Origin of the sequence: Synechococcus sp. CC9605 (assembly GCF_000012625.1) — a bacterium.
In the GTDB taxonomy this organism is placed as follows: domain Bacteria; phylum Cyanobacteriota; class Cyanobacteriia; order PCC-6307; family Cyanobiaceae; genus Parasynechococcus.
This window is the reverse complement of sequence record NC_007516.1, coordinates 2,124,235-2,232,838: the sequence shown is the minus strand read 5'-3', so window position 1 is coordinate 2,232,838 and position 108,604 is coordinate 2,124,235. Positions and strand designations below refer to the sequence as shown.

The following is a 108,604-nucleotide window of genomic DNA, read 5'->3' as shown; positions in this document are numbered from 1 at the left end:
CAGCCATTGGAGGAGACGATGGCAGTCTTGCCCCTCTGCGTTGTGCCGCCAGTGCTCCCCCGTGTTGCCGTTGTGATGGGCAGTGACTCTGACCTGCCCATCATGGAACCCGCCGCCGCCATCCTGCGCGAGCTGGGATTGGAGGTGGAGGTTCGGGTGCTCTCGGCTCACCGAACCCCTTTGGAGATGGTGAACTTCGCTCAAGCCGCCCGGGATCAGGGGTTTGGGGTGATCGTCGCCGGCGCCGGTGGGGCGGCCCATCTCCCCGGCATGGTGGCCGCCCTCACCACGCTGCCCGTGATCGGCGTGCCGGTGAAGAGCCGGGCGCTGTCCGGGGTCGATTCCCTCCACTCGATCGTGCAGATGCCGGGGGGGATTCCGGTGGCCACCGTCGCCATCGGTGGAGGCCTCAATGCCGGCTTGCTGGCAGCCCAGATCCTGTCAGTGGCCGATGCTGGCTTGGCCCAGAAACTTGAGGCCTACCGCAGCAGCCTCCACGATGCTGTGGTGGCCAAGGATGCGCGCCTGGTTGATCTGGGCAGCACGGACTACCTCTCCCAGATGACTTGATGAGTGTTCCTGTTCGTTCCACCCTGCGATCCACGCTGCTTTGGGCGGTGGTGCCGGCGGCCATCCTCTATGCGGTCGCCCTGGTCTGGAGTGGCGCTGAAGGCATCAGCGCCAAGCTGGTGCTGAAGGACTTGGCTCAATCCTGCAAGGCGCCTCTCGGGGAAGGTTTCCTTTCCAGCGTGGGCTATCTGCTTTGGATGGCGGCGGCGGCCATTGCCTTGTTTGCGGCCTCCACTCGGCAGATCCAAGGCTCCGTTTTAAACCGTCAATTTGCCTTCTGCGGAGGTGGTTTCTCGCTCTGGCTATGCCTCGACGACATGTTCCTGGTGCATGACCGCTACCTCGGTGAGGCGTTCCTCTACATCACCTACGCCTTCTTCACCGGACTGCTGTTGTTCCGCTTCCGTGGCCCCCTGCGGCGCTTCGGTGGCGACACCTTTCTGGTTTCCGTGGTGCTGTTGGGTCTGTCGGTTCTGACCGATGCCCTCCAAGGGCTGTGGCCGAATTCCTACGAGACCGTGCAGATCTTTGAGGAGGGTTTCAAGTTCCTCGGGATTGCCGCCTGGCTCAGTTTCTGGTGCCATTACGTCAGTTCCTCCTCCAAGCCGGCCTCCCTTGAGCAGCACTGATCGATTCGCGTCATCGTCTCGATGACGCCCTGGCCAGCCTGGTTGCGGCTTGGTCTTCTGCTGCCGGTGTTGGGCTTGAACGCCTTTGTGCTGAAGCGTTTGCTGGTGCAGTTCGCCCCATTCCCCGGGCTGTTCCTCACCGCGGCTTTGATCGCCTTTTTGTTGGACCTGCCCTGCCGCTGGCTCGCGCAGCGGGGTCTTCCCCGCGCCTGGGCCATCGTCAGTGTGGTCCTAGTGACCCTGGGGCTTCTGGGCTGGGCGGCTGTGGCACTGGTGCCGCTCTTGATTGAACAGCTCAGTCAATTGCTCAGTGCTTCGCCGTCTCTGCTCACCGCGGCAGAGCAGTGGATCGATCGGGCTCAGCTCTGGGCGCTGGACCATGGTCTCCCGGCTGATTTCGCTGACCTCAGCAGCGATCTGGTGGCTCAGTTCAGCCGTCTGGCCACGCAGTTGAGCCAGCGTCTGTTGGGGCTGCTGGGGGCAACGGTGGGTACCACGATCAATGTGGTGATCGTGCTGGTGCTGGCGGTTTTTCTGCTGCTTGGGGCGGATCCGATCGTCGATGGCCTGGCCCGTTGGCTGCCCGACCGTTGGAGGGATCTGGTGCAGACGACCCTCGAACGCACCTTTCGGGGCTATTTCGCTGGCCAGGTGGTGCTGGCGCTGATTCTCAGTGGCGGTCAACTTCTGGTGTTCACCGCCCTGAAAATTCCCTACGGCGTGTTGTTTGCCGTGCTGATCGGCTTCACCACCCTGGTGCCCTATGCCAGTGCCGTGTCGATCGTTTCCGTCAGTGCCGTTCTGGCGGTTCAAGATCCACGCACAGGCCTTGAGCTGCTCGCCGCGGCGATCGTCGTCGGTCAGATCGTAGATCAGGTGATCCAACCGCGGCTGATGGGCAGCATCGTGGGTTTGCAACCGGCCTGGTTGCTGATCGCCTTGCCCATTGGCGCCCGGGTGGGCGCGCTCTATGGCGTGGGGGATCTACTGGGACTGCTGTTGGCGGTGCCGGTGGCCAGTTGCATCAAAACCCTGGCGGATACCGCCAGGGCTGGCGACGGCGAACTCAGGCCGCCGGAATCACCCCACGCTCCTGGAGCGCTTTGATCACCAGCTCGACGGAGTCGGCCAGATCCTGCTTGCCGGTGTCGATTTTGAGTTCGGGCGTTTCCGGTGCTTCATAGGGGCTGGAGATGCCGGTGAATTCCTTGATCTGCCCTGCCCGTGCTTTGGCGTAGAGGCCCTTGGGATCGCGGGATTCGCAGACCTCGAGATCAGCGGCGCAGAACACCTCGAGGAAGTCGCCGTCCTCCACCAGGCCGCGGGCCTTGTCCCGGTCAGCACGGAAGGGCGACACAAACGCGGTCAGCACGATCACGCCCGCATCCAGAAACAGCTTGGCCACTTCACCGATGCGGCGGATGTTCTCCTCACGGTCGGCATCAGAGAAGCCCAGGTCTTTGCAGAGGCCGTGGCGGATGTTGTCCCCATCCAGCACATAGGTGGCGAGCCCTCGCTCAAACAGGGCTGCGTTGACGGCGTTGGCCAGGGTGCTCTTGCCGGAGCCGGAGAGGCCGGTGAACCAAAGAATGGCGCTGCGGTGACCGCGCTGCTTCGAGCGCTCGTCGCGGCCCACGGAGGCTTCATGCCAGGCGATGTTGGTGGACGCACCCTTGTTGGTGAGTTCTCCGTAGGTGGGGCTGGCGGTCATGGCCACGGCATGAAGTGGCGGCCATTCTCCCTTAACCCCCGGCCCGTTTCGGCCGGTAGCCCTCCTTGCTGAGCAGCTCGAGCGCCAGATCCACCTGATTTCCTTGAAGTTCGATCACGCCGTCCTTGGCAGTACCGCCGCTGCCGATGCGTGTTTTGAGCTTCTTCAGCAGCGCCTTGAAGCCGGCAGCATCCAGCTCCAGGCCCCGGATCACTGTGACGGTTTTGCCACCTTTGCCACCGCGGGTGGGCTGCACCCGCACCATTTGCTGCGCCTTGGCTGTGGGCTCTGCTGCAGGCCCGCTCGGTCGTTGCAGGCTTTCGGCACTGCTGAATTCCTGCCAGCCTCCCTTCGGCATCCACCCGTCGCAACCGGCTTGCATTGTCGATGACCGCCCATGCGGCGCTCCATGGCGTGATCGTCTGCTTACGCTGAGCCGACGTTCCGCCGTGGATCCGTGACCAGCACCCTGCCCAACGCCAGCACTCCGGATCCCTCCAGCCTGCAGCCAGCTGTGCGCCCTGGAGCTCATGGACGCTTTGGACGGTTTGGCGGTCAGTACGTGCCCGAAACCCTGATGCCAGCCTTGGCGGAACTGGAGCAGGCTGCGGCTCAGGCCTGGAACGATCCCGCCTTCACCGATGAGCTCAATCGCCTGCTCAAGAACTACGTCGGCCGGGCGACACCGTTGTATGAGGCCGAGCGTCTCACCGCCCACTACCGCCGCGCCGACGGCGGCCCCCGCATCTGGCTGAAGCGGGAAGACCTCAACCACACCGGTGCCCACAAGATCAACAACGCCCTGGGCCAGGCCCTATTGGCCCTGCGCATGGGCAAGAAGCGGATCATTGCCGAAACCGGTGCGGGGCAGCACGGCGTCGCCACGGCCACGGTCTGTGCCCGCTTCGGTCTGGAGTGCGTGATCTACATGGGCGCCGAAGACATGCGCCGTCAGGCCCTCAACGTCTTCCGCATGCGCCTGCTAGGCGCCACGGTGCAACCGGTGACGGCCGGCACCGCCACCCTCAAGGACGCCACTAGTGAAGCGATCCGCGACTGGGTGACCAACGTCGAGACCACCCACTACATCCTGGGATCTGTCGCTGGTCCGCATCCTTACCCAATGTTGGTGCGGGATTTCCATGCTGTGATCGGTGAGGAGTCCAAGCAGCAGTGTCAGGAGGCCTTTGGCCGGCTGCCCGACGTGCTGATGGCCTGTGTTGGCGGAGGCTCCAATGCCATGGGCCTGTTCCATCCCTTTGTGCAGGACATGTCTGTGCGGCTGATCGGTGTTGAGGCCGCTGGTGATGGTGTGGCTAGCGGTCGCCACGCCGCCACGATCACCGAAGGTCGTGCCGGTGTGCTGCACGGGGCCATGAGCCTGCTGCTGCAGGACGGCGACGGTCAGGTGATGGAGGCCCACTCCATCAGTGCAGGTCTCGATTACCCCGGAGTGGGACCGGAGCACAGCTACCTGCGGGAGATCGGGCGTGCTGAGTACGCCGCAGTCACCGACCAACAGGCCCTCGATGCCCTGCGCCTGGTGAGTGAGCTTGAGGGCATCATTCCAGCCCTGGAAACCGCCCACGCCTTCGCTTGGCTTGAGCAGCTTTGCCCCACCCTGGCCGACGGCACGGAAGTGGTCATCAACTGCTCCGGCCGCGGCGACAAGGACGTCAACACCGTGGCGGAGAAGCTTGGGGATCAGCTCTAAGGAGCGGGCCTCAGGCGAGCAGCAACTCCAGGTGGCGGGCCACCCGCTGCACGGCTGCCCGTGCCGTGGCATAGGCCATCCGCATCGGGCCCACCAGGGCCACATGGCCCAGCCCCTCGTTGCAGCGGTAGGGGGCCTGAACCACGGCGCAGGCCTCCAGAGCTGGCTGCGGATGTTCGTCGCCGATCCACACCCGCGCGGACTCACCGCGGCTGATCAAGGTGGCGGGTTGGTCATCGATCAGTTCCAGCAGCGGCCGAAGGCTGGAGGTGCTTTCAAATTCCGGTTCGCTCACCAGCCTTGAGAGGCCATGCACCACCACCTGTGTGGAGTTGGCGGGGGCTGGTTGGTCCAGCGCGTTGCGCAGCACAGCGCCGCTGCGTTGCAGCTGCCTGGGCAGTGCGTCCCAGTTCAGGTCGCCCTGCTCGAGCTGGGCTGACGCCCAGCATTCCATTGCGGTGAGTTCGGCTTCAGCACCGTGGGGCAGACGCAGGTTGAGGTGGCTGGCGCGGCCATTGGCTTCCACCAGCATCACCAGCAGTCGATCACCGCTGGGCACCAGGCGGATTGTCTCCAGTTGCTGGTTCTCCTGCTGCGGTTGGGTGATCAGGCTCATCAGGCCGGTGAAATCCGTCAGCCGCCGAGCCAGATGCATCAGCAGGTCGTCCAGACCGGCCCAACGGAGGCTGAAGCCGGTGAGCTCCCGATCCAGGTGTTGAACGGCGACGCCAGGTTCCGGCAGCAGCGCATCCACGTAATGCCGGTATCCCATCGGACTGGGAACGCGTCCGGCAGATGTGTGCGGCTGATGCAGCAGTCCGCGGCGCTCAAGCGCCCCCATGGCGGAGCGAACGGTGGCGGAGCTGGCAGGGATGCCGAAGCGTTGCACCAGGGTGCGGCTGCCCACCGGTTCCATCGTGTCGACGTAGTGGTGCACCGTCGCCTGAAGCACCTGTTCTTGCCGAAGGGACAGGGGCTTGCTCATCAGTAGCGGGGAACGCTGGGATCCACCTGAAGGCTCCAGGCATCAATGCCTCCCTCAAGGTTCCACACCTCAAGCCCCCAGGGTTGGTCCAGCAGCCACAGGCCGAAGTGGTAGCTGCGAACGCCGGCATGGCAGACCACCACAACGGGTTGATCGCGGTTGAGGTCGGCCTGCAGTGATCCAAGCCATGCATTGGATTGGCTCAGGGGGCGGTGCAGCACCGCACCGGGGAAGGCAGCGATCGCAAGCTCAGCCTCCTCGCGCACATCCACCAGTTGCGGTGAAGGTCGCTCGCTTTGCAGCCATTGCTGCAGTTCAGAGGCTTGGATTGGTTGTGGTTGTTGGGATTGGCCCATGGCGTCATTCTGCGGTGATGGACAAAGATGAGGCGACCCGAGACCGCCGGCCCATGAAGGCCCGCCCTTTCCTCAGCGCTGCCGGCGCTGTGCTGCTGTCGCTGCTTCTGCTGGCCGTTGGCCTGCTCTGGACCATGAACCGCCAGAGCCCCCTGCAGCTGGCGGAGCAGCCGTTGCATCTGCCCCGGGCGGCCCGGTTTGTACCCCGGGATGCTGATCTCTCGCTCCATTGGCTGGCCGATCCAGGACGCTTGCCGGCCTATGCCCAGGCCGTTGCCCCTGCCTCCCAACGCCGCGATGCCAGTGATGGTGCCCGGCAGTGGCGCGAAGGCGTCTTTGCCTTGGCGGGCCTCCAGTTCGGCCTTGAGCTGGAACCCTGGCTTGGCGAGGAGGTCAGTCTCACCCTCACCGATGGGGACGCCAATGCTGGCTGGGTGTTGGCTTTGACCAGTCGGGATGACGACGGCGCCCGGCGCTTTCTGCAACGGTTCTGGCAGACCCGCAGCCTGGCGGGCACTGACCTGCAGATCAGCAGTTACCGCGGAATCGGTGTGATCAGCGGCCAGGGGGCGTTGGTGGGGCATGACCCCCAACCTCTGGCCACAGCCTTGATTGACGATGATCTGCTCCTCGTGGCCTCAGGTCGGGGCGTGCTGGAGCAGGCCCTCGATGTCTCCCAGCTCCCGGATCAGCATCAGCAGGGTGATCAACGCCTTCAGCGTCAGGTGGCTGAGCTCGGTGAAGGCGTGGCTCTGCTCACGGCATCTCCCCATGCCCTTGAGCATTGGTTGCAGGTGCCTGAGCTGGTGGCTCAACGAGACGATCTGAGTGGACTCGTGGCATCACTGCGACCGGAGGGTTCAACCCTGGCGGTGGATGGGCGACTCGGGTTCCGGCAAGCCCTTGGCACCGAGCCCTGGGCTGGACTCACGGATCTGACTGCTTCGGCCGGCGGCCATGCTCGCTGGCTGGCTCAGCTGCAGAATCCAGCCCGTCTGTTGGATCCCAGCGAAAGTCATCCGCTGGCCCAATGGTTCGCTCCATTGCTGGAGAAGCACCTGGCGGACCAGCCGGCAGCAGAGGCTGTTGTGGGGGCCGATGACGGCCCTCTGCTTTGGCAGGACCAACCCGAGGGCTGGCTGCTGGCCACCCGCCCGCAAAGCCCCGCCAGGGATGCGGTGGATGCGCGTCTGCAGGAGCAGGGCCTGACCCGTTCTGAGCTGGAGGGCGATGGCGAGGTGTTGAGCGTGTGGACGCGGCTGGTGCGCCAGCGGGGACGCCAGCCGGGGGTGGATGCTCAATTGGCCGTGGCTCAGGTTCGCTCGTTTGCGTTGAACTGGTGGGGCGAGTCCTTGATGGCGTTGGCGCAGCGCCAGAACGGGCGTGCTCTCCAGCCCCGCTTGAACCAGTGGCAGGAGCTCACAGCCTCCGCCCAACCGGCGCAGGCCCTCCTGCTGGCGGATGAGCCGGCTCGTGCACTGTTGGGGCAATGGCGGCCATGGGCCCTGCTGCAGGTGATGGCGGGGCGGCCCCTTCAGGATCAGGTCCACGGCTTTGCGGTGGCCATCGACGTTGATCGTCAGGAGCAAGGCAGTACCGAGATTCCGTTGCATGCCCGGCTCGAACTTGGCTGACCTGGTCCTATTGCGGCATGGCATCGCCGAACCCCGCCAGGCTGGCCAGGACCATCCGGATCGACCCCTAACCGCCGCTGGCCGTCAGCAAACCCAGCTGGTGATGGCGGCCCTCGTGCAACGGGGGCTGCGGTTGGATCGCCTGCTCTCGAGTCCGTACCGTCGGGCTCTGCAAACGGCGGAACTGGCGATGGAGGCAGGGCTTGCTCCAGAGCTCGCTGTGGATGAACGCCTCCAGCCAGGAGGCGCCCTCAACATGCTGGTGAACGCCTTCGATCAACGGCTTGGCTTGGTCGGCCATGAGCCGGATCTAGGCGATCTGGCCTGCGGTCTTCTGGGATGTGCTCCGGGTTCCCTGGTGCTGAAGAAAGCCGGCGTGATCCAGCTGCGTCGTTCCGCGGGCCAGTGGCAGTTGAAGGCTTTGCTTCGGCCAGCACTGTTGATTGACGATTTAGGTTGCTGTTAGAGGCAATCAGGTGGTGGCCCAGCAGCAGACAGGCGACCTGCGCCATGCGCGGACCGGGATCGAACTGCGTCCAGGCCTGGATGGCGTGCCGGCCACCCAGTCGGCGATCTGCGACATCGATGGCGAGAAGGGGCTGCTCACCTATCGCGGCTACCCGATGCAGGATCTGGCGGCCAACAGCAGCTTTCTGGAAACGGCCTACCTGCTGATCTGGGGAGAGCTGCCCGGCCGCGACCAGTTGGCGGAGTTTGAGCACGCGGTGCAGATGCACCGGCGGGTCAGCTTCCGGGTGAGGGACATGATGAAGTGCTTCCCGGCCAGCGGCCATCCCATGGACGCGCTGCAGTCCAGTGCCGCTTCCCTGGGGCTGTTCTATTCGCGCCGGGCGATCGACGACCCGCAGTACATCTATGACGCGGTGGTGCGGCTGATCGCCAAGATCCCCACGATGGTGGCGGCCTTTCAGCTGATCCGCAAAGGCCAAGACCCAATTCAGCCCCGGGATGATCTGGCCTACTCCGCCAATTTCCTTTACATGCTCACGGAACGTGAGCCGGATCCCTTGGCAGCGCGGATCTTTGACCGCTGCCTGATGCTCCATGCCGAACACAGCCTCAACGCCAGCACCTTCAGTGCCAGGGTTACCGCCAGCACCCTCACCGACCCCTACGCCGTGGTGGCTTCAGCTGTAGGCACCCTCGCGGGGCCACTCCACGGTGGCGCCAACGAAGATGTTCTCGCCATGCTCGAGCAGGTGGGCAGTCCCGAGAATGCTGGCGCTTTTCTGGATGAGGCCATCGCCGCCAAGCGCAAAATCATGGGCTTCGGCCACCGGGAATACAAGGTGAAAGATCCCCGCGCCGTGATCCTGCAGACCCTGGTAGAGGAGATGTTCGCCAGCTTCGGCCATGACGACCTCTACGACGTGGCCCGGGCGATCGAAGCAGAAGCAGCGTCCCGCCTTGGCCCCAAAGGCATCTACCCCAACGTCGATTTCTATTCAGGCCTGGTGTACCGCAAGCTCGGCATTCCCAGGGATCTGTTCACGCCGGTCTTCGCCATTGCCAGGGTCGCCGGCTGGCTGGCCCATTGGCGGGAGCAGCTCGGGGCGAACCGGATTTTCAGGCCTTCGCAGATCTACTCCGGATCCCAGCCACGCTCCTGGATGCCCATTGAGGAGCGCGTCTCGGCTCCGGCCGCCTAAGTTGCACTCACTTCCGTCGACACCATGGTGAGTCCGGGACTGGACTTGGAATTGAGCTTTAGCCAGGCACTGCAAGGGTTTGGCTTCTCCCCGGAGGTGGCGAGGCTGCTGTGGCTGCCGCTGCCGATGCTGCTAGTTCTGGTGGCTGCAGTGGTGGGTGTGCTGGTTTCGGTGTGGCTGGAACGCAAGATTTCCGCCGCTGTCCAGCAGCGAATCGGTCCGGAGTATGCCGGTGCCCTGGGTGTGCTTCAGCCCCTGGCCGACGGCCTCAAGTTGCTGGTCAAGGAAGACATCATTCCGGCGCGGGCCGACAGCCTGCTGTTCACCCTCGGCCCGGTGCTGGTGGTGGTGCCGGTGATCATCTCCTGGCTGATCATTCCCTTCGGCCAGAACCTGCTAATCAGCAATGTGGGCGTAGGGATCTTCCTCTGGATCTCCTTCAGCAGCATTCAGCCGATCGGCCTGTTAATGAGTGGCTATGCCTCCAACAATAAGTATTCGCTGCTCGGGGGACTGCGGGCCGCAGCTCAATCGATCAGCTACGAAATTCCCCTGGCTCTGGCGGTACTGGCCATCGTGATGATGACCAACTCGCTGAGCACTGTTGACATCGTCGGTCAGCAGACAGGTGCCGGCATCTTGAGCTGGAACATCTGGCGTCAGCCGGTGGGCTTCCTGATTTTCTGGATCTGTGCCCTGGCCGAGTGTGAGAGGCTTCCCTTCGACCTTCCCGAAGCTGAGGAAGAGCTGGTCGCGGGTTACCAGACCGAGTACGCGGGCATGAAATTTGCCCTCTTCTACCTGGCGGGTTACATCAACCTGGTGCTCTCTGCCGTTCTGGTCAGCGTTTTGTATCTCGGTGGCTGGGGCTTCCCGATTCCTGTGGAGTGGCTCGCCGGCTGGCTGAACCAGCCCATCGATGCCCCCTTGGTGCAGGTGATCACGGGCACCGTTGGCATCGTGATGACGGTTCTCAAGGCTTATCTGCTGGTGTTCGTGGCGATCCTGCTTCGCTGGACCACCCCCCGCGTCCGTATTGACCAGCTGCTCGATCTGGGCTGGAAGTTCCTGCTGCCCCTGTCCCTGGTGAACCTTCTGGTGACAGCAGCCCTCAAGCTCGCTTTCCCCGTTGCATTCGGCGGCTAAGTTTTCTTACCTAGGATTTCCACGCTTCCGGCTTCGCTTCGTTCTCTCCCCTTCAGACCATGTTCGGCTTTCTCAAACAGGTCGGTGATTACACCCGCGATGCAGTCGATGCAGCTCGGAATCTGGCCCAAGGCTTTTCGGTCACTTTCGACCACATGCAGCGCCGTCCGGTCACGGTGCAGTACCCCTACGAGAAGCTCATCCCATCCGAGCGTTATCGGGGCCGGATTCACTACGAGTTCGACAAGTGCATCGCCTGTGAGGTGTGTGTGCGGGTCTGCCCGATTAACCTTCCGGTGGTCGATTGGGTGATGAACAAAGCCACGAAGAAGAAGGAGCTGCGCAACTACTCCATCGACTTCGGCGTCTGCATTTTCTGTGGCAATTGCGTCGAGTACTGCCCCACCAACTGCCTTTCGATGACGGAGGAGTACGAGCTGGCCGCTTTTGATCGCCACAGCCTCAACTACGACAACGTTGCACTCGGACGCCTTCCCACCAGCGTCACCACCGATCCCTCAGTCGTTCCCCTCCGGGAACTTGCCTATCTGCCGGCAGGTGAGATGGATCCTCACGGCGTTGCTTCCGATCGGCCTCGGGCTGGCCAGCTCCCGGCTCAGGTGTTGGAGACCCTCACCCCTCCAGCCAAGCCAACAGCCAAGAATGACGGACAATCCTCCAGTGAGGCCAAGGAGGGCGACGCATGACCATCGCGACAACCACCGAGCTGATCTGTTTCCTGGTGCTGTCCGCCGTTGTCGTGATCGGCGCCCTGGGTGTGGTGTTGCTCAGCAACATCGTCTATTCTGCCTTCCTGCTGGGCGGGGTGTTCACTGCTGTTGCAGGGCTCTACTTGCTGCTGAACGCCAGTTTCGTGGCCATGGCCCAGATCCTGGTTTACGTGGGCGCGATCAACGTGTTGATCCTGTTCGCGATCATGCTTGTGAACAAGCGGGAAGACCTCAAGGCCATTGCCAACCTCACCACGCGCCGTGTGGTGTCCGCCGGCGTTTGCGCCGGTCTGATGGCGTTGCTCGTTCGTGTTGTGGTTACCACCCCCTGGTCGCTGCCCGGTCCTGTCGCCGTGGGTGAGGAAGCCACGGCTCGCATTGGTGAACACCTGTTCACCGATTACTTGCTGCCGTTTGAAGTGGCATCGGTGCTGTTGCTGATGGCCATGATCGGTGCCATCGTCTTGGCCCGTCGTGATGTGCTCGCCACCGATGTAGTCACCGGTGAGGTGGCCAATCAAGGCCTGATTGAGAAGGCCCGTACTCCCCTGCTGATGAATCGAGCGGACTGATGAGCGATTTGCTTGCCACACTTCCCTCCCTGCAGGCCTACCTCCTGGTGGCCGCGATGCTCTTCTGTATCGGCGTCTGGGGTTTGATCAACAGTCGCAATGCGGTGCGCGTGCTGATGAGCATTGAGCTGATGCTCAATGCCGTGAACATCAACCTGATGGCCTTCTCCTCCTTCGTGGATGGTGATCTGATTCGCGGCCAGGTCTTCGCTGTGTTCGTGATCACGGTGGCCGCCGCTGAGGCAGCGGTCGGTCTGGCGATCCTGCTGTCGCTTTATCGCAATCGCGTTACCGTCGACATGGAGCAGTTCAACCTGCTGCGCTGGTAACTCCCGCACACCTGGGTCATGCGTCTCGATCGGGTCTGGGTGATCTATCGGGCCGACAGCCAGCCCGCCCAGCGTGAGGCCCGGCAATGTGCCAAGGAGCTGAAAGCCCTAGGCTCCCATGTGGTCACCGCAATGTCGGGGCCGCGGGTGAATCCTTTCCCTGGCCTGCTGGCTGTTGAGGAGTCTTTGGCCGACCTTGCTCTGGTGCTGGGGGGAGATGGCACGGTTCTGGGGGCTGCCCGCCACCTGGCGGTGCATGACATCCCGATCCTCAGCATCAATGTGGGAGGCCATTTGGGTTTTCTCACCCATGACCGCCGTGTATTGCGCGGCGATCAGATCTGGCAACGCCTTCAGGACGATCAGTTCGCAATTGAACGGCGAATGATGCTTCAGGCGATGGTGGATCGCCGTTCTGCTGAAGATCGAGCGGCTTCGCCGGGCCCGTTGCAGCAGCCGGATCTCGAAGACGATGAAGAGCACCACTGGGCCTTCAACGACTTCTACTTGCGGGCCTATCGCGACGAAATTTCGCCCATCTGCACCCTGGAGCTAGAGATCGATGGGGAAGTGATCGATCAGGTGCGTGGTGATGGCCTGATCCTCTCCACCCCCACGGGCTCCACCGGGTACGCCCTGGCGGCAGGGGGACCGATTCTTCATCCCGGCATCGATGCCATCATCGTGGCCCCAATCTGCCCGATGAGTCTCTCCAGCCGAACGCTGGTGGTGCCGCCCCGGGCCAGGTTGGCGATCTGGCCTCTTGGGGCTGGGGATCACCGGATCAAGCTTTGGAAAGACGGCGTGGGCTGCACGGTGCTCGAGCCTGGGGAGTGCTGTGTTGTTCAGCAGGCGCGCCACCATGCCCTGATGGTGTTGCTCAATCAAAGCCCGTCGTACTACCGAACCCTGTCCCACAAGCTGCACTGGGCGGGAAGCCTGCACGCGGCGCAGCCCTCGCAGAATTGAGCCATGGCCCTCGAGATTGAACGGCGCTTTCTGGTGCGGTCGGATGCTTGGCGCAGCATGGCCGGCCCCGCCCAGGCTCTGCGTCAGGGATATCTGGCCGCCAGTGCTGAAGGTGTGACGGTGCGTATGCGTCTGCGTGGTACGGATCAGGCCTGGCTCACCCTGAAGGCTGCTGCTGATGCCGTTGGTCTGGTGCGCCACGAGTTTGAATATCCGATTCCTGTGGCGGACGCCGAAGCCCTCTGGGATCTGGCGCCGCACCGCCTGGACAAAGTCCGCTACTCCTTGGATTGCCCTGGTGGTGACTGGGTGGTGGATTGTTTCCAGGGCGAGAACGCCCCCTTGGTGCTGGCGGAGGTGGAGCTGGCATCGGCCCAGGCGGATCTGCTGATTCCGCCCTGGTGCGAAGAGGAGATCACCGGGGAATCCCGCTGGAGCAATGCGGTGCTGGCCCAGCACCCGGTTCAGTCCTGGCCCGAAGAGCAGCGTCGCCGTTTTGGCTGGCCCTAAGGACGGACTGGATTTGTCTTCAGCTTTCCTTTATCTTTAAGGAGTTCTGATTGCTGGCTCCTTCCAGTGGTTGGTCTGTACGACACAACTGGAATGCTTCGCTTCGCAGGGTCGAGCGTGGAGGCCTGCCTGGAATACGCCTCGCTGTTTCAGATTCCTGTAGGCCCCACCTCCCTGCAAAGCCTGCCGGAGCCTGTCAGCTCCACGATCAGGCTCAGGCTGAGGGGGGATCGTGTTCTGGAAGGACGCAACAGTTGAAACCGTCCCGGCAGATCTTGCCGTTGTCCATGGCCCAGTTGAGCAGTGCTACCCGGTTCTTGGAACCGGTCTTGGTGAACACGTTGCTCACGTGGTTGTCGACCGTTCGTTTGCTGATGGTGAGCCGGTCAGCGATTTCCTGATTGGTCAGTCCTTCGGCCACGAGCTCGATGATCTCGATCTCCCTTGCAGAAAGGGAGATCTCCAGAGGATCCGTACCGTCGAGGGAGGACATGGCTGGCAGCCGTTGAAACCATGCTAGTCCGGCCGACCGGTCTGATCCTGCATAGTGGGCCGGTGAAATGGAACGAGATTTGAGTACGGCGCTGCAGCGCGCAATTGAGGCCGGGGATCAGGTGCTCACGGCCGAGGTGATGCCTCCCCGCGGAGCCGATCCTTCGCACATGCTGGCCATGGCCGCATCGTTGCAAGGCCGTGTCCATGCGGTGAACGTGACCGATGGCAGCCGGGCCGTGATGCGGATGAGCAGCCTGGCCTCCTGCAAGTTGCTGCTTGAAGCTGGTCTGGAGCCGGTGTTGCAAATGGCCTGCCGGGATCGCAACCGCATCGCCCTCCAGGCCGACCTGCTCGGGGCCCATGCGCTGGGGATCCGCAACCTGTTGTGTCTCACGGGCGATCCGGTGCGGGCGGGTGATCAGTCGGATGCGCGGCCGGTGAATGAGTTCGAGTCGGTGAAGCTCCTGCAGCAGGTGGACGCTCTTAATCGAGGCGTGGATCCCGTGCAGGGCACCCTGCCGGACGGGGCGACCACGCTGTTTGCCGGGTGTGCTGCCGACCCGCAATCGAGGAGCTGGAGCGGTCTCCAGCGTCGGTTGCAGCGCAAGCAGGCGACGGGAGCACGTTTCGTTCAAACCCAGATGGTGATGGACCCTCAAGCGCTCGAGCGCTTCCAGCGCGAGCTGGCCGGCCCCCTGGACCTGCCCGTGCTCGCTGGAGTGTTTCTGCTGAAGTCAGCCAAGAATGCCCGGTTCATCAACCGCGTTGTGCCGGGAGCTTGCATCCCCGATGCGTTGATCCACCGGCTGGAGTGTGCCGAGAATCCCGCAATGGAGGGTGTGGCCATCGCCGCTGAACAGGTGAAGCGATACCTCGGCATCGTTCGTGGCGTGCACCTGATGGCGATCAAGGCAGAGGAGCGGATCCCGTTGATCCTCGATCGCGCCGGGCTCAGCTCGCTGCCTGGGTGAGGTCGGTGCCGAGCAGCTCTGCCATGGCCTTCTGCTGTGGGGAAGGCTCTACCAGGTCCTGACGACGGGCATCTGTGATCAGCCAGTCGAGCGAGGCCTCCTGTAGATCGAAGTGATCACCGTCCTTGCCCACGCAGTAGCGGCCGAACACCAGCTTCTCGAGCAGCTGCACGCCAGGGCCGATGCGCGAGTAGTCGAAGATGATCGAGTTATCGACGGTGGCGCCCTCACAGATATGGCAGCTGGGGCCAATCATGGTGGGCCCAACGATGGTTGCGCCGTCTTCGATCTTGGTCATGCCGCCCACATAGACGGGTCCGCTGACGTTGATCTTGTCCCAGTTGGCGGCCACATTCAGGCCGGTGTACACCCCGGGACGCACCTCCTTGCCGGGTATGCCCACCTGACGGACGTCACCCATCAACACGCTGCGAATGGCTTGCCAGTAGTCGGGAACCTTGCCGATATCCACCCATTCGAAATCCATCGGGATGGCATAGAAGGGTGCACCGAGCTCGGCCAGTTTCGGGAACAGATCAGAGCCGATGTCGAAGGACTGTCCCGAAGGGATGTGTTCAAAGACCTCCGGCTCGAAGATGTAGATGCCGGTGTTGATCGTGTCGCTGAGGGCTTCGTTGACGCTGGGCTTTTCCTGGAAGCTTGAAATTCTGTTCTGGTCATCGGTGACCACAACGCCATAGCTGCTCACCTGATCCTTGGGGACCCTTTTGGTGACGAGGCTGGCGATCGCACCCTTATCTTTGTGCAAGCGTACCGCTTCGCTGAGATCAAGGTCGATCAGTGCATCGCCGCAGAGCACCACGAAGGTGTCGTCAAAGAAGTGCTGGAAATCCTGGATTTTTTTGAGCCCGCCAGCAGACCCCAGGGCACTCCCAATCAGTTCGCCGTCTTCAATCCGTCCTTCAAAGCTGTAGGCAATTTCAACCCCGAAACGCTGGCCATCCCGGAAGTAATTTTCAATTTCTTCGGCCAGGTGGGAGACGTTCACCATCACTTCGGTGAAACCGTGCTCCTTGAGCAGTTCCAGCAGAAATTCCATCACCGGCTTTTGCAGGATAGGAATCATTGGCTTAGGGATCACATGGGTGATCGGTTGGACCCGCGTCCCCTTACCAGCCGCCAGAATCATCGCCTTCATTGGCGTTTGGTCCGGTCAATACAAGTTAGTGACCATAGACCCGGTCTTAGGCCGCCACGACCGTCCGGGTCGGCGACGGATCTGGCACCTGAAGGCTGCGGATCGGCAGTTGCGTTGCAGTTCCACTCGCAGGAATGAATTTCAATCGCAGCGGCCCGTGCAGCCAACCCTCCTGCTCCAGCTCAACCCGGCCCTGGGAGGAGAGAAACAGCAGGGCCCAGAACACCCCAACCCGATCCCGGTCCAGGTCCGCCGCGGCGGCCACCTCCCACTGATCCACCAGTTGATCGAAGCCCACCCAGTCCAGGGCGGTCTCCCAACCGTTCAGAAACACACCCAGTGCTGCAGTTGTTTCCGGCAGCTTTTCGCGATGGGCAAGCCCGGCCACTTGGGCGATGGCTTCACGGTTGCTGTAGCGCTTTTGGCGTTTGCGGCGGCGTGCCTCGAGTTCGTCTGATTCCAGCTGCTCGGCAATCGATTCCAGCTGTTCGATCAGCTCGCCAAGGGTGACGGGGCGACGCAAGGGCGGCGGTGCTACAGGACGCCGCTGCAGATGGCGTTCCGGCCGTCGGGGCAGATCAAAGGCCGGATCAAGCCAACCTTGCCCATCGAAGTCGGCATCGAAGTGATCTTCGACTTCGGGCGGTGGCGGCAACATGCTGGTTTCGAGCATCTCCGCTTTGAGTCCCACCAACACCGAGGCGGCCAGGAAGGCTTCGCTGCTGTCGGCGAGGTCCCGCTCATAGCTGCCGCCCCGTCCGGCCAGGGCGGCTGCCACCTGCCCGGGAACTTCAATGCGTTGCCGGAGTTGATCCAGAAAGCCGTCGATGACGGCGATCACATCCACATCCCAGGGATCCAGATCCCCTCGCTCCGCTGCGTCCTGCAGCAGCCGAATCGCAAGGCGGGCTCCAGCATCAGCGCCGTCGTTGGGGGCCACCTGGAGCAAGTCATTCACCCTTTTCCGGCAAGGTATCGGTCCTCAACCGGTGTCGCCAGTGCTGCCTTAGGCCGCACTGCTGGCGTCGGTGACCTCCTTCTGGTCGCTGTCGTCGCTCCCAGCACTGGTCGCGCTGACGGTGGTGGCAGGCAGGAGTCCCAGCTGGGTTTCGACGGTGGAGCGGTAGCGGCTGAGGTCGGTCTCCAGTTCCTGGATCCGCACCTGCTGGGCCTCGTATTCGTTGGCCTTGCTGAACTGTTCAACGTTGTTGAGCATCCCGGTCCAGGCCGCGAAGAACCAAGCCGACACGGCTCCGAACCCCGCTGCCAGCAGCAGCAGACCCGCCAAAGGCAGGGTGTACTCAACTCCGGGCAACACGTGAACCGTCGTGGGGCTGGTGTTCGCCAGAGTGAAGAACACCGTGATCAGGCCGAAGCTGAAGATCAGGCCGAAGTTGATCTGACGCATGGCAGGGGAGCGTTCCCCTGGAACTTACGGATGGTTGGCCGTGAATGAATCGGAATCGATACGTGATTTATGACGCGCCCACGGCGGGGGCCTGGATGATCGCCGGAACGGGGGCCTGACCTCGAATCAAGGGGGCCGTTGGCGAGATCACCTGTTCCATCGCACCCAGGTTTCGGCTCACCAGGGCTTCGATCGAGCTGCGGTAGCTGTCGGTCATCAGCTTGGGGTACAGCCCGATTCCGATGATCGGCACCAGCAGGCAGCCGATGATGTACACCTCGCGCGGCTCCGCATCCACCAGGTTGGTGTGGGATACCAGCTCCTCTTTCTCCTTGCCGAAGAAGATCTCGCGTAGCATAGAGAGCAGATAGATCGGTGTGAGGATCACGCCGACAGCGGCCAGCCCGCAGATCACCACTCGGAAGGGCAGGGTGTAGGCCTCATCCGTGGCGAAACCGGCAAACACCATCAGTTCGCTCACGAATCCGCTCATGCCGGGCAGGGCCAGGGAGGCGAGCGCACACACCGTCCAGAGCGCGAACATAATGCGCATCTTCTGGCCAATGCCTCCCATCTCATCCAGCTGAAGCGTGTGGGTGCGGTCGTAGGTGGCACCCACGAGGAAGAACAGGCTGGCGCCGATCAAGCCGTGGCTGATCATCTGCAGCATGGCGCCACTGGTGCCCAGGGCACTGAAGCTGCCCACGCCGATCAGCACGAAGCCCATGTGGCTGATCGAGCTGTAGGCGATCTTTCGCTTGAGGTTGCGCTGGGCGAAGGAGGTAAGGGCGGCGTAGATGATGTTCACCACCCCCAGCACGATCAGCAGTGGGGCGAACTGGGAGTGGGCCGCTGGCAGCAACTCACAGTTGAAGCGCAGCAGTGCATACCCGCCCATCTTCAGCAGGATGCCGGCCAACAGCATGTGCACCGGTGCCGTTGCTTCGCCATGGGCATCAGGCAGCCAGGTGTGCAGGGGCACGATGGGCAGCTTCACGCCGAAGGCGATCAGCAGCCCGGCATAGCAGAGCAGTTGAAAGCCCGTTCCGAAGTCTTTGGCCGCAAGAGCGGTGTACTCAAAACTGGGGGTGCCGCCGCCGAAGAAGCCCATGGCCAGGGCGGCCAACAGGATGAACAACGAGCTGCCTGCTGTGTAGAGGATGAATTTGGTTGCGGCGTACTGGCGTTTCTTGCCGCCCCAGATGGCCAACAGCAGATACACCGGGATCAGTTCCAGCTCCCAGGCCAGGAAGAACAGCAGCATGTCCTGCACGGCGAACACCGCAATTTGGCCGCCGTCCATGGCCAGCAGCAGGAAATAAAACAGCCGCGGTTTGAAACTCACCGGCCATGCCGCCAGGCAGGCCAGGCTTGTAATGAAGCTGGTGAGCAGGATCAACGGCATCGAGAGGCCGTCGGCACCCACCGCCCAGGTGAGGCCAAGATCCGGCAGCCAGCTCACCCGTTCAGACAGCTGCAATCCACTCAGGCTCGGGTCGTAGCCGGTGAGGTAGGCCGCGACGGTGATCAGGAAGGTGATCAGCGTCACGATCAGGGCGTACCAGCGCACCTGCTTGCCTTCGCCTTTGTCGGGAACCAGCGGAACAAGCAGGGCACCCACAATCGGCACCAGGATCGACAGGCTCAGCCATGGAACGGTGGCCTGCACCGGCTCACTCACCCCGGCGACTGCGAATTCCAACACGCTGTCAATCCGATCCTTACTGGTTGGATCGTAGAAATCATGGCCGCTGTGTCATCACCTCGATAGGCGATGACACACATGGGCGTTAGCCCTTAAGCGATTGGTCCGCCGATCACGCCGAACAGCACCACCAAGCCGATCACGCCGGCAAACACGATCAGGGCATAGAACTGGGCCCGTCCGGTCTCGAGATATTTGAGACCTTCTCCGCTGCCGAGGGTGAGCAGTCCGGTGAGGTTGACCACGCCATCCACTACCTTGGCGTCCACCTCGAGCACCTCGCGGGCCAGTTTGCGGCTGCCGCGAACGAACAGCTTCTCGTTCACCACATCGAGGTACCACTTGTTGGCGAGGAAGGCATTCATCGCCGGGAAGCGACCTGCCACCAGCTGCCCCAGATCAATTTGACGCAGGGCATAGGCCAGAACAGCCAGGGTGATGCCGGCAACGGAGATGGCGACGGAGGCGCTCGCCAGAGGCAGAAACTCGCCCCAGCTGAAATGTTCGGCCATCTCGAGGGCTTCTTCGGGATTGAGAAGGCCTGCGAATCGGCTGTTCCAGGGGGTGCCCAGCAGGCCAATCAGCACAGAAGGCACCGCCAGCACCGCCAAGGGGGCCGCCATTGGCCAGGCCGATTCATGCACGCTGCCGCCATGGGCGTGGTGCTCGGAAGGATCCTTTCCGGCTGCGCTCAGCAGCTGGGCCTGCATGGCGGTGTCGTTGCCGCGGAACTCCCCTTCAAAGGTGAGGAAATAGAGGCGGAACATGTAAAAGGCCGTCATCCCCGCCGTCAGGAAGCCCACCACCCAAAGCAGCGGGTAGCTGTTGAAGGCCTGACCAAGAATTTCGTCCTTGCTCCAGAAGCCGGCCAGGGGCGGAATGCCGCTGATGGCGATGCAGCCGATGAAGAAGGTGATCGAGGTGACGGGCATCTTCTTGCGCAGGCCTCCCATCAGGCGCATGTCCTGGGCGAGAACGGGCTCGTGGCCCACCACCTCCTCCATGGCGTGAATGACGGAGCCTGATCCCAGGAACAACATCGCCTTGAAGAAGGCATGGGTCACCAGGTGGAAGATGCCGGCGACCGGGGCGCCGCAACCCATCGCCAGCATCATGTAACCGAGCTGGGAGACGGTGCTGTAGGCCAGACCCTTCTTGAGATCCATCTGGGTGAGGGCAATGGAGGCTCCCAGGAAGCAGGTGATCGTGCCAACGACAGCGATCACGGTTTGAACGACGGGGAACTGGGCGTAGAGGGGATCGAGGCGGGCGACCAGGAACACCCCTGCGGCCACCATCGTGGCGGCGTGAATTAGCGCCGAAATCGGCGTCGGGCCCTCCATGGCATCGGGGAGCCAGACGTGGAGAGGGAACTGGGCCGACTTGGCCATGGGACCCATGAACACCAGCAGGCAGAGCAGCAGCGCGGCCCATGGCGCCACGGTTCCGGCGGCCAGGCCGTTCTGCAAGCCATCGGCGATTCCCTGAAAATCGAAGCTGCCGGTGGCCCAGAACAGGCCAAGGATGCCCAGCAGCAGGCCGAAGTCACCCACCCGGTTCACCACAAAGGCTTTCTGGGCGGCGTGGGCGGCGCCATCACGGTCGTACCAGAAGCCCACCAGCAGATAGGAGCACATGCCCACCAGCTCCCAGAAGACGTAGATCTCGAGGAGATTGGGGCTGATGATCAACCCCAGCATTGAGCTGCTGAACAGCGCCAGGTAGGTGAAGAAGCGCACATAGCCCTTGTCGTGGGCCATGTAGCCGTGGGAATACACCAGCACCAGCAGGGCGATGGTGGTGACCAGCGCCAGCATCACCGCCCCAAGCGGATCCACCACGTAGCCCATCGGCAGAATGAAGCTGCCGGCACTGGCCCAGACGAACAGATGCTCGACCGGCGGGGCGCCATTGAGCTGGTTGAACAGGATGCTGTAGCTGAGGGCCGCAGCTGCACCAACACAAGAGATCAACAGCAGCGCAACGGGTTTGCGCAACCGGTTGATCGTGCGGTTGAAGCTGATCAACCCCAGCCCGGTCAGCACGGCGCCGAACAGGGGCAGAACGGGAATGAGCCAGGCGAGTTCCTCGGCCGAGGGCATCCGCAAACAGCAGGTTGAAGCGAGTGTAGGCAGCTCAGCCCAGCAAGTTCTGGAGTGCTGAATTGCGCATCAACTCGGCAGCCGTCGGAATGAAGCGGTGGGCCCACCAGAAGACGCCGACGGCAATGGCGATGCCCAGTTGCGCGGGACGGATAAATTCCTGCCACTGCAGCTGCTGGCGTCCGTCCAGAACGGCAGCGAACGGCACGATCGAGGTGCTGGCCTTGAGCTCATCAAAGGCCTCACCGAAGCGGGTCTTGAGGCGCCGGTCGCCATGCCAGACGGCGAAGAGGTGATGGCCGATCAGGCCCACGCAGGTCACCAACATGAAACTGCTGCCGATCCAGAGGGCGTGTGTGAGGCACCAGAGAATTTGCCCGATGGCCTGGGGATGGCGGCTGATGCGGATGATTCCCGTGGCATAAAGACGCACCTGTGGTTTCAGCACAGCAGGGATCTCCAGCAGGTTGTAGGTGGCTGGATAAAGGAATAGAAAGCTGATGGCGGTTCCGATCCAGACGATCGGAATCACCCCAGGCACGCCCTGGAGATTCCACAGCCGCACCCCGTCGTAGCGATGGGCCAGGAACCAGCCGATCACCACCACGGCCGAGGGAATGCTGGCTGCCGCGAAGATCAGGCGCCAGGCCCTCGCTCCGATCACGTCCTCAGCCCGGCTGCGCATGGCAGCTCCACCGCTGTGAATCACCGCAAACAGGATTAGCAGCACCAGCATCACGACGCTGCTGTGGTGGGTGGAGGCCATGGCGGCTGCGTTGGAAGGGCGTGATTCTGGCTGGCGGACGTGGCGGTCCTAAATTTCTGGTGTTCCTCCGGGTGTTCCGCGGTGGCCGATCTGCCGTTCACCCTCGACCAGCTGCGGATCCTTCGCGCGATTGTCAGTGAGGGCAGCTTCAAGAAAGCCGCCGACAGTCTTTACGTCACCCAGCCCGCCGTCAGCCTTCAGATCCAGAACCTGGAGAAGCAGCTGGAGGTGTCGCTGTTTGATCGCGGCGGGCGCAAGGCGCAGCTCACTGAAGCGGGCCATCTGCTGCTGAGTTACTGCGACCGGATCCTGAGCCAGTGCCACGAAGCCTGTCGGGCCCTGGATGATCTCCACAACCTCAAAGGTGGATCCCTGATCGTGGGGGCAAGTCAGACCACCGGCACCTATCTGATGCCCCGGATGATCGGCCTGTTCCGCCAGAAATATCCAGACGTCTCCGTCCAGCTCCAGGTCCACAGCACCCGCCGCACGGGCTGGAGTGTGGCCAACGGTCAGATCGACCTGGCGATCATCGGTGGTGAATTGCCAGCGGAACTCAATGAACTGCTGCAAGTGGTGCCCTACGCCAGTGATGAGCTGGCGCTGGTGCTGCCGGTGAAGCACCCCCTGGCCCGGCTGGCTGAACTCACCAAGGAAGACCTCTATCGCCTCGGCTTTGTCTGCCTCGATGCGCAATCCACCACCCGGAAGATGGTCGACCAGCTTCTGGCGCGTTCCGGCCTGGATGTGCAGCGCCTCCGCATCGATATGGAGCTGAATTCGCTGGAAGCCATCAAAAATGCTGTTCAGGCGGGCCTGGGCGCCGCCTTTGTTCCCGTGGTGTCGATCGAGCGGGAGTTGTCGGCGGGCACGATTCATCGGCCCCAGGTGGCTGATCTGCAGGTGCGGCGCCAGCTCAAGCTGATCACCCACCCCGCCCGCTACTGCTCACGCTCTTCGGTGGCCTTCCGCAATGACGTACTGCCCGTCTTTGCCAGTGCTGACAGCCCGATTCGCCAGGCAGCGAAGGTCGTGCCTGAAGCGATCGGGGAGCAACTTGTTCAGAACTGATCGGCCTCTGGTGTGACGCCCACAGCGTCATCTGCCACGCCTCTGGTGAGGAATTTGTTCTCACTGATGTCGGTTTGGTAGACGCAGCGCACCACGGGCTTGTCCCGAACGGAGCCGATGTAGGCAAAGGTGTTCATCCGCTGTTTGCACTCACGCTCCTGTTCGGCGGTGATGGCTCCCTCCTTGCGCAGCACCGACCAGTTCTCCCGACGGATCACGCAACCCGGTTGCAGGGTCGGCTGGGTCACAAAGCTGCTGGAGGGGTTGAGCGTCGTGTACATCTCGATGTCCATGACGAAGGCGCTCGCCCCCCACTGGCGGCAGAACTCCGGGTCAGGAACGGCCATGTCCAGTTGCTGGGAGCTGGCGATGTTTCCCTGGTCGCCCGTGGTGGTGCTGGTGACAGCGCTGCCGATGCCAATCCCCACCACGAGAACCCCTGCCAGGACGGCCACGGTGAGGGTGCTGAATTGAAAGCCGCCCTGGCTGCCTCCACCCCCTGGTGGGGGGCCGGGAGGACGGCCGTATCCGCCCTGGGGCTGAGCGTCATAGCGGTCACGCTCAACGCGGTCGTAGCGGCCGTCCCGCGGTCGGCGGCCGCCGCGGTCGTAGCGCGAGCCGGTCACAACAGTTCAGGGGTGCGGGGCAGGCCCATGGAGAAGTTCTGCACGCGGCCATCCGGGTTGTAGCTGAGTTCTCCGGCCTGGAGCAGTTGCCGGATGAATCCCTCTAGGTCTGTGCCGATGCGGCGCAGGGTGTAGTCACTCAGTTCGCCGCCGGCTGCGGCATCCACCAGTTCCTTGAAGCGTCCCTGCACCTTGGCAAGGCTGGCGGCATCCCAGAGAAATTCGTTGTCGGGATCCAGATCCAAGGTCAGCTGGTCATCCGAAGGAACCAAATCCTCCTCTTGAAGTGCTGCTGTGAACAGGCGCACGTGGCGGGTGGTGCACTTGAGAAGGGTGTCAGCCAAGACGCGCCCACGGGAAAGCTGACACGACTTTAAGAAGCGAACGGGGGTCAAGCCCTTTTAAGGTTGGTTTCACTTTTGGGACGGCCGCATGCGCGTCGCTATTGCCGGAGCTGGTCTTGCTGGACTCTCCTGTGCCAAATACCTGGCAGATGCCGGCCACACCCCCATCGTCGTGGAATCCAGGGATGTTCTCGGCGGCAAGGTGGCGGCCTGGAAAGATGAGGACGGCGACTGGTACGAGACCGGCCTGCACATCTTCTTCGGGGCTTACCCGAACATGCTGCAGCTGTTCAAGGAGCTGAACATCGAAGACCGGCTGCAGTGGAAGAGCCATTCGATGATCTTCAACCAGCAGGACGAACCAGGCACCTACAGCCGTTTTGATTTCCCCGATCTGCCGGCACCGGTCAATGGTGTGGCGGCGATCCTGGGCAACAACGACATGCTGAGCTGGCCGGAGAAGATCAGCTTTGGCCTGGGCCTTGTGCCTGCAATGCTCCGGGGTCAGGGGTACGTCGAGGAGTGCGACAAATACTCCTGGACCGAGTGGCTGCGGGTCCACAACATCCCAGAGCGGGTGAACGATGAGGTGTTCTTGGCGATGAGCAAGGCCCTGAATTTCATCGATCCCGATGAAATTTCTGCCACCGTTGTTCTCACAGCGCTCAATCGTTTCCTGCAGGAGAAGAACGGCTCCAAGATGGCGTTCCTGGATGGTGCACCGCCGGAGCGCCTTTGCCAGCCGGTGGTCGAACACATCGAATCACTGGGTGGTGAAGTGCACCTCGACAGCCCCCTGCGTGAGATCAAGCTCAATGCCGATGGTTCGGTGGCGGCCTTCCACATCGGTGGCGTGAAAGGCAAGGAAAGCTTCGATCTCACCGCTGATGCCTATGTCAGTGCCTTGCCGGTGGATCCTTTCAAGCTGCTGCTGCCTGAGCCCTGGAAGCAGATGGAGGTGTTCCAGAAGTTGGATGGCCTCCGGGGTGTCCCCGTGATCAACCTGCACCTCTGGTTTGATCGCAAGCTCACCGACATCGACCATCTGCTGTTCAGCCGCTCTCCCCTGCTCAGCGTGTATGCCGACATGAGCATCACCTGCCGAGAGTACGAAGACCCCGATAAGTCGATGCTTGAGCTGGTCTTTGCTCCCGCCAAAGACTGGATCGGCCGTCCCGACGAGCAGATCATCGAGGCCACCATGGGTGAGCTCAAGAAGCTGTTCCCGATTCACTTCAGTGGCGACAACCCCGCCACCCTGCGCAAATACAAGGTCGTGAAGACGCCGCTGTCCGTTTACAAGACTACCCCCGGTTGCCAGGAGCTGCGCCCGGATCAAACCACCCCGATCAAGAACTTCTTCCTTGCGGGCGACTACACCATGCAGCGCTATCTCGCCTCGATGGAGGGTGCTGTGCTCAGTGGCAAGCTCTGTGCCGGTGCGGTGGACCGCAAGACAGGCCAGCTGGCATCATCGACCTCTTCCAGTGAGCCTGTGACGGCCTGAGCCATGCCCCTCGCCTCCCCGGATCTCGACGCAGCCTTTGAGGCCTGCCGTCGGGAGACCGCCGAGTGGGCCAAGACGTTCTATATCGGCACCTTGCTTCTCCCTCCAGAGAAGCGGCGTGCCATCTGGGCGATTTATGTGTGGTGCCGGCGCACCGATGAACTGATGGACAGCCCGGAGGCCCAGGCGCGTCCGGTTGAAGAACTTGCTGAGCGGCTCGACCGCTGGGAGGAGAAGACCCGTGCTCTTTTTGATGGCCGGGTGGAGGATGACCTGGATGCGGTGATGGTGGACACCCTGGAGCGCTTTCCCCAGGGCATACAGCCCTATCTCGACATGATTGAGGGCCAGCGGATGGACCTCACCTGGACCCGTTACCCCCGCTTTGAAGACCTCAAGCTCTATTGCTATCGCGTGGCAGGCACTGTTGGCTTGATGACCCAGGGGGTGATGGGTGTCGACCAGGCCTACACCTCAGCCCCCTGGAGCGACTGTCCCGACACTTCCGATGCCGCCGTCTCCCTGGGGATCGCCAACCAACTCACCAACATCCTCCGGGATGTGGGGGAAGACCGGGGCCGTGGTCGTATCTATCTGCCGCAGGAAGATCTCGAGCGTTTCGGCTATTCCGAGGAGGAGTTGATGGCTGGAACCCTCAACACCGCCTGGCGTGCGTTGATGCGCTTTCAGCTGGAGCGGGCCCGCGATTGGTTTGCTCGCTCCGAAGCAGGAGTCCGTTGGCTGTCTGCCGATGCGCGCTGGCCGGTGTGGACGTCGCTTCGGCTCTACCGCGGCATCCTGGATGAAATCGAGCGGGTCGATTACGACGTGTTCAATCACCGTGCCTACGTGGCCAAGGTCAACAAGCTGCTTGATCTGCCCCGTTCATTCCTGTTGGCTCAGTCACGCTAAAAACCCCCGCCGGACAGACCGGCAGGGGCTGGAGTTGATCGGCTGTTTCCCTCAATCAGATCGGCGACGGATCAAACCGCCGTCTTCTGGTTGGCCAAGAGATCCTTGAGCTTGGACAGCTCGCCGGCCCAGCGGGGGTCGGGAGCGCCCTCGTTCTTCGCATTGGAGTGAACCACTTTGTTCACTGCCTTGCGGGCCACTTGAGGCTGACCGGCTGCGTTGGGGGCCCCACGACGGTTGCCGCCAGCATTGTTGTCGCGACGCTCGGAGCGCTCGACGCGCAGAGCGCTGCCGCCGAAATCCTTCCCGTTCAGCGCTTCGATCACGGCATCAGCCAGCTTCGGATCGTCCACGTTGGCGAAGCCGAAACCGCGGCATGCTCCGGTTTCGCGGTCGAGAACCGACTTGAAGCGGATCCCTTCTCCCACCGACTTGAGCAGAGCCACCAGCTCCTGTTCTTCAAAGGTCTGCGGCAGGTTGCCGATGTACAGGCGGATGCTCATGAAGGAAAGAAAATGTGATCTGTCGGTGTCTGACCGTCATCATTGACACCTGGAAAGTTAATCACAGAGCCTCGCTTTCACGGGTCAAGAAATGTTGGGCCTCCTTCAGCGCTTCGCTTGGGGTTTGGATGCGCCCAAAGGCATGTTCAAGCTTCAGATGATGCAGCAGGCGTCCGAGACGGGGCCCGGGTTCGACCTTCAGGGCCGTGAGCAGGCCGTTGCCGTCGATTGGAGTTCTGGGGTGGAAGAGAGGGTCCTCAGCGTCGCGCCATCGCCGCAGCCAGATCCCTTTCTCGGGCATGGGCAGTTGCAGGGCCAAGGCGGGGAGATCCCCTTCCAGCTCCTCGTGCAATCGGAGTTGATCGTTCTCGGATAGCGACTCCGGTGCCTGACCGGTGCGTTGCTGCCAGCTCCGCAGCCGTTTGCAGCGTTGGCGTAGAGCGCGACTGGCCCGGAGTTGCTTGAGGCCCTCATCGCTCACCAGGGCCGTCAGCCGTGCCAAGGGCACTGCTGCTGCGGTTTCCTCGCTGCTCAGGCCTTCCGTGTTGCCGGGCGTGGGAGGTTGCCCTGCGGCCGCCCAGGGATGCAGCAACGGCAGGCTCCTGAGGGCTGCAATCGCGGCGTCAGCATGCTTGCCCCGCACCAGTCGCTGCAATTCCGCCAGGATCCGCTCCGGCGCTGCTTCCGGAAGCCGTGCGGCGTGGCGCTCAATCCAGCCCATGGTCTGGCTGGTGATGGTTAGCGGGATTTCCGCCATCAGCCGCAATCCCCGCAGCAGCCGCAGAGGATCGTCGATGAGGTTGGCTTGCGAGACGGCGGTCAGGCACCCCTGCTGGAGGTCATTCAGTCCCCCTGTGGGATCCCACAGCTCTCCCCAGGGTTGGAGCGACACGGCGATGGCATTGAGCCGGTAGTCGCGCCGCCAGAGGTCGTCTTCGATGCGGTCTCCGTCCTGCCGGGCGATGTCAACCGTCCAGCCCCCAAGCACCAGCCGAGCAATGTTCCGTTCTGCGTCCAGCACCACACAGGTGCCATCGAGCTCCTGGGCCAAGGCCTTGGTCAGGGCGATGGCATCAGATGGGACCACCAGGTCAAGATCCGGCTGCTCCTGGAGACGGTTCAGCAAGCCATCCCGCACGGCGCCACCCACCAGCGCCGTGCCCTCCGGCAGCCGTGCCAGGGGGAGAGGCCACTGGGCTGGCGCCAGTCGCTCTCGCAGCTGGTCAAGTAACGCGTCGCCGGAGCCTTGGGCCATCAGAATGGAGGGAATAAACGGCCTCGGGAGGCATGTGCATCTGCGTGGATTGCAGCTGGGTCGACCGTTGTCAGGCCTACCACGCAGTTGAGCGTCAGCATGGTGTTCCGCATCTGGCCCAGACCCCGGATTTTGAGCCAGACGCGCCTCGCATTCACGTTTCGGTGATGGATCTCCCCGATGGCCAGGCCGGGATTGAGTGGGATGTGCGGTCCTGCTCCAGCTTCAAGGCGGATCCAGGGCGGTGGCAGCGTTGCCGTCCTGGACAAGAGCTGCCCCGATGACGGCTCTGCCGCTGCTGCTTGCCCTGCACAGCTGCTCCGATTGCTTCGGCATGGCACTGCTGGATCCCCAGCAGCCCGGGGCAGAGCCTCTGGTGCAGGTCCATCCTGATGGCCGGGGCCTGTCCAACAGCTTGATTTCGCGGGTTCAGGCGCTCCTCCCGCCTGAGCGTTGGTCCCAGTTGCAGGGCCTTGCTGTGGCGACGGGACCCGGTGGCTTCACCGGCACCCGCCTAACGGTGGTGATGGCCCGCACCCTGGCGCAACAGCTGGATTGCCCCCTGCTGGGGGTGAGCAGTTATGCCCTGATGGCCCCACGTCTGGAGGGGCAATTGCCCAAAGCCATGCAGGGGGAACCGTTCTGGATCACCCAGGAGTTGCCCCGGCGGGGGGTGGTGGGTGGCGAATACCGGATCACGGCTGGGCAGGTGCATGAACTCAGCTTGCCGACCCTGCTGCCGCAGGGGGCATCACCCCAGCCCGCTGTTGAGGTGCAGCTTGATGTGGAGGCGGATGTGGCGCAGTTGCTGAAGCTGCTGCAGCACAGCCATGCTGCCGGGGCATCGATGCCCTGGGCTGAGGTTCTGCCGATCTACCCCACCTCCCCTGTTGGACAGGTCTGATGGCGGGCGTGCGTACCGGGCTGCTACTGGGAGCTGGTCTGATGGTCTGGCTGTTGGGGCCCGGCCCGTTGTCGCCCTATCGGCGGGCTCTGTTGGATCGCAGCCCGCCGCAGCTGGTGCTGGTGCTCGGTGGGGATGTGGACCGGGAACGACTGGGTGCCCGGTTGGCCCGTCAGCTCGACCTGCCCCTGCTGGTGAGCGGCGGCAGCAACCGTGAGTACGCCGAATGGATGCTCAGTGAGGAGCGCTTCAATCCCGACCGCGTCACCCTGGATTACCGGGCCCGTGACACCCTCAGCAACTTCACGTCGGTGGTGGATGAGCTGCAGGCGGATGGCGTTCGCCACGTGCTGCTGGTGACCAGCGAAGACCACCTGCCCCGCTCCATGGCGGTGGGCCAGGTGGTGGCCGGCAGCCGCGGAATTCAGCTCAGCGGCGTTCCCGTGGCCTGCCGCGAAGACTGCGCCCAGGAGGGGCGCCTCAAACAATGGAGTGATTGGCTTCGCGCGGTTGCGTGGGTGATGACAGGTCGCGACCTCAGGGATGCTGCGGACCCTGATCCAGCAGGGCGTTGATGCGTTCCTGCAGCAGAGCGGTGGTGGCATCCAGATCAGGCCTGCGGCGACTGGCCGGGGCTGGGATGGGGTCGCCGATGCGCAGCTGAATCGGCACCAAGCGCGGCCAGCTGCGCCCGCTGCCCAAGGCGCGGTGGCTGTTGCAGATGGCCACCGGCAGCAGCGGGGCTCCCGTGCGCGCCGCCAGCAGGGCCGCTCCGGGGAGTGGGTTGTTGATCCGGCCATCGTTCTGTCGGGTGCCGTCCAGAAACACCCCAGTGGCCCAGCCTTCTTCGAGGCGAGCCGTGGCTGTGCGGATCGCTTCGCGATCGCTGGCACCCCGCCGCACGGGGTAAGCACCACAGGCTTGGATCACGCGTCCCAGCAGCGGGATGCTGAACAGTTCCGCCTTGGCCATGAAGGCCACGGGGCGCCCCAGAGCATGACCTAGCAGGGGCGGGTCCAGGTGCGAGCCATGGTTGGCCACCACCACGAGGGGCCCTTGCCTGGGCACTCGATTGTTGCCGGCGGTCGATCCGCGGAACAGCAAGCGGAAGACTGGGAACACCAGCAGGCTGCTGACCAGCCGGTAGGTGAGGCTTGGCTTGGGGGTGCGGACGAGGCTGGAGTGACTCACTGTCCGAGGTCTCCTGCCCCGGAGATCTGGGCGGTGGTGACCCCGCTCATGCTGCGTTTGGCCAGGCCGCTGAGCACGTTGCTCGGACCGATTTCCACCAGGGTGTCCACGCCGCTGTCGGTCATGGCCGCCATGGTTTCGCGCCAGCGCACGCCGGTGGTCATCTGCTGCTTCAAGCGCTGTTTGAGCTCGTCTGCACTGGTGCTGGCGCTGGCGGCGCTGTTGCTGAGCACCGGAACGCGGGCATCGAGGAAGGGCACGTTGTCCAGCTCGGCGGCGAAGCGCTCAGCCGCCTGCGCCATGAACGGGGAGTGGAAGGCTCCGGAGACGGCCAGAGGGATGGCGCGCTTGCATTTCAGGGCTCCACTCACGCCTTCTACGGCCTCTGGAGAGCCCGAGATCACCACCTGGGCATCACTGTTGTCGTTGGCGATGCTGACGCCGTCCGTGGCGGCTACCAGGTCGTCCAGCTGAGCACGATCGAAGCCGATCACTGCCGTCATGGCGCCGCCCCCGGCGCTCGCCATCAGTTCTGAGCGGGTTTTCATCAGCTGCAGACCGGTCTCCAGCCCAAACACCCCTGCGCTGTACAGAGCAACCAGCTCCCCCAGGCTGTGGCCGGCCACCAGCGCAGGCTCGCGGCCCTGCTGCTGAAGGTTGTCGGCCAGCAACGATTCGATCACGAACAGGGCGGGCTGGGTGTTGCGGGTGTCGTTGAGGTCATCCGGCCCATCACCACCGCCGCTTTCCCCCTGGCAGATCGCCAGCAGGTCGCGCCCCAGCAGCTCGGACGCCATGGCGAAACGCTCGCGGCTGCCATCGATGCTGAGCAGCGCTTCTGCCATGCCCACCTTTTGAGAGCCCTGACCGGGAAAGACCCAGGCGATCGCCATTGCTGTGTTCTGCAGACCGTGCCGGAGATTAGGCGGGCCCGCTCCAGCGGAAGAGGGCTGCACCCCAGCTCAATCCCGCGCCGAACCCACTGCTGGCGATGCGGTGGCCGGGTTGGATGCGTCCATCCCGCACGGCTTCATCCAGCATCAGGGGGATGGTGGCTGCCGAGGTGTTGCCGTAGTGGGCCAGGTTGCTCAGCACTTTTTCAGAGGGCACCGAGAACCGATCCGCCACCGCATCAAGGATGCGCTGGTTGGCCTGATGCAGCAGCAGCCAATCGAGGGAATCTGCGGCGACACCATCCTGTACAAGCAGCTTCTCGAGAATCGCTGGCACCTCCCGCACCGCGAATTTGTAGACCTCCTGCCCGTTCATCTGGATGGGTTCGAAGCCGCCGCACTGATGGCTGGCGTCCCCCACCAAGGGCTGGCGCTGGCTCACCTGGGGGAGCTGGAGCACCTCGCCGCGGCTGCCATCGGAGCGAAGCAGGAATCCATCGAGATCGTCCTGGCCGTTCTCTGTCGCTTCCAGCACCACGGCACCTGCCGCATCACCGAAGAGAACACAGGAGCGTCGATCGTCCCAGTTCACCCAGCGGCTGAGTTGATCGGCCCCCACCACGAGGATGCGGCGCATCGCCCCACTGCGCAGGTACTGGGCGGCGGTGACAACGGCGAAAAGAAATCCGCTGCAGGCTGCGGTGAGATCAAAGGCCGCGGCATTGATGGCGCCGAGGCGAGCCTGCAGCCGTGGCGCTGAACCAAACAAGTCGTCTGGAGTGGAGGTGGCCAACAGGATGAGATCGAGGCTGTCAGCCGACCAACCGGCCATCTCTAAAGCCCGTTCCGCCGCCAGTCCGCTCAGTTCTGCAAGGGATTCGTCGCTGTTGACCACACGTCGCGCGGCAATACCAGTGCGACTGCGGATCCATTCGTCACTCGTCTCAACCCGCTGGCCAAGTTCAGCGTTGCTGATCGAGCGGCTGGGCGTCGCGCTGCCGGACCCTCGGAACAACACCCCCCTGGTTGTGCTGAGCGGCTCGACCAAGACGGAGGTTGATTGACGTCGCGTCAGTCAATCACAACCCTGTTGCAGCTTGGCGAGATCCTCCATCACCCCATGGCTGGCTGCGGAGTGGGCAATGCGCAAGGCACTGACCACCGAGAGGGCCTTGCTGCTGCCGTGGCCGATGACGGAAATGCCGTTCACGCCCAGCAGCAGAGCACCACCGTGCTCGGCATGGTCGAGTCGCTTCTTGATGCGTTTGAGGTTGCTGCGTAAAAACGCTGATCCAACCTTGCCGCGACGCCCTCGGGGTAACTCCGCCCGTAGCACTCCCAGCAGAACACTGCCGACGGACTCCAGGAACTTCAGCAGCACATTGCCGGTGAACCCATCGCAGACCACCACATCAAAATCGCCCGACAGCACATCCCGGCCTTCGCAGTTGCCTGCGAAGTGGAGCCTGGATTCGTCCCGCAGCAATTCGTGGGTCTTCAGGGAGAGATCGTTCCCCTTGCACTCTTCCTCGCCAATGTTCAGCAGCCCGATGCGTGGGCGTTTCACCTGAAGTACGTCCCGGCTGTAGATGTTCCCCAGCAGGGCGAACTGGTGCAGGAAGGTGGGTTTGCAATCCATGTTGGCCCCCACATCGAGCACCAAGACCGGTTTGCCTGGATCCTTGGTGGGGAAAAGGGCACCGATGGCGGGGCGGTCGATGCCCTTCAGCCGTCCCAGCCGAAAAATCGCCGAAGCCATCACCGCACCGGAATTGCCGGCGGAGTACACCGCCTCGGCCTTGCCTTTCTTCACGAGGTCCATGGCCACATTGATGCTGGCGTCCCGTTTGCGCCGCACCGCCGTGGCCTCGTCATCCATGCCGATGGAGGGGCCACTGGCCACCAGATCCAGATGTCCGGCGGCCCGCGCAGTCTCCAAGGCTTCGCGCAGGCCCAGGCTGTTGGCGGCGGCCATCACCCGTTCGATTTCCCCCACGAAGCGGATCTTCAGTGGCAGCCGGTCAATGGCGTCCAGGCATCCCTCCAGGATCGGCCCCGGCGCATGGTCACCACCCATGCCATCGACGGCCACCCAGAGACGCTTTGCATCGTCGATCTCATCGGTATCGGTGCCCCCCTGCAGCCAGCGCAGGGGATCGAACCCCAGCGGTTGGAGCACGCTGCTGGCCACCGTCCCGGCTCCCGACACAACGGTTTCTGCCACGGTGCCTGCCATCGAGCCAGCTGCCGTCGCTGAGTTGGCAGCACCATCAACGATGGTTGTTACGGCGGCGTTGCGCCGGTACCAAATCACCAGGCGACGGATCGCCCGAGGACGGTTGGTCTTGTGCCGCGGCTGAGGTGCCGGGGTGGGATCAGGGACCTTCGGAGGCAACGGAATCGACGATGCGCTGGAACAGATAGCCGGTGCCCCGAGCCGTGAGGATCAACTCGGGATTGGCAGGATCATCCTCCAATTTGGAACGCAGGCGAGAGATATGAACATCCACCACTCGGGTGTCCACGTGGCGTTCCGGGGTGTATCCCCAAACTTCCTTAAGGATCTCGCCGCGGTTGAACGGTTCACCGGAACGGCTCACCAGCAGTTCCAACAGGCTGAATTCCATCCCCGTTAGGCGGATGCGTTCATCGCCACGGAACACTTGGCGTTTGTTGGTGTCGATGCGCAGGTCGCTGACCTGGATGACGCCGGAGTTGGGAATGCCCGCCACCTGCTCCTTCTCGACCCGGCGCAACAAGCAGCGGATGCGGGCCTCCAGCTCCTTCGGGCTGAAGGGCTTCACCACGTAGTCATCGGCGCCTAGCTCAAGTCCGGTGATCCGGTCGGCCACATCGCCGAGGGCCGTCAGCATCACGATGGGAACATCGGATTCCTTGCGCAGCTCCTGGCACACGCCATAGCCGTCCAGCTTTGGCATCATCACGTCCAGCACCACCAAGTCGGGCGTGCAGGTGGGGAACAATTCCAGAGCTTCGGTGCCGTCGCAGGCGGTCACGACGTTGTACCCGATCATGGATAAACGGGTTTCCAGGATCCGGCGGATCGATGCCTCGTCGTCGACCACGAGGATCGTTTCCTTGGTGGGAGCCGTGGCCGTCATGGGCACCGAGGCGTTAGTCACTTCTCGCCACAAATAAAAGGGCAGCCCCCTGCTTCGTTCATTCAACGGCAACTTTCTTCACAGTTCGCAGTGCCCAAATCCACCGCTGTTTTCGTCTGTCAGGTCTGTGGAGCCCGTGCCCGACAGTTTTTCGGCCGTTGCCCGGAGTGCGCTAGCTGGAATTCGCTGGTGGAGCAATCCCAGCCCGCCGACGATGGCCGTCGCCGCCGCAGTGCCCCGGATCCGGAGGTGGCGGCTGCGCCGCGACGGTCCACGGCCATGGCTTCGCTGGAGGATCAGCCGCTGCAGCGGCTAGCCACCGGGTCGGCGGAATTCGACCGCGTTCTGGGTGGTGGTCTGGTCCCCGGTTCGCTGGTGCTCGTGGGGGGCGATCCGGGCATTGGCAAGAGCACATTGCTGCTGCAGAGCGCCTCAGCGATGGCGGCCGGTGCATCCGTGCTCTATGTGAGTGCTGAGGAATCAGCCCAGCAGGTGAAGCTGCGCTGGCAGCGGCTTGCCGGGGGGGCGTCGGAGCTGCAGTTGCTGGCCGAAACCGATCTGGAACTGGTGCTGGAGGAGCTGGAGGCCCTGCGCCCCGCTGTAGCGATCATCGACAGCATTCAGGCTTTGCATGACGCCAATCTCACCAGTGCGCCGGGGTCGGTCGGTCAGGTGCGTGAATGTGCGGCTGCTCTGCAACGGCTGGCGAAACGTCAGAACATTTCATTGTTGTTGGTGGGCCATGTCACCAAGGAAGGCATGTTGGCCGGCCCGAAGGTGTTGGAACACCTCGTGGATGCGGTGCTCACCTTTGAGGGGGATCGCTTCGCCAGTCATCGCCTGCTGCGGGCCGTCAAGAACCGCTTCGGTGCAACCCATGAGTTGGGTTTGTTTGAGATGCAGAGCGGTGGCCTGGCCGAGGTGGGCAACCCCAGTGAGTTGTTCCTCAGCGATGCCCGCGCCTCCGGTGTCGCCACGATCGTGGCTTGTGAGGGCACGCGCTCATTGGTGGTGGATCTGCAGGCCTTGGTGAACGTCACCAGCTATGCCAGTCCGCGCCGCACGGCGACAGGGATCGGCACCAACCGTCTGCACCAGATCCTTGCGGTGCTGGAGAAGCACATGGGACTGCCGCTCTCCCGCTTCGACTGCTACCTCGCCGTCGCCGGTGGCCTGGAGGTGGAGGAACCTGCGGCGGATCTGGGGGTGGCGGCAGCAGTGGTGGCCAGCTTCAGGGATCTCACTCTGCCTGCGGGCACGGTGTTGATCGGCGAGCTTGGTTTGGGTGGGCAGTTGCGCCCTGTGGGGCAGCTGGAGCTTCGGATCCAGGAAGCGGCCCGGCTGGGGTTCCAGCGGGCCGTCGTTCCCCGGGGCAGTGGCCTAGGCGATCTGGCTTCAGGTTTGGATCTGGCTCTGCTGGAGGCCGACAGCGTCACCGAGGCCCTGGTGCTGGCACTCGGTCAGGCCGTGCAGCCTGACCAGGACTAATTCAGAAGTAAACGTCGACGTTGCTGCGGCCCGTGGACTTCAGCCAGTTCTCGATATCGAGGTAACCGCCGGGATTGAGGCGCACGGCCTGGGTCCAGACATCAGCGGCCTGGTCAAACCAGCGATCCGCTGAGTCCTGCTCACCGCCCTCCTCGGCGATGCGGCCCCACTTTTCGTAGATCAGCCCCATGTTCTTCAGGCAGGAGGGCTGGTTCGGGTTTTCCTCGAGAGCCTTGCGGTAAGTCTCGATCGCCCGCTCCTCCTCGCCGTTGGACATGTAAATGATGGCCATGTTCTTGAGGGTTTCGCTCCGGTCGGTGGAGTTCTCCTCAAGCTTCAGGGCTTCCTCGTAGTTCTCCAGCGCTTCGGCGTAGTCACCATCGTTCTGGGCCGAGAGGCCATCCCGGTAATAGACGTAGGCCTCCTTGGAGCGGGCATTGATCGGCAACAGCTTGACGATCAGGTCCGCCATCACCGTGAAGCTCTTGTCAATGAAGTTGTCGTTGCGGTTGCTGCGGGGCACGGCGCTCCGGCGGTCGGACACCCATCCTGACGGGACCGGAGCCCGACCTAGCCTGCTCGTAAAGATCCCTGTTGCGTAAACACCTGTGAGCCCTGTGGTTCAGACCGTCGTCCTGGATGTGGAAGGGATGAAGTGCGGCGGTTGCGTCCGCGCTGTGGAAACCACCCTGTTGGATCAGCCCGGTGTCCAGCGCGCCGATGTGAATTTGGTCAGCCGCTCGGCCTGGCTCGATCTCACCGCCGGTGAGATCGATGTGGATGGTGTCTTGAAAGCCCTTGCAGACAGGGGCTTTCCAGCCAAGGAGCGTTCCCTGGATGCGCCGATTGGAGGGATGGCTGCCGGGCAGGTGCTGCCGGGCTGGTGGCAGCAATGGCGACAGCTGATGGTGGCCCTGGTGCTGCTGTTGCTGTCGGTTCTGGGACATGTCAGCGAGGCAGGGCATCTGTCGCTGCCTCTGATCGGCACCCTGCCCTTCCACGCCATGTTGGCCACGGTGGCGCTGCTGGGACCGGGCCGTCCAATCCTGGTGGGTGGAGTTGCGGCCGCTCGAGCAGGGGCTCCCAGCATGGATTCCCTTGTGGGCCTGGGGGTAAGCAGTGCCTATCTGGCCAGCCTCGTGGCCTTGGTCTGGCCCCAGGTGGGTTGGCCTTGCTTTTTCAATGAACCGGTGATGTTGCTGGGGTTCGTCCTGCTGGGGCGTTTCCTGGAGGAACGGGCCCGTTTTCGGACCGGTCAGGCCCTGCAGCAACTGGCCCAGCTCCAGCCGGACACCGCGCGGCTGCTCTTGAGCGACGGGACGATCCGTGAGGTGCGCGTGGGCGCTCTAAGGCCTGGTGAAACCGTCCAGTTGCTGGCCGGTGACCGCATCCCGGTAGATGGGGTGGTGCTTGAGGGGGCCTCGGCCGTTGATGTGTCCAGCCTCACCGGCGAGCCCCTCCCTCTGCAGGCCGAGCCCGGCACGGAGTTGTCCTCAGGAAGCCTCAATTTGGAGGCAACTCTGGTGCTGCAGGTCACCCGTGTTGGTGCTGAAACGGCCCTGGCCCGGATCATTCGTCTAGTGGAGCAGGCCCAGGCCCGTCGGGCGCCCATCCAGGGCCTGGCCGATCGTGTTGCAGGCCGCTTCTGCTACGGCGTGATCGCCTTGGCCGTCGCCACGTTTTTGTTCTGGTGGTTGTTCGGGGCCCAGCACTGGCCTGAGGTTCTGCAGGCTTCAGCACCTGGGATGCCCATGCCCCAAGCGATGTCCCATGGGATGGACCATGGCCATGGCATGCATCACGGTGGCTTGGGCAGTGGCGCCAGCACCCCGATGGGTCTGGCCCTGCAACTGTCGATCGCGGTGCTGGTGGTCGCCTGCCCCTGTGCCCTCGGTTTGGCGACCCCCACCGTGATCACCGTGGCCACCGGCCTGGCGGCACGGCGTGGCTGGCTGTTTCGCGGTGGCGATGTGATTGAAACCGCCGCGGGGCTGAATCATGTGGTCTTCGACAAGACCGGCACCCTCACCTTGGGTCGCCCTCTGGTGACCGATGTGTACGGGGACGACCCGGATCATTTGTTGCAGCTCGCGGCCAGCCTGGAGCAAAGCAGCCGACATCCCTTGGCCTATGCCCTGCTGCAGGAGGCCCAGGGCCGGGAGCTGGCTCTGCTGGACTGCGACGACGTTCGCACCGTCTCCGGCCAGGGACTGGAGGGTCACGTGGATGGTGCCTCAGCTCGGGTGCTTGTGGGCAAGCCCGACTGGTTGCTGGACAAGGGTGTTGCCATCGCCCCCGCAGCCCAGGACTGGCTTGCCGCCGCTGAAGGCTCGGTGGTGGCTGTGGCGGTGGGAGATGCCCTGATGGGCCTGGTGCAGATCGAGGATCAGCTGCGTCCGGATGTGGCACCGGCACTGCAACGCCTACGCTCTCACGGTCTGGCGCTTTCGGTGTTCAGTGGTGATCGGCAGGCCGCTGTGCAGCGCCTTGGTCAGCAGCTGGGCTTTGCTGCCCAGGATCTGGGCTGGCAGATGCTGCCGGAGCAGAAGCTGCAACGCCTCGAGCAACTACGGCAGACGGAGCTGGTGGCGATGGTGGGCGACGGCATCAACGATGCTCCGGCGCTGGCCGCGGCTGATCTTGGGATTGCCATCGGCACCGGTACCCAGATCGCTCAGGACTCTGCTGGCTTGGTGTTGCTTGGCGATCGCCTCGACAACCTGCCCGAAGCTCTCGGCCTGGCCCGCCGCACCCTGGTGAAGGTGCGGCAGAACCTGTTCTGGGCCTTCGGTTACAACCTCATTGTTCTCCCGGTCGCCGCCGGTGCTCTGCTCCCCAGCCATGGGGTGCTGTTGTCGCCCCCGCTGGCGGCGCTGCTGATGGCCCTGAGTTCGATCACTGTGGTGCTCAACGCCCTGGCTCTTCGCTTGCCATGACCGGTCGCTTCATCGTTCTGGAGGGCATCGACGGCTGCGGCAAGACCACGCAGATCCAACATCTGCTCGAGTGGTTGCCCAACAGCGGTCTGATGCCGAAGGGCGCTGCTGTGGTCTGCACCCGTGAGCCGGGAGGCACTCCCCTGGGGCGCTCGATCCGTGAACTCCTGCTGCACACGTCAGACCAGGAGGCACCAGCTCCCACTGCTGAACTGATGCTGTACGCCGCCGATCGGGCGCAGCATGTTGAAACGTTGATCCGTCCTGCTCTGGAGCGTGGTGATTGGGTGATCAGCGATCGTTTCTCGGGATCGACCCTTGCCTATCAAGGCTATGGCCGTGGTTTGGATCGGGACTTGATTCAGCGGCTCGAACAGATCGCCACTGCGGGGCTGCAACCCGATATCACCCTGTGGCTGCGCCTTTCCGTTCAAGAGAGCCTGCAGCGTCGTCTCGGGGACAAGGAGGACCGCATCGAAGCCGAGGGAGCCGCATTCCTGGAGCGGGTTGCGCAGGGTTTTGCCCAGTTGGCTGAGCATCGCTCCTGGTGTGCAGTCGCTGCAGATCAGTCAGCCAGTGCTGTTCGTGCTGCTTTGGAACGTCAGCTTCAGGAGCATCTGGCTTGAGCGCGCTGTTTGAGGATCTGATCGGCCAGCCCCTTGCTGTTGATCTGCTCTCGGCAGCCCTGGCCCAGGGACGCGTGGCCCCGGCCTACCTCTTTGCCGGCCCTGAAGGGGTAGGACGCCAGTTGGCGGCGGTGCGTTTTTTCGAGGGACTGCTGGCCGATGGTCAGCCCTCGGTGCGGGAACGCCGACGCCTGTTGGAGCGCAATCACCCTGACCTGCTTTGGGTCGAACCCACGTATCAGCATCAGGGCCGTTTGCTGACCCGCGCCGAAGCCGAGGAAGCGGGGCTCAGCCGCCGCACCCCGCCCCAGTTGCGGTTGGAGCAGATCCGCGACATCGGTCGCTGTCTGGCCCGGCAGCCGGTGGAGGCGAAGCGCGGCATGGTCGTGATTGAGGCCGCGGAGGCGATGGCGGAAGCGGCGGCCAATGCCCTGCTGAAAACGCTGGAGGAACCCGGCCATGGGGTGCTGATTCTGTTGACGTCAGCCCCCGAGCGGCTGCTCAGCACGATTCGATCCCGGTGTCAGTTGATTCGGTTCCTCAGGCTCAACCAAGAGGCCATGGCACTGGTGCTCGAGCGCACCGGTGCAAAAGCTCACGATGCCCCCGAACTTCTGGCCCTCGCCGCCGGGTCTCCAGGGGCTTTGATCGACCATCGGCGCAGCCTTGCTGGACTGCCCGAGGAGTTGGTTCAGCGCCTCGATTCGCTTCCCGCAACCCCAATGGAGGCGCTGGCGTTGGCGCGAGATCTTTGCGAAGCCCTTGATGGGGAGCAGCAATTGTGGTTGATCGGCTGGTGGCAGCACCAGCTCTGGCGTTCCGGCAGTTCCGCGTTAAGGCTGAAGCGCTTGGACACGCTGCGGGCTCAGCTGCTTTCGTTCGTTCAGCCGCGCTTGGCCTGGGAGGTGGCGCTACTCGACCTCATCCCATCCGTTTCCTAGGGCGCCTATGGGTGATTAAGCCGAGGCACGATCGCCCTGCTGCTTGCGCTCTTCGCGGGCCATGGCCACCACGTCCTCCAGGCCGTCCATCTGGGCGCTGGTGGGCAGTTCCAGGCAGTAGCCCGCTCCATACACCGTCTTGATGAAGCGTGGCTTGCGGGGATCGGGCTCCAGCTTGGTGCGCAGGTGCCTCACGTGCACGCGAATGGTCTCGATGTCGTCATCGGGCTCGTAGCCCCACACCTCTTTGAGGATCAACGAGGGGGCAACGGTCTGACCGTGACGCTGAAGCAGGCAATGGAGCAGCTCGAACTCCAGGTGGGTGAGCCGCACGGGTTGATCGAACCAGATGGCTTCAAAGCGCTCGGGCACCAGAGTGAGCGGCCCGTAGCTGAGGATTTCGTTGTGGTTGGTGGATCCAACGGGCGCCCGGTCACTGCGACGAAGCAGAGCTTTGACCCTCGCCTGAAGCTCTTCCAGGTCGAATGGTTTGGTCAGGTAATCGTCGGCTCCTGAGTTGAAACCGCTCACCTTGTCCTTGGTGCCGCCAAGAGCCGTGAGCATCAGGATCGGAATCCCAGCGGTTCGATCGTCGCGCCGCAGGCGCTGACACAGGGTGAGGCCGTCCACCTTGGGCAGCATCAGATCCAGCAGGATCAGATCAGGGGTGTACTGGAGCGCAAGAGCCTGACCCTTGATGCCATCGTCGGCGCGCTGCACATCGAAGCCGCTGTGCTCCAAATGGCCGCTGACCAGGTCGCGCATGTCCTGGTCATCTTCGATTAGCAGGATGCAGGGCTTCATCAGTTCGGCGGCAATTCGGCTGGAGAAATAAAAAGCGCTTGTCTGTAGGGATTAACGCTGAACGGATTCTCTCAAGCTTTTCAACTCTCTGCAGATTTTCAGCAAAGGAACTGTCAGGGGCTTGGTTGTCGCAAATCGCATGCAGGAACAGCGATCTGGCGGTTTTTTGGCTTGTCTTTCGCCGGCGGCTGTTTAGGAAGTCTTCCGCTTCCGGCAATCCCCCGTCACGAAATTCCTTTTTTCGTCAATAAGAAAGCCACAGCATGAGCTGTGGCTTTGAAACTCCCCGGGCGGGATTCGAACCTGCGACCAATCGATTAACAGTCGACCGCTCTACCGCTGAGCTACCGAGGAATTAGACCCGAAGACCTTACCCCTCGAATGTGCCGCCCTGCAAGCGCCGTTGCAGTTCTGTTCCCCGGGTCCATGGACCAATCCGACCGTCCTGCATGCGGGCGGCGCCATCAGCGAAGGCCAATTCACCAAGCCTGTGGGTGATCCACAGCGCCGTGATCGGGTTGACGGGGTCTTTGCAAAGCCGTTGCACGGTGGTCAGCACCGTTGATTGGCTGCTGGGATCCAGCAGCGCGGTCGGTTCATCGAGCAGCAAGAGCCCGGCGTCGCTCGCCAGGGCTCCGGCAATCGCCAGGCGTTGCTTCTGGCCGCCGCTGAGGCTGTGAATCGGCCGCTTCTCCAGCTGGGCGAGGCCGAGCTGGCCCAGTAGCTCGCGCATGGTGCTCTGGCGATGCTGTTGCGCCCCCTCAGGGTCCATGCCCAGCATCAGATCGCTGCCGCAACTGGGGAGCAGAAGCTGATGGTCTGGGTTTTGAAACACCAGGGCTGTTTTGGAGCGGCAGGCGATCTGTCCGCTCTGGGGTTCCAGAAGGCCGGAAATCAGGCGGAACAGGGTGCTTTTGCCGCTTCCATTGCTGCCCACCAGCATCCACAGGCCTGGGCCAGGGATGACCAGGTTGCAGCGGTTGAGGGCCTGTTGGCCGTTTGGCCAGCGGTAGCTGACGGCTTCAACCCTCAATTCGGTGGTCGATATGTCAGGAATCAAAGGAAAAGCCGGGACGCTTGCTGCCACCCGCTGCCGCAGCCTTCTCATAAAGCTGAACGGCGAGAACTTCACTGACGAGCAGCGTCACTTTCTTTCCTTCCACTTTCTCGCAGGTGAGCTCCATCAGCCGCGGTTGACCGTTCTCGAGGGCCTGGCGGATCTGTTGATAAAGCGCCTCGGCGTCTGAATGCTCCTTGCGCTGAACAGACACCGGGACAGGACTCATGCGCAGGGCCAGTTCGATGACGTACACAGCGTTGGAAAGAAGCGATGGGTCATCTTCGCGGAGGGACCGGCATCCTGTCGGTCCAAAAATGCGCATTTCTACTCATCCCCTCGAAATGGGTGCAGGGAGCCGCCCCATTTAGGTGATCACCCCCTAGGCTCGGCCATGTAACGGATCATGAAGTACCTCTCATGACGATCGCTGTAGGACGCGCGCCACAGCGGGGATGGTTTGACGTCCTCGATGACTGGCTCAAGCGCGACCGCTTCGTTTTTGTCGGCTGGTCCGGCATTCTTCTCCTCCCAACGGCCTACCTGGCCATCGGTGGCTGGCTGACAGGCACCACTTTTGTCACCTCCTGGTACACCCACGGCATTGCCTCGTCGTACCTGGAAGGTTGCAACTTCCTGACCGCTGCTGTGTCCACCCCCGCTGATGCGATGGGTCACAGCCTGCTGCTGCTCTGGGGCCCTGAGGCTCAGGGCGACTTCGTTCGCTGGTGTCAGCTCGGCGGCCTCTGGGCCTTCGTGGCTCTGCACGGCGCCTTCGCACTGATCGGCTTCATGCTCCGTCAGTTCGAGATCGCTCGTCTGGTCGGCATCCGCCCTTACAACGCCATCGCCTTCTCCGGTCCGATTGCGGTGTTCGTCAGTGTCTTCCTGATGTACCCCCTCGGCCAGAGCAGCTGGTTCTTCGCGCCCTCCTTCGGTGTGGCTGCGATCTTCCGCTTCCTTCTCTTCCTTCAGGGCTTCCACAACTGGACCCTGAACCCCTTCCACATGATGGGCGTCGCCGGCATCCTCGGCGGTGCACTCCTCTGTGCTATTCACGGCGCCACCGTGGAAAACACCCTGTTTGAGGACGGTGAGCAGGCCAACACCTTCAAGGCGTTCGAGCCCACTCAGGAAGAAGAGACCTATTCCATGGTCACCGCCAACCGCTTCTGGAGCCAGATCTTCGGTATCGCCTTCTCCAACAAGCGCTGGCTGCACTTCTTCATGCTGTTCGTGCCTGTGATGGGCCTATGGACCAGCTCCATCGGCATCATTGGCCTGGCCCTCAACCTGCGCGCCTATGACTTCGTGTCCCAGGAAATCCGCGCTGCAGAAGATCCCGAATTCGAGACCTTCTACACCAAGAACATCCTTCTGAATGAAGGTCTGCGTGCCTGGATGGCACCGGCTGACCAGCCGCACGAAAACTTCGTCTTCCCTGAAGAGGTTCTGCCACGCGGCAACGCCCTTTGATCGAAAGTTCAACGTTTCCTTCAACCGCCCAATTGGGCGGTTTTTTTTGTTCAGCTGTCGTCTGAATCCGCGCCCAGACGCAGGATGAGATCAATGCTGTTGCGTTGATCGAGGAGCGCTCGCAACAGTGCATCGATGAGCAAAACGATGCCGAGCAACTCCAAGGCTTCCTCCAGGCCTGTGATGGCGCCATACCAGGGGCTATGCAGGCGGATCAGGCTGGATCGAACGGCGAAGCTGCCGATCATTTCCATGCCGATGGCACCGCCGACGTAAACGGCACCTGATCGCAGCAACCGTGATGCTGTTGGTCGGGAGATTGAGCCTAGGAAGCGGCGAAAGCTCCACAGCAGGATGAGGGCGAGAACCGCGTAGGGCACCACCCAGGTGGATGCCAGAGCGGGGTGCACCTGGCGCCTGAGCCCTGGAATGATCAGGATCTCGTGGATCTGGAGGGCTTCGTCGAGTGCCAGAAAGATGAAAATCTTCGACAACAAACGCCAGTCCTGGGAAGCGATGCGATCGCTGCTCTGCCCCAGTCGTTGCATCAACAGAGCCGCCATCAGCAACAGCGCGCTGCTGAACAGGGTGGGCAGGTTGAGTTCGCGGTCCATGTTGAGGCTGTCGAGCCAATGTTTCTCCGCCCCGAAGCCGTAAATGCCCACTTGCACGACGCTGTGGGCCACCAAAAAACCCGCGGTGATCGCCATCAGCAGTTTTCGGATCGATCGTGGCGTGAGCGGAATGATTCCGATCTGGCTTGGATTCGCTGCAGTGGGTTGCTGAATCACGGTTGGCTTGTGCGGAGGATGAACCCCGGTCTCAGATTCCGGTTCTAAACCTCTGCTTAACCTGCGCTTCGCGCAAGGGACGGGTTGGTGGCTGTGATCTACACACGGGGTCGCGCTCTCAAAACAGCCATCGCTTCATTGTTCCTAGTGGTGGCGGCTGCATCGCTGTTGACGGTGGCCGTGCAGCTGGTGAAGTCTGCCTCTGGCGGTTCCAACCCTGATCTTGGTTGGGGTGTTGTGGCGGGGGTGAGCACTGGACTAGCGGTCTGGGCAACCCGTTCCCGAGGGCTGTTGCGATTGCTGTCTGTTGCCGATCCATGGGCCCATCAGGGCCGCACCCGTGCGGTGTGGGGTTTGCTGTTGTTTGTTCTTCTGCTGGTTGTGGGCTTGAAGACCGGCTCGCCGGACCGCGACGCCTACAAAAATCTGGTGTTTGGCGAGGGTGGCCTTGTGGAGTGGAGCCAGGTGCTGGTGCTGGTGCTCGCCACTCGGGCGGCCTGGTTGATCGGCTCCGACTTGAATGCCCGTTTGCAGGAACGCCGTCCCGGGCGGCTGTTCCAGTTCGGCGCAGCATGTCTTGCCCTGGTCTTGATGGAGGAACTCGCCTGGGGGCAGGTGATCTTCAGTTGGCGGACCCCGCCCTTGTTGAACGAGATCAACGCGCAGAACGAGACGACCCTGCACAACATCGGTTGGTTTCAGGATCGATTGGATCTGGGCACCTTCCTAGCGACCCTTGGGGTTTTGGCTGTTGTGGTTCTGGCGCCGCGCTGGATGCAAGCGCTCACAAAACACTGTTCTGAATCGATGGCGGCTGTGACCCGGGCCCTCACTCCCGCTGTCTACAGCTGGCCGCTGTTTCTGGCGGTTTCTGCACTGGCGTTCTGCATTGCGACGCGCACCTTCTCCGAGCTGATCCTCAATCGGGATCAGGAGTGGGGTGAGCTGGTGCTGTATGCCTCGATTTATCTGTTGTTGTTGCGAACGCGCGTGTTGCTTGGCCCCGTGCAGGACGCTCCGTAACCTGCCCAAAATCCTTCAAGGACGGCTGCATGCGTCGACCCAGAGGCTTTGATGCGCCTTCCCCAACCCGGTGGCCACGCAAGGTGTTGGCGATGGCGGGTCTGTTTGCCCTGATCTGTTTTGCGCTGCAGGCCTGGCGGCTGTTCAGCCTCAGCGCAACCTATGACCAAGCCCTGTTTCTGCAGGAGCTCTGGGCGACCGCGCAGGGTCGACCCTTTGAAAGCAGCCTCTCATCGGTCTTGTCAGGGGCGGTGGTGGTCGGCGATGGTCTCCCGTCCATCGATTACTTGCACCTGGGGCAGCACGCCAACGTCTTAACCGTGCTGATGGCCCCCCTCGTGGCTGTGTTCGGGATGTGGGCACTGCCGTTGCTTCAGGTGGGGCTGCTCGCTGGCGCAGGTCTGGTGCTGTGGAGACTGGCCGACGCTCGACTTCCGCGGCCCCTGGCTGAGCGGATCACCCTCGCCTACTTCCTCAGTGGTGCGGTGATTGGCCCGGCCTTGGAGAACTTTCACGATCTGGTTTGGCTGCCCTTGTTGGCCTTTCTGGTGGTGGGAGGTCTCCTCGACGGCTGCCGTTGGCGGGTGTGCCTGTTTGGCGCCCTGTTGCTGTTAGTGCGGGAAGACAGTGGCTTGCTGTTGTTTTCGCTTGGGCTCTGGGCCCTGGTGCGTCGTCCCGACCAACGCATCACCGGAGCCTTATTGATGCTCGTGTCCTTCGCCTGGGTCGTGTTGGTCACCGGCTGGATTCAGCCGATGGTGGACTCCTCGTTGTCGGATCGCTTCCTCAAGGAGAAGTTCGGCCATCTGGTGGATGACCCGTCGGGGGGAACGGTTGCTGTGCTTTGGGCCATGTTGCGCCAGCCTTTGGCGTTGCTCGAAGCCTTGGTGTCGCCGCCGGGGGCAACCCTCGGCTTTGTGCTGGCTTTGTGTTTGCCGCTGGTGCTGGTGCCCCTGCTTTCGGTGGATGCCGCTCTGCTGATGCTGGCTCCGCTGTTGATTGCTTTGCTCTCCAAGGGGCAATCGGCCTTGTCGGTGACCCTGCGCTACGTGCTGGCTCTGGTGCCCGGCCTTTATCTCGGTGCTGTGCTCTGGTGGCAACGTCACCCGGAGGCCTGGTCGAAGCCCTGGCTGCGACGCTGTTGGACCGCGGCCCTGTCGCTTGGTCTTGTGCTCACGCTGGCGGGGAACCCTCACCGCACCTTCTCGGCCGTCATCCCCGACAGCTTTTCCCCGTGGGCTTACGTGTCTCCTCAGCAAATGCTGAACCGCCGCCAGGCCGCTTTACAGGCTGTGGCGCTGATACCAGCGGATGCCAGCGTCGCCGCCGATACGCCTTTGCTGCCGTTGTTGGCCCAACGGCAGGCAGCGATTCGTTTCCCTCGGCATGTTGAGTACCGCGATCGCGACGGACGTATCCAACCCGTGGATTGGGTGGTGGCCCTGCCTAGTTACCACACGCCATTGGCTCCAGTGTTTAAGGGGTCGCGCAACAAACAGCAGCGCATTCAGCGGGAACTGCGGAAACTCAGGGCATCGAGCGACTACCGCTTGCTGCATTGCCAGGGCGGGGCTGTTGTTCTGAGGCGACAGGTGCCCGACATAGTTCCAGGCCCGTTGGCCAGCTCCGGCAGCTCCAACTCCTGTCCTTGGCTTGAGTGAGCAATCGTTTCTGCACCTTGCCGCTTGATCCCCAGCCGGGGTCAGTGGGATTAATCAGCAGCACGTTCCAGGGGCCAGCATCGACGAGCGTGCTCTGCTTGTTCTTGGGGAAACCAACCGTGGTTCGCTGGCTCAGTTGCGGCACCAGATAGCTGGTTGTGAGCACGGCATCCTGCGGTTGGATCAGAGCCTGGGCCTCCTCGACGGCTTTGAGTTGGGGTATTCGAGTCAGGTAGGGCCCGGAGAAGAACCAGGGCTTGGCCAGCGCCAGCCAACAGGCCATGGCCCAGCACAGCATCCAGGGAAAGCCCCGCTGGGGTTGGGGCTGCCGCCGCAGGCCATCGATGCAGGTCACAACGGCCACCACCGCCAGGGGCAGGCTGTAGTGATGCACCAGGGTGCGGTAGCTGGCGGATGCCGAGAGCAGATTCACCAGCACCAACGGCAGTCCGATCAGCAACGTGCTGAGGGAGGCCCGCCGCCACAGGGCGATGCAGGGCAGACAAAGCAGAAGCAGATACTCAGCACCGCCGCTCCAATCCAGGCCACTGAGAACGCTGATCGGCCCGCCGCTCAAGTGGCTGAACATCCGCGCTGCAGCCTTGGGGCCGTCGCCATCCCGGAGCAGCGGGTACAGCCAACGGCTGAGCAGGAGCAGCCAGCCGATGCTGAGGCCTCCCGCCGCCAGGCTCCACCGCCAACGTCGCCGGCACGCAAGATCGATGGCCATGCCTGCTGTGATCAGCACAAGGCCATCGCGGCAGCCCAGCATCAGCAGCAGCAAGCCAAACCAGAGCCGGGGGCGGCCTTCACGCTCGGCCCAGAGCGCCAGGGCGAAGGCCGGCATGACCCAGGTTTCGGGGTGGAAATCAAACAGTGCGGCGTTGAACACCACTGGCTGCAGCCACCACAGCGCGCAGACCAGCCAGCATCGTCGTCGGGTCAGTCCCGACTGCTCCGCCAGCCACCAAACCGGTAGTGCGGTGCAACTAAGGGCCAGGGCCTGGCTGGCAAGGAGCCAATGCACGCTGGGCAGGATCCGATAGGCCGCACCGGCCAGATAAAGCATCCAGGCCCCATGGTCGGCCAGCACATGCACCTGTTCCATTGAGGAGATCGGTGCCGCTCCCGATCCGATCAGCCAGGCCCATTGATCGAACAGCCCCAGGTCGTAGGCATTGCTCTGGAGCAGGCCATGGCGTGTCGCCGCAACGCCCCAGAGCAGCAGGCCCAGCCCTGCGCACAGCGCCAGCAGCTGCGGGGGAAAGCTCCGCGGCTGCGATGGCCTGGAGTCAGCGCTCGGGCTGGAGGTCATCGATCGGAATCAGATAGGTCTGGCTGCCAGCGTCCACCCAGGCGCGGGGGCTTGCCTCCACCATCTCCCGCAGACGCTGTTGCCGCCGCTTCGGCATCGGCCGGTAGGTCTTGTCCCATAGGAAGCTGCCAGCCAGATGGCTGGCTCCAGACCGTTTCCAGCGCTGCAGTCGCTCCGGCGTCAGTTGTTTGCTGGAGATCAGCCAGCCCTGACGGCGGGCCAGGTTGAGCAGGGTTGGGTCGGTGCTGGTGACACTCACAATCCGAGCCTCGCTGGGCAGATCCCTGCGGATGGTGAGGGCCAATGGCATCCATGCGTCTCGCTGGCGATGCTCCACCGCCCAGTAATCCAGGGAGAGCACCGTGAGGCTTACCACCAGGGCAAGGCCGATCAACAGCCGAGGCTGCCAGCGGGGCCGCCGCTGGTGCCAGGTCTGCCAGCCCAAGCCGATCAAGGGGGAACTGAACAGCAACAGCGGCAGCTGGTAGTACTCGTGAATCGTGCTCGAGCGCATGGTGGCGATCGTGCAGAGCAGCACCCCCACCAAGCCGCTGATCGCGATCTGCCCGCCACCGCTGCGCCAGCTCGCCCTGAGGCCGATCAGCAGAAACGGCACCCCCACCAGTGCCAGGAGACGCAGGCTTAATCGCACCAGCAGGTTGATCCAGCCGTTGAGGTCCAGCAGGAGACTGATGCTGCTGCGATCGGCTCCCGATCCCCAAAACCCGAAGCTCAGTCCACTGGCCTGTCCCAGTTGATGGGCATGCCAGTACCAGCCGGCGATCGCCATCAGGCTGGTGCCGATGTACAGCCAGAAGCCCGGACGCCCCAGCAGACGAAGCACGAGGCTCGGCAGGGTCTGCTGGGGTGGGGCCTGGCCTTGAGGGTTGGAGCTGAGCTGCACCACTAGCAGGGGCAGCCCCAACCAGAGCAGTGGAATCACCTTGATCAGGCCAGCACTGGTGAAGCACACCCAGCTCAGGGCCAGGGCCCAGGGCAAGCGTCGCTCACGCCAGAGGCTCAGGCTCTCCAGGGCCCCTGCGGCACAAATCAGCAACAGGGCTTCGGCCTGAAAGGCGCGCCCGAAATACACCCCCAACGGTGCGATGGCAAAGGCCAGGCCCGCCCACCAACCAGCTTCGGGATTGAACCAACGCCGCCCCAGGCGCATCACCAGCCAGATGGTCAAGGCGCTGCAGAACACCGACAAACCGCGGCCCAGCCACTCGTGCAGGCCGACCAGGCCGTAGAGGCGGCTCACCAGAAAGGGGTAGAGGGGAAATTCCGATTCCACAAAACCGGCACTCGCACCTCCCCAGTCGACCTGCGGCAGCCAGATCGGTGTGCCCGCCAGGCTGAAATGCCTTGCCATGGCAGCGGTATCGGCCTGCCGCCAGCTGTGAACACCCAGCACCGGCATCCAGATCTGCACCAGCCGCAGCAGGCTTCCCATGGCGATGGGCAGCCAGGCCCGCCTAGGGGCTGTTCCAGACAAAGCGGGATGAGGCCGCATAGTTCCAGACGTAGACGACAACAATGCCCGCCAGTTGGGCCCAGAGCGCATGGGCCTGGATCAGGGTGTAGAAGCTGGTGGCGAGGCCAACGTTGGCAAGTGCCGGCAGGGAGGCCACCAGCAGGAATTTCAGCAACCCCCGGATCAATTGCCGTCCGCTCTGGCGTCGGTCGCGGAAGGTGAGGGCGTTGTTCACCAGATAGTTCGAGCTTGCGGCGGTGATCACCGCCACCGGAAGCGCCTGTTGAAACGCCAGGTTGAACAGTCCCATCAGCAGTGCTGTTGACAGCAACTGCACCACCACGCCGGAGGCGCCCACAAGCCCGAAGCTAATGGCCCGACGCGGCAGCAGTCGCAGGGTTGCGGTGTGAATCAGGGAAACGACGAAGTCCCAGAGAACAGCGAGATCGAGCTTGGAACTGCCATGCAGCCGCGGCTGAAAGCGCAGTGGAATTTCTCCCACCTGCAGGCGGCCGCGGCTGATGGCCAGGAGTTCGTAAAAGAATTTGAAACCGTTCACGTCCACCTGACGCACCAGCGGCAGGCAGCGGTCGAGGCGCAGCACGATGAAGCCGCTCATGCAATCGCTCAGGTGCCGGTAGGACCTGGGCAGGCTCCAACGGGCCAGACGGTTAGCGAGGGTGGAGCCATCGGTACGTCGATCGCTGAGGCCTCGGATTTCGGAGTGATCGAGGAAGCGGCTCCCGGCCACAAGGTCCAGTCCTTCTTGATCCAGGAGCTGCACGGCCTCGCCAACGGAGGCTGGTTCGTGCTGACCGTCGCTATCCATCACCACGGCGATGGGATAGAGGGCTGCGATCAGGCCTTCTTTGATGGCGCTGGCCAGTCCGGAGCGTCCCACGCGTTGGATGATCCGGATCCTGGGGTCCTGGCGGGCCAGGGCGCGAACCAGATCGGGGGTGCCATCGCGGGAATCGTCATCGACGATCAGGATTTCGAGCGGATGATCCGTCCCCAGGTGCAGCAGGGATTCGATCACCTGGCGGATGGAACCACCTTCATTGAATGTGGGCAGCACGATGGACAGGCCACTGTGGCTTGTCGGTCCTTCACGTTCCGCGGTGGACGACACAGTGCGCTCCAGTCGGGCTCAGGCTACCGACAGTTGGCCAGGGTCCATCGCCCCGCTTGGCCTTCGGTGATGCAGCCCTTCTGCGGTTTGTCGCTGAGACGGCGGCCTGGGCCACCTTTGAAACGCTCAATGCGTTGTTCGGCGTACCAGTTGAGACTGGGACGCTCGTCGTAACCCTTCAGCTTGATCTCGCTTCCAGTATTGGCTCTGGCCAGGGCTGCCACCGGTTGCACGTGCCAGGTTTCGTTGAGCTCCCACAACCAGAGGGGGGAGTGAAACAGCAGGGCCAGCGCTGCCAGATTGCCGCAGCTGAGGCTGATCACCCCAAGGCGTCGTCGCTGTGGTGCTGCAGAGCGCAGCCACCATCCGCCGCTACACCAGCCGAGGCCCAGCACGGCCGCCAGGCCGCGATAGGGCACAAGGCTTGCGCCGATGCTGCTGAAGCTGCCCAGCCCCAGCAGCAGGAGCAGCAGTCCGAGCCCGCACCAGAACGAAGGAAGCTGCATCAGCAACCAGCGCCAAGGGGGATTGGGGCTTTCCGGTGCACGCGTTGAAGACAAGGGTCGCTCCACCAGCCAGGCCAGCAGCGGAGCGCAGAGAAGAGCGATGGGCAGCCAGAGCGGATGGCTGTACCAGGGGAGCTGGGTGCGCAGCGGAAGAATGGCCCCGGCCAGGGTGAGCAGGCTGGCCAAGGACCATCGGGCCCAGCGGCTCTGACGCCGTCGCCAGGCCCAGACAAGTGCGAAGGGCAGCAGCGGCAGCCAGGGCCAGCCCCCCTCCAGTACTTCGATTAGCGGGACCCGCCATCCCAGATCACTGCCTTCGCCAGCATCCAGAAGCACCCGCCCGGCGCCATCTCCGCCCCAGAGCCAGAGCGCTTCGCTCCCCCGGATGTGGGCATGCCAGAGATGCCAGCCGACTCCCGGTGCTAGGCCCAGCATCATCCCGAGCCAGGCTGCAGGGCGGTTGTTCCAGCTTCTCCATTCCCGGCCCCATGCCAGCGCCAAACCGGCGGCCACCGCCGCGGGCACCAGCAGTGGGGCTTTAAGCAGCAGCATGGCGCTGGCCATCAGGCCGGCGACGGCTCCCCAGAGTGAGCTGCAGCGGCTGCGGTTCAGCTGCAGCAGGGCCAGCCAAAGCAGAGCCGTGGCCGTCAGCTGGGTGCCATCCAACATGGCCAGACGTCCGTGCCGGGCCACCGGCAACAGCGTCAGCAGGATTACGCTGGTGGAGAGGGCACTGGAGCGATCCCCTGGTCGCAGCAGCCATTGGAGCCAGCCACCAAGCGGCACCACCAGGCACGAAAGCATGGCCGGTGCCAGGCGGATGCTCCACTCCGAGGGGAGCTGATCGGACTGCGTTGTTGCTCTGATCACGAGGGCGATCAGGCTGTGCAGACCTGGCGCCTTGTTGAGGTAGGGCTTATCCCAGAGGGTGGGCAGCAACGGGGCTTCCCCGAGCCCGTGGCGCAGTTCGAGGGCCACCCGGGCCACGGTGGCTTCATCGAAGTCCCGCAGGGGGAGACCGTCGAGGCCGACCAGGGCCAGCACAGCAGCGGCCAAGCCCAGCCCTGCCCATGCGACCCAGGGGGCTGGTTCAGGAGCTGAGCCGGAGCGCATGGATGCCCCTCATTACGTCAAAAACTGAGTATGGTCCGGGTGTTAAGGATGCAGTGGCGTGGAGAGGTGAACGCTTCCTTCGGGGGGTGGTCACAGTTCCGAAGGCGTTGCCGGCATTCACAATCCTTCAGGAGGAGGTGTCCATGATTTCCAGTTGTTTGACCCAGGGTCTGCTGATCGCGGAGAACGCCGGCTGAACGGCGCCTTCTGACTGATCATCCGGTTCCGCGGCAAAAGCGGACCCGGCGAGAGCCCCCGTCCGGATCTCCGGGCGGGGGCATCGTTTGTTCGAGGATCGTTCGTCGGCTCGAGGCGGTATCCACTGATACATGTCGATGTAGGGACCGGCACAAGCGGCGTTGGTAGGCCAGTGAGCAGCCTTCAAAATCTGGAGATGGCGTAGTTGCGCCTATTTCCTGTGTGAGGAATTCAATGAAGCTTTTCCAGCAACTGCTGGTGGCTCCCGCCGCCCTTGGCCTTCTGGCCACCGGCGCCAATGCCGCCGAGCTGAACATCAACGGCGTTTCTGATTACGCGGCTTCCGCTGATCAGGTCACCAGCGTCACCCAATTCTCTGACGTTTACCCCACCGACTGGGCCTATCAGGCTCTGGCCAACCTGGTGGAGACCTACGGCTGCGTCGCCGGCTACCCCAACGGCACTTTCCGTGGCAACCGGGCGATGACCCGCTACGAAGCGGCTGCCCTGCTGAACGCCTGCCTCGACCGGATCACTGAAGTGACCGACGAGCTGCGTCGCCTGCTCAAGGAATTCGAAACCGAGCTGGCCATCCTCAAGGGTCGCGTTGACGGCCTCGAGGCCCGCGTCGGCGAACTGGAAGCAACCCAGTTCTCCACCACCACCAAGCTGAAAGCCAAGGCTGACTGGGCCTTCGGTGCTGCTACTGCTTGGGATAAGGGTAGCAAGGCATTCAAAGCTGAAAGCGGTGGTACTTCCTTCAGCTACAACCTCGCGCTGAACCTGGAGACCTCCTTCACCGGTGAGGATCTCCTCTACACCCGACTTCGTTCGGGCAACATGGACAACGTCTACGGCGGACTGTTCTCCCAGGAGTACGGCTTCGACTCTGGCAACACCGTCAAGATTGCCCGTTTGTACTACAGCTTCCCCCTCGGTGACGAGTTCACCGTGGTTGGTGGCCCTCGCGTCCGTCAGGACGACATGCTGCCGGTCTGGCCCAGCGCTTATCCCGCTGCCATGACGTATGACTTCTTCACCTATGCCGGCGTGCCTGGTGCTTACAACCTGGCTCTCGGCGCTGGTGCTGGTATCTACTGGTCGTCCAACGACTTCAGCATTTCCACCAGCTACCTTTCAACTGACGGTAACTCCAGCGACCCCAACACGGGTGGCATGTTTACTGATGGTGCTGGTGCAAATGCCACTACTCAGATCGCTTATGCGCCTGAGAACTGGGGCATCGCTGCCGCATACACCTATGCATCTGGTGCTGAAGGTGGCGGATCCCTCTACATCGGAAATGCCACAGCTGGTGCTGCAGCGGCTTCTGCAGCTGATAACAGCAACTCTTTTGGCATCAGTGCATGGTGGATGCCCGAGGAATCTGGAATCATTCCTTCCGTCAGCACCGGTTATGGCGGAACTTTCGTTGAGTACCTGAGCGACGACGTTTACACCAATTCCTGGTACGTCGGACTTGAGTGGAGCGATGCATTCATCGAAGGCAACTCCCTCGGTTTCGCTGTCGGTCAGCCCACCTGGATTGCACAATCCGATGATGGTGATCTGAACGAAGCAGCTGGTTTCGCTTACGAGCTCTTCTACAAGTTCCAGGTCACCGACAACATCTCTGTCACTCCTGCGCTCACCTACCTGAGCAAGCCCTTCCCCGAGCAGGGCTCCAACGGCATGAGTGCCTTCAGCGGTCTGATCAAGACCCAGTTCAAGTTCTGATTCTTAGTTTGAGGCCCTCTTTCGGGTCTCACTCTTTTTAGGTCTTTCTGCTCCCTACCTCAGTAGGGAGCTTTTTTTTTTGATTAATTTTGATCGGAAAATTGTTTTATTGAGCCCCTAATAATTCTTTTTCTGATCGTATCGACAGAGGCAAATTGCGCCATTAATCTGAATTACCTGGCATGTCTTTGCCGGCATTTTCTCTTGGTGTGAGAACCCAAAATGAAGCTTTTCCAGCAACTGCTGGTGGCTCCTGCTGCCCTTGGCCTTCTGGCCCCTTTGGCTGTTGTCAACAGCCCAGCAGCCAATGCCGCCGAGCTGAACATCAACGACGTTTCTGATTACGCGGCTACTGCCAGTGGCAACAGCCTTGATCAGGTCACCAGCGTTACCCAATTCTCTGACGTTTACCCCACCGACTGGGCCTATCAGGCTCTGGCCAACCTGGTGGAGACCTACGGCTGCGTCGCCGGCTACCCCAACGGCACCTTCCGTGGCAACCGGGCGATGACCCGCTACGAAGCGGCTGCCCTGCTGAACGCCTGCCTCGACCGGATCACTGAAGTGACCGACGAGCTGCGTCGTCTGCTCAAGGAATTCGAAACCGAGCTGGCCATCCTCAAGGGTCGCGTTGACGGCCTCGAGGCCCGCGTCGGCGAACTGGAAGCCACCCAGTTCTCCACCACCACCAAGCTCAGTGGCACAAGTAACTGGGTGGCTGGTGCGACACGCGCCAAAGGTGACAACTACAACACCGGTGGAGAGAAGGGTGCCCGTGATGACTGGAACGCGAAATATGGCGGCTTCTCCTTCAGCTATGACGTGCGTCTTGCGCTGAAGACCTCTTTCAGCGGCAAGGATCTGCTGTACACCCGTCTGCGCGCCGGGAACATGTACAACGTGTTTGAGGCGGCTCCATTTGTTTATTGGCCCGGCAGTCTTAATGTCTATTTTGATACCAATAATGTCTTACTAGTCGATCGTTTTTACTATCGATTCCCACTCGGCAACAGCTTCACCGTCCAGGTTGGTCCTACGACCCGAAACACCGAGATGATGGGCTACAAGGCCAGCGCCTACGCCAGGGGCGGGGACAAGGTGCTTGATTTCTTTGGTGGTTCCCTGGGTACTCCCGGTGTCTGGAACAAGGAAACCGGTGCTGGTTTCGGAGCTTTCTACAGCAACAAAAAGCAGGTTGAGAAGGGCAACCCCTACTTCACATTGTCAGCCAGTTATGTGGCTGATTGGGGAGAGGGCAATGACAGCAATCCCAACACGGGTGGCTTCATGACCGACAACTCCGAAGGCAACATCACCACGCAGATTGCCTTCGGCAACAAGCAGTGGGGCTTGGCCGCCGGTTATCGCTACGGCCAGTGTGGTGCCAGGTTCCGGACCGGTACTCAGTTTGCCCTCGGCGACTCCTATGGCACCCCTTGCACCGTTGAGGTCGACGGTAAGGACGAGCGCACCAACGCAGACAGCCACAGCTGGTCTTTCCATGGCTTCTGGAGTCCTGAGGAGTCCGGCTGGATGCCTTCCATTAGCGCTGGTGTTGGTGCCTCTTACCTCAACGGCAACGATGCCTGGAAGGACAACACCAATAAGCGGGCCATGGCCAGCTGGATGGTGGGTCTGACCTGGAACGATGTCTTCCTCGAAGGCAATGCCCTGGGCTATGCCGTGGGCCAGCCTCAGTTCGTCTATGACGTTGAAGACGGCTTTGTGGCTGACGGTGGTTACGCCATGGAGCTCTGGTACAGCTTCCAGGTCACCGACAACATCCAGATCACCCCTGCTGTGTACTGGCTGAGCCGTCCCTTCGGTGACAACACCCAGAACGTCAACGGCGACTACAAGTCCCTCGGCGTCTTCGGTGGCCTGGTGCAGACCACCTTCAAGTTCTGATCACTGGGCCCAGCTTCGGTTGGGCCTTCAGAACACCCTTCCTCACACCCACATCTCAAGCCCTCCCCTTGTGGAGGGCTTTTTTTATGGCCGTTCTGCGGGCAAGCTGCAGCCATGAGCATTGCTCCTGACATCACAGCCTTGATCGGTGGCACGCCCCTCGTGCGGTTGAACCGTCTGCCCCAGGCCTGCGGCTGCCAGGCCGAGATCCTGGCCAAGTTGGAGAGCTTTAATCCCTCCGCCTCGGTGAAAGACCGCATCGCCAGCGCCATGGTGTTGGAGGCGGAGCAATCCGGCACGATCATTCCAGGCCGAACGGTGCTGGTGGAGCCCACCAGTGGCAACACCGGCATCGCCCTGGCCATGGTGGCGGCGGCCCGGGGGTACCGGCTGATCCTCACCATGCCGGACACTATGAGCACGGAGCGTCGCGCGATGCTGCGGGCCTATGGGGCCGAGTTGCAGCTCACCGACGGTGCCCAGGGCATGAATGGGGCGATCGCCCTGGCCAAGGAGTTGGTGGATGAGATTCCCAATGCCTATCTGCTGCAGCAGTTCGACAACCCCGCCAATCCAGCCGTGCATGAACGCACCACGGCGGAGGAGATCTGGCGCGATACCGAGGGCCAGATCGATGCCTTTGTGGCGGGGGTGGGCACCGGCGGCACCATCACCGGTTGTGCCCGGCTGTTGAAACAGCGGCAGCCGCAGCTTCAGGTAATTGCCGTAGAGCCCGAGGCCAGTGCCGTGCTGTCTGGCAAGCCTCCTGGGGCCCATCGCATTCAGGGGATCGGGGCTGGTTTTGTGCCTGCGGTGTTGGAATTGGATCGGATCGACTCGATCCTCACGGTGAGCGATGAGGAGGCCATGCAAGTGGGCCGGCGCCTGGCCCGTGAGGAAGGTCTGCTCTGTGGCATCAGCAGTGGCGCGGCCATGGCTGCGGCTCTGCGGGTGGGCCAGGACCCCGCCATGGTGGGCAAACGCCTGGTGGTGATGCTGGCTAGTTATGGCGAGCGCTACCTCTCCACCCCGATGTTCAGTGCTGCTTCGCAGCTGCCGGCCCGGAGGGATGGTCAGCTGTGAGCGATCCCTATGCCGTGCTCGGTGTCAGCAGCACCGCCAGCAACGCTGAGATCAAGGCGGCCTACCGCCAGCTGGTGAAGCAGCACCATCCCGATGCCGGTGGCGACGACCAGCAGATGCTGGCCCTCAATGCCGCCTGGGAAGTTCTCGGGGATGCCGAGCGCCGTAAGGCCTTTGATCGCACGCGGCCCCAGCCGGCCCGGGCTGCATCGCCGACGGATCTGCGCCGGGCCAGCCGTGCCCACGATCGTGCTTTGGCCGCCGATGATGCCCTGGTGGAGTGGCTGCGACGGGTCTACGCCCCGATCGATCGCATGCTCGGTGAGGTCATCAATCCCTTCCCTAAGCAACTCAAGGCACTGTCGGCTGATCCTTACGACGACGAGCTAATGGAGGCGTTCTGCAGCTATCTCGAGGCGAGCGGACGCCGGATGGACAAGGTCAAGCAACTGTTCCAGTCGTTGCCCACGCCGGCCTCGGCCCGTGGCTTCGGTTTGAGCCTGTATCACTGCCTCTCCGAAGTGGAGGACGCTCTGGCCGAACTGGAGCGTTACACCATGGGCTACGTGGATGGGTATCTCCACGATGGTCGCGAGATGCTGCGGGAGGCCAAGCAGCGACGCAAGCGCCTCCAGGATGAACGGCGTCGCTTGGAGATCGTGTGAAGCAGCGCTGGCGTTTCTGGGCTTCGGTTGCCTTGATCTGGGTGCTCTCCACCCTGGTGGATCGGCTCTGGTGGACGCTGCAGACCGGGGTTCCCGCCTGGGATCAGGCCGACTACCTCAACAGCGCCATGGACCATGGCCGCGCCTTGGGCCTGCTTCCCGGTGGCGGTTGGCAGGGTTGGCAGGCGTTGCTGGATCTCTCGCCGAAGATTCCGCCCCTGGCCTCGCTGGTGAACGGCAGCGTGATGGCCCTGAGTGGTGATGCCCCGGAGCAAGCGGCCTGGAGCTTGAGCCTCTGGCACGGTTTGCTTCTGATGGTGATGGCGGGCTGGGGACGACGGCTGCAGGGGGATGGCCTGGCCTTGATCGCCTGCCTGTTGGCGGCATTGACGCCGGCTTTTCTGGATCTGCGCACGGACTACGTGCTGGAGATGGCCCTGGTGGCGTGTTGCAGTCTGGCGATCTGGCGTCTCGGGGTCTGGTGCGATCCGAAGAGCGGTGGCCGCTGGAGGCAGGCCTGGTGTTGCACCCTGGCAGCCATCGCTGCGGTGCTGGTGAAGCAAAGCGCCCTGCTTGTGCTTGTGCCTGGGGGACTCTGGGCTGCGGGATTGGCGTTGCGGCGGGGAGGCCCTTGGTTGCGGCAAGCCCTGCTGCTACCTGTGCTCATGGCGGCGTTAATTGGTCCCTGGTTGCGTCACAACTGGATCACTAGCCTCGGCGGCACCAACCGGGCCGTGTTCGAGTCGGCGGCCCTGGAAGGGGATCCTGGCGTGCTCAGTCTGGCCAGTTGGTTGTGGTACCCGCGCTTGTTGCCGGAGCAGCTCGGCAGCGTTCTGTTGCTGGTGGGGTTGTCGGGGCTGCTGCTTTGGTGCTGGCAGCGTCAGCAGCACTCCAGCGATCACTCCTGGTCCTGGCGCTGGCTCCTGATCAATTTGGTGGCGGCCTGGGTGCTCACCACGTTGAGCCCCAACAAAGGCGACCGCTACATCGCTCCCCTGCTCCCCTCTCTGCTTTTGCTCTTGGCCCGTGGGTGGTGGCAATGGGGCTACTGGTTGGAGGCCAGGCGTTCGAGGCTGGTGTGGCCCCTATTCGGTGCTGGGCTGCTGGCCTGTGTTCCGGCGGGCTGGGCCCATCAGCTACATCGCTTTGACGACCGGCCCCGTGGGCCGGTGGAGGCGCTGGTGAAGGCTGCCGGTGGTGGAGACCCCAGCACGCCTCCCTCCACCTTGATCGTGGTGCCCAGCACCTCCGATCTCAACCAGCACAACGTCAGCTTCTACGGCCGTCGCCACGGGGGGCAGACCGTTGGCCGGCAGCTGGGGGGCAGCCGCCAGGACCGTGAGCCAGTGCTGGCTCGGGCTGAATGGGTGGTGTTGGCGGAAGGGAACCAGGGATCAGTGCGCAAAGCGGCGCGAAAGCTGGATCAAGCCGTGCGCAGCAGCGGTGTGTTCGAGCCATTGCATCAATTTGAGCGCCCCAAGGGGGGGAGTTATTCCCTCTGGCGCCGCCGCGCGACGCATCCGATTGCAGGCCCTTCCTTTGCGCAGCGCTTCCCCGTCCTCGCCGCTGGCCTGGCGGCAGGGCCGCTGGGGCTGGATCCGGTGTTCGCTGCGGTGGGGCAGGAGCACATGCTCGATGGCCATTTCAGCTACCGGGATCCGGTGCGTTCTGAGGCCTTGGCGGCCTTGGCGCAGGATCCCGATGCTGTGCAACCGCGTTGGACCCTTGCTCTGCTGGCGGTGCTGGGAAACCGCCCCTCGCAGGCGTCAGAGCAGTTCGAGGTCTTGCAACGGCTGTTGCCCGATAACCCCTGGCCAGCGGCCTACCGCAGTGTGGTCAACCTTGCAGGGTGGAATCCCTGGCAGGCCGCCGCTGCTGCGGATGGCGCCAGTGTTTCGAATCCTGTGCTGGCGGCGCTGGGGGATCTCAGCGGTGTGCTCTCCGGTGCTGTTTGGCGCATCCCTGCCGCCAGCACCTCAGTCCCAGCGGCCATCACAGCCGTGGAGGAGGCCCTGGAGCCTGCCTCCAACCAAGATCAAGATCAGGAGCAGGCTTCCAGCTGATCCATTCGCAGCCACACATCGGGCACCGGACGGTTCCAGCGCACTTGGCCGTAGTCCCCTTTCACCACCAGCAGCTCGCCAGGACCTTCAAAGATGTAGTCGGGTGCTGTTGGATCGCTGGCTCCAGCCTCAAGGCTGGAGCTGTAGGCGGCTCTGTTCACCTTGACCAAGGCACCTTTGCGCAGCGCAGCAGGCTTGGCCTTGGCGGGGGCAGCGGCGTCGGATTCAGCCATGACAGGGGAAGGTGATGGCACCAGGCTAAAACCAATCGCCCACGAATCCCCTTAGCCTCCCAGCCGCAACACCCCCGCTTTCATGCGTCTGCTGCTGTTTGGCTGCACTGGTTTTGTTGGCCGTGAGCTCCTGCCGCTCCTGCTTCAGGCCGGGCTTCAGCTCACGGTGGTCAGCCGCCGGTTGGCCCGCGGCTACGACGCTGAACGGGCAGATGGGCGACTGACCTGGATGCAGTTCGACCCTGCCAGCAGCAGCACCTGGGCCGACGCCGGGCTGTTGGATGCCCTCAATCAGGCCGATGCGGTGGTCAATCTGGCGGGGGAACCGATTGCCGAGAAACGTTGGACCCCGACCCATCGGCAGCTGCTTGAAACCAGCCGGCTGGAAACGACCTCTCATTTGGTGAAAGCGATCAAGGCCTGTGCAACACCACCAAAAGTGCTGGTGAATGCCTCGGCAATTGGTTTCTATGGATCCAGCCTGGACAAGCGTTTTCTCGAATCAAGCAACCCAGGCGACGACTTCCTTGCGAGCTTGTGTGAGCGCTGGGAAGCGGCGGCTGAGGCGGTGCCGTCTGCGGTACGGCAGGTCACCCTGCGGATCGGCATCGTGCTGGCGGCCGACGGCGGCGCACTCGGAAAAATGCTTCCGGTGTTCCGCACAGGGTTTGGCGGTCCAATCGGCAGTGGCCGGCAGTGGATGAGTTGGATCCACCGCAGCGACCTCTGCGCCCTGATCCTCCAATCCCTCACGGACGAGAGCTGGAGTGGCGTGATCAATGCCGTGGCTCCCGAGCCCGTCTCGATGACGGCCTTCTCCAAGCAGCTGGGGCGCAGCCTGGGCCGTCCGAGTTTGTTGCCGGTGCCAGCTCCAGTGCTTCAGGTGCTTCTGGGGGACGGCGCCAAGGTGGTGTTGGAGGGCCAGCAGGTTGCGTCGGAACGGCTTGAAGGCTTGAACTTCAGCTTCCGCTACCCCGATCTGGCTTCAGCACTCGCCGCTGCCACCAGCTGAAGATGCCGCTCACCAGGGCCGCCATTATTAGCAGGCTGATGGCTGGGGCGAACAGGGGTTGCCACAGCACTTGAACCCGGTCCATCAGCCAGTTATTGCCTTGGCCCTGACGCACCACGGCAACGGCGAAGACCCCAGCGCCGACAAACACCAGCAGCACATTCACCATCAGCAGCCGGTCGAGCCAGCGCTTCCAGGCCGGTTCTAAAGGGGCACTCATGGCAGCAGGGCATCGATCGCTGTCGCCATTCTCAGGCCACCGCCCGCTTCTCCGAGGCGCCATTTGGCTTCTTCTCGGCATTGCCGCTGCAAGCCAGGATCCCGTCGCGCACGCTCAAGCAGAGCCATGGCCAGCTCCGCTGTTCTCTCCAAAGCCTCACGGCTGCCACTTTCTCCGTCGGCGCAGAACACCGTGGGCCCGAGCAGGCGCCGTTGGGCTTCAGCGAATGCTGCTGTGAATTGAGGCCCTTGGCCCGGCACCTGCAGCACCGGTTTGGCCAGGCCAACGGCCTGTTCGATGGCGGTACCTGCCATGCCGATCACCAGATCGCTGTGCTGCAGCACGGCACGGAAGGCCCCGCGGCGAACGTTGATCGCCCGGGCTCCCTCACGTTCCAGCACGCCGTTCTCCAAGTGCCAGCCGCATCGTTCGCTGAGCTGCCGCAAGCTGTTGTCATCCAGGCTGGGCACCAGGGCCAGATCCATGTTGCAGCGCACTGTGCTCGGCAGCAGCTCGATCAGCCGCAGCAAGAGCTGCAGGTTCTGTTCCAATTCCGGTCGGCGGCTGCCGGGCAGCAGACCGACGCGTGGCATGCTGCTGGGCGGCGGGGCGGCTGCTGTGAGCACCGAATCCATGAATGGATTGCCCAGGAAGCTCACCGGCCGTTGCAGTTGCCCGCTGAGGTCCTTGGCGGTGCGTTGATCGCGGCTGTACACCGCTTTGAACCGCTGGCTTTTCAACAGAGCGGCGCAGGGCCAGGGCAGCCGCAGCGTCCCTTCGTAGTGGCTGGAGTAGGCCACCAGATAGGTCGCCACAGGGCGTTGGCTGAGCCATGCCGCGATCACAGGGATCACATCGCCCACCACCAGGATCAGATCAAAGCGACGCCGGTGCCGCATCAAACGGATCAGGCGACGCAGCAGATACAGCATTTGCCCTTGGGCGATCTCGGTAAGGCGGCCGCGAAGGCTGGTGTAGCCAATGCCCCCGGTGCTGAATTCGTGGCTGCGTCCCAGCAGTGGCACGCCGGCTTTTTGATAAGCGCTGCCAAGGCCCGCTAGCGGGAGCGCCTGCACTTTGTGCCCCTGTCGCTGAAGCTCCTGGGCGAGTAAGGCGCCGGAGAGGTCTTCACCGTGGCCATTGCTCAGCAGCAGGATGCGTGCCATCGCCGGTGTACCCCTCACCACATCCAGGTGCTCGGCTCCGGAATGCCGTTGGCGCGCCTGGCCAGTTGCAACCGTCGTGCTTCGCTGGCCGGGCGTTCCCGCCGAAATTGTTCCGAACGATCCGCTGGAGGCCGCACGCGAACCTGGGACGGCAGACGGGTGATGGTCCAGGTGGCTGTCATGCAGGGGCTTTCAGGCAGGCGGAGCGTCCGTTGTGATTAGAGCTCAAGCCAGGCTTTCACTTTTTCAAGGGCCTTCCAGCCGGGTTTGCGCTCGAGTCCGTCGGTGATCGAGGCCTTCAGTTCGCTGGACACCTCTGGGGCCAGAGTCATCACCTGCTGCACCACCTGGATGTGGTCGCGCACGCCCTTGGATTGGGTCTCCAGCAAAGCAAGGCTGAGGTTGATTCTGGCCTGGGGGTCCTGGCCGTTGAGTCTCACAGCGAAACGTGCCGACCGCAGCGCCTCCTCCGGTTGGTCGCAAAGCAGCTGCAGCCAGGCTAGGCAGGTCCAGCCCGCTGATTGGCGAGGAGCGGCTTCAACTAAGCGGGCGAAATCAGGCAGCACCTCTTCGGCTGCGGCGCCAGCCTGATATCGGGCCATGGCCTGCTCAAACAGGCTGTCCTGGGAAGTCTCTATCAACAGGGAGAGGGCAGTGGTCTCTACTCAGATTCCCACGTGGCTTTGCTCACACGGCGAAGGAACTGCCGCAGCCGCAGGTCTGGCTGGCATTGGGGTTGGTGAAGTTGAAGCCACCGCCGATCAGGGCAGTGCTGAAGTCCAGCTGCATTCCGTAGATGTAGAGAAGGCTTTTCGGATCACAGATCACCCGGAAGCTCTGTCCATCAGCCGCCGCGTACTCGTAGGTCTCGTCGTCGTCGAGGGTGTCGGAGGCGGGCACGAAATCCATTGTGTAGCTCATGCCGCTGCAGCCCCCGGACCGCACCCCGACACGCAGCACCTGGTTCTCGCCCTGTTCGCCACACAGCTTCGCCAGCTGCTGCATCGCCGGTTCAGTGATCAGGATGCCCTTGCCGTCTTTGGCGGTATGGGCCGGCGCGGTATCGGGGGTGGAAGTCATGATTGACGCAGGCTCGTGCTCTCACTCTATGAACGCTCATACATAGAGTCGCCTTAGTTGACCAGATCTTGTGCGGGTCGCGATCGTTGGTTCCGGCCTCGCCGGCCTCTCCGCTGCAGTGGACCTCGTGGATGCGGGCCATGAGGTGAATCTCTACGAAGCCCGTCCTTTTATGGGCGGCAAGGTGGGTAGCTGGGTGGATGAGGGCGGTAACCACATCGAGATGGGGTTGCACGTCTTCTTTTTTAATTACGCCAACCTCTTCGCCTTGATGCGCAAGGTGGGAGCGTTCGAGAATCTTCTGCCCAAGCAGCACACGCACCTGTTCGTGAACAAGGGGGGCGATCTGCGGGAGCTGGATTTCCGCTTCCCCATTGGTGCACCCTTCAACGGCCTCAAGGCGTTTTTCACCACACCGCAGCTCAGCTGGATCGACAAGCTGCGCAATGCCCTTGCCCTGGGCACCAGCCCGATCGTGCGCGGTCTGGTGGATTACGAGGGGGCGATGCGCACCATCCGAGCCCTCGACTCCGTCAGTTTCCAGGATTGGTTCGTCAGCCATGGCGGTAGCCCCGAAAGCATCCGGCGGATGTGGAACCCCATTGCCTACGCCCTGGGCTTCATCGATTGCGAGGCCATCTCCGCCCGCTGCATGCTCACCATCTTCATGATGTTTGCGGCCAAGACGGAAGCCTCCAAGCTCAATCTGCTGAAGGGATCGCCCCATCGCTGGCTCACGGGTCCGATCCTCGACTACATCCAGCAGCGTGGAGGCAAGTTGCACCTGCGTCATCGGGTGAAGCAGGTGGACTACAGCGAGGGTGAATCACCTGAGATCACAGGCCTGCAGCTGGGGACTCCTGATGGAGACATCCGCGTTGAGGCTGACGCCTACCTGGCCGCCTGTGATGTTCCCGGGATTCAGAAGCTGCTGCCCGAGGCCTGGAACCGGTACCCCCAGTTCGAGGCGATTCATCAGCTGGAGGCCGTACCCGTGGCCACCGTTCAGCTCCGCTACGACGGCTGGGTAACCGAACTGGGTGATGCCCAGGAAGACCGGCGCCGGGATGTGGCAGCACCCACGGGGCTCAACAACCTGCTGTACACGGCTGATGCCGATTTCAGCTGTTTTGCCGATTTGGCCCTGGCCAGCCCGGAGGACTACCGCAAGGAGGGAGAGGGCTCCCTGCTCCAATGCGTGCTCACCCCTGGTGATCCCTGGATTCCCAAGTCGGTGGACGAGATCGTGGCCCACACCGATCGTCAGGTGCGCGAGCTGTTCCCCTCGGCTCGCAACCTCAAGCTCACCTGGAGCAACGTGGTGAAACTGGCTCAGTCGTTGTACCGGGAAGCCCCGGGCATGGAGCCCTACCGCCCGGAGCAGCGCACGCCGATCCGCAATTTCTTCTTGGCCGGCAGCTACACCCGTCAGGACTACATCGATTCGATGGAGGGAGCCACGATGAGCGGTCATCTGGCGGCGGCGGCGATCCTCGATCAGCCGGTGAAACTAGCCACAAACGCGGCGGTGGCCTGATGGGACGCTGGCTCGAACACACGGTCACCTCTGAGGTGCAGGCCCCGGCCTCCAAGGTCTGGGAGGTCTGGAGTGATCTCGAAGCGATGCCTCGATGGATGCGCTGGATTGAGTCGGTTACGCCCCTCGAAGACCCCGATCTCACCGATTGGACCCTGGCGGCCCAGGGCTTCCGCTTCAGTTGGAAGGCCCGGATCACCCAGCGGGTCGAAGCTCAACAACTGCACTGGGAATCGGTGGGTGGCCTGCCCACCAAGGGTGCTGTGCGCTTCTACCCCGAAGCCTCCGACCGCACTGTGGTCAAGTTGAGCGTGACCTATGAATTGCCGAGAGTCTTGGCACCGCTCATGGAACCCAGCATCCTGGGGGGCATCGTGACCAAGGAGCTCCAGGCGAACCTTGACCGTTTCTGTGACCTTGTGGAAGCAGGCGGCTGAGCGCTTGCTTGCCTTCGTCGACCTGTTGATGGTCGCGGGGGGCTGTGGTGGTGAAACGCCAACAGCCACGGCGCTGCCACCGGTTCCAGTGAAACCTGAGCCACTGCCGGAAACGTCAGCGCCGGTGATACCACCGATTGGTCTCACCCCTCTGCCTTCGGCTGAGGATGTGCAGCAGGCTGCCCCAGGCGGACGGGTGGATCCCTTTGGGCCTCTTGTTGGTGTGGAGGCTGCGGATGTTCAAGACCCCACCACTGGTCTCACCCTGACTGGCGTTCTGCTGGTGGGAGATCAGAAACGAGCCATGCTGACCACCGCCAGCGGTAGCGGTGTGGTCTGTGTGGGGTCCGATGGCCGCTGCGCAGAGGATGCTCCTGTGCTGCTGCCGACCGGATGGTCGGTGCTCAGCATCGATGTGGAGCGCGGCTGCATTCGCCTGGCGCTGAACGATGAGCCTCATGATCCCTTCTGCATGGCTTGAGCGCAGGCATCGGCTAATCCTTCGAGATCGTGGGGGTCGGCCTCAGCATCCACCCGACCGAAGCATTGGCGGCAGCTGCGGCTGGTCTGGGGGCCTATCGAAACCACCTTCACCCCCTCCAACCGTTCGGCCCAGCCGGCACCGAAGCGTTGTTCCAGCAGCTTCGCGGTGTGCTGAGCGGTCTTGCCGCTGCTGAAGGCAATGGCATCGACCTTGCCCTCGTCCAGGGCGGTCGCTGTTGGCTCCGGCATTGCGACGGGGCAGCAGGACTCATAGGCCGCCACCTCCACCACCCTCACTCCTGCTTCACCGAAGGCGTCCGCCAGCAGGGTGCGACCACCGCTCTGAACCCGTGGCAAAAGCATCTTGAGACCCCAGCCCGACACCGGGAAGTGATCGATCAAGCTGTCGGCCACGAAGCTGGGTGGCACGAAATCAGCGCTCGCCCCCAGATCGTCCAGCATCTGCGCCGTTTTGCGGCCCACCGCCGCAATCTTGAGGCTGGCGGGGCGTCGGGCCAGGCAACGGCCGAGGCGCTGCAGCCGCTGTTCCACGGCCTGAACGCCATTGGCGCTGGAGAACACCAGCCAGTGAAAGCTGTCCAAGTCTTCGAGGGCGTCATCCAGAGGCCCCCAGTGGTCGGGTGGTCCGATCACCAGGGCAGGAAGGTCTAGCACTGTTGCCCCCTGCTGCTCCAGCAGCTGGCGAGCGGCCCCCTGCTGGTCGGCCGCGCGGGTGACGACCACCGTTCGGCCCTGCAAGGGATGGCTCAAGCGACAGCCTCCCCGTCCAGCTTCACCACCCCCTGCACCCTCTCGCGCAGCTGCTCAGCCGCTTTGGTGCTGCCCTGCGCCTGAAGCAGCTTGATGGCGCGGATGAAGCTGCTGCGAGCGGCGTCGATGTTGCCGCCCAAAAGCTGGGCCACAGCATTGTTCTGATGGCACTCAGCGTTGTTGGGATCCAAGGCGAGTGCGCGCCCGTAGGCCTCCAGGGCCGCAGCGAGATCGCCGCGCCGCCGTTGCATCAGCCCAAGGTTGTACCAGGCGAGGGCCACTTCCGGTGCACGCTGGGCGGCGGTTTGGGTGAGGCTAATCGCTTCCTCTAGGTTGCCCTGTTCCATCAGTCGAGCCGCCAGGTTGAGGCGGGCTCCAAGACTGACCCGTGTGTCCAGGGGAATCTCCAGGGCTTGCCGATAGCAGCTCACTGCCTGGACGGGATCACTGGGGGCGAGGGCCAAGCCCAGGTGCAGCAGCAGCTCATAACGTTCGGCATCGGCCTTACCGCACTGCTTGAGGCCGCTCTGCAGCAGGGGGATGGCTTGGTCGGTCTTGCCTTCGCTGATCAGCAGACCCCCCAGCTTGGCGCTGGCGTAGGGATCACCGGGCCGCTCCTGCAGATCAGCTTCCATGGCTTGTCGCAGCCGATCGGCCTTATCGCTGCCCGCCAGCAGCTCCGGTCGGTAGCCGTCGTGGAGGATCGCTGGCTCACTGCAATCGGCGATGCGCCATTGGGGTTCCGTTTCCAGCAAGGCGCGAATGCTGTCGTCGATCATTGAGTGGTATGGCCGGCTCCATCGGATCGAGGGGTGGCGTCGGAACAGACGACTGACGCTGGAATAGGGCGCCATGGCAGCCCCCACCTCGTAGCGCAGCAGGTTGATCACCAGCACATCGGGCTGGGCCATCAGGGCCTTGAGTGCAGGGATGGCCTCAGCACGAAGCTGCTCGTCCGCGTCCAGCACCAGCACCCAGTCACCGTTGAGAAACTCCAGGGCCTGGTTGCGGGCTGGAGCGAAGTCCCCCGGCCAGCTGATCTGTTCAACCCGGGCTCCAGCCGCCTCGGCAATGGCCACCGTGGCGTCGGTGGAGCCGGTGTCCACCACCACCATCTCGTCAGCAAAGCCCTGCACGGAGGCCAGACATTCCCCGAGACGCGCTTCTTCATCGCGCACGATCATCGAGAGGCTGAGCATGACCGGCCGGCTAGAAGTTGGCGCGAGATTAGATGCGGTTGGCCAGTGCGGTTGGTTGGCGGTGGTCAGTCGGTGAATGCACCGCTGTTGCCCGTCGGCGTTGCGGTGGGACATAGAGCGTTGAGCACCTGGCGTTGGGCTTCCTGCATCTGGCCGGCGGAATAGGCGGCAGGGCAGTTGCTTGGCAGCAGCAGCTGCAGGGTGTCCCACATGTAAGGGCTGCCATAGACCACGACCCCGGCCAGCCGGTTGAGGGCGATCAGTTGTTGGATCGCTGCGGCCCAGGGTTCCTGGGCATCCCGCCCGGCCCGGAAGGGGTTGCCCCGCAGGAACAGCTGCAGCAGCACCGCTCCGTCGCCAAGGCGGTCCAATGCCAGGGGCGCCTTCGGTTGGTCGCTCCAGGGCGACAGGCCCTCGCCGTGCAGCACGAGCGAGCGGAACCCATGGGCTTCAGGGATGCGCAGGGCCGGTGACCAGCCGCTGAGGGCGGCTGCGCTAGGCACCAGGGCATCCACGCGCACCAGGTTGATTCCTGCTTGCGGGCGAACCGCTGCATCGCCGATCGTGATGCTGTGGCGCACCAGCTCAGCCTCAAGGCTTTGTTCGGCTGCGGTGACGATCGGACCTGAAGTTGTGCTGGTGGGGATCGATGCCAGTGCATGGGCCCGGCGTTGATGGCTCTGCTCCAACCGCTCGAGGGGCAGCCGTCCGCTGCTGAAGCTTTTGCAGAGACCATCGATAGCGGCATCGGCATCCGCTGGCATCAGGATCAGGTCGGCCCCTGCTTCAAAGGCCAGTACAGCTGCTTCGGCTGCGCCGTGCCGTGCGCTGATCGCTTCCATCACCAGGGCATCGGTCACCACCAGTCCCGTGAACCCCATCTCCTGCCTCAGCAGATCGGTGAGCACGGCTTTGGAGAGGGTGGCGGGCTGCTGCGGGTCCAGCTCTGGCAGCACCAGGTGAGCCGTCATCACGCTGTCCACACCAGCGGCAATGGCGGCCCGAAAGGGCGGCAGTTCGATTTGCTCCAGCCGTTCGCGGCTATGGGGCAGCACCGGTAGGTCCAGATGGGAGTCGCTGGCGGTGTCGCCGTGGCCGGGAAAGTGCTTGGCGCATCCGAGAACACCCGCTTGCTTCAACCCCCGCTGGAAGGCAACGGCCAGGGCGCTGGCACTCTTGGGATCTTCGCCCCAGGCCCGCATATTGATCACCGGGTTGGCGGGGTTGTTGTTGACGTCGCACACCGGCCCCAGCACCCAGTTCAGCCCGCAGCGGCGGGCCTGTTCGCCGGTGCAGCGGCCATAGCGCTCACTCAAATTCAAGGCCAGCTTGGGCTCCTGCTGGTGGAGACGCCCAAGGGCTAAGGGCGGCACCAGCCAGCTGGCCCCCTCGAAGCGCTGACCTACGCCCTCTTCCACGTCGGCGCAGAACAGCAACCGATGCTCACTCCAGCCCTGCAGTTGCTGGGTGCGTTGCTGGAGTTCCAAGGCGCTGCCCCCCAACAGGATCACGCCGCCAACTCCTTCCTGCAGCAAACGTTGCAGTTCGCGGTTCGGAAGCTCCCACTGGGGGTAGCGACGCTGCTGGTCGTTCAGATGACCACTGGCCCGAAGCACCAGCAGTTCCGCTACTCGGCGCCGCAGGCTGTCTGCCCCTGGACTGTCAGCCGGTCGGCTGTTCATCACTGCCTGGCTGTTGATCACTCCCCGGTGGAATGTCGCCCCGCTGCTGACGTTCGTCTTCGAGGCGATTCAGCAAGCCCAGCACGGAGGTGCCGCGCTCCAGCCCCCGATCCAGTTGGAACACCACTTCGGGGGCGCGCCTCATTTGCAGCCGTCGCCCCAGTTCTCCCCGCAGGAAGCCGCTGGCAGCTTGAAGTCCCTCGAGCACCTGGTCGCGCTCCTGAGCTTCCCCAAACACGCTCACGAATATCTTGCAGTGCTGCAGATCGCCGGACACTTCCACTTCGGTGATGCTCACCATGCCGTGGTGCACCCGTTCGTCCCGGATGCCGTTGATCATCAGTTCGCTGACTTCTTTGCGGATTAGGGCGGCCACCCGCTCCACTCGACGCCCCTGTGCCATCACGCCATCGGTGCTGAATTCACCATGGCACGCAGCACCAAGGTGAGGCTGATTCCACCGCTAATCAAGGCGCCGATCATGGCCACGGCCGTGACAGGATTGCTGCGCCGTGCGGCCAGGGGTTCGGCGACGGAGTTCATCACCCCGAGGGTGAAGGCCACAAGGTAGCGGGGGTAACGGGAGACGTTGAGGAAAAACTCCCGCATGGTTCTGGCGCGCTCGCAAATCTGCTGGCTACTCTGCCGGGCCCATGGCTGTTTTGGACATGTTGGAGCTGCATCAATTCCGCCATTCCGCGTTTTGTCTCAAGGTGCGGATGGTGTTACAGGCCAAGGGACTGAGTTTCCGCACCGTGGAGGTGACCCCTGGCGTCGGCCAGGTGGCCGTGTTCCGCCTGTCCGGCCAACGCCAAGTTCCCGTGCTTGTGGATGGGGATCAGGTGATTGCCGACTCCACCGCCATTGCTTTGCACCTGGTTCAGCGGGAGCCCGATCCCGCCCTAATTCCTAACGACCCACGTCAGGCAGCCCAGGTGTATCTGTTGGAGGACTGGGCCGACACCACCCTCGCGATGGCTGGCCGTTCCTCCTTGGTGCAGGCCGCCGCGCTGGATCCTGAGCTGCGGGTTGCCCTGCTCCCCGACGATCTACCGGACCCCGTGCGTTCGGTCATGGGTGTGATCCCCGGCGGTTGGGTCAGCAACATCACCGAACTGGTCAACCAGAAGGAGCGCACTGAGCTGCTGGCCAGCCTGGAGCAGCTCGCCACATCAGTGCAGGCCAGTCCCTGGTTGGTGGGCGACAGCATGACCCTGGCCGATATCGCCGTTGCTGCTCAGTTGTCACTGCTTCGCTTCCCCTCCTCAGCAGGTTCGCCCCTGGCTGGCAAAGGGGTGCCTGGGCTGAGCGACCACCCCAAGCTCCAGCCGCTGTTCCAGTGGCGCGACCAGATCGAACTCAAATTGATGGAGCGGACCCTGGAAGAGGTGTGAAGCGCAATTGGTAGTGATGCAGAGCGATGGCCTGATCCCGCAGGCTCTCGCCAGGTGAGGCATAGCGTCCTTGCCATTGCTCGGCGCAGATGGCTTCGCCGCAGCGCTCGTAGCGGCTCAGTGTTTCGATCCGGCTCAGCCGCGGCGGGCCGGGGGCATGCAGGATCTGCAGCACCAATTCATCGGCCAGGAAGGTGTTGGCGTTTGGGCTTTCCTGGCGGCGGCCCGTCACCGTTGTTTCGAGATAAAGGTCGCCTTTGAGCCGAGCGATCTGGCGGTTGGCGGAGTCGGGGTCCTCTTCCACTCCCAGCAGCTGCTCGCCAAGGAGGGCACGGCCGATGGCCGTGGCGTTGAAGCTGCGGTCGCCGATCAGCCGACCGCGCCGGTCGGCTTGAAACCGTGCTTGATGCAGCAGGGGTGGATCGTCGGGGGCATCGAGATCAACGCTTTCCACCTGCCAGAGTCCGGCAAACCAGTCGGGATAGATCAGGTCGTTCCGATTTGACGGCCGCGGCAACGGTGCCGGCAGGCTCCAGTCGGGCCAACTGTTCAATCTCTGCTCAAGACCTGCCTGGGCCCAGGCGGGGCCGCCGCTGAGCAGGATGGTGAAGCCGATCAGCAGCATCCACAACCGCCGTTCCATGTCTGATCCCCTGATCCGTGCCCTTGATGACTATGTGGTGCTGGAGCCCGGCAAGCCGGAGCAGCTGCTCAGCGCTGCAGACACGTTGACATGGCTGAGCGGTTGGTTGCGCAGCCTTGATCAGTTGCCGGCTGATCTTGCGGATCAACCTGATGTGGAATCAGCAGCGCAGCGGTTGATCGATACGGCCTGTGATCTGGAGATCAGCCCCGGGGTGACTTTGCAGTGGTTTGCGGTGCGTTTGGAGCCGCCCACCGCTTGAGATCAGTCGGTTCGGCGTTGGGTCGGATCCTGCAGCAGGCTCGGCAGCAGTTGCAGGATCCCGTCAGCGACAGCCTCTGGAGTTTCGTCGTTGATCACCACCGTGAGGTCGGCTTCGCTGTAGAGGGGACGGCGCTCGTTCAACAGCGCGTTGAGAGACGCTTCTGGATCAGTGGTCTGCAGCAGCGGACGCACGGTGCTGTCGGCGTTCAGCCGCTGCAGCAACTGATCGGGAACCACATCGAGCCAGATCACGATGCCGCTGTGCAGCAATCCCCAGTTTTCAGGCTGGGTCACCACACCTCCTCCGGTGGCCACCACAAGGGAATGGCGCTGGCTGATCGCACTAAGCACCTGGCTTTCCAGGCTGCGGAAGCCTGCATCGCCATCCCGCTCAAAGATCTCCGGGATGCTGCAGCCCGCCGCCTGTTCGATCACGGCATCGGCATCCACAAAGCCGTAGCCCAGGCGTTCGGCCAGGGGGCGGCCCGTGCTCGTCTTGCCGCTGCCCATCATTCCCACCAAATACAGGCTGCGCCCGCTGAGGCGTTTCTTAAGGGTTGGGGTGGAATCCGCCATGACTCGGAAACCGCTGTAACTCATTAGGATGCCTTGCGGCCGGAACGTCACATGACTGAAACGAAGTCACCAGCACGGCACGGCCAGGGTCGTGGTTGTGTCATCACCAGGAGGGCCTGTTTCAGTGCCAGCCATCGCTATTGGTTGCCCGAGCTGTCCGCCGATGACAATGCCGCCCGTTTCGGGCCCTGCGCGTTGGCTCCTGGCCATGGCCACAACTACGAGCTGATCGTGTCCATGGCTGGTGGTCTGGATGCCGATGGCATGGTGCTCAACCTCTCGGAGGTGAAGCACGCCATCCGCAACGAGGTGACGGGGCAGCTTGATTTCCGCTTCCTCAATGAGGCCTGGCCGGAATTTGACGTCTCCACTCCTACCGGTTGCCTCCCCACCACCGAGGCCCTGGTGCGGGTGATCTGGCAACGGCTTAGCCCTGATCTGCCGATCACGGCGCTGCGCCTCTACGAACAACCGGGCCTTTGGGCCGACTATCTCGGACATCCCATGGACGCCTTCCTCACCATCCGCACTCACTTCGCCGCCGCTCACCGACTGGCCCGCCCGGAGCTCAGCCAGGAGGAGAACGAAGCTATCTACGGCAAGTGCGCCCGTCCCCACGGCCATGGCCACAACTATCTGGTGGACGTGACCGTGCGCGGTGAGATCGATCCCCGCACCGGCATGGTCTGCGACCTCTCCGCGCTGCAGCGCCTCGTGGATGATCTGGTGGTCGAGCCTTTCGACCACACCTTCCTCAACAAGGATGTGCCCTTCTTCGAGGAGTGCGTGCCCACGGCCGAGAACATCGCTCTGCACATCGCTGATCGTCTCTCCAGCCCGATCAAGGCCATCGGCGCCAGCTTGCACAAGGTGCGGCTGCAAGAGAGCCCGAACAATGCGGCCGAGGTTTACGCCGAAGCACCTCAGTTGGAGATGTCTCCGGCAGCTCTTGATGCCGTGGCTGCCGTCTGATCGACGGCTTGATGCCCCAATGCCCTACATCTTTGCGCCCCACTCCTACGCGCCCCTTCGTTCGGCTGGTGTTGGCCATCAGCCTCGATGGACGCTTGGCCCCGCCAGAAGGCGGTGCTGCCCAGCTGGGGGGTGAAGGTGACCGTCGTGCCCTGGAGCATGCCCTTGCCTGGGGGGATGCCTGCCTGATCGGTGCCGGAACCCTTCGGGCCCATCAATGTACTTGCTTGATCCGCAACCCTCAGCTGCTGGAGCAACGCCGAAGCGAGGGGCGAACCGAGCAGCCGGCCGCTGTGGTGGTCAGCCGGTCCCCCGAATTCTCGAGCACCTGGCGTTTCTTTGATCAGCCGCTCCAGCGATGGCTGCTGGCTCCTGACCCTGTGGATCAAGGCTTTGATCGTTGGTTCCCTTTGGCCCCAACCTGGCCGGAGCGGCTCGAGGTACTTGGAGCGGCTGGGATTCAGCGTCTGGTGCTGCTGGGTGGCGCCAGGCTCAGCGCCGATCTGTTGCAAGCCGATTGCGTCGATGCGCTTCAGCTCACTTTGGTGCCCCAGCTCCTGGGAGGCTGCTTCAGTTGGTTGCCTTGCACCGATGTGCCGTTGCCCGCTGTCTTGGCGCAACCGGGTGCCTGGCAGTCCGATGGCGCTGAGGATCTCGGGGATGGGGAGTTGCTTGTTCGCTACCAACGGATCCGACCTGGTTAAGGTCATCTCAATAAGGCCAAAGACACCGTCGCAATGACGTCACTCACGGCCCGCTGGCATCGCTCCATCAACGAGATCCCAGAGCAGCAGTGGAACAGCCTGGTGGGAGTCGATACGATCCCTTTTTACCGCTGGAGCTGGCTGGAGGCTTTGGAAAGCTCAGGCAGCATCATTCCCGAGCAGGGCTGGCAGCCCCTGCATCTGGCCCTCTGGCGTGAAGACACTCTGATTGCGGTGGCTCCGCTGTTCCTGAAGGGCCACAGCTATGGCGAGTTCGTGTTCGACCAGACCTTTGTCCGTCTGGCGGCGGATCTGGGGCTGCGCTACTACCCCAAGCTTTTGGGCATGAGTCCGGTCAGTCCCGTGCTGGGCTACCGCTTCCATGTGCGATCTGGAGAGGATGAGGCTCTGCTCACCAGGGAGTTGCTGCGGGCGATCGATCGCTTCTGCGAACAGAACGGCATCCTCAGCTGCAATTTCCTCTACGTAGATCCGCAGTGGCGACCTCTGGCGGAGGCCGCCGGTTGTGCCGCCTGGCTGAACCAGCAAAGCCTGTGGAGCCGCGGTGACGACCAGACGTTTGAGGATTACCTCAAGGGCTTCAATGCCAACCAGCGCCGCAACATCAAGCGTGAACGCAAGGCCGTGGCCAAAGCCGGGATCACCGTGACACCCCTCAGCGGCGACCAGCTGGACCTGGAGCTGTTGCAGACCATGCATCGTTTCTACGAGCAGCACTGTGCTCGCTGGGGACCGTGGGGCAGCAAGTACCTGGAGGAGGGCTTTTTTAAAGCCTTGGCACGGCTGCACCGCGACCAGCTGGTGCTCTTTTCTGCCCACCGCGGTGACCCGCGCGATCCGGTGGCGATGTCGATGTGCGTGCAGGACGGCCGTCAGCTCTGGGGCCGCTACTGGGGCAGCCACGAGGAGGTTGATTGTCTTCACTTCGAAGTCTGTTACTACGCTCCGATCGAATGGGCTCTGGCCAATGGCATCGTCTGTTTTGACCCTGGAGCCGGTGGTAGCCACAAACGCCGCCGAGGTTTTGTGGCCCGTCCCCACGCCAGCCTGCACCGCTGGTACCAGCCCCAGATGGATCAACTAATCCGCACCTGGTTGCCCAAGGTGAATGGCTTAATGCTGGAGGAGATCGAGGCGATCAATGCGGAGCTGCCCTTCAAAGCGGAACCTCCGGCCTTGGCTTTGTAGGTTGAAGGCATGACCACCACTCCAGAAGCACCGGCATCTACCGCTGCGGCGATGGATGCTCTTGATCAGCGCCTGTCCCAGCGGTTCATCGCTCTGGACCCCAGTGGCTATTTCCTGATCAAGCTGGATCGTGATGCCGCCGAACTGGTGCTTGAGCACTACGGCAACACCATTGATGACAAAGGGTTGGCTCGAGATTCCGAAACCGGTGAGGTGTTGCGCTGCGACGGGGGCAATGCTCCTCGTCGCCCTTCAGCCGTCTATCGAGGCAGCACAGCAAAACAGTTGGGCATTCAGCTCACTGAAGGGGATGCCCCACACCCGGTCAGTTGCCTCGATCATGCCCTGTATCTGGGGCGGGAGCTGCAGAAGGCTGAGCAGTGCCTGCGTAACGGCTCAACCTACGTGCAGGACTGAGACTTAGGCAGGCTGCAGTTCTTTGGCTGCCGTGGGTTCTTCAGGCGGTAGAGCTTCAAGTTGTTCGCGGATTTCACGCTGAACGATCGAGCGGTACTCGAGGAAGTGCTCGTTGTGGGCCAGCACCGAGAGGAACTGTTCCAGCAGGGCGGGGTTTTTTCGTGCCATACCGAACAGATAGCCCCAGAAACGGGTGCGGGTGTTGCGCTTGATGCCCTGCCGCCAAACCACAATGCTCAGGGCCTTGAGGTCCACCAGGCTGGGCAGTTTGGCCGCGGCTTTCCAGCGGGGAGCCCCCATCTTCAGGTAATAGCTGTAAACCCGGTCCATGTAGGCGTTGGGTTCGTAGAGCGCGCAGAACGCGTCCACGTACTCGTTGGCAATGTCGCGGATCGGTCGGGTGGGTTTGAAGTTCAGCAGGTTGGTTTGGTTCACGCCCTTGGCGGCATCTTCCCCTTGGATCAGGCGCCCTTCCCGCTCCAGCCGTGCCCAGAGGGCTGTCTTGGGCAGCGCTTGCAACATGCCCATCATCGCGGCGGGGATGCCTGTGCGGGTCACAAAGTCCACGATGCGGTGGCCTGCACCATCCTTCTCGCCGTCGAAACCGATGATGAAACCCGCCATCACGCGGATTCCGTTGGCGGTGATCCGGTCCACCGCGGCATCCAGTGGGTTGCGCGTGTTCTGCACCTTGCGAGCCGTTTCCAGGCTGGCTTCGTCCGGGGTTTCGATGCCCAGAAAGACGCTTTCGAAACGGGCGTCGTGCATCATCCGCATCATCTCGTCGTCGTCGGCCAGGTCCACAGAGGCTTCGGTAGCGAAGCTGAAGGGGTAACCCCGCTCTTCCTGCCAGGTGCGGATCTGCGGCAGCAGCAACTTGGCGTTGCGTTTGTTGCCGATGAAGTTGTCGTCCACCAGGAAGATTGAGCGCCGCCAGCCCAGGTCGTAGAGGTATTGCAGCTCAGCCACCAGCTGCTCGGGGGTTTTGGTGCGGGGCTTGCGGCCATAGAGAACGATGATGTCGCAGAACTCGCAGTTGAAGGGGCAGCCCCGCGAGAACTGCACGCTCATCGAGTCGTAGGCCTCGAGTTGCAGAAGATCGAAGCGTGGAATCGGGGTGGCGGTGACATCTGGCTTGTCTCCCTCGGCGCTGAAACGGCCACTGGCCTCTCCCCGTTCCAGGGCATCCAGGAACATCGGCAGGGTGATTTCCCCCTCATCGAGGATCTTGAAATCCGCCAGATCCAGTTCTGGTGCATCCGGTGTGGAACTGGCGAAGGGGCCGCCAATCGCCACCGGCAGCCCGCGCTGTTTGGCCTTGCCGATCTGCACGGCCATGTCGTCCTTCTGGACGATCATTCCCGAAATGATCACCAGCTCAGCCCAATCCCACTCCTCCTCCGTCACCTCCCTAACGTTCCGGTCCACCAGCTTCATCTCCCATTCCTGGGGGAGAAGTGCTGCCACGGTGACCATCCCTAGGGGAGGCAGCAGCACTTTGCGATTCACAAGCTCGAGAATCTTTTCGTAACTCCAGAAGGTCTTCGGGAATTCGGGGTATACGAAAAGAGTGCGCATGGCGTCGGGCGTTGGTGGATGGACGTCCGGTCGGCCCGGCTGGAGATACCTCTCAATCGGTATCAGCTGTTCACAAACCCTAAGCGCAATGGCCTGAACCCAGGCCAGTGGGTGATCTAATGGTGGTCACCTCCGTACTTGAACATGGGCGTCGGCATCTATCTCGGCCTGGTTGGTTCAGGTCTGGTGACGGCTTTTGTGCTCACCAAGCTGCTGAAGGGAATCAAGCTCATCTGAGCGGTTCCAATATCCTTGCGCCTCGCTTTCGAATCCAAAGCACAGCCACAGCAGCGCTGAGGCCCCCGGTGAGTACGAAAGCCGTGGAAAGGTTAGTGATCATCACCAGCAACGCCACAATCAACCCACTGAGCCCGCCTCCGCCCAGAAAAGCGATCTGGCTAAGGCCGGCCATCCGACCGCGCATCACTTGCGGTGCCCCGATCTGACTGATCAAGTTGCAGCTGCTCAGGAGTCCAGCTGTGCCGGCTCCGATGAGAAAGGCCATCGCCAGGCTGAAGCCAGGTCCTGTTGTGCAGGCCATTCCCAGCTGGGCCACGGCGGTGATCAAGCCAAAGCCTCCCAGGGTTAGGAAAGGACGCCGGCAGAAACGCTGGCTGTTGCGTTGCAGCACAAGGCCGCCCACGATGCTGCCGCCTGCCAGCACGCTGGTGAACAGACCCAGATCCGTGGGCTTCGGCCCCAGCTGATCGAAGGCGATCAATGGGGCCAGCCCCGGGTGATAGAACCCGATCAGACAGAGAACCCCGGTGAAGCTGAGCACCCCCTGCAGGGTGCTGCCGCAGTGGCGCCAGGCGTTGCGCAGGCTGGCGTCTTCGCCGCCGCTGCTGCGCACTTCCCGGTCCCGATTTGGGCTGAGCAGCAACATCACACTGCTAATGGGAAGCAGATAGCTGGCCGCATCAATGCCCAGGGCCCAGGCCGGGCCAGTGGCCGCCAGCAGCCAGCCACCGATCGGAGGGCCCACCAGCTTGCCCATGTTGAACACCACCGAAAAGCTGGTGAGATAGCCCGCCAGCTTTTCGGGTTCCTCCACCAGGATCGAGCAGTATTTGTTGCGGGCCGTTATCTCATAGGTTCCGGCGATGCCCACCAAAAGGGTGCTGCAGAGCAGTAGCAGCACCTGAGCCGTGCCCTCCAGCAGGGGAATCGCCAGGGCCCCCAGGCCAGAGGCGGCCAGCAGTGCCCATTGCGCTTGAACCAGAACCCGTTCACAGCCCACGCGATCGGTGCGCACTCCCGCTGGACCACTCACCAGCAGTGTGGGCAGTGAAAGAGCGGCGAAGTTCAACGCCAGCACGAAGGGATCCACGCCTCCTTTCATCAGAATCCAGCCCTTGGCGGTGATGCCGGCAAACGACCCGGCTGTGCTCACACCGGATGCGATCAGAAAAAGCTGCCGTTGTCGCTCAGGCCGCAGTTTGAGAAGGGTCAACCCTGGCGTCTCGCTGCAGCCACCATGGCGCGGGCAACAACAATCCGCCCGCTGAGGTCGTAAAAGTCAGCCCTCGGTGCTCTCCAGGCGGCAGAAGGTCATCATGTTGATCTGATCGGCTCAAGCCTCTGCCGACCTCGTTTCCAGATCCACAGCACAGCCAGCACCACACCGACTCCGCCTGTCAGGGCATAGGTCGTTGTCAGGTTGGTTGCGAGAACCAACATTGCTGCAAGTAGACCGCTGAGGCCACCACCGCCGAGGAAGGCGATCTGACTCAGTCCACCCATTCGTCCTCGGATGACCTGTGGGGCACCCACTTGGGTTATCAGGTTGCAACTGCTGAGTAAGCCTGCTGTCCCTGCACCGATCAAAAAGGCCATCGCCAGGCTCACGGACACGTCCGTTGATGCCGCCATGCCGAGTTGGGCGATCGCTGTGATCAGTCCGAACCCGCCAATCGTCAGAAAAGGCGAACGACAAAAGCGTGCGCTGTTGCGTTGCAACACCAGACCACCGCTTATGCTCCCCGCCGCCAGCACGCTGGTGAAGATCCCGAGGTCACGGGGATCCGATCCAAGAATCGCTTCGGCCATCAACGGAGCCAGCCCCGGGTGGAAAAAGCCCACCAGACACAACACGGCTGTCAGGCTCAGCACTCCTCGCAGGGTGGATCCGCTTTGCCGCCAGGCCGTCAGCAAGCTCCCCTGTTCTCCATCGTTACTGCGTTGTTCCCGGTACCGATCGGGATGTAACAGAAACAGAACCGTCGCAATCGGCAGCAGGTAGCTGGCTGCGTCAATTCCTAGGGCCCAGGACGGACCCTTGAGAGCGACAAGCCAGCCACCGATCGGAGGACCCACCAACTTGCCGACGTTGAACACGACCGAAAAGCTGGTGAGGTAGGTCACCAATTGGTCGGGTTTATCAATGATTAGGGCGCAGTACTTGTTGCGGGCCGTGGATTCGAAGGAGCCCGCAACGCCCATGAGCAAGGTGCTGACGAGCAACATCAGTACCTGGGCTTGACCATCGAGCAGAGGGATCGCCAGCGCGCCCAGCATTGCCGCCGCCAATAACCCCCATTGCGCTTGGATCAGCATCCGCTCGCATCCCAGCCTGTCGGTGCGAACCCCGGCGACTCCGCTCACCAGCAGGCTCGGCAGGGAAAGTGCCGCGAAGTTCAAGGCCAATACCAGTGGCCCACCCATGCCATCCAGAAGAATCCAGCCCTTGGCGGTGATGCCGGCGAAGGATCCAGCTGTGCTGATGCCGGACGTCAGTAGGAAGAGCTGACGCTGCCGCTTTCGCGACAGCAAATGAAGGTTCAAGCATCCGCTCTGATCGCGGCAACCATCGCTCGGGCTCCCACCATCTGTCCATTCAGGTCATAGATGTCAGCCCCGGTGATCTCCACCGGCACCAGGCTGCCCGGTGCGGCCTGCTGCCCCTCGGCGCCGGGTTGCACCCGCACTTCACCATCCACTTCAGGGGCAAAGCGGGCGCAGCGTCCGATCATCTCGCCGGTCTGGGGGTTGTGCTGTTCGATCAACACGTCGACGGTGCGCCCCACCCAGCGGCTGTTCCGTTCTGCCGAAATGGGCTGCTGCAATGCCATCAGGGCATCTTTTCGGGCCTGCGCCACCTCAGGGTCAACACGATCAGGCAGGTCGGCTGCTGCCGTGCCGTCCTCCGGCGAGAAGGTGAACACCCCTACGTGATCGAAGCGCTGACGCTCGAGGAAGCCCATCAGGTGTTGAAAGTGCTCCTCGGTTTCACCGGGGAAACCCACGATCAGCGTGGTGCGCAGCACCGCATCGGGGAGTTGCTCGCGGATCTGATCCAGCAGGCGGTCGTTCACATCCGCCTGCCAGGGGCGGTTCATCGCCCTCAGCATCTCCGGATGGCTGTGCTGCAACGGCAGATCCAGATAGGGCACCACATTGGGCACCTCCCGGTATGCCGCCAGCACATCCGGCGTCAGCCCAGTGGGATAGGCGTAATGCACCCGGATCCAGGGAATCTCCACGTCCCCCAGGGCCCGCAGCAGCTCAGCCAGTTTCGGTTTGCCGTAGAGGTCGAGGCCGTAGTTGGTGGTGATCTGGCTGATAAGGATCAGCTCCTGCACCCCCTGCGCTGCCAGTTGATGGGCTTCGGCCACGATTGATTCGATCGGTCTGCTGCGCTGATCCCCCCGCAGCTTCGGAATGATGCAGAAGGCGCAGCGGTAGTCGCAGCCTTCGGCCACTTTGAGGAAGGCCACCGCCTGGTCGGTGGTGCGCTGGCGGGGCAGGTGTTCGTCGCCCACAAAGGTGGGCACGGCGCTGACGCGGTTCACCCGCTCCCCCACTTCCACCCGTTGCAGCACATCAACAATGTGCTGGTAGTCGCCGGTTCCCACGATGGCTTTGGCCTCAGGGATCGACTCCAGCAACTCCTCCTGGAAATGCTGGGCCAGGCATCCCGCGATGATTAATTCCTTGCCCTGTTCCGCCAGTTCCACCAGGGTGCGCACCGATTCTTCGCGGGCGTCCTGGATGAAGCTGCAGGTGTTCACCACCACCACGGCGGCATCGCTCTCATCGGTGCTGACGCCGTAGCCGGCTTCTGCCAGCAGCCCCACCATGTGTTCGGTGTCCACCCGGTTCTTCTCGCAGCCCAGGTGGGCGAAGGCGACCGTCGGTTTCGTCGGGGTGCTTGTCATCACGTCGCCGGCAGGCCAAAGATCAGCCTACGAAGCGGCCTGATCACGCCGGAACTGACAGAATCCGTTCACTTGAAGATCAAGGATGGGCACCACCCGTCTCGTTAGCCGTCGCCGCCAGGATTCCGGGGCGAAATGGGCCCGCATCGCCATGGCCGTGCTGGCCACTGCAGGCCTGATCGACACCGGTTCGATCACCCTGAAGCGCTGGGGTTTGCTTGGCAACCTCACCTGCCCAATGGGGGCCGATGGTTGCGACAAGGTGCTCAACAGCGCCTGGGGGACGGTCTTCGCCGGGATCCCGCTGTCGTTGGTCGGTGTGCTGGCCTACGGCGCTGTGCTGCTGATGGCGCTGCTGCCCTTGTTGCCGGGCTTGCAGGAAAACAAGAGCGACATGTCCCGCCGCACCTGGTGGGGTCTGTTCGCCGTGTCCCTCGGTATGGCCGTTTTCAGCGGCGTGCTGCTGGGGGTGATGCTGCTCAAGATTCAGGCCTTCTGTTTCTTCTGCGTCCTCTCCGCTGGGCTCTCTTTGGCCTTGTTGGTTCTCTCCATCGTTGGTGGTGGTTGGGACGACTTGGGGCAGCTCGCGTTTCGCGGCGGTCTTCTGGCCTTGGCGGTGCTGTTGGGGGGCTTGATCTGGGCGTCCGTGGTGGATCCGAATCGGCCCGAGGCCGTGGCTAGTGGATCCGGCGTCGCACCGCTTGTCACCACCGAGAGCACACCAGCTTCGATCGCCTTGGCTGAGCACCTCACCAGCAGCAGCGCCGTGATGTACTCCGCCTATTGGTGCCCCCACTGCCACGAACAGAAGGAGCTGTTTGGCAAGCAGGCCTCGGATCAGTTGAAGGTGGTGGAGTGTGCGCCGGATGGTGAGAACAACCAGGCCGACCTGTGCCGCAGCAAGGGATTGGAGGGTTTCCCCAGTTGGGAGATCAACGGCAGCATCGATTCCGGGGTGAAAGGGCTCGACACCCTTGCGGAACTCAGCGGCTACAAGGGCGACACCGACTTCTGAATTCGTGATGCCCTCAGTCCCGGACGGCGCGGGTGACGATGCCCCGCTGCCGTTGTTGCCGGGAATGCTGTCTCCATTGCGGCAGCGGTGCAGGAGCATCGCTGCGGTAGTGGCCTCCCCGGCTTTCTCCCCGAAACAGGCAGGCCTCCAGCATCAGACGGCTGGTCAGCAATCTGTGGTGGAGATCTAGCAACAGGTTCAGATCACGTCGGCTGCTTTCCGCCAACAGCCTGGGAGAACAGGGGTCGTCCCGTAGCAGGGCCTGGAGCAGCGCCTGCTGCTCCAGCTGTTGTTCGTGGGCTTTCACGTTGCCGAGGGCCTGGCGCAGTCCAGCGGCGGATCGTTCCACCCCCGCCCGTTGCCAGCAGAGTTGCCGCAGCTGCTCGATGGCGTCGATCAACTGCGAACTGCTGCTGCCGTTGAGGCCCAAGGCAAGCGTTTGTGTCGTGCTGCTGCCGAGGGCCGTTGGGACAGGGCCGAGCTCGATCTCTTTGAGGCGATGGGCGAACACCAGGCATTCCATCAGGGAGTTGCTGGCCAGTCGGTTCGCGCCATGCAGGCCTGTGCAGGCCACTTCCCCTACGGCATGGAGCCCGGGCAGCGTGGTGGCGGCCTGCAGGTCCGTGGCCACCCCTCCCATCCAGTAATGGGCGGCTGGTGCCACGGGGATTGGCCGTTCCAATGGATTCAGTCCGAGTTCGTCGCAGCGGTCCAGGATCGTTGGGAAGCGTTGCTCCGCCTGGTCGCGCGGGATGGCGGCGAAGTCGAGCCACATCTGTTTCACCTGCTGCCGCTGCATGGCCTGCATCAAGGCACGGCTCACCTGGTCTCGCGGTGAGAGGTCGCGTTGGGGCAGGTGGGCCACAGGGCTGCCCCCCAGGGAATCCATCAGCACCCCGCCTTCGCCACGAACGGCTTCGGAGATCAGAAAGCAGGGGGCGTCATCCAGGCGGATGGCAGTTGGATGGAACTGAACAAATTCCAGATCTTCCACGGCTGCACCCGCCTGCCAGGCGAGGGCGATGCCTTCGCCGCAGGCCTGGGCTGGATTGGTGGTGTTGGCAAACAGATGCCCCCCCCCTCCGCTGGCCAGCACCACTGCGCGGGCTTCGATGCCGTGAAGATGAGCCCCATCCAGCACCTGCACGCCGCAACAGCGCCCATCGCGCACCAGCAGCTGCGTCACGCGAACGCCGCGGCGATGCAGTAACCCCGGCCGTTGCTCTACACGATCCCGCAGCACATCCACCAGGGCTCGCCCCGTGCGGTCCTGCACATGCAGCACTCGTCTGTGACTGTGGGCTGCTTCCAGGGTGGTGGCCAGACCGTCCTGATCCCGGTCGAAGGCCATCCCCAGCTGCCCCAGGCGCTCCACGCAATGCGGCGCCTCCTGCACCAACAGCCGCACTGCATCACCATCGCAAAGGCCTGCTCCAGCCAGAACGGTGTCCTCCGCATGGCTTTCGGCGCTGTCCTCATTGCGGGTCACCGCGGCGATGCCCCCCTGGGCCCAGCGGCTGGAGGAACGTCGCCCTGTGTTGCGATTGAGCAGCAACACCTTGAGCTCCGCAGGCAGATCAAGGCAGGTCATCAAGCCAGCGGCTCCGGCACCGATCACCACCACGTCCCAAGGACCTGAGGGGATGGGGTCAGAGCAGCGGGGCTGGGCCATCACAGGGACAAAAAAACCGCCGGTGGTCCGGCGGTTCAAGCAGTCACAACATTGTGACGGGCTTAAGGCTTAACGGTATTGGCCGTCATTGATGCGGTCATCGCCTTCGTTGAGAGCGATGGAGGGAGGGGTGACGGTGAAGTTGTCGCGGTACTTCGCGAACAGCTCCTGCTGACGCTCGGTGAGGTCAAGAGACAGCACGTCATCAACGCTGTCGTAGGGGCCACCCAGAACGATCTTGCCAGCCATGGTCGGGTACATCCCGGGGAATTGCTGGAAACGACGCACGGAGGAGTTGTTCAAATCAACCTTGCCGTCCCGTGCGGCAATTTTGTCGTCCGCGATGTTGCGGATCTCATTACCGGAATACTTGTTGCGAAGGTCGTCGTCGGCGTAGACGCTGCTCGGCATCACGAGGCCTGCCATCAGGCTCGCCATCACCAATGCGCCGGTCAGCCAGCTCAGAAGCCGCTTCATCTCAACTCTCGATCAGGGGTCAGAACGGGTCGACCGGCAGTGCCGGCTCCGGAAGACTACAAGTCGTTGAGCCCTTGAAGCCCCTGAATCGGGGCAGCTTTTGCAGTTCGTTTCACTCGATCAGGCCGCTGAGCCCCGGCTGCAGCAAGGCCGTGAGCAGGAACAAGCCATCAACCCAAAGAGTTGTGATCAAAACGGCAGCGGCCATGGATCCAGCATCACCAGTGAAACCGCTGTTGTTCCTGTTCAGGCGCCGCCCAGCCGACAGCACAAGGACTGCTGAGATCACCAGGGTGATCAGAGGCAGGGGCTGGAGCAGATGCGTCCCTGCTTTATGCAGTAGCAGTGGCGCTTGATCGAGGGAGGCCGTCACCACTGCGGGCCAGAACTGCATCACACCGGTGGCCGCCATGGCCAGATCTGTGCAAGCTGTTCCCACCAGGGAGGACAAATAAAACGTTGCCGCCAGGTGCCAGCGCCCCTGCAGACCACCCAAGGCCACAGGCAGAGCAAAGGCTTCCACTGGCAGGTGCAGAACGGGATGGGCCCGCAGCCAACCCCAGAAAATGCACCCCGCGAGCCAGCTGCCGCTGAAACCCACGAGCAGGGAACCCAGGTCGGAAGCCGTCTGGGAGCGGCTCCGATGCATCACCAGGCCGGCTGCAATCAGAACGCCTGTGAACAGGGTGGCCGAGAACGGATTCAGGCGCACCCAGGGCGCCTGCAGGAATACCGGCAGCACCACCATGGCTGCTGCGATGCGGGCCACGGGAAAGGACCACGACCGAGCGGGGGCTGAGGTTTGCCAGGTGCCGCCGATCAAATGTCCTTTGTGAAGAAAGTCACGGAACCTTAGAAGACATCTCCAAGTGACGCGGCCGACATGCCCGCATCGCCCGCCGGGGATACCGTCGAAGCGACACTCACTCGTTGATGGCGGACCCCTCTGCATCCCTCAACCTGGTTGAGGCCTGCTGGCGTGATCTGGTGCTTGGAGTGGTCCAAGGACTCACTGAATTCCTGCCGATCAGCAGCACCGCCCATTTGAAGGTGGTTCCCGAGCTCTTGGGTTGGGGCGATCCGGGTGTTTCCGTGACAGCCGCCATTCAGCTGGGCAGCATCGCTGCTGTCATCGCCTACTTCCGCACTGATCTCAGCCAGGTGCTGCGGGGTGTCAGCCGCGCCTTTCGCTACGGCCAGTGGCGTGAACCTGAGGCGCGTCTCGGGTTCGCCATGGTGGTGGGCACCCTGCCGATCTTGGTCATCGGTTTGGGGATCAAATTCGCCTGGTCCCAGGGCTACGAACAGTCACCCCTGCGCAGTATTCCGTCGATTGCCATCGTTTCGATTGTGATGGCGCTGTTGCTGGCCCTGGCCGAACAGGTCGGTGCTCGAAGTAAGCAGCTTGATGTGGTTTTAGGCCGTGATGGCCTTCTGGTGGGCCTGGCCCAAGCACTTGCCTTGCTCCCGGGGGTGTCGCGTTCCGGCAGCACCCTTACGGCGGCCCTGTTCGACGGTTGGCAGCGTGCTGATGCAGCCCGCTTTTCCTTTCTTTTGGGCATTCCCGGTATCACCATCGCGGGTCTGGTGGAGCTCAAGGATGCTTTAGCCGCCAGCCCTGGCAACGGTCCTCTGCCGTTGCTGGTGGGCATTGGTTCGGCTGCAGTGGTGTCGTGGCTGGCAATCGATTGGTTGCTGAAGTTCTTGCAGCGCAACAGCACCTGGCTTTTTGTCGCCTACCGGCTGGTGTTCGGGCTGCTTTTACTGGTCTGGTGGGGCGTCTACGGCTCACACTGAGTTCAGATGAAGCCGGCTTGTGTGGAATGAGCCATCCGTCGGGGTTGCCGTGGCAGCCCTCGATCCAAGCAGCAGTGGTCGGCAACCGCAGCCCGCGGTGGTGGCGTCTGTGGAGCCCGGCTCGATCGGGGAGGAGCTGGGTTTTGAGCCGGGCGATCAGTTGCTCAGCATCAATGGAATTCGCCCGCGCGATCTGATCGATTACCGCTACCTCTGCGTTGAGGAGGAGCTCTGCCTCGAGGTGCGTGATGCCAAGGGTGCGCTGCATCGGGTGGAGTTGGAAAAGGATGCCGATGACGGCCTTGGGCTGGCCTTCACTGAGGCCCTATTCGATGGCTTGCGCCAGTGCAACAACAACTGTCCGTTCTGTTTCATTGATCAGCAGCCCCCGGGGCGGCGCGACAGCCTTTACCTCAAAGACGACGATTACCGGCTGAGTTTTCTCTATGGCTCCTATCTGACGCTCACCAACCTGGGCGAGTCCGACTGGCAGCGGATTGAGGACCAGCGTTTATCGCCGTTATTTGTCTCGGTGCACGCCACGGATCCCGACCTGCGTTCACGACTGCTAGTGAATCCGCGTGCTGCTCAGGTGATGGACCAACTCGCCTGGTTTGACCAGCGTGATCTGCAGATCCATGCCCAGGTGGTGGTTTGTCCGGGGCTGAATGACGGTGCTGCTCTAGAGAGAACACTGAACGACCTCGCCTCCTTCGCGGCTGGCCCCTGGCCGGCGGTGCTGTCTGCGGCGGTGGTGCCGGTGGGGCTTACCCGCTTCAGGCCGGCGGATGACGGATTGGTTCCTGTGGATCCGGACTGCGCCCGCAGGGTGATTGCTCAGGTGGAACCCATGCAGCAGCACTTTCAGGAGGTTTTGGGCACCCGTTTTGCCTGGCTCTCCGATGAGTGGTATCTGGTAGCGGGATTGCCCTTGCCGCCCCGGGATAACTACGAGGATCTCCCGCAACAGGAAAACGGCGTGGGCAGCATCCGTGCCTTCCTTGAATCCTTGGATGCAGCGACTGAGGATTTGCCGACTGCGGTCCCTGAGCCCCGGCGTTGCAGCTGGGTGGTTGGTCAGATCGTGGTCCAGGCGTTGCAGCCCGTGGCTGAACGGCTCAATGCTGTTGATGGCGTTGAGTTTCACCTAATCGGGTTGCCGAGTCCCTATTGGGGGCAGGAGCAAGTGGTGACAGGACTGCTGACGGGACAGGATCTGCTCAGTGGCTTGCAGGGCCAAGAGCTAGGCGATGAGCTGCTGCTGCCATCGGTGATGTTGCGGCAGGGGGAGCCCGTCTTCCTGGACGACATGACCCTGGACGACTTGGCCGTGCAGCTGCCGGTCCCCATTCAGATCGTGCATGGGGCGGCTGACGTCGTGGACTCGGTTTTGGGTGCCGTAGGAAAAAGTCCCTAAGCTCCCTGAAAGTTTTTGATTGCTGTGCGCCGGATCACCGCGAGTATTTGTCTCGTAGCGGGCGTTGTTTCCTCCGGTATCTCACCTGCTCTTGGTCAAGACGCTCCTCAGGTTGAGTCGGCCTCGTTGGACCAATCCACGCTTCCGGACGCGATCGACTTGAAGGGAGCACGGCCCAAGGCCGATTCCTCGGTCTTAGCTCCAGCAGTGGATGCTTTGCCTGCATCCCTCGAACCGCTGGCTGCCCCCCCCAGCCTTGCCCTTCCAGATTCGCCGTCTCAGGTGCGCATCCGTGAACTGCGCCCGGTCACCCTGGAAGAAGCCATTCAGCTGGCCGAGTTCAACAGCCCCCAACTCAAGGCTTCAGCCAGCCAGGTTGATCAGGCCAAGTCTGCGCTCCGTGCAGCCATTGCTGCTTGGTATCCCACCGTCGACCTATCGGCCAGTGGACTTCCCGAATACTTCAAGTCGTACTCCTACCGAAATCCAGATTTCGTTCCTGATCGGGTCGTTCAGAAACCCACAGGCCAGATCGACCCCACTACTGGTGAAGAGATCCTCAGGCCCGAGACTCGGGATGGGTACAAAGAACGTTACGGCCGCGAATGGCGTCTCAACGTCGGCTTGAAGGTGAGTTGGGATTTGATTAATCCCGCACGGGTTCCTCAGATCGCCGCAGCTCGTGATCAATTTGAAAGGGCGCGAGAGTCTTACCTGATTGCCTTACGTGATCTTCGTTTGGAGACCTCGACGGCCTATTTCGATTTGCAGGAAGCAGATGAAGGTGTGCGTATTGGTCAGGCTTCTGTCAAAGCGTCACTGGTCAGCCTCCGTGATGCACGGGCTCGCTTCAACGCGGGGGTTAATACCAAGTTGGAAGTTTTGGAGGCTGAGACTCAACTGGCCCGTGACCGCAATCTGCTGACGACCAATCTCGGTCAACAATCAGTGTCGCGTCGCAACCTCGCTGTCGTACTCGACCTCCCCCAGGACGTCACTCCCACGGCGGCAACGCCTGCGCGACCTTTGGGCTTGTGGACCCCATCACTTCAAGAAAGCATCGTTGCGGCTTACAACTATCGCGAGGAGCTCGATCAACTGATCCTCGATATATCGATCAACCACAGCCAGGCGAATGCGTCTTTAGCTGCTGTTCAGCCTGTGCTCAGTTTCGTGAATTCCACCACGACCTCCCGTACCCAAGGCCAAACCGGGCAGACGTCGAGCGACATTGATATGGGCGACTTCACCTATGGCATTCAGAACAGCATGGCGTTGACGGCGAATTGGCGGTTGTTTGATGGTGGTCGCGCCAGGGCCGAATACCGGCGTTCCAAGCAGGCCTCTGAAGAGAGCCGGTTCAATTTCGCGAGAACCCGTGATCAGATCCGGCTTGAGGTTGAGCAAAGCTTTTTTGATCTGCGAACAGCTATCCAGAACATCGACACCACATCGAGCGAAGTCCTCTCATCGCGGGAATCCCTGCGCTTGTCACAACTGCGGGTTCAGGCCGGCGTTAGCACCCAACGGGAAGTGGTCGATAACCAGCGCGATCTCACCAACGCCGAGCTTCGCTATACGGGTGCCATCAAGGCCTACAACACGAGCCTGGCGCAGCTGAGACGTCGAACAGGATTGGATGCTCTTGTGTCCTGTAATGCGGTTTCACTGCCGGCCACCAACCAGGAACTTGAACAACCGTTTATTCCGATTGAGCCCACGCCGCTTAAGACCGCTTGCCCATCGGTGGCTACCGCAGGTTCATCGATGAACCAAAATCAGGACAGTCCTGTTCAACCTCTGTGGTGAAGTCGGTGCTCAGTGAAGATCAACTGGGCTCCATTCATCAGTTGTTGGATCGCATTCGTGCTCGACAGCTTCAAGACTTTGGCCAGATCGGCTCAGATGTGAAGGCGGATGGTTCGTTGATCACAGACTGCGATCGCTGGAGTGATGCCGCTCTGGTGGAGGGACTGGCCAGCATCGCTCCAGGTGAAGGTGTTCTCAGTGAGGAAGGATCGAAAAAGGTTCCGAACACGCGGGCCTACTGGGTCGTGGATCCCCTCGATGGGACTACCAACTTCGCAGCGGGCATTCCCTATTGGGCGATTTCCGTGGCCCGTTTTGTCGATGGCCGTCCCAGCGAGGTTTTCCTGGATGTGCCAGCACTGAACCAACGCTTTGTCGCTTTGCGGGGCCGCGGAGCAACTCGAAACAATCAGCCCCTCACTTCGGAGACTCGAGCCCTGGCCACCAGTGCTTGCGTTTCGCTCTGCAGCCGTTCGATTCGCGTGCTGCAGCGCAAACCGGATCAGCGTTTTCCTGGGAAGATTCGTCTGCTTGGCGTCGCCAGCCTCAATTTGGTGAGCGTTGCGATGGGGCAGACCATCGCTTCACTGGAGGCCACGCCCAAGATCTGGGATTTGGCGGCGGCTTGGTTGGTGCTCGATGAACTGGGTTGTCCGATTCGTTGGTTGGATGCGGATCCTGCACAGCTCTCTCCCGGAGAAGACGTCGCTGATCGTGGATTCCCGATGTTGGCGGCCGGTTCATGGGCACATTTGGCCCGTTTTCTTCCCTGGGGAGAGGCACTGGTTCGGCGCTGAAGCATCACCATTGCGCGTTGGGAGGTGTGGTGTTATGGTTTTGTCTTGCGCGGGAGCCGAGAGGCTGCTGTGCAAGCCGAAGCGCTTGAGGCGAAAGTCTTGATGTGTCTGAGGCGGCTTACGAGACCAAGAGGGAGCGATCCCACGGTGTTGTAAGTTCTTCAAGCGGTCGCGAGAGGCCGCGATGACCAACCAACCGATCTCCTGAAAGGGAGTGAAGAGAAGTTTGGTCGCACCTGGACAATTGAAAAGTTTAGGAACTGACGCTTTCATCGCGTTTGGTTCTGAGCCGAACCGAGAGGTGAGGTGAGGAGCCGAATGAAAGAGCGATGAAGGTGTGAGGTCCCGTCAAAAAATTTCGTTGCGAAGAAGCAATTCGCTGCAACGAGAGTGTTTTCACGAGCTCTCTTGTTGCCGGTGTGCGAATTGTGGAGCAACAACCGGATCTGAGATCCCGGAAAGTCATTGACAGAGAAATCTAGAGATGCACTCTTAAGAACCCTTTTGTGTCAGCGAAAGGAGGCCTCAACTGTTGCCAGAATGATCTGAGTAATGGGTGACGCAAATCATTTTGAGGACGTGAAAACGTCTTAGAGGAAATGATCTACAACGGAGAGTTTGATCCTGGCTCAGGATGAACGCTGGCGGCGTGCTTAACACATGCAAGTCGAACGAACCTTCGGGTTAGTGGCGGACGGGTGAGTAACGCGTGAGAATCTGCCCTCAGGAGGGGGACAACAGCTGGAAACGGCTGCTAATACCCCATATGCCGCGAGGTGAAATGAATTTCGCCTGAGGATGAGCTCGCGTCTGATTAGCTAGTTGGTGTAGGTAATGGCTCACCAAGGCATCGATCAGTAGCTGGTCTGAGAGGATGATCAGCCACACTGGGACTGAGACACGGCCCAGACTCCTACGGGAGGCAGCAGTGGGGAATTTTCCGCAATGGGCGAAAGCCTGACGGAGCAACGCCGCGTGAGGGATGAAGGCCTCTGGGCTGTAAACCTCTTTTATCAAGGAAGAAGATCTGACGGTACTTGATGAATAAGCCACGGCTAATTCCGTGCCAGCAGCCGCGGTAATACGGGAGTGGCAAGCGTTATCCGGAATTATTGGGCGTAAAGCGTCCGCAGGCGGCCCTTCAAGTCTGCTGTTAAAAAGTGGAGCTTAACTCCATCATGGCAGTGGAAACTGTTGGGCTTGAGTGTGGTAGGGGCAGAGGGAATTCCCGGTGTAGCGGTGAAATGCGTAGATATCGGGAAGAACACCAGTGGCGAAGGCGCTCTGCTGGGCCATCACTGACGCTCATGGACGAAAGCCAGGGGAGCGAAAGGGATTAGATACCCCTGTAGTCCTGGCCGTAAACGATGAACACTAGGTGTCGGGGGAATCGACCCCCTCGGTGTCGTAGCCAACGCGTTAAGTGTTCCGCCTGGGGAGTACGCACGCAAGTGTGAAACTCAAAGGAATTGACGGGGGCCCGCACAAGCGGTGGAGTATGTGGTTTAATTCGATGCAACGCGAAGAACCTTACCAGGGTTTGACATCCTGCGAATCTCTTGGAAACAGGAGAGTGCCTTCGGGAACGCAGTGACAGGTGGTGCATGGCTGTCGTCAGCTCGTGTCGTGAGATGTTGGGTTAAGTCCCGCAACGAGCGCAACCCACGTCTTTAGTTGCCAGCATTTAGTTGGGCACTCTAGAGAGACTGCCGGTGATAAACCGGAGGAAGGTGTGGATGACGTCAAGTCATCATGCCCCTTACATCCTGGGCTACACACGTACTACAATGCTACGGACAAAGGGCTGCAAGTTCGCGAGGACAAGCAAATCCCATAAACCGTGGCTCAGTTCAGATCGTAGGCTGCAACTCGCCTACGTGAAGGCGGAATCGCTAGTAATCGCAGGTCAGCATACTGCGGTGAATACGTTCCCGGGCCTTGTACACACCGCCCGTCACACCATGGAAGTTGGCCACGCCCGAAGCCGTTACTCCAACCCTTGTGGAGGAGGACGTCGAAGGTGGGGCTGATGACTGGGGTGAAGTCGTAACAAGGTATCCGTACCGGAAGGTGCGGATGGATCACCTCCTAACAGGGAGACAACACAATGATTTTGATGCCTGAGTGCTTTTATTCTTAGGCCGAAATCCTGTCACCTTAGGTCGATCGGTACCTCAGCTTTGAAGTTAAGGATCAGCAGCATTGTTGATTGCTTGATGGAGATTTTCAGTTCCTAAACTTTGTCTAGGTCACACCCCAAAAGGGATGAGACTCCTGGGCCATTAGCTCAGGTGGTTAGAGCGCACCCCTGATAAGGGTGAGGTCCCTGGTTCAAGTCCAGGATGGCCCATTCGGTGTTGGGGGTTTAGCTCAGTTGGTAGAGCGCCTGCTTTGCAAGCAGGATGTCAGGAGTTCGAGTCTCCTAACCTCCACTGACCGAACTTGATTCCCATCTCCAATTTTTTGGAGTTGAGCTCGATTGGAGTGTGATTTAGATGTGTCCGCTGGATGAACCCAGCTTCCTGTCATTCCAAGTTTTAGGTTTAAGCCTTTAATTTGGTTGATAAGATGCTGGGCTCAAATCAAATTAACAAGCAATTGATGATTTGATTTGAAGTTCTAGCAGAACCTTGACAACTGCATAGGTGAAGTCTGGAAAAACAAAGCATCTTACAGATGCATTGTTTTGAATTTGATCTTCTGAAAGGGAGATTAGATCTAGAACAATGAAAATTCTTTTGAGCAAGAGCCGAGACTCTTAAACGTTCTTTGATTCGTGTCGAGCGAATCAGAGTTTGATCTTGTTTTTAGCAATAAAAACTTGAGAATCTGCTTTCAACGGCGGTAAGCGTTTAAGAGGTTAATTGGTCAAGCTACAAAGGGCTCACGGCGGATACCTTGGCACACAGAGGCGATGAAGGACGTGGTTACCTGCGATAAGTCTCGGGGAGCTGGAAGCACGCTTTGATCCGGGAATTTCCGAATGGGGCAACCCTTAATACGGCCAGCTGAATTCATAGGCTGGCACGAGCCAACCCAGCGAACTGAAACATCTTAGTAGCTGGAGGAAAGGAAAGTAAAAACGACTCCCTAAGTAGCGGCGAGCGAACGGGGAAGAGCCTAAACCGATACTTTCGAGTATCGGGGTTGTGGGACAGCAACGTGTATCAGGGAAGTTAGGAGAAGTGCTTGAATGGCACGCCACAGAGGGTGAAAGCCCCGTAACCGAAAACTGAACTGAGCTAGCTGTATCCCGAGTAGCACGGAGCACGTGAAATTCCGTGTGAATCCGCGAGGACCACCTCGTAAGGCTAAGTACTACTGTGTGACCGATAGCGAAACAGTACCGCGAGGGAAAGGTGAAAAGAACCCCGGGAGGGGAGTGAAATAGAACATGAAACCGTGAGCCTACAAGCAATGGGAGCCCTACTTATAGGGTGACCGTGTGCCTGTTGAAGAATGAGCCGGCGACTTATAGGCACTGGCGGGTTAAACCGGAAATGGTGGAGCCATAGCGAAAGCGAGTCTGAATAGGGCGCTTGTCAGTGTTTATAGACCCGAACCCGGGTGATCTAACCATGGCCAGGATGAAGCTTGGGTGATACCAAGTGGAGGTCCGAACCGACTGACGTTGAAAAGTCAGCGGATGAGCTGTGGTTAGGGGTGAAATGCCAATCGAACCCGGAGCTAGCTGGTTCTCCCCGAAATACGTTGAGGCGTAGCGTCTCGTGCTCCAGCAGGGGGGTAAAGCCACCATTTCGGTGCGGGCTGCGAGAGCGGTACCAAATCGAGATGAACTCTGAATACCCTGTGTGTAGCGAGGCAGTCAGACTGTGGGGGATAAGCTCCATGGTCGAGAGGGAAACAGCCCAGACCGCCAGCTAAGGTCCCCAAATCAACACTAAGTGATAAAGGAGGTGGGATTGCATAGACAACCAGGAGGTTTGCCTAGAAGCAGCCATCCTCAAAGGAGTGCGTAATAGCTCACTGGTCGAGCGATCCTGCGCCGAAAATGAACGGGGCTAAGTGTTGTACCGAAGCTGCGGATTTTTATGGTAGGGGAGCGTTCTATGTGGGGCGAAGCGTTAGCGTGAGCGGGCGTGGACTGCATAGAAGTGAGAATGTCGGCTTGAGTAGCGAAAACATGGGTGAGAATCCCATGCACCGAAACCCTAAGGGTTCCTCCGGCAGGCTCGTCCGCGGAGGGTTAGTCTGGACCTAAGGCGAGGCCGAAAGGCGTAGTCGATGGATAACAGGTCAACATTCCTGTACCGGTCATGTTTTGGGAAGAGGGACGGAGAAGGCTAGCCAAGCCAGATGTTGGTTACTGGTTCAAGCGTTCGAGGCGTTGAGGAGCGGTGAAAACGTTCCGAGCTGAGGCGTGAGTACGAGCTGCTACGGCAGCGAAGTTGGTGACGTCAAGCTTCCAAGAAAAGCTCTATACCCGTTAAGGCATGACTGCCAGTACCCGAAACCGACACAGGTGGGGTGGTAGAGAATACCGAGGTGCGCGAGGTAACTCTCTCTAAGGAACTCGGCAAAATGGCCCCGTAACTTCGGGAGAAGGGGTGCCACCGCAAGGTGGTCGCAGTGAAGAGGCCCTGGCGACTGTTTACCAAAAACACAGGTCTCCGCTAAGTCGCAAGACGATGTATGGGGGCTGACGCCTGCCCAGTGCCGGAAGGTTAAGGAAGCCGGTCAGCGTAAGCGAAGCTGGCGACTGAAGCCCCGGTGAACGGCGGCCGTAACTATAACGGTCCTAAGGTAGCGAAATTCCTTGTCGGGTAAGTTCCGACCCGCACGAAAGGCGTAACGATCAGGGCGCTGTCTCGGAGAGAGGCTCGGCGAAATAGAATTGTCTGTGAAGATGCGGACTACGTACACCTGGACAGAAAGACCCTATGAAGCTTTACTGTAGCTTGGTATTGTGCCCGGGCTCTGAATGCGCAGGATAGGTGGGAGACGTTGATCTCATGGTTGCGGCTATGAGTTAGTCACTGGTGAGATACCACTCTTTCAGAGCTAGGGTTCTAACGTTCACCCGTTATCCGGGGAGCGGACAGTATCAGGTGGGCAGTTTGACTGGGGCGGTCGCCTCCTAAAAGGTAACGGAGGCGCACAAAGGTTTCCTCAGGCTGGTTGGAAATCAGCTGACGAGTGCAAAAGCAGAAGGAAGCTTGACTGTGAGACCTACAAGTCGAACAGGGACGAAAGTCGGTTTTAGTGATCCGACGGTTCTGAGTGGAAGGGCCGTCGCTCAACGGATAAAAGTTACTCTAGGGATAACAGGCTGATCTCCCCCAAGAGTTCACATCGACGGGGAGGTTTGGCACCTCGATGTCGGCTCATCGCAACCTGGGGCTGAAGTCGGTCCCAAGGGTTGGGCTGTTCGCCCATTAAAGCGGTACGCGAGCTGGGTTCAGAACGTCGTGAGACAGTTCGGTCCATATCCGGTGTACGCGCAGGAACATTGAGAGGATTTCTCCCTAGTACGAGAGGACCGGGAGGAACGCACCTCTGGTGTACCAGTTATCGTGCCAACGGTAAACGCTGGGTAGCCATGTGCGGAGTGGATAACCGCTGAAAGCATCTAAGTGGGAAGCCCACCTCAAGATGAGTGTTCCCATGGGGTAACCCAGTAAGGTCACGGGAAGAACACCCGTTGATAGGCTCTATGTGGAAGTCCAGTAATGGATGCAGCAGAGGAGTACTAATAGACCGAGGGCTTGACCAACATTTTGGTTCTTGCTTGAAGACTCATTTCTTTGTTTGATTCAGACGCGCAGTATTCGCTGCAGATCCTATGCAGTTCTCAGGGTTCACCCCTTGAGAATGTTTATCTATCCTGGTGTCCATGGCGGTGTGGTCCCACTCCGATCCATCCCGAACTCGGTTGTGAAACGCATCAGCGGCGACGATATTTGGGGGGTAGCCCCCTGAGAAAATAGCTCGATGCCAGGTAAAACATTCTCCAAATAGGTTGATGATGTGCTGATTGCAGAAGCAATCACCATCACCATCCACGAAAAAGCCACCTCATCTTGAGGTGGCTTTTTTGTTGTAAGGTTTTGGTAGTCTTTTGCGCCCATCTGTGCCGAGACGTTCACTTGTTCAACGCTTGAGTGGGCAAATTTGGCAGGCCTGTCAGCGTTGGAATAACGCTGAGTGTGTTGATCTGAGTGCTGCTTTTGCTTATTTCGTTCTTCAGTCGTTTTTCCCGCTGCTTTTGATTGCGTTGTCTGTTGCAGCAAGGGTGTTTGGCAAGACGGACAGTGTGGATAATGTGTTGGCTTCGGTGACGCAGGTTTTGCCGCCGTCCGTAACCAGCCTGGTGGATTCCACCTTGCGTGGGTTAGTGGATCAAGGCTTTGGAGCGGGAGTCCTCGGTGTTGTTGTTTTACTTCTCACAGCCAGTAATGCTTATTTAACGCTCCAACGTGGAGCTGATCGATTGTGGTCTGAGATTCTTCCTGAGCCATCAGCCGGCTTGTCTTGGTGGCAACAGGTTGGGCAGTTTTGTAGAACGCGTGTTGAGGCTTTCCTGACCGTATTTGCCATATCTGTTTTGATTATTTTTCAACAGTTGGTGCTCAGTGTTGGGCAGCTTCCAGAAGACATTCTTGGCGTTTTAAATGGATTTATTCCGGGCCTGACGGGGTTTGTGCGCTCGAGTCCCATTCTTCCTCTCGGGCGAATTCTTGTTCCCGCATTGATCTTGTCCCTGATGGCCTGGCTCCTTCAGGTGGTATTGCCAAGCCGCCGTGTTCCTGCGATTCCTCTTATTCCTGGAGCATTGTTGATTGGATTTGGCCTCGCTTTTCTCAATAAAATTCTCAGTTTGAGTATTGTTTCCTTGGGTAATCGTTATCAGGCCTATGGCGTGATTGGTGGCGTTTTGGTGTTGACGCTTTGGGTTTGGTTGGTAGGTGTGATTCTTTATTTTGGCCAGTGCTTGAGTGTTGAATTGGCTTCAGTTCGTCTTGCAAAGCCACGGCTCGGGGAACCGAACAACCTGATCCCTTGAACTTGGATTCAACTCTGCGAAGCTGATTCGACGGACCTTCTCCGTTGATGCCAATGAATCGACCACCAGCAGTGTTGTGGATTGCGGTTGTTCTGCTTCTGCTGGTGCCAACCGCTGCCGGTCGTTTCTTGCTTGATCTCGCTGGTGGTGTGCTGCTGGCTCTTTTGGCGCTTCCTTTGATCCTCTCGGGGCTTGGCTGGATTGCTTGGAAGCTTTTGCAGTCCAGGATGATCAGCTGTACTGCATGCGGTGCCACCGGCTTCAAGGGGGCTGCAGTCTGTGCTGTCTGCGGCACGCCCTATGCCAGTGAAGGAGCTCAGTCCACCAGTGCCGCAACCCCGTCCACGCCCGCCAGTGACGTCACCATTGACGTGGTCGCTCAGGACGTGGACTCCGATTCCTGAGCCTGGAGCTGCCGTTCTCGCAGGAACAAGAAAAACGGAGCAGCGCAGGCAAACGCCACGCCGAAGCTCAAGGGGATGGCCAGCCACCAGCCTTTGATCTTCTTGCGTGGTCCTTCCACGCAGATCCACAGGGTGACGGCACTGGCCCCCACCAGCAGGTCAGCGCTCAAGGAGCGTGAGGCAGCTGTGCTGTTGGCATCAGCGATGAACCGCGCCAGATCGAAAGCCTGTCCACCCCCCTCGGCGATGAATTCCAGGTTGGCCTTCCAGGGCAGGATCGCTCCCAACACGGCCAGAAGCAGATAGATCCAAGGCAGTGCTTTACGCATTGTTCGCAGCTTTGAGGGTTGTGGGATCGAGTTCGACAATCGACTGTTCGACGCTGTCGAGCAGGGTCTGGCAACGGCTCAGATAAACCTCGCCGTGGAGCACTTTTTGCTGCAAGTCTGCCAAGGGAACGCTGTCGCTTTGCAGCTCAGCAAGCAGCAGATCAAGAGCCTGCATGGCTTCTTCGTAGCTCAGGCCTTCGGCATCCTTGCGCCACGCCTCAATGCGGTCACGGTGTTCTTGATGGACTTGACGCTTGCTCATCAGGAGGTGGTGTTGGGTGCACTGGGCTGGATCTGATCGACCCGGGCCTCAAGGCTTCCGTCGCTCATCCGAATGTTGAGCTGGTCACCGATCTTGACCGATTCCAGGCCTGGAATGGGATCGCCGGCTTTGTTGCTGATCAGGGCCAAGCCGCGTTTCAGCCAGCGTTCCGGTGAAAGCGCCTTGAGCAACTGATGTTTTTGGATCAGTTCCTGGCGTTTGCGCATGATCTTCTCCCTTGGAGACTGTTGCTGAAGTGCAACGGCCCGATCTTGGAGGCGCTGACGCTCGCGAAGGATTCTCCCCAGCAGCGTGTCTTTCAATCGGCTCTGCCGTTGCGTAAGTCCCTGGCGTTCCGCCTCGCGGTCGGGCAGCAAGGCCACGATCGCCGCTGTGGGCGTGGCTGCGCGATGGTCTGCCACCAGATCGGCGACGGTGAGATCATCCTCATGGCCCAGGCCCGTCACCACCGGTATGGGGTAGTTCGCCAGGAGGCGGCAAAGCGCCTCGTTGTCGAACACCGCGAGATCTTCCCGGCTGCCACCGCCGCGGGCGAGCACCAAAGCTTGAAGTCCCAGCTCGGCCGTGCGCTCGGCTATGGCTTCCAGGGTGTTGATGATCGTCGGTGCCACGGAGCCCTGCACTGGAATTGGCACCACAATCAGTTGCGTTAGGGGCCAGCGTTCTGCCGCGGTGCGCAGCATGTCGGCTAGGGCGGAACTGGGCACGCTGGTGAGCACCGCGATGGAGGCGGGTTGGCTTGGAAGCGGCCTCAAACGGCTGGGGTCGATCACCCCTTCTTGTTCCAGCACTTGCCGCACCCGTTCAAAGTCGCGGAGCACTGTGCTGAGGCTGGGGCGGATGTCCAGCGCCTGAACAGTGAGGCTGGCCCGCGCTGCCCAGAAATTGAGCTTGCCCACCACGGTGACGCCGTCACCGTCCTTGGGTTGATAGCTCAATTGGGCCAGTTTCGAAGCCCACACCACACCGGAAATGCTGGCGGAGCCGTCCGTGAGGGTGAGCCAGAGGTGGCCCTTTTTGAGTTGAGGCCTTGAGACCGTGGCCTCTAGTAAAAAACGCGGCGCAAAGCCGCGTTCCAGCAGGCTTCCGATGGCTGTGTTTAGCTCAGCAACGGAATAGCTCGGGAGACGATCAGCGCTCAAGACGGCTGTAGGCGTAACCCCAGTAGATGCAGACAATCGCCGAGATGCTGGTCAGCAGAACGCCCCAGTGTTGATGGATCTGGGTGGCACCAACCGTGCAGATCACCAAGGCGCTGCTGAGCAGCCTTGATCCATCACGTCTGTTCTGAACGTAAAGCGGTGCCAATGACTGCCTCGGTGGAATCCCCCCACTGTGCTGCATCAGCGGTGGCCTGTGGAGAGACAACAAAAAACCCCCCGGCGAGCCGAGGGGTTCTGTGAATCCTTGGAGCGAGAATCAGCCGAGGCCGATCTGGGACAGGATGCCTTGGCCGGTCAGGAGCTCGGTGCCGAGGCCGATCACGATGCCCAGCATGGCCAGACGACCGTTCCAGGTTTCAGCGAAGTTGACGAAGCCGAAGCGTGCGTTGTCGGACATTGGTGTGAACAAGTTGGATGTGCATCAATGTAACAAAGGTTGGAGTTTTGTTGCATGTGCTAATGGCTACCCAATTGGTCTTTTGCCCGTGTTTCAAGGTTGTCGCCCGTCCGATCTGCGTTTGGTCCGGGCCGTCGGCAGCGCCTGGCGGGGATCCTCGGGCCAGGGGTGTTTGGGGTAGCGCCCTCGCATCTCCCGGCGCACCTCCTGGTAGCTGCCTTGCCAGAAGCCTTTCAGATCACGGGTGCGCTGCAGGGGCCGTCCGGCTGGTGAGAGCAGTTCCAGCGTGACGGGAATACGGCCATTCAGCACGTGGGGGCCGTCGTCAGATCCGAACATCTCCTGCAGTTTCACGGCGAGGATCACCTCGTCGGCGGTGTAATGCAGCGCGGCTTGCCGGCCGGAGGGGATCGGGATGCGGCGCGGCAGCAGGTTATCCAGCTGTTGCCTGAAGCTCCAGTCCAGATCGCCCCAGAGTGCTTCTTTCAAGGCTGTCGCGCTGATGTCACTCCAGCCCAGGCAGCCCTCCAGGCTTGGACCAAGCCAGGTGTCAGCCTGCTCCAGCAGGGTTGTCAAATCGCGACCAGGCCAGGGGACGCCCACCTGTTGGTGCATCCATGCCAGCCGTTGGCGTAGCTGATGGCTGTTTTCCGTCCAGGGCAGGGCATCAAGGCTGGCATTCTTCTTCAGCTGCTCGATCAGGAGAGTGCGGCACAGCCCTGCGGCTGGGGAAGGTTGTGGCGTTCGGCGCACCACCAATGCCCCCAGTTTGAGCTGGCGTTCGGCACGGACCCGCTCGCGTTCGGGATCCCAGCTGGCCTCGTCATGCCAGTGGCCATCTCGCTCAGCGATGCTCTCCAGGGTGCCCTGGCTCAGGGCCACGGCCATCTGGATCTGCGTGTCCCGGCCGCCCATGTCGACCCTGGCGACGGCCAGGGCTGGACTGCCCTGGAGTGGATCCCAGGGCAGCAGGGTGGCTCCGCGGCCTTGACGCAGCTGATAGCGACCGATCTGGCCTGGACGCTGTTGCGCCAGCCATTCCGGAAAGGCCGCCAGGATCAGCTCGCCGGCATTGACGGAATCGTTTCGCTCTTGGGGTGAGGCACCCAGTCGCTTCAGTTGGCGGCGAAGTTGCTTGCTGAGCGTTCGCAGGTAAGGATGGCGCTGAATGCTGTTGAGCCGGGCCTCGAGATCGCTGCCGATCTGGCGGCGATCAAAGGGATCCCGTTCACTGAGGATGGCTGCCAGATCACACCCCAGCTGGGGGGCGCCCTGTTTATGGGCCTCCAGCAGCAGCATGCCGAGACGAGGGTGAACGCCGAGGCCGCCGATCAGTCGTCCCCGTTCGCTGATGCGGCCGTCGTGCTCCAGCAGGCCGAGCTGTTGCAGGCCGTGCTGTCCCTCTTGCATGGCTGCTGCGGGAGGAGGGTCCAGCCACGGCAGCTCTTCCCCCAGCCCAGCCCCCCACTGGGCCAGTTCTATCAACACGGGCTGTGGATCGGCCAGCAACAGTTCAGGGGGGTGAAAGGGTGGCCGTCGCTGTTGCTCTGCCGGTGACCAGAGGCGGATGCAGCGGCCCGGGCACTGCCGTCCTGCCCTGCCCCGGCGCTGCTCTGCACTGGCCAGGCTGGAGACGGTGGTCTCCAGGGTCTCCATGCGGGTGTTGGGGTCGTAACGCAGTTGACGGCTGAGGCCGCTGTCAATCACCAGGCGCACCCCATCGATCGTCAGGGAGCTCTCGGCAATGGCGCTGGCAAGGATGATGCTGCCGTCTTGGTTTGGGTCGCAGCGCTGCAGGGCTGAACTCTGCTGCTGTAAGGGCAGTTGACCGTGCAGCGCCTGAATCTTCCAGTTCTGCAGGGAAGGGGCGGCCGTCAGGGTCTGCCTGCAGCGTTCAATCTCCGCCAGCCCCGGCAGAAAGACCAGAACACCGCTGCCCTGCGGTTGGTCGAGTGCGTGTTGCTCGATGGCCCGTAAAACCTGCTTCGGCAGGGGTTCGTCCGGCCGTGGTGATTGGTGGTGGGTGTCCACCTGGTAACAGCGGCCCGGGCTTTCCAGCACCGTCGCTTTGGGCAGCCGTTCCCTTAGGTCGGACAGATCCAGCGTGGCCGACATCAAGACCACGGCGAGATCTGAATTCAGTAGAGGCCTCGCCTCGCGCAGCAAGGCGAGGGATAGGTCCGCATCGCGCCCCCGCTCATGAAATTCATCGAAGATCACGCACCCCACCCCAGCCAGCGAGGGGTCGCTCTGCAAGCGCCGCAGGAAGAGCCCGTCGGTGATCACCTCCACCTGGGTGCGGCCGGATCGCTTCTGTTCCCCGCGCACCGCATAACCGATGCGCGCACCGATGTCTTCTCCAAGGCTTGCAGCAAGGCGGGCGGCGGCAGCTTTGGTGGCCAGCCGCCGCGGTTCGATCATCCAGATTTTCTGACGCTCGTCAAAAATGCCCTGACCTTCCGATAGCGCCCCGATCAGTGCCAGGGGGACCCGTGTGGTTTTTCCTGCCCCGGGCGGTGCCTGGAGCAGAACCGTTTGCCCTGGGCGGACCGCAGAACAGATCTGCTCCAACAGGGCGTCTATCGGGAACTGGCTCAAAGCGGTGTTGCCGCTCGATTCACGGGATGAGATTCATCAGGCCGAAAAGCACCAGGCTGCTGATGGCGCCAACGGCCGCCAACAGCCGCACAAGCGGGCCGATCGAAACAACAAGGGAGGCCATGAAGACTTTCTTAAAGGCCGGATTGATTCCGGTCTAGCCCCCTTGTCTCTCGCGTCGCTGCATTCATTCGCACGCCTTTACACAACCCGCCCTGCTGGATCAGCGCACGTGGCGGGTCCCATCTACGGGGTGGTACTCCTCTCCAGTGAGCTCCTCAAACACGATGGCCGGCAGACCGGTCTCAAACATGGTCTGCAGTGCTTCCTTGAGATAGGGGTTCCAGCCTCCGGTGCTCACCTGGCCGTGGCGGACGGTCCAGTCCCAGGTGCCCTGAAGGTCACGGGGGATCCGGCCTTCCCGGTCACGACGGGCTACCAGATCAAGAGATTCCACAAGTCCCACGGTGATGGGGTCCTTGCCGTAGGCCGGAGTCAGGCTCAGTTCCAGGCGAACTGGGTCTTGTTTCATCAGCCGAAGCCGGAACCGGGGAGGCAGCTTGAGGCCCTTGATGACCGCGGCAACGATGCGTGTTCTCTGATCCACTCAGGCGACCCTTGTCGACTCCAAGCCCCCAATTTATTCAGTGCCGGGTCCAGCGGCCGCCGAGGCATCGTCATCGTCACCGCCAAAGCGCACCGTCAGCAGGGCTTCTTCCGTGATGCGTCCCTCGCTGTCCAGCAGTTCCGGGTGGACGGTGACTTGGCCGGTGCGGTCGTTCGGAGCGTTGCTGGGCGCGCTGTTGATTGGACCACTGGCAGCGCGGAACCCTTTGCTCATCACGCGGAAGGCCTGCCACAACAGGGCCACGAACAGCGCTCCGTAAATGAGGGGAAACAGCGAACCGAGCATGACCTTCCGACCCAGCTGAATGTCTGCATCCTCACGCTATCGGGACCCCGGTCGCATGTGGTCACAGCTTTGACATGGAACGTGGCTGTTTTTGGATCTGCTCTGCGTAGCGTCGAGGCAGCCGATCGCCCTGAAACTGTGGTCAACTCTCCGTCCCGCTCGCTTGTCGCCTCTGCTGTGGCGGGGGGATTGCTGGTGGCCGGCGTGTCGTCGCTTCCCTTGATCATTGGCCTCGAGCAGGCCGAGGCCCGCCCGGCAATCCGTCGGGACTCATTCGTTGCAGCCGCTGTCAAGCGCAGTGGTCCGGCAGTGGTCAGCTTGGAGACGGCCAGGACCGTCAATCAGTCCAGTGTTGCTGGTGTGCCGCCGGCCCTGATGCAGGACCCTTTGTTTCGCCAGTTCTTTGGCATCCCCCGCTCCACAGCCCCGCGCCCCAGGGTGCAGCGCGGCCAAGGCAGTGGAGTGATCTTCGATGCCAAGGGCCTGTTGCTCACCAATGCCCATGTGGTGGAGGGGGCTGATCAACTCACCGTGGACCTCTCCGATGGCAGGAGGGTGCCCGCCCGAGTGGTGGGCAAAGACAGCCTCACCGATCTCGCGGTGGTGCGCCTGAAGGGCCCCGGGCCCTGGCCTGTCGCGGATCTGGGGGATTCCGACCGGCTCAGCGTGGGCGACTGGGCGATTGCCGTGGGCAATCCCTTTGGCCTGGAGAGCACGGTGACTCTGGGAATCATCAGCAACCTCAACCGCAACGTTGCTCAGTTGGGCATTTCGGGCAAACGTCTTGATCTGATTCAGACCGACGCGGCGATCAATCCCGGTAACTCGGGCGGGCCACTGCTCAATGCCGACGGTGAGGTGATCGGCATCAACACCCTGGTGCGATCAGGGCCTGGGGCAGGTCTGGGTTTTGCCATCCCGATCAATCGGGCCCGCGCCATCGCCCAGCAGCTGGTGGCCAGCGGCAAGGCCCGTCATCCGGTGATCGGCATCCGTTTGTCGCCGGTCCCTCGGCCCACCCCCACATCCCCGGTGCCGCCAGGTGCGGTGATTCGTGCGGTCCAGCCTGGAGGGCCGGCGGACCGCGCCGGGCTCAAAATTGATGATGTGATCACGCGATTTGATGGCGAGGCTGTCGCTGACCCCGCTGCGGTGGTCAGTGCCATTGAACGTCGCGGCGTCGGTGCCACGGTTGCGCTTGAGGTGAAGCGTGGTCAGGAGCTGGTCACCATTGACGTCAAGCCAGTCGATCTTTCGGCTTTGACTTCTGGCTGATGCTGCGGGCTCAGGCGTCGTCGGCGTCCCTTAGTTGTTCAACGCATTGGGTGATGCAGTCGCCATCGTCTAGTGAGCAGGTGGTGATGCACTGGAAATAGGTTTCCACGGCGTCCCAGGTCTGCTCATGGGGTGCCGGACCGGGGGCTGTTGAACCGCCAACGGGTTCGCTGCTGCCGGGGCCGGGAACCATGCTCATCGGGGCTGTGGGTCAGTTTTGTCAGCTTATGCAGATGAAATCTGGAGGTAAAGAGAAATGAGTCTTCCTGCCTAAACCTGTGTGAAGTTTTCTTTGTGCGGCCTTCTGATCCCAGTCAGGCCGCCTTTTTACGGCGGGCGTCCCGTGCCTTCTGCTTCTCCTTGTTGGCCTTCCGCTTGGCCTCCCGTTCTGCAGCCAGTTCTTTCTCTTTGGCGGCTGTCCTTTCCTCCTCTTTTTTCTCGAGGTAGTAGTTGTAATCCCCGCGATATATCACCAATTCGCCGTCCCGCAGTTCCACGATGCGGTTGGCCACGCGGGAGATGAAATAGCGGTCGTGGGAGACCAGCAGCGCGGCTCCCTCGTAGGCCATCAAGGCGTCCTCGAGTATCTGCTTGGCGGGGATGTCGAGGTGGTTGGTGGGCTCATCCAAAACCAGCAGATTGCAGGGGGTGAGCAGCATCAGGGCCAGGGCCAGGCGGGCCTTTTCTCCCCCACTGAGCTTCCCGACTTCCTTGAACACCGTGTCGTTGCTGAAGCAGAAACTGCCCAGAAGCGAACGAACCTGGGTCTGGGTCCAGTCGGGAACCGCTTCGTACATCGTGTCGATCACGGTCTTGGACAGATCCAGGGCTTCGGCCTGGTTCTGTTCGAAGTACCCCGCAATCACGTTGTGCTCCCCGAGCCGGGCACTGCCTTCATCGGGGGTTTCAACCCCCATCACCAGCCGCAGCAGAGTGGACTTGCCCGCACCATTGGGGCCGACGAAGGCAATGCGGTCGCCCCGCTCCACCTCCAGCTCAGCCCCCAGGAACAGAATTTTGTCCCCATAGCTGTGGGTGAGGTTGTCGATCAGGGCAACCTGGGCTCCGGAGCGCGGGGCAGGCGGGAACTGAAAACTCGGCCCGGCCACGGATTCGATCGGTGCCTCCACCCGTTCCACCTTGTCCAGCTGCTTCTCACGGCTTTTGGCCTGGGTGCTGCGGGTGGCACTGGCGCGGAAGCGATCGATGTAGGCCTGTTGCGTGGCGATTTCCTTCTGCTGTCGTTCGAAGGCCGACTGTGTGGCCTCCCGCTCCAGTTGCTTCTGCTCCAGGTAGGCGGTGTAGTTGCCGAGGTAGCTGCGGGACACCCCCCGTTCGGTGGAGACGATCTGATTGCAGACCCGGTCGAGGAAGGTGCGGTCGTGGCTGATCACCACAAGGGCTGCGCTCTGCTCCAGCAGGTAGTTCTCCAGCCACTGGATGGTCTCGACATCCAGATGGTTGGTGGGTTCGTCCAGCAACAACAGATCCGGTTCCTGCAGCAGGATTTTCCCCAGGGCGATCCGCATCTGCCAGCCCCCGGAATAGTCCTTCACCTGCAGCTCAGCGCTCTCTGGGGTGAAGCCGATCGTGGGCAGGAGCTTGTCGATGCGGGCATCGAGCTCGTAGCCATGCAGCGCTTCGAAACGGCTTTGCAGCTTTCCAAGTTGTTGGATCAGCTCGTCCAGATGATCGGGGTCCTCCGCTGCCCGTTCGGAGCACATCGCCTCTTCCACCTGCTTCTGCTGGTTCATCACCTCGGCCGCTTCGCCGAAGGCTTGAAACAGTTCCTGGCGCACCGTGCGCTCCAGGTCCACGTCGAATTCCTGCTGGAGGTAGGCAATGCGGGGCTCCCCCTGCCGAACCACCTGGCCGCTTGTGGGCTCTTCGTGTCCGGCGATCAGACGCATCTGGGTGGACTTGCCGGCGCCGTTCACCCCCACCAGGCCGATTCTGTCTCCGGGTTTTACCTCCCAGGTCACGGCGCGGAGCACTTCTCCTGTGGGGTAGATCTTGCTGACGTTTTCGAGTCGCAGCACCGGCGGAAGGCGTGATGCCCCCCATCATCCCTGTCGGCAAACTGGTGAGGGTTCCCGGAGGCTGGTCGCCTTGCTGAAACTTGAGCAGCTGGCCGCTCTTGTGGTGGCCGCAGGTTTGGCGATTGTGAGTTATCTGCTCTTCTTCAGTTGGGCCGGAGGCGGCGGCTACGAACGCCGTCAGCGAACTGAGCCCCAGGCGTTTCTGACGTCCGGCCCTTCCGAGTTCAAAGACCGCCTCTCGCCTTGACCATCCAGCGCTTGCTGTCGTCGTCGTCGAGGCTGGCCAGATGCTCGCGCACCTCCTGGGTTGTGACGGGTAGCCCCATCTGGTCGCCCAGGCTGCAGATGCTGGCCATGGCGCCGCTGGGATCCTGCAGCGCCTGACGGAACAGGGCCTGGGTTTGCTCCGGATTGCTGCTGATTCGGGCGTACAGCGATGCGGCGTTCGAAGTCATCGCGATCTGGTCTACTGGTCGAACGCTATTCAGGGCCGAAGCTCTTGTCAGGCGGCTTGTTCGATGCCGTCATCGTGCTGCCCCAGGGCCGAGGCGTCCTTCATGCTGCGGGCATCCATGCACAGCACCTTGCGCAGTTGGGCGTAGTTGGCGGCCTGGGTGCTGCGCCCTTCCTGGGAGGCGCCGTATTCGGCCCGTTGCAACACGTGGTGCAGGTGGGTCAGCAGATAGGTGCTGATCACCGCTGACACCAGCACATCGCTGTTTTCAGCACTGCGGCGGGGGCGTCGGGACCGAGCGCGGGAGCCGGCTGGGCCTCGACGAGGGCGTGGTGTGGCTTGGGTCATGGGGTACTCCGAGGAGGACCAATGCCCCCACCATAGTCATGGATACTACCCTTGACCATCTCTGTACACTTTTTAGTAGCAGAGCCCCTCCCTGGGGATCCGGTCGTGCCCACCCGTCAGACCTCATCCAGCGGGAAGCCCAAGTCCCCGAGAATTCAGGTGGTTCTGCCTGAAGATCTCTGCGCGCGTCTCACGGCGATGG

The 108,604-nt window shown here is 62.0% G+C and carries 114 protein-coding genes, 3 tRNA genes, 3 rRNA genes and 1 pseudogene (2 of these 121 running past the window's edge); 58 read left to right on the top strand and 63 right to left on the bottom strand.

What is annotated here, in order from left to right:
- Positions 1-7, bottom strand: the start of a protein-coding gene (locus tag SYNCC9605_RS12110; protein WP_011365352.1) for an N-acetylglucosamine-6-phosphate deacetylase. The gene continues 1,181 nt to the left of window position 1, outside the view; only the first 7 of its 1,188 coding nucleotides appear in the window; the start codon lies at positions 5-7; the stop codon falls past the left edge of the window.
- Positions 8-18: 11 nt separating this feature from the next.
- On the opposite strand from SYNCC9605_RS12110, the gene purE reads away from it, so the two are divergent.
- From purE to SYNCC9605_RS12095, 3 genes are read left to right on the top strand one after another with little or no spacing between them, the layout of a single operon-like run.
- Entirely contained in the window at positions 19-570 is a 552-nt protein-coding gene (gene purE, locus SYNCC9605_RS12105) for a 5-(carboxyamino)imidazole ribonucleotide mutase (protein ID WP_011365351.1), read from the top strand.
- The gene (locus SYNCC9605_RS12100; RefSeq protein WP_011365350.1) at positions 570-1,199 is read left to right on the top strand and encodes a hypothetical protein; all 630 of its coding nucleotides are present in this window, start codon (positions 570-572) and stop codon (positions 1,197-1,199) included. The genes purE and SYNCC9605_RS12100 overlap by 1 nt, the downstream gene beginning before the upstream one ends.
- 21 nt (positions 1,200-1,220) lie before the next feature.
- The gene (locus SYNCC9605_RS12095) at positions 1,221-2,306 is read left to right on the top strand and encodes an AI-2E family transporter (protein ID WP_011365349.1); all 1,086 of its coding nucleotides are present in this window, start codon (positions 1,221-1,223) and stop codon (positions 2,304-2,306) included.
- On the opposite strand, the gene cysC is transcribed toward SYNCC9605_RS12095, so the two are convergent.
- Complete coding sequence (gene cysC / locus SYNCC9605_RS12090) at positions 2,266-2,910, bottom strand: adenylyl-sulfate kinase (protein WP_011365348.1); 645 nt, start codon at positions 2,908-2,910, stop codon at positions 2,266-2,268. The genes SYNCC9605_RS12095 and cysC overlap by 41 nt on opposite strands.
- 31 nt (positions 2,911-2,941) lie before the next feature.
- Positions 2,942-3,268, bottom strand: a complete 327-nt coding sequence (locus tag SYNCC9605_RS12085; protein WP_011365347.1) for a translation initiation factor — start codon at positions 3,266-3,268, stop codon at positions 2,942-2,944.
- Positions 3,269-3,367: 99 nt separating this feature from the next.
- On the opposite strand from SYNCC9605_RS12085, the gene trpB reads away from it, so the two are divergent.
- Positions 3,368-4,624, top strand: coding sequence for a tryptophan synthase subunit beta (gene trpB, locus SYNCC9605_RS12080; RefSeq protein ID WP_011365346.1), 1,257 nt, complete (start codon positions 3,368-3,370; stop codon positions 4,622-4,624).
- A 10-nt stretch (positions 4,625-4,634) separates the two neighbouring features.
- Here the strand turns inward: trpB and SYNCC9605_RS12075 are convergent, their stop codons facing one another.
- A complete protein-coding gene (locus SYNCC9605_RS12075; protein ID WP_011365345.1) occupies positions 4,635-5,609 on the bottom strand; it encodes an HrcA family transcriptional regulator in 975 nt (324 codons plus the stop codon).
- The gene (locus tag SYNCC9605_RS12070) at positions 5,609-5,965 is read right to left on the bottom strand and encodes a rhodanese-like domain-containing protein (protein ID WP_011365344.1); all 357 of its coding nucleotides are present in this window, start codon (positions 5,963-5,965) and stop codon (positions 5,609-5,611) included. Before SYNCC9605_RS12070 ends, SYNCC9605_RS12075 begins: the two co-directional genes overlap by 1 nt.
- Positions 5,966-6,018: 53 nt before the next feature.
- Here SYNCC9605_RS12070 and SYNCC9605_RS12065 point away from each other — a divergent pair, with 53 nt between their 5' ends.
- From SYNCC9605_RS12065 to SYNCC9605_RS12025, 9 genes are read left to right on the top strand one after another with little or no spacing between them, the layout of a single operon-like run.
- Positions 6,019-7,599, top strand: coding sequence for a DUF3352 domain-containing protein (locus SYNCC9605_RS12065; protein ID WP_198002455.1), 1,581 nt, complete (start codon positions 6,019-6,021; stop codon positions 7,597-7,599).
- The gene (sixA, locus tag SYNCC9605_RS12060; protein WP_011365342.1) at positions 7,577-8,065 is read left to right on the top strand and encodes a phosphohistidine phosphatase SixA; all 489 of its coding nucleotides are present in this window, start codon (positions 7,577-7,579) and stop codon (positions 8,063-8,065) included. The genes SYNCC9605_RS12065 and sixA overlap by 23 nt, the downstream gene beginning before the upstream one ends.
- A gap of 13 nt (positions 8,066-8,078) precedes the next feature.
- Positions 8,079-9,269 carry a citrate synthase gene (locus SYNCC9605_RS12055; RefSeq protein WP_041435851.1) on the top strand — a complete coding sequence of 397 codons (1,191 nt, stop codon included), beginning with the start codon at positions 8,079-8,081 and terminating at the stop codon, positions 9,267-9,269.
- A gap of 27 nt (positions 9,270-9,296) precedes the next feature.
- The gene (gene nuoH / locus SYNCC9605_RS12050) at positions 9,297-10,415 is read left to right on the top strand and encodes an NADH-quinone oxidoreductase subunit NuoH (protein ID WP_198002510.1); all 1,119 of its coding nucleotides are present in this window, start codon (positions 9,297-9,299) and stop codon (positions 10,413-10,415) included.
- Positions 10,416-10,474: 59 nt separating this feature from the next.
- Positions 10,475-11,122: an NAD(P)H-quinone oxidoreductase subunit I gene (ndhI, locus tag SYNCC9605_RS12045; protein WP_011365339.1), complete on the top strand. Its 648-nt coding sequence runs from the start codon at positions 10,475-10,477 to the stop codon at positions 11,120-11,122.
- Positions 11,119-11,718, top strand: a complete 600-nt coding sequence (locus SYNCC9605_RS12040; protein WP_011365338.1) for an NADH-quinone oxidoreductase subunit J — start codon at positions 11,119-11,121, stop codon at positions 11,716-11,718. Before ndhI ends, SYNCC9605_RS12040 begins: the two co-directional genes overlap by 4 nt.
- A complete protein-coding gene (gene nuoK / locus SYNCC9605_RS12035) occupies positions 11,718-12,047 on the top strand; it encodes an NADH-quinone oxidoreductase subunit NuoK (RefSeq protein WP_006851948.1) in 330 nt (109 codons plus the stop codon). Before SYNCC9605_RS12040 ends, nuoK begins: the two co-directional genes overlap by 1 nt.
- A gap of 18 nt (positions 12,048-12,065) precedes the next feature.
- Positions 12,066-13,016: an NAD(+) kinase gene (locus SYNCC9605_RS12030; RefSeq protein ID WP_011365337.1), complete on the top strand. Its 951-nt coding sequence runs from the start codon at positions 12,066-12,068 to the stop codon at positions 13,014-13,016.
- Positions 13,017-13,019: 3 nt separating this feature from the next.
- Positions 13,020-13,526, top strand: a complete 507-nt coding sequence (locus SYNCC9605_RS12025; RefSeq protein WP_011365336.1) for a CYTH domain-containing protein — start codon at positions 13,020-13,022, stop codon at positions 13,524-13,526.
- A gap of 214 nt (positions 13,527-13,740) precedes the next feature.
- On the opposite strand, the gene SYNCC9605_RS12020 is transcribed toward SYNCC9605_RS12025, so the two are convergent.
- Positions 13,741-14,019: a helix-turn-helix domain-containing protein gene (locus SYNCC9605_RS12020; RefSeq protein WP_011365335.1), complete on the bottom strand. Its 279-nt coding sequence runs from the start codon at positions 14,017-14,019 to the stop codon at positions 13,741-13,743.
- Positions 14,020-14,086: 67 nt separating this feature from the next.
- Here SYNCC9605_RS12020 and SYNCC9605_RS12015 point away from each other — a divergent pair, with 67 nt between their 5' ends.
- Complete coding sequence (locus tag SYNCC9605_RS12015; RefSeq protein WP_011365334.1) at positions 14,087-14,992, top strand: methylenetetrahydrofolate reductase; 906 nt, start codon at positions 14,087-14,089, stop codon at positions 14,990-14,992.
- On the opposite strand, the gene SYNCC9605_RS12010 is transcribed toward SYNCC9605_RS12015, so the two are convergent.
- From SYNCC9605_RS12010 to SYNCC9605_RS11985, 6 genes are all read right to left on the bottom strand, one after another.
- Complete coding sequence (locus tag SYNCC9605_RS12010; RefSeq protein WP_011365333.1) at positions 14,973-16,151, bottom strand: nucleotidyltransferase family protein; 1,179 nt, start codon at positions 16,149-16,151, stop codon at positions 14,973-14,975. The two genes, SYNCC9605_RS12015 and SYNCC9605_RS12010, sit on opposite strands and share 20 nt — an antisense overlap.
- Before the next feature lie 46 nt (positions 16,152-16,197).
- On the bottom strand, positions 16,198-17,100 hold the full coding sequence (locus tag SYNCC9605_RS12005) for a segregation/condensation protein A (RefSeq protein WP_011365332.1): 903 nt from the start codon (positions 17,098-17,100) through the stop codon (positions 16,198-16,200).
- A gap of 57 nt (positions 17,101-17,157) precedes the next feature.
- On the bottom strand, positions 17,158-17,559 hold the full coding sequence (locus SYNCC9605_RS12000) for a lipopolysaccharide assembly protein LapA domain-containing protein (protein WP_011365331.1): 402 nt from the start codon (positions 17,557-17,559) through the stop codon (positions 17,158-17,160).
- A 67-nt stretch (positions 17,560-17,626) separates the two neighbouring features.
- Positions 17,627-19,264 (bottom strand): NAD(P)H-quinone oxidoreductase subunit 4, encoded by a 1,638-nt coding sequence (locus SYNCC9605_RS11995; protein WP_041435248.1) that lies wholly within the window; start codon positions 19,262-19,264, stop codon positions 17,627-17,629.
- A 92-nt stretch (positions 19,265-19,356) separates the two neighbouring features.
- On the bottom strand, positions 19,357-21,366 hold the full coding sequence (locus tag SYNCC9605_RS11990) for an NAD(P)H-quinone oxidoreductase subunit 5 (RefSeq protein WP_011365329.1): 2,010 nt from the start codon (positions 21,364-21,366) through the stop codon (positions 19,357-19,359).
- A 34-nt stretch (positions 21,367-21,400) separates the two neighbouring features.
- Positions 21,401-22,132 carry an NnrU family protein gene (locus tag SYNCC9605_RS11985; protein WP_011365328.1) on the bottom strand — a complete coding sequence of 244 codons (732 nt, stop codon included), beginning with the start codon at positions 22,130-22,132 and terminating at the stop codon, positions 21,401-21,403.
- An 81-nt stretch (positions 22,133-22,213) separates the two neighbouring features.
- Between SYNCC9605_RS11985 and SYNCC9605_RS11980 the strand changes: the two genes are divergently transcribed.
- Positions 22,214-23,203, top strand: a complete 990-nt coding sequence (locus SYNCC9605_RS11980; protein WP_011365327.1) for a LysR family transcriptional regulator — start codon at positions 22,214-22,216, stop codon at positions 23,201-23,203.
- Here the strand turns inward: SYNCC9605_RS11980 and SYNCC9605_RS11975 are convergent.
- Positions 23,194-23,829, bottom strand: a complete 636-nt coding sequence (locus SYNCC9605_RS11975) for a DUF3172 domain-containing protein (protein ID WP_011365326.1) — start codon at positions 23,827-23,829, stop codon at positions 23,194-23,196. The genes SYNCC9605_RS11980 and SYNCC9605_RS11975 overlap by 10 nt on opposite strands.
- On the bottom strand, positions 23,826-24,173 hold the full coding sequence (locus SYNCC9605_RS11970) for an NAD(P)H-quinone oxidoreductase subunit M (RefSeq protein WP_025362552.1): 348 nt from the start codon (positions 24,171-24,173) through the stop codon (positions 23,826-23,828). The genes SYNCC9605_RS11975 and SYNCC9605_RS11970 overlap by 4 nt, the downstream gene beginning before the upstream one ends.
- An 88-nt stretch (positions 24,174-24,261) precedes the next feature.
- Here SYNCC9605_RS11970 and pds point away from each other — a divergent pair, with 88 nt between their 5' ends.
- The gene (gene pds, locus SYNCC9605_RS11965) at positions 24,262-25,680 is read left to right on the top strand and encodes a 15-cis-phytoene desaturase (protein ID WP_011365324.1); all 1,419 of its coding nucleotides are present in this window, start codon (positions 24,262-24,264) and stop codon (positions 25,678-25,680) included.
- Between the two features lie 3 nt (positions 25,681-25,683).
- The gene (locus SYNCC9605_RS11960) at positions 25,684-26,592 is read left to right on the top strand and encodes a phytoene synthase (RefSeq protein WP_011365323.1); all 909 of its coding nucleotides are present in this window, start codon (positions 25,684-25,686) and stop codon (positions 26,590-26,592) included.
- A 71-nt stretch (positions 26,593-26,663) separates the two neighbouring features.
- Here SYNCC9605_RS11960 and SYNCC9605_RS11955 read toward each other — a convergent pair whose 3' ends face one another.
- Together SYNCC9605_RS11955 and SYNCC9605_RS11950 are read right to left on the bottom strand one after the other, a co-directional pair.
- Complete coding sequence (locus SYNCC9605_RS11955) at positions 26,664-27,095, bottom strand: RNA recognition motif domain-containing protein (protein ID WP_011365322.1); 432 nt, start codon at positions 27,093-27,095, stop codon at positions 26,664-26,666.
- Between the two features lie 61 nt (positions 27,096-27,156).
- Positions 27,157-28,350, bottom strand: coding sequence for a tRNA nucleotidyltransferase (locus SYNCC9605_RS11950; protein ID WP_011365321.1), 1,194 nt, complete (start codon positions 28,348-28,350; stop codon positions 27,157-27,159).
- Between the two features lie 32 nt (positions 28,351-28,382).
- Here SYNCC9605_RS11950 and SYNCC9605_RS11945 point away from each other — a divergent pair, with 32 nt between their 5' ends.
- Genes SYNCC9605_RS11945 through SYNCC9605_RS11935 form a run of 3 tightly spaced genes read left to right on the top strand, consistent with a single transcriptional unit; the run spans position 28,383 to position 29,829 of the window.
- A complete protein-coding gene (locus SYNCC9605_RS11945) occupies positions 28,383-28,634 on the top strand; it encodes a Ycf34 family protein (RefSeq protein WP_011365320.1) in 252 nt (83 codons plus the stop codon).
- Complete coding sequence (gene tsaB, locus SYNCC9605_RS11940) at positions 28,631-29,254, top strand: tRNA (adenosine(37)-N6)-threonylcarbamoyltransferase complex dimerization subunit type 1 TsaB (protein ID WP_011365319.1); 624 nt, start codon at positions 28,631-28,633, stop codon at positions 29,252-29,254. The genes SYNCC9605_RS11945 and tsaB overlap by 4 nt, the downstream gene beginning before the upstream one ends.
- A complete protein-coding gene (locus SYNCC9605_RS11935; RefSeq protein ID WP_011365318.1) occupies positions 29,254-29,829 on the top strand; it encodes a YdcF family protein in 576 nt (191 codons plus the stop codon). The genes tsaB and SYNCC9605_RS11935 overlap by 1 nt, the downstream gene beginning before the upstream one ends.
- On the opposite strand, the gene SYNCC9605_RS11930 is transcribed toward SYNCC9605_RS11935, so the two are convergent.
- From SYNCC9605_RS11930 to rpaB, 5 genes are read right to left on the bottom strand one after another with little or no spacing between them, the layout of a single operon-like run.
- The gene (locus SYNCC9605_RS11930) at positions 29,792-30,445 is read right to left on the bottom strand and encodes a lysophospholipid acyltransferase family protein (RefSeq protein WP_011365317.1); all 654 of its coding nucleotides are present in this window, start codon (positions 30,443-30,445) and stop codon (positions 29,792-29,794) included. The genes SYNCC9605_RS11935 and SYNCC9605_RS11930 overlap by 38 nt on opposite strands.
- The gene (gene fabD, locus SYNCC9605_RS11925; RefSeq protein WP_011365316.1) at positions 30,442-31,338 is read right to left on the bottom strand and encodes an ACP S-malonyltransferase; all 897 of its coding nucleotides are present in this window, start codon (positions 31,336-31,338) and stop codon (positions 30,442-30,444) included. The genes SYNCC9605_RS11930 and fabD overlap by 4 nt, the downstream gene beginning before the upstream one ends.
- 28 nt (positions 31,339-31,366) lie before the next feature.
- Complete coding sequence (locus SYNCC9605_RS11920) at positions 31,367-32,386, bottom strand: beta-ketoacyl-ACP synthase III (protein WP_011365315.1); 1,020 nt, start codon at positions 32,384-32,386, stop codon at positions 31,367-31,369.
- Between the two features lie 27 nt (positions 32,387-32,413).
- Positions 32,414-33,733 (bottom strand): phosphate acyltransferase PlsX, encoded by a 1,320-nt coding sequence (gene plsX, locus SYNCC9605_RS11915; RefSeq protein ID WP_011365314.1) that lies wholly within the window; start codon positions 33,731-33,733, stop codon positions 32,414-32,416.
- Positions 33,714-34,460: a response regulator transcription factor RpaB gene (rpaB, locus tag SYNCC9605_RS11910; RefSeq protein WP_041435238.1), complete on the bottom strand. Its 747-nt coding sequence runs from the start codon at positions 34,458-34,460 to the stop codon at positions 33,714-33,716. Before rpaB ends, plsX begins: the two co-directional genes overlap by 20 nt.
- Before the next feature lie 90 nt (positions 34,461-34,550).
- On the opposite strand from rpaB, the gene radA reads away from it, so the two are divergent.
- Positions 34,551-35,948, top strand: coding sequence for a DNA repair protein RadA (radA, locus tag SYNCC9605_RS11905; RefSeq protein ID WP_011365312.1), 1,398 nt, complete (start codon positions 34,551-34,553; stop codon positions 35,946-35,948).
- A gap of 1 nt (position 35,949) precedes the next feature.
- Here radA and SYNCC9605_RS11900 read toward each other — a convergent pair whose 3' ends face one another.
- Positions 35,950-36,471: a photosystem I assembly protein Ycf3 gene (locus SYNCC9605_RS11900; RefSeq protein ID WP_011365311.1), complete on the bottom strand. Its 522-nt coding sequence runs from the start codon at positions 36,469-36,471 to the stop codon at positions 35,950-35,952.
- An 85-nt stretch (positions 36,472-36,556) separates the two neighbouring features.
- Between SYNCC9605_RS11900 and SYNCC9605_RS11895 the strand changes: the two genes are divergently transcribed.
- The 3 genes from SYNCC9605_RS11895 to SYNCC9605_RS11885 are packed head-to-tail and all read left to right on the top strand — an operon-like array spanning position 36,557 to position 40,451.
- Positions 36,557-38,884 carry a heavy metal translocating P-type ATPase gene (locus SYNCC9605_RS11895; RefSeq protein WP_041435235.1) on the top strand — a complete coding sequence of 776 codons (2,328 nt, stop codon included), beginning with the start codon at positions 36,557-36,559 and terminating at the stop codon, positions 38,882-38,884.
- Positions 38,881-39,510, top strand: a complete 630-nt coding sequence (gene tmk, locus SYNCC9605_RS11890; RefSeq protein ID WP_011365309.1) for a dTMP kinase — start codon at positions 38,881-38,883, stop codon at positions 39,508-39,510. The genes SYNCC9605_RS11895 and tmk overlap by 4 nt, the downstream gene beginning before the upstream one ends.
- Positions 39,507-40,451, top strand: a complete 945-nt coding sequence (locus SYNCC9605_RS11885; RefSeq protein WP_011365308.1) for a DNA polymerase III subunit delta' — start codon at positions 39,507-39,509, stop codon at positions 40,449-40,451. Before tmk ends, SYNCC9605_RS11885 begins: the two co-directional genes overlap by 4 nt.
- A gap of 15 nt (positions 40,452-40,466) precedes the next feature.
- Here the strand turns inward: SYNCC9605_RS11885 and SYNCC9605_RS11880 are convergent, their stop codons facing one another.
- The 4 genes from SYNCC9605_RS11880 to SYNCC9605_RS11865 form a co-directional block, all read right to left on the bottom strand.
- Positions 40,467-41,255: a response regulator transcription factor gene (locus SYNCC9605_RS11880; RefSeq protein WP_011365307.1), complete on the bottom strand. Its 789-nt coding sequence runs from the start codon at positions 41,253-41,255 to the stop codon at positions 40,467-40,469.
- A 282-nt stretch (positions 41,256-41,537) separates the two neighbouring features.
- Positions 41,538-41,609: transfer RNA gene (locus SYNCC9605_RS11875), tRNA-Asn, on the bottom strand.
- Between the two features lie 16 nt (positions 41,610-41,625).
- On the bottom strand, positions 41,626-42,363 hold the full coding sequence (locus SYNCC9605_RS11870; RefSeq protein ID WP_257929433.1) for an ABC transporter ATP-binding protein: 738 nt from the start codon (positions 42,361-42,363) through the stop codon (positions 41,626-41,628).
- Positions 42,305-42,568 carry a hypothetical protein gene (locus tag SYNCC9605_RS11865; RefSeq protein ID WP_041435232.1) on the bottom strand — a complete coding sequence of 88 codons (264 nt, stop codon included), beginning with the start codon at positions 42,566-42,568 and terminating at the stop codon, positions 42,305-42,307. Before SYNCC9605_RS11865 ends, SYNCC9605_RS11870 begins: the two co-directional genes overlap by 59 nt.
- 164 nt (positions 42,569-42,732) lie before the next feature.
- Here SYNCC9605_RS11865 and psbD point away from each other — a divergent pair, with 164 nt between their 5' ends.
- The gene (gene psbD / locus SYNCC9605_RS11860) at positions 42,733-43,788 is read left to right on the top strand and encodes a photosystem II D2 protein (photosystem q(a) protein) (protein WP_006851499.1); all 1,056 of its coding nucleotides are present in this window, start codon (positions 42,733-42,735) and stop codon (positions 43,786-43,788) included.
- 50 nt (positions 43,789-43,838) lie between these two features.
- On the opposite strand, the gene SYNCC9605_RS11855 is transcribed toward psbD, so the two are convergent.
- A complete protein-coding gene (locus SYNCC9605_RS11855; protein WP_156783132.1) occupies positions 43,839-44,579 on the bottom strand; it encodes a hypothetical protein in 741 nt (246 codons plus the stop codon).
- An 87-nt stretch (positions 44,580-44,666) separates the two neighbouring features.
- Here SYNCC9605_RS11855 and SYNCC9605_RS11850 point away from each other — a divergent pair, with 87 nt between their 5' ends.
- Both SYNCC9605_RS11850 and SYNCC9605_RS11845 read left to right on the top strand, forming a co-directional pair.
- Positions 44,667-45,602 (top strand): pectate lyase, encoded by a 936-nt coding sequence (locus SYNCC9605_RS11850; protein WP_156783131.1) that lies wholly within the window; start codon positions 44,667-44,669, stop codon positions 45,600-45,602.
- A gap of 29 nt (positions 45,603-45,631) precedes the next feature.
- Positions 45,632-47,122: pseudogene (locus SYNCC9605_RS11845) on the top strand (DUF2079 domain-containing protein); the annotation flags it as partial.
- Between the two features lie 7 nt (positions 47,123-47,129).
- Here the strand turns inward: SYNCC9605_RS11845 and SYNCC9605_RS14130 are convergent.
- The 4 genes from SYNCC9605_RS14130 to SYNCC9605_RS11830 are packed head-to-tail and all read right to left on the bottom strand — an operon-like array spanning position 47,130 to position 52,803.
- On the bottom strand, positions 47,130-48,578 hold the full coding sequence (locus SYNCC9605_RS14130) for a DUF2079 domain-containing protein (RefSeq protein WP_011365301.1): 1,449 nt from the start codon (positions 48,576-48,578) through the stop codon (positions 47,130-47,132).
- Entirely contained in the window at positions 48,556-50,091 is a 1,536-nt protein-coding gene (locus SYNCC9605_RS11840) for an ArnT family glycosyltransferase (protein ID WP_257929429.1), read from the bottom strand. Before SYNCC9605_RS11840 ends, SYNCC9605_RS14130 begins: the two co-directional genes overlap by 23 nt.
- Positions 50,054-51,184 carry a glycosyltransferase gene (locus SYNCC9605_RS11835; protein WP_011365299.1) on the bottom strand — a complete coding sequence of 377 codons (1,131 nt, stop codon included), beginning with the start codon at positions 51,182-51,184 and terminating at the stop codon, positions 50,054-50,056. The genes SYNCC9605_RS11840 and SYNCC9605_RS11835 overlap by 38 nt, the downstream gene beginning before the upstream one ends.
- A 23-nt stretch (positions 51,185-51,207) precedes the next feature.
- Complete coding sequence (locus SYNCC9605_RS11830; protein ID WP_011365298.1) at positions 51,208-52,803, bottom strand: 4-amino-4-deoxy-L-arabinose transferase; 1,596 nt, start codon at positions 52,801-52,803, stop codon at positions 51,208-51,210.
- Positions 52,804-53,235: 432 nt separating this feature from the next.
- Between SYNCC9605_RS11830 and SYNCC9605_RS11820 the strand changes: the two genes are divergently transcribed.
- The 5 genes from SYNCC9605_RS11820 to SYNCC9605_RS11800 all read left to right on the top strand — a co-directional run bounded on the left by SYNCC9605_RS11820 (position 53,236) and on the right by SYNCC9605_RS11800 (position 60,457).
- The gene (locus SYNCC9605_RS11820; protein ID WP_011365297.1) at positions 53,236-54,738 is read left to right on the top strand and encodes an iron uptake porin; all 1,503 of its coding nucleotides are present in this window, start codon (positions 53,236-53,238) and stop codon (positions 54,736-54,738) included.
- Positions 54,739-54,960: 222 nt separating this feature from the next.
- Positions 54,961-56,646 carry an iron uptake porin gene (locus SYNCC9605_RS11815; RefSeq protein WP_011365296.1) on the top strand — a complete coding sequence of 562 codons (1,686 nt, stop codon included), beginning with the start codon at positions 54,961-54,963 and terminating at the stop codon, positions 56,644-56,646.
- 114 nt (positions 56,647-56,760) lie between these two features.
- Positions 56,761-57,729: a cysteine synthase A gene (gene cysK / locus SYNCC9605_RS11810; RefSeq protein ID WP_011365295.1), complete on the top strand. Its 969-nt coding sequence runs from the start codon at positions 56,761-56,763 to the stop codon at positions 57,727-57,729.
- On the top strand, positions 57,726-58,394 hold the full coding sequence (locus tag SYNCC9605_RS11805; RefSeq protein ID WP_011365294.1) for a J domain-containing protein: 669 nt from the start codon (positions 57,726-57,728) through the stop codon (positions 58,392-58,394). Before cysK ends, SYNCC9605_RS11805 begins: the two co-directional genes overlap by 4 nt.
- Positions 58,391-60,457 carry a glycosyltransferase family 39 protein gene (locus tag SYNCC9605_RS11800; protein ID WP_011365293.1) on the top strand — a complete coding sequence of 689 codons (2,067 nt, stop codon included), beginning with the start codon at positions 58,391-58,393 and terminating at the stop codon, positions 60,455-60,457. The genes SYNCC9605_RS11805 and SYNCC9605_RS11800 overlap by 4 nt, the downstream gene beginning before the upstream one ends.
- On the opposite strand, the gene SYNCC9605_RS11795 is transcribed toward SYNCC9605_RS11800, so the two are convergent.
- Entirely contained in the window at positions 60,436-60,690 is a 255-nt protein-coding gene (locus tag SYNCC9605_RS11795; protein WP_006850906.1) for an NAD(P)H-quinone oxidoreductase subunit O, read from the bottom strand. The genes SYNCC9605_RS11800 and SYNCC9605_RS11795 overlap by 22 nt on opposite strands.
- A gap of 82 nt (positions 60,691-60,772) precedes the next feature.
- Here SYNCC9605_RS11795 and SYNCC9605_RS11790 point away from each other — a divergent pair, with 82 nt between their 5' ends.
- Positions 60,773-61,702, top strand: a complete 930-nt coding sequence (locus SYNCC9605_RS11790; RefSeq protein ID WP_011365292.1) for a TIGR01777 family oxidoreductase — start codon at positions 60,773-60,775, stop codon at positions 61,700-61,702.
- Here the strand turns inward: SYNCC9605_RS11790 and SYNCC9605_RS11785 are convergent.
- Genes SYNCC9605_RS11785 through SYNCC9605_RS11770 form a run of 5 tightly spaced genes read right to left on the bottom strand, consistent with a single transcriptional unit; the run spans position 61,650 to position 64,168 of the window.
- Positions 61,650-61,922: a hypothetical protein gene (locus tag SYNCC9605_RS11785; protein ID WP_011365291.1), complete on the bottom strand. Its 273-nt coding sequence runs from the start codon at positions 61,920-61,922 to the stop codon at positions 61,650-61,652. The genes SYNCC9605_RS11790 and SYNCC9605_RS11785 overlap by 53 nt on opposite strands.
- Complete coding sequence (locus SYNCC9605_RS11780) at positions 61,919-63,088, bottom strand: lipid-A-disaccharide synthase-related protein (RefSeq protein WP_011365290.1); 1,170 nt, start codon at positions 63,086-63,088, stop codon at positions 61,919-61,921. Before SYNCC9605_RS11780 ends, SYNCC9605_RS11785 begins: the two co-directional genes overlap by 4 nt.
- Positions 63,089-63,102: 14 nt before the next feature.
- The gene (locus SYNCC9605_RS15285) at positions 63,103-63,270 is read right to left on the bottom strand and encodes a hypothetical protein (RefSeq protein ID WP_198002454.1); all 168 of its coding nucleotides are present in this window, start codon (positions 63,268-63,270) and stop codon (positions 63,103-63,105) included.
- 36 nt (positions 63,271-63,306) lie between these two features.
- A complete protein-coding gene (locus SYNCC9605_RS11775; RefSeq protein WP_041435841.1) occupies positions 63,307-63,726 on the bottom strand; it encodes a hypothetical protein in 420 nt (139 codons plus the stop codon).
- 49 nt (positions 63,727-63,775) lie between these two features.
- Positions 63,776-64,168: a HesB/IscA family protein gene (locus SYNCC9605_RS11770; RefSeq protein WP_011365288.1), complete on the bottom strand. Its 393-nt coding sequence runs from the start codon at positions 64,166-64,168 to the stop codon at positions 63,776-63,778.
- A 70-nt stretch (positions 64,169-64,238) separates the two neighbouring features.
- On the opposite strand from SYNCC9605_RS11770, the gene zds reads away from it, so the two are divergent.
- From zds to SYNCC9605_RS11755, 3 genes are read left to right on the top strand one after another with little or no spacing between them, the layout of a single operon-like run.
- A complete protein-coding gene (gene zds, locus SYNCC9605_RS11765; RefSeq protein WP_011365287.1) occupies positions 64,239-65,705 on the top strand; it encodes a 9,9'-di-cis-zeta-carotene desaturase in 1,467 nt (488 codons plus the stop codon).
- Positions 65,705-66,142 carry an SRPBCC family protein gene (locus SYNCC9605_RS11760; RefSeq protein WP_011365286.1) on the top strand — a complete coding sequence of 146 codons (438 nt, stop codon included), beginning with the start codon at positions 65,705-65,707 and terminating at the stop codon, positions 66,140-66,142. The genes zds and SYNCC9605_RS11760 overlap by 1 nt, the downstream gene beginning before the upstream one ends.
- Positions 66,105-66,623 (top strand): hypothetical protein, encoded by a 519-nt coding sequence (locus SYNCC9605_RS11755; protein ID WP_156783130.1) that lies wholly within the window; start codon positions 66,105-66,107, stop codon positions 66,621-66,623. Before SYNCC9605_RS11760 ends, SYNCC9605_RS11755 begins: the two co-directional genes overlap by 38 nt.
- Here the strand turns inward: SYNCC9605_RS11755 and SYNCC9605_RS11750 are convergent.
- The 5 genes from SYNCC9605_RS11750 to SYNCC9605_RS11730 all read right to left on the bottom strand — a co-directional run bounded on the left by SYNCC9605_RS11750 (position 66,599) and on the right by SYNCC9605_RS11730 (position 70,886).
- Positions 66,599-67,396, bottom strand: a complete 798-nt coding sequence (locus tag SYNCC9605_RS11750; RefSeq protein WP_011365284.1) for a uroporphyrinogen-III synthase — start codon at positions 67,394-67,396, stop codon at positions 66,599-66,601. The two genes, SYNCC9605_RS11755 and SYNCC9605_RS11750, sit on opposite strands and share 25 nt — an antisense overlap.
- Positions 67,393-68,595, bottom strand: coding sequence for a glycosyltransferase (locus SYNCC9605_RS11745; RefSeq protein ID WP_011365283.1), 1,203 nt, complete (start codon positions 68,593-68,595; stop codon positions 67,393-67,395). The genes SYNCC9605_RS11750 and SYNCC9605_RS11745 overlap by 4 nt, the downstream gene beginning before the upstream one ends.
- Before the next feature lie 65 nt (positions 68,596-68,660).
- Positions 68,661-70,277, bottom strand: a complete 1,617-nt coding sequence (locus tag SYNCC9605_RS11740) for a glycoside hydrolase family 3 N-terminal domain-containing protein (protein ID WP_011365282.1) — start codon at positions 70,275-70,277, stop codon at positions 68,661-68,663.
- The gene (rbfA, locus tag SYNCC9605_RS11735) at positions 70,258-70,680 is read right to left on the bottom strand and encodes a 30S ribosome-binding factor RbfA (protein WP_011365281.1); all 423 of its coding nucleotides are present in this window, start codon (positions 70,678-70,680) and stop codon (positions 70,258-70,260) included. The genes SYNCC9605_RS11740 and rbfA overlap by 20 nt, the downstream gene beginning before the upstream one ends.
- Positions 70,680-70,886: a DUF751 family protein gene (locus SYNCC9605_RS11730; RefSeq protein ID WP_011365280.1), complete on the bottom strand. Its 207-nt coding sequence runs from the start codon at positions 70,884-70,886 to the stop codon at positions 70,680-70,682. The genes rbfA and SYNCC9605_RS11730 overlap by 1 nt, the downstream gene beginning before the upstream one ends.
- Positions 70,887-70,945: 59 nt before the next feature.
- Between SYNCC9605_RS11730 and SYNCC9605_RS11725 the strand changes: the two genes are divergently transcribed.
- Positions 70,946-71,671, top strand: coding sequence for a glutathione S-transferase family protein (locus SYNCC9605_RS11725; protein WP_041435837.1), 726 nt, complete (start codon positions 70,946-70,948; stop codon positions 71,669-71,671).
- On the opposite strand, the gene SYNCC9605_RS11720 is transcribed toward SYNCC9605_RS11725, so the two are convergent.
- On the bottom strand, positions 71,637-72,314 hold the full coding sequence (locus SYNCC9605_RS11720; RefSeq protein WP_041435222.1) for a DUF6816 family protein: 678 nt from the start codon (positions 72,312-72,314) through the stop codon (positions 71,637-71,639). The genes SYNCC9605_RS11725 and SYNCC9605_RS11720 overlap by 35 nt on opposite strands.
- Here SYNCC9605_RS11720 and SYNCC9605_RS11715 point away from each other — a divergent pair.
- A complete protein-coding gene (locus SYNCC9605_RS11715) occupies positions 72,313-72,576 on the top strand; it encodes a chlororespiratory reduction protein 7 (RefSeq protein ID WP_011365277.1) in 264 nt (87 codons plus the stop codon). The genes SYNCC9605_RS11720 and SYNCC9605_RS11715 overlap by 2 nt on opposite strands.
- Positions 72,577-72,578: 2 nt before the next feature.
- Here the strand turns inward: SYNCC9605_RS11715 and SYNCC9605_RS11710 are convergent, their stop codons facing one another.
- Positions 72,579-73,154: a shikimate kinase gene (locus tag SYNCC9605_RS11710; protein WP_041435835.1), complete on the bottom strand. Its 576-nt coding sequence runs from the start codon at positions 73,152-73,154 to the stop codon at positions 72,579-72,581.
- 51 nt (positions 73,155-73,205) lie between these two features.
- Here SYNCC9605_RS11710 and SYNCC9605_RS11705 point away from each other — a divergent pair, with 51 nt between their 5' ends.
- From SYNCC9605_RS11705 to SYNCC9605_RS11690, 4 genes are read left to right on the top strand one after another with little or no spacing between them, the layout of a single operon-like run.
- Positions 73,206-74,126, top strand: coding sequence for a 6-pyruvoyl trahydropterin synthase family protein (locus SYNCC9605_RS11705; protein WP_011365275.1), 921 nt, complete (start codon positions 73,206-73,208; stop codon positions 74,124-74,126).
- Positions 74,127-74,137: 11 nt separating this feature from the next.
- Entirely contained in the window at positions 74,138-74,830 is a 693-nt protein-coding gene (locus SYNCC9605_RS11700; RefSeq protein ID WP_011365274.1) for a RibD family protein, read from the top strand.
- A gap of 33 nt (positions 74,831-74,863) precedes the next feature.
- Positions 74,864-76,039 carry a GNAT family N-acetyltransferase gene (locus SYNCC9605_RS11695; RefSeq protein WP_011365273.1) on the top strand — a complete coding sequence of 392 codons (1,176 nt, stop codon included), beginning with the start codon at positions 74,864-74,866 and terminating at the stop codon, positions 76,037-76,039.
- Positions 76,040-76,048: 9 nt separating this feature from the next.
- Positions 76,049-76,456 (top strand): DUF4346 domain-containing protein, encoded by a 408-nt coding sequence (locus SYNCC9605_RS11690; protein ID WP_011365272.1) that lies wholly within the window; start codon positions 76,049-76,051, stop codon positions 76,454-76,456.
- 3 nt (positions 76,457-76,459) lie between these two features.
- Here the strand turns inward: SYNCC9605_RS11690 and SYNCC9605_RS11685 are convergent, their stop codons facing one another.
- Complete coding sequence (locus tag SYNCC9605_RS11685; RefSeq protein ID WP_011365271.1) at positions 76,460-78,034, bottom strand: B12-binding domain-containing radical SAM protein; 1,575 nt, start codon at positions 78,032-78,034, stop codon at positions 76,460-76,462.
- A gap of 144 nt (positions 78,035-78,178) precedes the next feature.
- Between SYNCC9605_RS11685 and SYNCC9605_RS11680 the strand changes: the two genes are divergently transcribed.
- Complete coding sequence (locus SYNCC9605_RS11680) at positions 78,179-78,271, top strand: cytochrome b6-f complex subunit PetL (protein WP_011365270.1); 93 nt, start codon at positions 78,179-78,181, stop codon at positions 78,269-78,271.
- Here the strand turns inward: SYNCC9605_RS11680 and SYNCC9605_RS11675 are convergent.
- From SYNCC9605_RS11675 to rimO, 3 genes are all read right to left on the bottom strand, one after another.
- Entirely contained in the window at positions 78,264-79,487 is a 1,224-nt protein-coding gene (locus tag SYNCC9605_RS11675) for an MFS transporter (RefSeq protein ID WP_011365269.1), read from the bottom strand. The two genes, SYNCC9605_RS11680 and SYNCC9605_RS11675, sit on opposite strands and share 8 nt — an antisense overlap.
- 101 nt (positions 79,488-79,588) lie before the next feature.
- Positions 79,589-80,818 carry an MFS transporter gene (locus SYNCC9605_RS11670; RefSeq protein WP_011365268.1) on the bottom strand — a complete coding sequence of 410 codons (1,230 nt, stop codon included), beginning with the start codon at positions 80,816-80,818 and terminating at the stop codon, positions 79,589-79,591.
- Positions 80,815-82,191, bottom strand: coding sequence for a 30S ribosomal protein S12 methylthiotransferase RimO (gene rimO, locus SYNCC9605_RS11665; protein ID WP_011365267.1), 1,377 nt, complete (start codon positions 82,189-82,191; stop codon positions 80,815-80,817). Before rimO ends, SYNCC9605_RS11670 begins: the two co-directional genes overlap by 4 nt.
- A gap of 85 nt (positions 82,192-82,276) precedes the next feature.
- Between rimO and SYNCC9605_RS11660 the strand changes: the two genes are divergently transcribed.
- Positions 82,277-83,206: a vitamin K epoxide reductase family protein gene (locus tag SYNCC9605_RS11660; protein WP_011365266.1), complete on the top strand. Its 930-nt coding sequence runs from the start codon at positions 82,277-82,279 to the stop codon at positions 83,204-83,206.
- Between the two features lie 13 nt (positions 83,207-83,219).
- Here SYNCC9605_RS11660 and nadB read toward each other — a convergent pair whose 3' ends face one another.
- From nadB to SYNCC9605_RS11645, 3 genes are all read right to left on the bottom strand, one after another.
- Complete coding sequence (gene nadB, locus SYNCC9605_RS11655; RefSeq protein WP_011365265.1) at positions 83,220-84,878, bottom strand: L-aspartate oxidase; 1,659 nt, start codon at positions 84,876-84,878, stop codon at positions 83,220-83,222.
- Between the two features lie 69 nt (positions 84,879-84,947).
- Positions 84,948-85,355 carry a photosystem II complex extrinsic protein PsbU gene (gene psbU / locus SYNCC9605_RS11650; RefSeq protein WP_011365264.1) on the bottom strand — a complete coding sequence of 136 codons (408 nt, stop codon included), beginning with the start codon at positions 85,353-85,355 and terminating at the stop codon, positions 84,948-84,950.
- A gap of 112 nt (positions 85,356-85,467) precedes the next feature.
- Positions 85,468-86,178, bottom strand: coding sequence for a DUF3120 domain-containing protein (locus SYNCC9605_RS11645; protein WP_011365263.1), 711 nt, complete (start codon positions 86,176-86,178; stop codon positions 85,468-85,470).
- A gap of 110 nt (positions 86,179-86,288) precedes the next feature.
- Here SYNCC9605_RS11645 and SYNCC9605_RS11640 point away from each other — a divergent pair, with 110 nt between their 5' ends.
- The 11 genes from SYNCC9605_RS11640 (at position 86,289) to SYNCC9605_RS11590 (ending at position 98,603) form a co-directional block, all read left to right on the top strand.
- Positions 86,289-87,152, top strand: coding sequence for an undecaprenyl-diphosphate phosphatase (locus SYNCC9605_RS11640; protein WP_011365262.1), 864 nt, complete (start codon positions 86,289-86,291; stop codon positions 87,150-87,152).
- 19 nt (positions 87,153-87,171) lie between these two features.
- On the top strand, positions 87,172-88,569 hold the full coding sequence (locus SYNCC9605_RS11635) for a TIGR03279 family radical SAM protein (RefSeq protein WP_011365261.1): 1,398 nt from the start codon (positions 87,172-87,174) through the stop codon (positions 88,567-88,569).
- A gap of 24 nt (positions 88,570-88,593) precedes the next feature.
- The gene (locus SYNCC9605_RS11630; RefSeq protein ID WP_011365260.1) at positions 88,594-90,378 is read left to right on the top strand and encodes a TolC family protein; all 1,785 of its coding nucleotides are present in this window, start codon (positions 88,594-88,596) and stop codon (positions 90,376-90,378) included.
- On the top strand, positions 90,372-91,175 hold the full coding sequence (locus SYNCC9605_RS11625; RefSeq protein WP_041435216.1) for an inositol monophosphatase family protein: 804 nt from the start codon (positions 90,372-90,374) through the stop codon (positions 91,173-91,175). The genes SYNCC9605_RS11630 and SYNCC9605_RS11625 overlap by 7 nt, the downstream gene beginning before the upstream one ends.
- A 606-nt stretch (positions 91,176-91,781) precedes the next feature.
- A 16S ribosomal RNA gene (locus SYNCC9605_RS11620) occupies positions 91,782-93,267 on the top strand.
- Between the two features lie 184 nt (positions 93,268-93,451).
- Positions 93,452-93,525 (top strand) — tRNA-Ile (locus SYNCC9605_RS11615).
- A 9-nt stretch (positions 93,526-93,534) separates the two neighbouring features.
- Positions 93,535-93,607 (top strand) — tRNA-Ala (locus SYNCC9605_RS11610).
- A gap of 434 nt (positions 93,608-94,041) precedes the next feature.
- A 23S ribosomal RNA gene (locus tag SYNCC9605_RS11605) occupies positions 94,042-96,909 on the top strand.
- Between the two features lie 110 nt (positions 96,910-97,019).
- Positions 97,020-97,136, top strand: a 5S ribosomal RNA gene (rrf, locus tag SYNCC9605_RS11600).
- The 16S, 23S and 5S rRNA genes sit together here with 2 tRNA genes alongside, the layout of an rRNA operon.
- Before the next feature lie 157 nt (positions 97,137-97,293).
- Entirely contained in the window at positions 97,294-98,199 is a 906-nt protein-coding gene (locus tag SYNCC9605_RS11595; RefSeq protein WP_041435214.1) for a YihY/virulence factor BrkB family protein, read from the top strand.
- A gap of 53 nt (positions 98,200-98,252) precedes the next feature.
- The gene (locus SYNCC9605_RS11590) at positions 98,253-98,603 is read left to right on the top strand and encodes a hypothetical protein (RefSeq protein ID WP_041435829.1); all 351 of its coding nucleotides are present in this window, start codon (positions 98,253-98,255) and stop codon (positions 98,601-98,603) included.
- On the opposite strand, the gene SYNCC9605_RS11585 is transcribed toward SYNCC9605_RS11590, so the two are convergent.
- The 8 genes from SYNCC9605_RS11585 to SYNCC9605_RS11555 form a co-directional block, all read right to left on the bottom strand.
- Positions 98,579-98,932 carry a DUF2834 domain-containing protein gene (locus SYNCC9605_RS11585; RefSeq protein WP_011365256.1) on the bottom strand — a complete coding sequence of 118 codons (354 nt, stop codon included), beginning with the start codon at positions 98,930-98,932 and terminating at the stop codon, positions 98,579-98,581. The genes SYNCC9605_RS11590 and SYNCC9605_RS11585 overlap by 25 nt on opposite strands.
- Positions 98,925-99,194, bottom strand: a complete 270-nt coding sequence (gene xseB / locus SYNCC9605_RS11580; protein WP_011365255.1) for an exodeoxyribonuclease VII small subunit — start codon at positions 99,192-99,194, stop codon at positions 98,925-98,927. The genes SYNCC9605_RS11585 and xseB overlap by 8 nt, the downstream gene beginning before the upstream one ends.
- Positions 99,194-100,357, bottom strand: coding sequence for an exodeoxyribonuclease VII large subunit (gene xseA / locus SYNCC9605_RS11575; RefSeq protein ID WP_041435211.1), 1,164 nt, complete (start codon positions 100,355-100,357; stop codon positions 99,194-99,196). Before xseA ends, xseB begins: the two co-directional genes overlap by 1 nt.
- Positions 100,347-100,523, bottom strand: coding sequence for a hypothetical protein (locus SYNCC9605_RS15280; protein ID WP_198002453.1), 177 nt, complete (start codon positions 100,521-100,523; stop codon positions 100,347-100,349). The genes xseA and SYNCC9605_RS15280 overlap by 11 nt, the downstream gene beginning before the upstream one ends.
- 111 nt (positions 100,524-100,634) lie before the next feature.
- Positions 100,635-100,775 carry a chlorophyll a/b-binding protein gene (locus SYNCC9605_RS11570; RefSeq protein WP_011365253.1) on the bottom strand — a complete coding sequence of 47 codons (141 nt, stop codon included), beginning with the start codon at positions 100,773-100,775 and terminating at the stop codon, positions 100,635-100,637.
- 93 nt (positions 100,776-100,868) lie between these two features.
- Positions 100,869-103,373 carry an ATP-dependent helicase HrpB gene (gene hrpB, locus SYNCC9605_RS11565; RefSeq protein ID WP_011365252.1) on the bottom strand — a complete coding sequence of 835 codons (2,505 nt, stop codon included), beginning with the start codon at positions 103,371-103,373 and terminating at the stop codon, positions 100,869-100,871.
- Positions 103,374-103,596: 223 nt separating this feature from the next.
- Positions 103,597-103,980 (bottom strand): hypothetical protein, encoded by a 384-nt coding sequence (locus SYNCC9605_RS11560; protein ID WP_011365251.1) that lies wholly within the window; start codon positions 103,978-103,980, stop codon positions 103,597-103,599.
- 33 nt (positions 103,981-104,013) lie between these two features.
- On the bottom strand, positions 104,014-104,286 hold the full coding sequence (locus tag SYNCC9605_RS11555; protein WP_041435208.1) for a DUF2973 domain-containing protein: 273 nt from the start codon (positions 104,284-104,286) through the stop codon (positions 104,014-104,016).
- A 138-nt stretch (positions 104,287-104,424) separates the two neighbouring features.
- On the opposite strand from SYNCC9605_RS11555, the gene SYNCC9605_RS11550 reads away from it, so the two are divergent.
- Positions 104,425-105,561: a trypsin-like peptidase domain-containing protein gene (locus SYNCC9605_RS11550; RefSeq protein WP_041435827.1), complete on the top strand. Its 1,137-nt coding sequence runs from the start codon at positions 104,425-104,427 to the stop codon at positions 105,559-105,561.
- A gap of 10 nt (positions 105,562-105,571) precedes the next feature.
- Here SYNCC9605_RS11550 and SYNCC9605_RS11545 read toward each other — a convergent pair whose 3' ends face one another.
- Together SYNCC9605_RS11545 and SYNCC9605_RS11540 are read right to left on the bottom strand one after the other, a co-directional pair.
- Positions 105,572-105,760: a hypothetical protein gene (locus SYNCC9605_RS11545; protein ID WP_041435205.1), complete on the bottom strand. Its 189-nt coding sequence runs from the start codon at positions 105,758-105,760 to the stop codon at positions 105,572-105,574.
- Between the two features lie 115 nt (positions 105,761-105,875).
- Complete coding sequence (locus SYNCC9605_RS11540; protein WP_011365249.1) at positions 105,876-107,600, bottom strand: ABC transporter ATP-binding protein; 1,725 nt, start codon at positions 107,598-107,600, stop codon at positions 105,876-105,878.
- 70 nt (positions 107,601-107,670) lie between these two features.
- Here SYNCC9605_RS11540 and SYNCC9605_RS15275 point away from each other — a divergent pair, with 70 nt between their 5' ends.
- Complete coding sequence (locus SYNCC9605_RS15275; RefSeq protein WP_186493914.1) at positions 107,671-107,847, top strand: hypothetical protein; 177 nt, start codon at positions 107,671-107,673, stop codon at positions 107,845-107,847.
- Here SYNCC9605_RS15275 and SYNCC9605_RS11535 read toward each other — a convergent pair.
- Together SYNCC9605_RS11535 and SYNCC9605_RS11530 are read right to left on the bottom strand one after the other, a co-directional pair.
- Entirely contained in the window at positions 107,825-108,055 is a 231-nt protein-coding gene (locus SYNCC9605_RS11535; protein ID WP_011365248.1) for a hypothetical protein, read from the bottom strand. The two genes, SYNCC9605_RS15275 and SYNCC9605_RS11535, sit on opposite strands and share 23 nt — an antisense overlap.
- 47 nt (positions 108,056-108,102) lie before the next feature.
- On the bottom strand, positions 108,103-108,402 hold the full coding sequence (locus SYNCC9605_RS11530) for a hypothetical protein (RefSeq protein ID WP_011365247.1): 300 nt from the start codon (positions 108,400-108,402) through the stop codon (positions 108,103-108,105).
- 105 nt (positions 108,403-108,507) lie between these two features.
- Between SYNCC9605_RS11530 and SYNCC9605_RS11525 the strand changes: the two genes are divergently transcribed.
- Positions 108,508-108,604: the beginning of a ribbon-helix-helix domain-containing protein gene (locus tag SYNCC9605_RS11525; RefSeq protein ID WP_011365246.1), read on the top strand. It continues 197 nt past the right edge of the window; only the first 97 of its 294 coding nucleotides appear in the window; the start codon lies at positions 108,508-108,510; its stop codon lies beyond the right edge, outside the window.

Bases quoted from the DNA above. Each gene is read 5' to 3' on its own strand.
- SYNCC9605_RS11990 (WP_011365329.1), bottom strand. From the start codon at position 21,366: ATGCCCTCGGCCGAGGAACTCGCCTGGCTCATTCCCGTTCTGCCCCTG.
- SYNCC9605_RS11585 (WP_011365256.1), bottom strand. From the start codon at position 98,932: ATGCGTAAAGCACTGCCTTGGATCTATCTGCTTCTGGCCGTGTTGGGA.
- SYNCC9605_RS11725 (WP_041435837.1), top strand. From the start codon at position 70,946: ATGTTGGAGCTGCATCAATTCCGCCATTCCGCGTTTTGTCTCAAGGTG.
- SYNCC9605_RS11570 (WP_011365253.1), bottom strand. From the start codon at position 100,775: ATGTCCGACAACGCACGCTTCGGCTTCGTCAACTTCGCTGAAACCTGG.
- SYNCC9605_RS11830 (WP_011365298.1), bottom strand. From the start codon at position 52,803: ATGCGCTCCGGCTCAGCTCCTGAACCAGCCCCCTGGGTCGCATGGGCA.
- rbfA (WP_011365281.1), bottom strand. From the start codon at position 70,680: ATGGCACAGGGGCGTCGAGTGGAGCGGGTGGCCGCCCTAATCCGCAAA.
- tsaB (WP_011365319.1), top strand. From the start codon at position 28,631: ATGACGGCTCTGCCGCTGCTGCTTGCCCTGCACAGCTGCTCCGATTGC.
- SYNCC9605_RS14130 (WP_011365301.1), bottom strand. From the start codon at position 48,578: ATGACCTCCAGCCCGAGCGCTGACTCCAGGCCATCGCAGCCGCGGAGC.
- SYNCC9605_RS11955 (WP_011365322.1), bottom strand. From the start codon at position 27,095: ATGAGCATCCGCCTGTACATCGGCAACCTGCCGCAGACCTTTGAAGAA.
- tmk (WP_011365309.1), top strand. From the start codon at position 38,881: ATGACCGGTCGCTTCATCGTTCTGGAGGGCATCGACGGCTGCGGCAAG.
- SYNCC9605_RS11715 (WP_011365277.1), top strand. From the start codon at position 72,313: ATGTCTGATCCCCTGATCCGTGCCCTTGATGACTATGTGGTGCTGGAG.
- nadB (WP_011365265.1), bottom strand. From the start codon at position 84,878: ATGGCCCAGCCCCGCTGCTCTGACCCCATCCCCTCAGGTCCTTGGGAC.
- SYNCC9605_RS11785 (WP_011365291.1), bottom strand. From the start codon at position 61,922: ATGAGTGCCCCTTTAGAACCGGCCTGGAAGCGCTGGCTCGACCGGCTG.
- SYNCC9605_RS11760 (WP_011365286.1), top strand. From the start codon at position 65,705: ATGGGACGCTGGCTCGAACACACGGTCACCTCTGAGGTGCAGGCCCCG.
- xseB (WP_011365255.1), bottom strand. From the start codon at position 99,194: ATGAGCAAGCGTCAAGTCCATCAAGAACACCGTGACCGCATTGAGGCG.
- SYNCC9605_RS12095 (WP_011365349.1), top strand. From the start codon at position 1,221: ATGACGCCCTGGCCAGCCTGGTTGCGGCTTGGTCTTCTGCTGCCGGTG.
- SYNCC9605_RS11950 (WP_011365321.1), bottom strand. From the start codon at position 28,350: ATGGCCCAAGGCTCCGGCGACGCGTTACTTGACCAGCTGCGAGAGCGA.
- SYNCC9605_RS11730 (WP_011365280.1), bottom strand. From the start codon at position 70,886: ATGCGGGAGTTTTTCCTCAACGTCTCCCGTTACCCCCGCTACCTTGTG.
- SYNCC9605_RS11815 (WP_011365296.1), top strand. From the start codon at position 54,961: ATGAAGCTTTTCCAGCAACTGCTGGTGGCTCCTGCTGCCCTTGGCCTT.
- ndhI (WP_011365339.1), top strand. From the start codon at position 10,475: ATGTTCGGCTTTCTCAAACAGGTCGGTGATTACACCCGCGATGCAGTC.
- SYNCC9605_RS11720 (WP_041435222.1), bottom strand. From the start codon at position 72,314: ATGGAACGGCGGTTGTGGATGCTGCTGATCGGCTTCACCATCCTGCTC.
- fabD (WP_011365316.1), bottom strand. From the start codon at position 31,338: ATGGCGATCGCCTGGGTCTTTCCCGGTCAGGGCTCTCAAAAGGTGGGC.
- SYNCC9605_RS15285 (WP_198002454.1), bottom strand. From the start codon at position 63,270: ATGACAGCCACCTGGACCATCACCCGTCTGCCGTCCCAGGTTCGCGTG.
- rpaB (WP_041435238.1), bottom strand. From the start codon at position 34,460: ATGACGGCCACGGCTCCCACCAAGGAAACGATCCTCGTGGTCGACGAC.
- SYNCC9605_RS12070 (WP_011365344.1), bottom strand. From the start codon at position 5,965: ATGGGCCAATCCCAACAACCACAACCAATCCAAGCCTCTGAACTGCAG.
- cysC (WP_011365348.1), bottom strand. From the start codon at position 2,910: ATGACCGCCAGCCCCACCTACGGAGAACTCACCAACAAGGGTGCGTCC.
- SYNCC9605_RS11545 (WP_041435205.1), bottom strand. From the start codon at position 105,760: ATGAGCATGGTTCCCGGCCCCGGCAGCAGCGAACCCGTTGGCGGTTCA.
- SYNCC9605_RS11685 (WP_011365271.1), bottom strand. From the start codon at position 78,034: ATGCGCACTCTTTTCGTATACCCCGAATTCCCGAAGACCTTCTGGAGT.
- SYNCC9605_RS11555 (WP_041435208.1), bottom strand. From the start codon at position 104,286: ATGCTCGGTTCGCTGTTTCCCCTCATTTACGGAGCGCTGTTCGTGGCC.
- SYNCC9605_RS12015 (WP_011365334.1), top strand. From the start codon at position 14,087: ATGGAACGAGATTTGAGTACGGCGCTGCAGCGCGCAATTGAGGCCGGG.
- SYNCC9605_RS12000 (WP_011365331.1), bottom strand. From the start codon at position 17,559: ATGCGTCAGATCAACTTCGGCCTGATCTTCAGCTTCGGCCTGATCACG.
- psbD (WP_006851499.1), top strand. From the start codon at position 42,733: ATGACGATCGCTGTAGGACGCGCGCCACAGCGGGGATGGTTTGACGTC.
- SYNCC9605_RS11880 (WP_011365307.1), bottom strand. From the start codon at position 41,255: ATGAAGCCCTGCATCCTGCTAATCGAAGATGACCAGGACATGCGCGAC.
- SYNCC9605_RS11780 (WP_011365290.1), bottom strand. From the start codon at position 63,088: ATGGCACGCATCCTGCTGCTGAGCAATGGCCACGGTGAAGACCTCTCC.
- SYNCC9605_RS11660 (WP_011365266.1), top strand. From the start codon at position 82,277: ATGGGCACCACCCGTCTCGTTAGCCGTCGCCGCCAGGATTCCGGGGCG.
- SYNCC9605_RS11745 (WP_011365283.1), bottom strand. From the start codon at position 68,595: ATGCTCAGCCTCTCGATGATCGTGCGCGATGAAGAAGCGCGTCTCGGG.
- SYNCC9605_RS11840 (WP_257929429.1), bottom strand. From the start codon at position 50,091: ATGCGGCCTCATCCCGCTTTGTCTGGAACAGCCCCTAGGCGGGCCTGG.
- purE (WP_011365351.1), top strand. From the start codon at position 19: ATGGCAGTCTTGCCCCTCTGCGTTGTGCCGCCAGTGCTCCCCCGTGTT.
- SYNCC9605_RS11935 (WP_011365318.1), top strand. From the start codon at position 29,254: ATGGCGGGCGTGCGTACCGGGCTGCTACTGGGAGCTGGTCTGATGGTC.
- SYNCC9605_RS11945 (WP_011365320.1), top strand. From the start codon at position 28,383: ATGTGCATCTGCGTGGATTGCAGCTGGGTCGACCGTTGTCAGGCCTAC.
- SYNCC9605_RS11530 (WP_011365247.1), bottom strand. From the start codon at position 108,402: ATGACCCAAGCCACACCACGCCCTCGTCGAGGCCCAGCCGGCTCCCGC.
- SYNCC9605_RS11795 (WP_006850906.1), bottom strand. From the start codon at position 60,690: ATGGCTGAATCCGACGCCGCTGCCCCCGCCAAGGCCAAGCCTGCTGCG.
- psbU (WP_011365264.1), bottom strand. From the start codon at position 85,355: ATGAAGCGGCTTCTGAGCTGGCTGACCGGCGCATTGGTGATGGCGAGC.
- SYNCC9605_RS12010 (WP_011365333.1), bottom strand. From the start codon at position 16,151: ATGAAGGCGATGATTCTGGCGGCTGGTAAGGGGACGCGGGTCCAACCG.
- SYNCC9605_RS11705 (WP_011365275.1), top strand. From the start codon at position 73,206: ATGACTGAAACGAAGTCACCAGCACGGCACGGCCAGGGTCGTGGTTGT.
- pds (WP_011365324.1), top strand. From the start codon at position 24,262: ATGCGCGTCGCTATTGCCGGAGCTGGTCTTGCTGGACTCTCCTGTGCC.
- sixA (WP_011365342.1), top strand. From the start codon at position 7,577: ATGCCCGGCTCGAACTTGGCTGACCTGGTCCTATTGCGGCATGGCATC.
- SYNCC9605_RS11640 (WP_011365262.1), top strand. From the start codon at position 86,289: ATGGCGGACCCCTCTGCATCCCTCAACCTGGTTGAGGCCTGCTGGCGT.
- SYNCC9605_RS11695 (WP_011365273.1), top strand. From the start codon at position 74,864: ATGACGTCACTCACGGCCCGCTGGCATCGCTCCATCAACGAGATCCCA.
- SYNCC9605_RS12065 (WP_198002455.1), top strand. From the start codon at position 6,019: ATGAAGGCCCGCCCTTTCCTCAGCGCTGCCGGCGCTGTGCTGCTGTCG.
- SYNCC9605_RS12085 (WP_011365347.1), bottom strand. From the start codon at position 3,268: ATGCCGAAGGGAGGCTGGCAGGAATTCAGCAGTGCCGAAAGCCTGCAA.
- SYNCC9605_RS11820 (WP_011365297.1), top strand. From the start codon at position 53,236: ATGAAGCTTTTCCAGCAACTGCTGGTGGCTCCCGCCGCCCTTGGCCTT.
- SYNCC9605_RS11870 (WP_257929433.1), bottom strand. From the start codon at position 42,363: ATGAGAAGGCTGCGGCAGCGGGTGGCAGCAAGCGTCCCGGCTTTTCCT.
- SYNCC9605_RS11740 (WP_011365282.1), bottom strand. From the start codon at position 70,277: ATGAACAGCCGACCGGCTGACAGTCCAGGGGCAGACAGCCTGCGGCGC.
- SYNCC9605_RS11770 (WP_011365288.1), bottom strand. From the start codon at position 64,168: ATGACTTCCACCCCCGATACCGCGCCGGCCCATACCGCCAAAGACGGC.
- SYNCC9605_RS11960 (WP_011365323.1), top strand. From the start codon at position 25,684: ATGCCCCTCGCCTCCCCGGATCTCGACGCAGCCTTTGAGGCCTGCCGT.
- SYNCC9605_RS11710 (WP_041435835.1), bottom strand. From the start codon at position 73,154: ATGGCGGATTCCACCCCAACCCTTAAGAAACGCCTCAGCGGGCGCAGC.
- SYNCC9605_RS11700 (WP_011365274.1), top strand. From the start codon at position 74,138: ATGCCCCAATGCCCTACATCTTTGCGCCCCACTCCTACGCGCCCCTTC.
- SYNCC9605_RS11535 (WP_011365248.1), bottom strand. From the start codon at position 108,055: ATGACTTCGAACGCCGCATCGCTGTACGCCCGAATCAGCAGCAATCCG.
- SYNCC9605_RS12030 (WP_011365337.1), top strand. From the start codon at position 12,066: ATGCGTCTCGATCGGGTCTGGGTGATCTATCGGGCCGACAGCCAGCCC.
- SYNCC9605_RS11985 (WP_011365328.1), bottom strand. From the start codon at position 22,132: ATGGCCTCCACCCACCACAGCAGCGTCGTGATGCTGGTGCTGCTAATC.
- cysK (WP_011365295.1), top strand. From the start codon at position 56,761: ATGAGCATTGCTCCTGACATCACAGCCTTGATCGGTGGCACGCCCCTC.
- SYNCC9605_RS12075 (WP_011365345.1), bottom strand. From the start codon at position 5,609: ATGAGCAAGCCCCTGTCCCTTCGGCAAGAACAGGTGCTTCAGGCGACG.
- SYNCC9605_RS12040 (WP_011365338.1), top strand. From the start codon at position 11,119: ATGACCATCGCGACAACCACCGAGCTGATCTGTTTCCTGGTGCTGTCC.
- rimO (WP_011365267.1), bottom strand. From the start codon at position 82,191: ATGACAAGCACCCCGACGAAACCGACGGTCGCCTTCGCCCACCTGGGC.
- nuoK (WP_006851948.1), top strand. From the start codon at position 11,718: ATGAGCGATTTGCTTGCCACACTTCCCTCCCTGCAGGCCTACCTCCTG.
- SYNCC9605_RS11590 (WP_041435829.1), top strand. From the start codon at position 98,253: ATGAATCGACCACCAGCAGTGTTGTGGATTGCGGTTGTTCTGCTTCTG.
- SYNCC9605_RS11690 (WP_011365272.1), top strand. From the start codon at position 76,049: ATGACCACCACTCCAGAAGCACCGGCATCTACCGCTGCGGCGATGGAT.
- SYNCC9605_RS12020 (WP_011365335.1), bottom strand. From the start codon at position 14,019: ATGTCCTCCCTCGACGGTACGGATCCTCTGGAGATCTCCCTTTCTGCA.
- SYNCC9605_RS12100 (WP_011365350.1), top strand. From the start codon at position 570: ATGAGTGTTCCTGTTCGTTCCACCCTGCGATCCACGCTGCTTTGGGCG.
- SYNCC9605_RS12025 (WP_011365336.1), top strand. From the start codon at position 13,020: ATGGCCCTCGAGATTGAACGGCGCTTTCTGGTGCGGTCGGATGCTTGG.
- SYNCC9605_RS11790 (WP_011365292.1), top strand. From the start codon at position 60,773: ATGCGTCTGCTGCTGTTTGGCTGCACTGGTTTTGTTGGCCGTGAGCTC.
- SYNCC9605_RS11680 (WP_011365270.1), top strand. From the start codon at position 78,179: ATGGGCGTCGGCATCTATCTCGGCCTGGTTGGTTCAGGTCTGGTGACG.